At 57.2% G+C, this 115,343-nt stretch carries 98 protein-coding genes, 1 tRNA gene, 2 pseudogenes and 1 riboswitch (2 of these 102 only partly in view); of the genes and pseudogenes, 36 read left to right on the top strand and 65 right to left on the bottom strand.

Translation table 11 applies throughout. The annotated features are described in order from the left end of the window. From tesB to EAW52_RS16000, 3 genes are all read left to right on the top strand, one after another. Positions 1-500: the 3' portion of an acyl-CoA thioesterase II gene (gene tesB, locus EAW52_RS16010; protein ID WP_074827763.1), read on the top strand. Its footprint begins 361 nt before the window's first position; the window shows 500 of its 861 coding nt (coding positions 362-861); the start codon falls outside the window, past its left edge; its stop codon occupies positions 498-500. 162 nt (positions 501-662) lie between these two features. Continuing rightward, a complete protein-coding gene (locus EAW52_RS16005; RefSeq protein WP_010797482.1) occupies positions 663-857 on the top strand; it encodes a hypothetical protein in 195 nt (64 codons plus the stop codon). Continuing rightward, positions 854-1,306: an NUDIX domain-containing protein gene (locus EAW52_RS16000; RefSeq protein WP_122043204.1), complete on the top strand. Its 453-nt coding sequence runs from the start codon at positions 854-856 to the stop codon at positions 1,304-1,306. The genes EAW52_RS16005 and EAW52_RS16000 overlap by 4 nt, the downstream gene beginning before the upstream one ends. Before the next feature lie 46 nt (positions 1,307-1,352). On the opposite strand, the gene EAW52_RS26870 is transcribed toward EAW52_RS16000, so the two are convergent. After that, entirely contained in the window at positions 1,353-2,141 is a 789-nt protein-coding gene (locus tag EAW52_RS26870) for a methyl-accepting chemotaxis protein (RefSeq protein ID WP_372238924.1), read from the bottom strand. A 66-nt stretch (positions 2,142-2,207) separates the two neighbouring features. Beyond that, positions 2,208-3,158, bottom strand: a pseudogene (locus EAW52_RS26865) (cache domain-containing protein); the annotation flags it as partial. Positions 3,159-3,589: 431 nt separating this feature from the next. Between EAW52_RS26865 and EAW52_RS15990 the strand changes: the two are divergent. Beyond that, positions 3,590-3,979, top strand: a complete 390-nt coding sequence (locus tag EAW52_RS15990) for a hypothetical protein (protein WP_122043202.1) — start codon at positions 3,590-3,592, stop codon at positions 3,977-3,979. 622 nt (positions 3,980-4,601) lie between these two features. On the opposite strand, the gene EAW52_RS15985 is transcribed toward EAW52_RS15990, so the two are convergent. The 10 genes and pseudogenes from EAW52_RS15985 to EAW52_RS26855 form a co-directional block, all read right to left on the bottom strand. Beyond that, positions 4,602-5,474: a DMT family transporter gene (locus EAW52_RS15985; RefSeq protein WP_122043201.1), complete on the bottom strand. Its 873-nt coding sequence runs from the start codon at positions 5,472-5,474 to the stop codon at positions 4,602-4,604. A 308-nt stretch (positions 5,475-5,782) separates the two neighbouring features. Beyond that, complete coding sequence (locus tag EAW52_RS15980; RefSeq protein ID WP_256680608.1) at positions 5,783-7,747, bottom strand: ATP-binding protein; 1,965 nt, start codon at positions 7,745-7,747, stop codon at positions 5,783-5,785. A gap of 274 nt (positions 7,748-8,021) precedes the next feature. Then, positions 8,022-11,210, bottom strand: coding sequence for a PAS domain S-box protein (locus tag EAW52_RS15975; RefSeq protein WP_122043199.1), 3,189 nt, complete (start codon positions 11,208-11,210; stop codon positions 8,022-8,024). Between the two features lie 307 nt (positions 11,211-11,517). Further along, the gene (locus tag EAW52_RS15970; protein ID WP_019366652.1) at positions 11,518-12,177 is read right to left on the bottom strand and encodes an ion channel; all 660 of its coding nucleotides are present in this window, start codon (positions 12,175-12,177) and stop codon (positions 11,518-11,520) included. A gap of 90 nt (positions 12,178-12,267) precedes the next feature. Continuing rightward, entirely contained in the window at positions 12,268-13,191 is a 924-nt protein-coding gene (locus EAW52_RS15965) for an SdiA-regulated domain-containing protein (RefSeq protein WP_256680607.1), read from the bottom strand. Positions 13,192-13,308: 117 nt separating this feature from the next. Then, positions 13,309-14,187, bottom strand: a complete 879-nt coding sequence (locus EAW52_RS15960) for a lipid kinase (RefSeq protein ID WP_122043198.1) — start codon at positions 14,185-14,187, stop codon at positions 13,309-13,311. A gap of 201 nt (positions 14,188-14,388) precedes the next feature. Further along, positions 14,389-14,805, bottom strand: a complete 417-nt coding sequence (locus tag EAW52_RS15955; RefSeq protein WP_010797493.1) for a hypothetical protein — start codon at positions 14,803-14,805, stop codon at positions 14,389-14,391. Between the two features lie 76 nt (positions 14,806-14,881). Beyond that, entirely contained in the window at positions 14,882-15,886 is a 1,005-nt protein-coding gene (locus tag EAW52_RS15950; protein ID WP_122043197.1) for an alpha/beta fold hydrolase, read from the bottom strand. A 130-nt stretch (positions 15,887-16,016) separates the two neighbouring features. Beyond that, positions 16,017-16,733 (bottom strand): methyl-accepting chemotaxis protein, encoded by a 717-nt coding sequence (locus EAW52_RS26860; RefSeq protein WP_372238923.1) that lies wholly within the window; start codon positions 16,731-16,733, stop codon positions 16,017-16,019. Between the two features lie 171 nt (positions 16,734-16,904). Further along, positions 16,905-17,162: pseudogene (locus EAW52_RS26855) on the bottom strand (HAMP domain-containing protein); the annotation flags it as partial. A 669-nt stretch (positions 17,163-17,831) separates the two neighbouring features. On the opposite strand from EAW52_RS26855, the gene EAW52_RS15940 reads away from it, so the two are divergent. Beyond that, positions 17,832-18,014 carry a hypothetical protein gene (locus EAW52_RS15940; protein WP_122043195.1) on the top strand — a complete coding sequence of 61 codons (183 nt, stop codon included), beginning with the start codon at positions 17,832-17,834 and terminating at the stop codon, positions 18,012-18,014. A 55-nt stretch (positions 18,015-18,069) separates the two neighbouring features. Here the strand turns inward: EAW52_RS15940 and EAW52_RS15935 are convergent, their stop codons facing one another. Both EAW52_RS15935 and EAW52_RS15930 read right to left on the bottom strand, forming a co-directional pair. After that, entirely contained in the window at positions 18,070-18,777 is a 708-nt protein-coding gene (locus tag EAW52_RS15935; RefSeq protein ID WP_122043194.1) for a DUF3053 family protein, read from the bottom strand. A gap of 146 nt (positions 18,778-18,923) precedes the next feature. After that, a protein-coding gene (locus tag EAW52_RS15930) for an IS5 family transposase (RefSeq protein WP_122043193.1) occupies positions 18,924-19,764 on the bottom strand; the annotation gives its coding sequence in 2 pieces (ribosomal slippage) (positions 18,924-19,289 and positions 19,291-19,764; 840 coding nt in all). A 364-nt stretch (positions 19,765-20,128) separates the two neighbouring features. Here EAW52_RS15930 and EAW52_RS15925 point away from each other — a divergent pair. After that, a complete protein-coding gene (locus EAW52_RS15925) occupies positions 20,129-21,313 on the top strand; it encodes a hypothetical protein (protein ID WP_122043192.1) in 1,185 nt (394 codons plus the stop codon). A 372-nt stretch (positions 21,314-21,685) separates the two neighbouring features. On the opposite strand, the gene EAW52_RS15920 is transcribed toward EAW52_RS15925, so the two are convergent. From EAW52_RS15920 to EAW52_RS15880, 9 genes are all read right to left on the bottom strand, one after another. Further along, positions 21,686-22,420, bottom strand: coding sequence for a hypothetical protein (locus EAW52_RS15920; RefSeq protein WP_122043191.1), 735 nt, complete (start codon positions 22,418-22,420; stop codon positions 21,686-21,688). A 198-nt stretch (positions 22,421-22,618) separates the two neighbouring features. Next, positions 22,619-23,860, bottom strand: a complete 1,242-nt coding sequence (fucP, locus tag EAW52_RS15915; RefSeq protein WP_122043190.1) for an L-fucose:H+ symporter permease — start codon at positions 23,858-23,860, stop codon at positions 22,619-22,621. Between the two features lie 40 nt (positions 23,861-23,900). Continuing rightward, entirely contained in the window at positions 23,901-25,214 is a 1,314-nt protein-coding gene (locus EAW52_RS15910) for an MFS transporter (protein ID WP_122043189.1), read from the bottom strand. A gap of 56 nt (positions 25,215-25,270) precedes the next feature. After that, entirely contained in the window at positions 25,271-25,624 is a 354-nt protein-coding gene (locus EAW52_RS15905; protein WP_122043188.1) for an L-rhamnose mutarotase, read from the bottom strand. Continuing rightward, complete coding sequence (locus EAW52_RS15900) at positions 25,621-26,397, bottom strand: SDR family oxidoreductase (protein ID WP_010797502.1); 777 nt, start codon at positions 26,395-26,397, stop codon at positions 25,621-25,623. The genes EAW52_RS15905 and EAW52_RS15900 overlap by 4 nt, the downstream gene beginning before the upstream one ends. Continuing rightward, a complete protein-coding gene (locus EAW52_RS15895; RefSeq protein WP_122043187.1) occupies positions 26,394-27,269 on the bottom strand; it encodes an amidohydrolase in 876 nt (291 codons plus the stop codon). The genes EAW52_RS15900 and EAW52_RS15895 overlap by 4 nt, the downstream gene beginning before the upstream one ends. Before the next feature lie 100 nt (positions 27,270-27,369). Next, a complete protein-coding gene (locus tag EAW52_RS15890; protein WP_122043186.1) occupies positions 27,370-28,656 on the bottom strand; it encodes an L-fuconate dehydratase in 1,287 nt (428 codons plus the stop codon). Positions 28,657-28,806: 150 nt separating this feature from the next. Next, positions 28,807-29,655 carry an ureidoglycolate lyase gene (locus EAW52_RS15885; protein ID WP_010797505.1) on the bottom strand — a complete coding sequence of 283 codons (849 nt, stop codon included), beginning with the start codon at positions 29,653-29,655 and terminating at the stop codon, positions 28,807-28,809. 39 nt (positions 29,656-29,694) lie between these two features. After that, the gene (locus tag EAW52_RS15880; protein ID WP_019366638.1) at positions 29,695-30,435 is read right to left on the bottom strand and encodes an SDR family oxidoreductase; all 741 of its coding nucleotides are present in this window, start codon (positions 30,433-30,435) and stop codon (positions 29,695-29,697) included. Between the two features lie 180 nt (positions 30,436-30,615). Between EAW52_RS15880 and EAW52_RS15875 the strand changes: the two genes are divergently transcribed. After that, positions 30,616-31,383, top strand: a complete 768-nt coding sequence (locus EAW52_RS15875; RefSeq protein WP_122043185.1) for a FadR/GntR family transcriptional regulator — start codon at positions 30,616-30,618, stop codon at positions 31,381-31,383. 6 nt (positions 31,384-31,389) lie between these two features. Here the strand turns inward: EAW52_RS15875 and EAW52_RS15870 are convergent, their stop codons facing one another. Then, a complete protein-coding gene (locus EAW52_RS15870) occupies positions 31,390-32,127 on the bottom strand; it encodes an SDR family oxidoreductase (RefSeq protein ID WP_162997651.1) in 738 nt (245 codons plus the stop codon). A gap of 200 nt (positions 32,128-32,327) precedes the next feature. Here EAW52_RS15870 and EAW52_RS15865 point away from each other — a divergent pair, with 200 nt between their 5' ends. The 6 genes from EAW52_RS15865 (at position 32,328) to rmuC (ending at position 46,916) form a co-directional block, all read left to right on the top strand. Continuing rightward, the gene (locus tag EAW52_RS15865) at positions 32,328-33,392 is read left to right on the top strand and encodes a glycosyltransferase family 4 protein (RefSeq protein WP_019366635.1); all 1,065 of its coding nucleotides are present in this window, start codon (positions 32,328-32,330) and stop codon (positions 33,390-33,392) included. Between the two features lie 20 nt (positions 33,393-33,412). Continuing rightward, positions 33,413-35,557, top strand: coding sequence for an amylo-alpha-1,6-glucosidase (locus EAW52_RS15860; RefSeq protein WP_122044824.1), 2,145 nt, complete (start codon positions 33,413-33,415; stop codon positions 35,555-35,557). Between the two features lie 205 nt (positions 35,558-35,762). Beyond that, complete coding sequence (gene recC, locus EAW52_RS15855) at positions 35,763-39,254, top strand: exodeoxyribonuclease V subunit gamma (protein WP_122043183.1); 3,492 nt, start codon at positions 35,763-35,765, stop codon at positions 39,252-39,254. Further along, on the top strand, positions 39,251-42,952 hold the full coding sequence (recB, locus tag EAW52_RS15850) for an exodeoxyribonuclease V subunit beta (protein ID WP_122043182.1): 3,702 nt from the start codon (positions 39,251-39,253) through the stop codon (positions 42,950-42,952). Before recC ends, recB begins: the two co-directional genes overlap by 4 nt. Before the next feature lie 134 nt (positions 42,953-43,086). After that, positions 43,087-45,081, top strand: coding sequence for an exodeoxyribonuclease V subunit alpha (gene recD / locus EAW52_RS15845; protein WP_162997770.1), 1,995 nt, complete (start codon positions 43,087-43,089; stop codon positions 45,079-45,081). Positions 45,082-45,329: 248 nt separating this feature from the next. After that, positions 45,330-46,916 (top strand): DNA recombination protein RmuC, encoded by a 1,587-nt coding sequence (rmuC, locus tag EAW52_RS15840; RefSeq protein ID WP_122043180.1) that lies wholly within the window; start codon positions 45,330-45,332, stop codon positions 46,914-46,916. Between the two features lie 42 nt (positions 46,917-46,958). Here rmuC and EAW52_RS15835 read toward each other — a convergent pair whose 3' ends face one another. Together EAW52_RS15835 and EAW52_RS15830 are read right to left on the bottom strand one after the other, a co-directional pair. Next, positions 46,959-48,272, bottom strand: coding sequence for an MFS transporter (locus EAW52_RS15835; protein ID WP_256680604.1), 1,314 nt, complete (start codon positions 48,270-48,272; stop codon positions 46,959-46,961). Positions 48,273-48,892: 620 nt separating this feature from the next. After that, positions 48,893-50,815, bottom strand: coding sequence for an AAA family ATPase (locus EAW52_RS15830; RefSeq protein ID WP_122043178.1), 1,923 nt, complete (start codon positions 50,813-50,815; stop codon positions 48,893-48,895). A gap of 432 nt (positions 50,816-51,247) precedes the next feature. Here EAW52_RS15830 and EAW52_RS15825 point away from each other — a divergent pair, with 432 nt between their 5' ends. The 5 genes from EAW52_RS15825 (at position 51,248) to EAW52_RS15805 (ending at position 54,628) form a co-directional block, all read left to right on the top strand. Then, positions 51,248-52,033: an NAD-dependent deacylase gene (locus EAW52_RS15825; RefSeq protein WP_122043177.1), complete on the top strand. Its 786-nt coding sequence runs from the start codon at positions 51,248-51,250 to the stop codon at positions 52,031-52,033. Positions 52,034-52,302: 269 nt separating this feature from the next. Next, positions 52,303-52,932: a helix-turn-helix transcriptional regulator gene (locus EAW52_RS15820; RefSeq protein ID WP_122043176.1), complete on the top strand. Its 630-nt coding sequence runs from the start codon at positions 52,303-52,305 to the stop codon at positions 52,930-52,932. A gap of 4 nt (positions 52,933-52,936) precedes the next feature. Next, entirely contained in the window at positions 52,937-53,329 is a 393-nt protein-coding gene (gene csgE / locus EAW52_RS15815; RefSeq protein WP_122043175.1) for a curli production assembly/transport protein CsgE, read from the top strand. Then, positions 53,326-53,748 carry a curli assembly protein CsgF gene (locus tag EAW52_RS15810; protein ID WP_122043174.1) on the top strand — a complete coding sequence of 141 codons (423 nt, stop codon included), beginning with the start codon at positions 53,326-53,328 and terminating at the stop codon, positions 53,746-53,748. The genes csgE and EAW52_RS15810 overlap by 4 nt, the downstream gene beginning before the upstream one ends. Before the next feature lie 28 nt (positions 53,749-53,776). Further along, positions 53,777-54,628, top strand: a complete 852-nt coding sequence (locus EAW52_RS15805) for a CsgG/HfaB family protein (protein ID WP_019366622.1) — start codon at positions 53,777-53,779, stop codon at positions 54,626-54,628. A gap of 41 nt (positions 54,629-54,669) precedes the next feature. On the opposite strand, the gene EAW52_RS15800 is transcribed toward EAW52_RS15805, so the two are convergent. The 4 genes from EAW52_RS15800 to pobA form a co-directional block, all read right to left on the bottom strand. Beyond that, positions 54,670-55,743 carry a glycoside hydrolase family 5 protein gene (locus tag EAW52_RS15800; RefSeq protein WP_010797524.1) on the bottom strand — a complete coding sequence of 358 codons (1,074 nt, stop codon included), beginning with the start codon at positions 55,741-55,743 and terminating at the stop codon, positions 54,670-54,672. Positions 55,744-56,227: 484 nt separating this feature from the next. Then, positions 56,228-57,025 (bottom strand): hypothetical protein, encoded by a 798-nt coding sequence (locus EAW52_RS15795; RefSeq protein ID WP_122043173.1) that lies wholly within the window; start codon positions 57,023-57,025, stop codon positions 56,228-56,230. 66 nt (positions 57,026-57,091) lie between these two features. After that, positions 57,092-57,940: a carboxylating nicotinate-nucleotide diphosphorylase gene (gene nadC, locus EAW52_RS15790; RefSeq protein WP_122043172.1), complete on the bottom strand. Its 849-nt coding sequence runs from the start codon at positions 57,938-57,940 to the stop codon at positions 57,092-57,094. Between the two features lie 99 nt (positions 57,941-58,039). Then, positions 58,040-59,224, bottom strand: coding sequence for a 4-hydroxybenzoate 3-monooxygenase (gene pobA / locus EAW52_RS15785; RefSeq protein WP_122043171.1), 1,185 nt, complete (start codon positions 59,222-59,224; stop codon positions 58,040-58,042). Between the two features lie 169 nt (positions 59,225-59,393). On the opposite strand from pobA, the gene EAW52_RS15780 reads away from it, so the two are divergent. Together EAW52_RS15780 and EAW52_RS15775 are read left to right on the top strand one after the other, a co-directional pair. Continuing rightward, positions 59,394-60,290: a helix-turn-helix domain-containing protein gene (locus tag EAW52_RS15780; RefSeq protein ID WP_010797528.1), complete on the top strand. Its 897-nt coding sequence runs from the start codon at positions 59,394-59,396 to the stop codon at positions 60,288-60,290. Positions 60,291-60,335: 45 nt separating this feature from the next. Next, positions 60,336-61,193: a LysR family transcriptional regulator gene (locus EAW52_RS15775; RefSeq protein ID WP_010797529.1), complete on the top strand. Its 858-nt coding sequence runs from the start codon at positions 60,336-60,338 to the stop codon at positions 61,191-61,193. Positions 61,194-61,233: 40 nt separating this feature from the next. Here the strand turns inward: EAW52_RS15775 and EAW52_RS15770 are convergent, their stop codons facing one another. Next, positions 61,234-62,412, bottom strand: coding sequence for an HPP family protein (locus EAW52_RS15770; protein ID WP_122043170.1), 1,179 nt, complete (start codon positions 62,410-62,412; stop codon positions 61,234-61,236). A 143-nt stretch (positions 62,413-62,555) separates the two neighbouring features. Then, positions 62,556-63,737 carry an NO-inducible flavohemoprotein gene (hmpA, locus tag EAW52_RS15765; RefSeq protein WP_122043169.1) on the bottom strand — a complete coding sequence of 394 codons (1,182 nt, stop codon included), beginning with the start codon at positions 63,735-63,737 and terminating at the stop codon, positions 62,556-62,558. A gap of 142 nt (positions 63,738-63,879) precedes the next feature. On the opposite strand from hmpA, the gene norR reads away from it, so the two are divergent. Together norR and EAW52_RS15755 are read left to right on the top strand one after the other, a co-directional pair. Further along, entirely contained in the window at positions 63,880-65,430 is a 1,551-nt protein-coding gene (gene norR, locus EAW52_RS15760; protein WP_122043168.1) for a nitric oxide reductase transcriptional regulator NorR, read from the top strand. Positions 65,431-65,527: 97 nt separating this feature from the next. Continuing rightward, positions 65,528-65,923 carry a hypothetical protein gene (locus EAW52_RS15755; protein WP_074827693.1) on the top strand — a complete coding sequence of 132 codons (396 nt, stop codon included), beginning with the start codon at positions 65,528-65,530 and terminating at the stop codon, positions 65,921-65,923. A gap of 47 nt (positions 65,924-65,970) precedes the next feature. On the opposite strand, the gene EAW52_RS15750 is transcribed toward EAW52_RS15755, so the two are convergent. The 7 genes from EAW52_RS15750 to EAW52_RS15720 form a co-directional block, all read right to left on the bottom strand. After that, positions 65,971-67,086: a response regulator gene (locus EAW52_RS15750; protein ID WP_122043167.1), complete on the bottom strand. Its 1,116-nt coding sequence runs from the start codon at positions 67,084-67,086 to the stop codon at positions 65,971-65,973. Beyond that, the gene (locus tag EAW52_RS15745; protein WP_122043166.1) at positions 67,079-68,839 is read right to left on the bottom strand and encodes an ATP-binding protein; all 1,761 of its coding nucleotides are present in this window, start codon (positions 68,837-68,839) and stop codon (positions 67,079-67,081) included. Before EAW52_RS15745 ends, EAW52_RS15750 begins: the two co-directional genes overlap by 8 nt. Beyond that, a complete protein-coding gene (locus tag EAW52_RS15740) occupies positions 68,832-69,818 on the bottom strand; it encodes a SpoIIE family protein phosphatase (RefSeq protein WP_019366610.1) in 987 nt (328 codons plus the stop codon). The genes EAW52_RS15745 and EAW52_RS15740 overlap by 8 nt, the downstream gene beginning before the upstream one ends. After that, the gene (locus tag EAW52_RS15735; protein ID WP_010797537.1) at positions 69,809-70,207 is read right to left on the bottom strand and encodes an anti-sigma regulatory factor; all 399 of its coding nucleotides are present in this window, start codon (positions 70,205-70,207) and stop codon (positions 69,809-69,811) included. The genes EAW52_RS15740 and EAW52_RS15735 overlap by 10 nt, the downstream gene beginning before the upstream one ends. Further along, on the bottom strand, positions 70,167-70,589 hold the full coding sequence (locus EAW52_RS15730) for an STAS domain-containing protein (protein WP_010797538.1): 423 nt from the start codon (positions 70,587-70,589) through the stop codon (positions 70,167-70,169). The genes EAW52_RS15735 and EAW52_RS15730 overlap by 41 nt, the downstream gene beginning before the upstream one ends. Positions 70,590-70,598: 9 nt before the next feature. Next, positions 70,599-71,438 carry an STAS domain-containing protein gene (locus EAW52_RS15725; RefSeq protein ID WP_019366609.1) on the bottom strand — a complete coding sequence of 280 codons (840 nt, stop codon included), beginning with the start codon at positions 71,436-71,438 and terminating at the stop codon, positions 70,599-70,601. Positions 71,439-71,715: 277 nt separating this feature from the next. Next, the gene (locus EAW52_RS15720) at positions 71,716-73,005 is read right to left on the bottom strand and encodes an MFS transporter (RefSeq protein WP_010797540.1); all 1,290 of its coding nucleotides are present in this window, start codon (positions 73,003-73,005) and stop codon (positions 71,716-71,718) included. Positions 73,006-73,614: 609 nt separating this feature from the next. On the opposite strand from EAW52_RS15720, the gene EAW52_RS15715 reads away from it, so the two are divergent. Beyond that, on the top strand, positions 73,615-74,976 hold the full coding sequence (locus EAW52_RS15715; protein ID WP_010797541.1) for an OprD family porin: 1,362 nt from the start codon (positions 73,615-73,617) through the stop codon (positions 74,974-74,976). 36 nt (positions 74,977-75,012) lie between these two features. Here EAW52_RS15715 and EAW52_RS15710 read toward each other — a convergent pair whose 3' ends face one another. Then, positions 75,013-75,735: an SOS response-associated peptidase family protein gene (locus EAW52_RS15710; RefSeq protein ID WP_122044823.1), complete on the bottom strand. Its 723-nt coding sequence runs from the start codon at positions 75,733-75,735 to the stop codon at positions 75,013-75,015. Positions 75,736-75,938: 203 nt separating this feature from the next. On the opposite strand from EAW52_RS15710, the gene EAW52_RS15705 reads away from it, so the two are divergent. Further along, the gene (locus tag EAW52_RS15705; RefSeq protein WP_122043165.1) at positions 75,939-78,164 is read left to right on the top strand and encodes an ATP-binding protein; all 2,226 of its coding nucleotides are present in this window, start codon (positions 75,939-75,941) and stop codon (positions 78,162-78,164) included. A 250-nt stretch (positions 78,165-78,414) separates the two neighbouring features. Here EAW52_RS15705 and EAW52_RS15700 read toward each other — a convergent pair whose 3' ends face one another. From EAW52_RS15700 to EAW52_RS15675, 6 genes are all read right to left on the bottom strand, one after another. Further along, on the bottom strand, positions 78,415-78,711 hold the full coding sequence (locus EAW52_RS15700) for a cyd operon YbgE family protein (RefSeq protein WP_122043164.1): 297 nt from the start codon (positions 78,709-78,711) through the stop codon (positions 78,415-78,417). After that, positions 78,708-78,818 carry a cytochrome bd-I oxidase subunit CydX gene (gene cydX / locus EAW52_RS15695; protein ID WP_122043163.1) on the bottom strand — a complete coding sequence of 37 codons (111 nt, stop codon included), beginning with the start codon at positions 78,816-78,818 and terminating at the stop codon, positions 78,708-78,710. Before cydX ends, EAW52_RS15700 begins: the two co-directional genes overlap by 4 nt. Before the next feature lie 95 nt (positions 78,819-78,913). Further along, entirely contained in the window at positions 78,914-80,056 is a 1,143-nt protein-coding gene (gene cydB, locus EAW52_RS15690) for a cytochrome d ubiquinol oxidase subunit II (RefSeq protein ID WP_122043162.1), read from the bottom strand. 10 nt (positions 80,057-80,066) lie between these two features. Beyond that, complete coding sequence (locus EAW52_RS15685; protein ID WP_122043161.1) at positions 80,067-81,674, bottom strand: cytochrome ubiquinol oxidase subunit I; 1,608 nt, start codon at positions 81,672-81,674, stop codon at positions 80,067-80,069. Further along, positions 81,671-81,874: a cytochrome oxidase putative small subunit CydP gene (cydP, locus tag EAW52_RS15680; RefSeq protein WP_010797548.1), complete on the bottom strand. Its 204-nt coding sequence runs from the start codon at positions 81,872-81,874 to the stop codon at positions 81,671-81,673. Before cydP ends, EAW52_RS15685 begins: the two co-directional genes overlap by 4 nt. 117 nt (positions 81,875-81,991) lie before the next feature. Further along, entirely contained in the window at positions 81,992-82,285 is a 294-nt protein-coding gene (locus EAW52_RS15675; RefSeq protein ID WP_033352800.1) for a metal-sensing transcriptional repressor, read from the bottom strand. Positions 82,286-83,199: 914 nt separating this feature from the next. On the opposite strand from EAW52_RS15675, the gene EAW52_RS15660 reads away from it, so the two are divergent. From EAW52_RS15660 to EAW52_RS15645, 4 genes are all read left to right on the top strand, one after another. Next, positions 83,200-84,486: a diguanylate cyclase gene (locus tag EAW52_RS15660; protein ID WP_122043158.1), complete on the top strand. Its 1,287-nt coding sequence runs from the start codon at positions 83,200-83,202 to the stop codon at positions 84,484-84,486. A 374-nt stretch (positions 84,487-84,860) separates the two neighbouring features. Beyond that, positions 84,861-85,361, top strand: coding sequence for a UPF0158 family protein (locus tag EAW52_RS15655; RefSeq protein ID WP_074827676.1), 501 nt, complete (start codon positions 84,861-84,863; stop codon positions 85,359-85,361). A gap of 198 nt (positions 85,362-85,559) precedes the next feature. Beyond that, a complete protein-coding gene (locus EAW52_RS15650) occupies positions 85,560-85,889 on the top strand; it encodes a hypothetical protein (RefSeq protein WP_162997650.1) in 330 nt (109 codons plus the stop codon). A gap of 106 nt (positions 85,890-85,995) precedes the next feature. After that, complete coding sequence (locus EAW52_RS15645) at positions 85,996-86,364, top strand: DUF1475 family protein (protein ID WP_162997649.1); 369 nt, start codon at positions 85,996-85,998, stop codon at positions 86,362-86,364. 10 nt (positions 86,365-86,374) lie between these two features. On the opposite strand, the gene EAW52_RS15640 is transcribed toward EAW52_RS15645, so the two are convergent. Further along, positions 86,375-86,448, bottom strand: a tRNA-Gly gene (locus tag EAW52_RS15640). A 174-nt stretch (positions 86,449-86,622) separates the two neighbouring features. On the opposite strand from EAW52_RS15640, the gene EAW52_RS15635 reads away from it, so the two are divergent. Together EAW52_RS15635 and EAW52_RS15630 are read left to right on the top strand one after the other, a co-directional pair. Beyond that, positions 86,623-87,681 (top strand): M4 family metallopeptidase, encoded by a 1,059-nt coding sequence (locus EAW52_RS15635; RefSeq protein WP_019366594.1) that lies wholly within the window; start codon positions 86,623-86,625, stop codon positions 87,679-87,681. Between the two features lie 10 nt (positions 87,682-87,691). Beyond that, the gene (locus EAW52_RS15630; RefSeq protein WP_010797555.1) at positions 87,692-88,015 is read left to right on the top strand and encodes a protealysin inhibitor emfourin; all 324 of its coding nucleotides are present in this window, start codon (positions 87,692-87,694) and stop codon (positions 88,013-88,015) included. A 13-nt stretch (positions 88,016-88,028) separates the two neighbouring features. On the opposite strand, the gene EAW52_RS15625 is transcribed toward EAW52_RS15630, so the two are convergent. From EAW52_RS15625 to EAW52_RS15615, 3 genes are all read right to left on the bottom strand, one after another. Further along, the gene (locus tag EAW52_RS15625; RefSeq protein ID WP_122043155.1) at positions 88,029-89,015 is read right to left on the bottom strand and encodes an aldo/keto reductase; all 987 of its coding nucleotides are present in this window, start codon (positions 89,013-89,015) and stop codon (positions 88,029-88,031) included. Between the two features lie 67 nt (positions 89,016-89,082). Then, positions 89,083-89,784 (bottom strand): 16S rRNA pseudouridine(516) synthase, encoded by a 702-nt coding sequence (locus EAW52_RS15620; protein WP_019366592.1) that lies wholly within the window; start codon positions 89,782-89,784, stop codon positions 89,083-89,085. Then, positions 89,784-90,005: a cysteine-rich CWC family protein gene (locus EAW52_RS15615; protein WP_074827669.1), complete on the bottom strand. Its 222-nt coding sequence runs from the start codon at positions 90,003-90,005 to the stop codon at positions 89,784-89,786. Before EAW52_RS15615 ends, EAW52_RS15620 begins: the two co-directional genes overlap by 1 nt. 249 nt (positions 90,006-90,254) lie before the next feature. On the opposite strand from EAW52_RS15615, the gene EAW52_RS15610 reads away from it, so the two are divergent. Together EAW52_RS15610 and EAW52_RS15605 are read left to right on the top strand one after the other, a co-directional pair. Beyond that, the gene (locus EAW52_RS15610; protein WP_162997648.1) at positions 90,255-91,394 is read left to right on the top strand and encodes a glycerophosphodiester phosphodiesterase; all 1,140 of its coding nucleotides are present in this window, start codon (positions 90,255-90,257) and stop codon (positions 91,392-91,394) included. Between the two features lie 214 nt (positions 91,395-91,608). Then, a complete protein-coding gene (locus EAW52_RS15605) occupies positions 91,609-92,025 on the top strand; it encodes an NUDIX hydrolase (protein ID WP_122043153.1) in 417 nt (138 codons plus the stop codon). 472 nt (positions 92,026-92,497) lie between these two features. Here the strand turns inward: EAW52_RS15605 and atzF are convergent, their stop codons facing one another. The 7 genes from atzF to EAW52_RS15565 all read right to left on the bottom strand — a co-directional run bounded on the left by atzF (position 92,498) and on the right by EAW52_RS15565 (position 102,332). Further along, positions 92,498-94,291: an allophanate hydrolase gene (atzF, locus tag EAW52_RS15595; RefSeq protein ID WP_122044822.1), complete on the bottom strand. Its 1,794-nt coding sequence runs from the start codon at positions 94,289-94,291 to the stop codon at positions 92,498-92,500. Positions 94,292-94,397: 106 nt separating this feature from the next. After that, entirely contained in the window at positions 94,398-98,015 is a 3,618-nt protein-coding gene (gene uca, locus EAW52_RS15590) for an urea carboxylase (RefSeq protein WP_122043151.1), read from the bottom strand. A 224-nt stretch (positions 98,016-98,239) separates the two neighbouring features. Then, positions 98,240-98,875, bottom strand: coding sequence for an urea amidolyase associated protein UAAP2 (locus EAW52_RS15585; RefSeq protein WP_122043150.1), 636 nt, complete (start codon positions 98,873-98,875; stop codon positions 98,240-98,242). 11 nt (positions 98,876-98,886) lie between these two features. Next, positions 98,887-99,612, bottom strand: coding sequence for an urea amidolyase associated protein UAAP1 (locus EAW52_RS15580; protein WP_122043149.1), 726 nt, complete (start codon positions 99,610-99,612; stop codon positions 98,887-98,889). A gap of 10 nt (positions 99,613-99,622) precedes the next feature. Next, entirely contained in the window at positions 99,623-100,396 is a 774-nt protein-coding gene (locus tag EAW52_RS15575) for an ABC transporter ATP-binding protein (RefSeq protein WP_122043148.1), read from the bottom strand. Further along, the gene (locus EAW52_RS15570) at positions 100,393-101,211 is read right to left on the bottom strand and encodes an ABC transporter permease (protein ID WP_122043147.1); all 819 of its coding nucleotides are present in this window, start codon (positions 101,209-101,211) and stop codon (positions 100,393-100,395) included. Before EAW52_RS15570 ends, EAW52_RS15575 begins: the two co-directional genes overlap by 4 nt. A gap of 56 nt (positions 101,212-101,267) precedes the next feature. Continuing rightward, positions 101,268-102,332, bottom strand: coding sequence for a putative urea ABC transporter substrate-binding protein (locus EAW52_RS15565; RefSeq protein ID WP_122043146.1), 1,065 nt, complete (start codon positions 102,330-102,332; stop codon positions 101,268-101,270). A gap of 54 nt (positions 102,333-102,386) precedes the next feature. Beyond that, positions 102,387-102,486: riboswitch (guanidine-I (ykkC/yxkD leader) on the bottom strand. A gap of 271 nt (positions 102,487-102,757) precedes the next feature. Here EAW52_RS15565 and ung point away from each other — a divergent pair. Beyond that, positions 102,758-103,447 carry a uracil-DNA glycosylase gene (gene ung, locus EAW52_RS15560; RefSeq protein ID WP_122043145.1) on the top strand — a complete coding sequence of 230 codons (690 nt, stop codon included), beginning with the start codon at positions 102,758-102,760 and terminating at the stop codon, positions 103,445-103,447. A 42-nt stretch (positions 103,448-103,489) separates the two neighbouring features. Here ung and EAW52_RS15555 read toward each other — a convergent pair whose 3' ends face one another. The 4 genes from EAW52_RS15555 to EAW52_RS15540 are packed head-to-tail and all read right to left on the bottom strand — an operon-like array spanning position 103,490 to position 107,518. Next, entirely contained in the window at positions 103,490-104,167 is a 678-nt protein-coding gene (locus tag EAW52_RS15555) for a DUF4197 domain-containing protein (protein ID WP_010797571.1), read from the bottom strand. 14 nt (positions 104,168-104,181) lie between these two features. Beyond that, the gene (locus tag EAW52_RS15550) at positions 104,182-104,667 is read right to left on the bottom strand and encodes a YbaY family lipoprotein (protein WP_122043144.1); all 486 of its coding nucleotides are present in this window, start codon (positions 104,665-104,667) and stop codon (positions 104,182-104,184) included. Positions 104,668-104,691: 24 nt separating this feature from the next. After that, positions 104,692-107,193: a glycerol-3-phosphate 1-O-acyltransferase PlsB gene (gene plsB, locus EAW52_RS15545; RefSeq protein WP_122043143.1), complete on the bottom strand. Its 2,502-nt coding sequence runs from the start codon at positions 107,191-107,193 to the stop codon at positions 104,692-104,694. Positions 107,194-107,209: 16 nt separating this feature from the next. Next, entirely contained in the window at positions 107,210-107,518 is a 309-nt protein-coding gene (locus EAW52_RS15540) for a hypothetical protein (RefSeq protein WP_074827643.1), read from the bottom strand. Positions 107,519-107,591: 73 nt separating this feature from the next. On the opposite strand from EAW52_RS15540, the gene EAW52_RS15535 reads away from it, so the two are divergent. After that, positions 107,592-107,801 (top strand): cold-shock protein, encoded by a 210-nt coding sequence (locus tag EAW52_RS15535; protein ID WP_010797575.1) that lies wholly within the window; start codon positions 107,592-107,594, stop codon positions 107,799-107,801. A 57-nt stretch (positions 107,802-107,858) separates the two neighbouring features. Here the strand turns inward: EAW52_RS15535 and EAW52_RS15530 are convergent, their stop codons facing one another. Genes EAW52_RS15530 through dapE form a run of 3 tightly spaced genes read right to left on the bottom strand, consistent with a single transcriptional unit; the run spans position 107,859 to position 110,202 of the window. Continuing rightward, complete coding sequence (locus EAW52_RS15530; RefSeq protein WP_019366583.1) at positions 107,859-108,239, bottom strand: hypothetical protein; 381 nt, start codon at positions 108,237-108,239, stop codon at positions 107,859-107,861. Between the two features lie 20 nt (positions 108,240-108,259). Continuing rightward, positions 108,260-109,063 carry a putative RNA methyltransferase gene (locus tag EAW52_RS15525; RefSeq protein ID WP_122044821.1) on the bottom strand — a complete coding sequence of 268 codons (804 nt, stop codon included), beginning with the start codon at positions 109,061-109,063 and terminating at the stop codon, positions 108,260-108,262. Further along, positions 109,063-110,202, bottom strand: coding sequence for a succinyl-diaminopimelate desuccinylase (dapE, locus tag EAW52_RS15520; RefSeq protein WP_074827635.1), 1,140 nt, complete (start codon positions 110,200-110,202; stop codon positions 109,063-109,065). Before dapE ends, EAW52_RS15525 begins: the two co-directional genes overlap by 1 nt. 135 nt (positions 110,203-110,337) lie before the next feature. On the opposite strand from dapE, the gene tcdA reads away from it, so the two are divergent. Beyond that, positions 110,338-111,135 (top strand): tRNA cyclic N6-threonylcarbamoyladenosine(37) synthase TcdA, encoded by a 798-nt coding sequence (tcdA, locus tag EAW52_RS15515; protein ID WP_019366580.1) that lies wholly within the window; start codon positions 110,338-110,340, stop codon positions 111,133-111,135. A 9-nt stretch (positions 111,136-111,144) separates the two neighbouring features. Here the strand turns inward: tcdA and mltF are convergent, their stop codons facing one another. Beyond that, entirely contained in the window at positions 111,145-112,617 is a 1,473-nt protein-coding gene (gene mltF / locus EAW52_RS15510) for a membrane-bound lytic murein transglycosylase MltF (RefSeq protein ID WP_122043142.1), read from the bottom strand. Positions 112,618-112,951: 334 nt separating this feature from the next. Between mltF and purL the strand changes: the two genes are divergently transcribed. Further along, a protein-coding gene (gene purL, locus EAW52_RS15505; protein WP_122043141.1) for a phosphoribosylformylglycinamidine synthase crosses the window boundary here: on the top strand, positions 112,952-115,343 show its 5' portion. 1,508 nt of this gene lie beyond the right edge of the window; only the first 2,392 of its 3,900 coding nucleotides appear in the window; the start codon lies at positions 112,952-112,954; its stop codon lies off the right edge, out of view.

Below are 115,343 nucleotides of genomic sequence, written 5' to 3'. Positions count from 1 at the left end.
TGCCGGACGTGCCCGATCCAGACTCGCTGGCGTCCGAGCTGGACTACATCCAACAGTTTGCCCAGTTCATCCCGGAGCCTACGCGGGAAAAGCTGCTGGCACCTAAGCCCATCGAGATTCGTCCGGTCAAGGTGACCCATCCGTTTGATCCAGAGCCAACAGCGCCCGCACGCCATGTCTGGTTCAGGGCCAACGGGCAGCTGCCGGACAACCCTGCGCTGCATCGATACCTGCTGGCCTATGCCTCGGACTTCAACCTGCTCCCGACGTCCTTGTTGCCTCATGGCATCAGCTACTGGAATAAGGAGATGCAGGTTGCCAGCCTTGATCACGCGATCTGGTTCCATCAGCCGCTACGGGTGGACGAGTGGCTGCTGTATTCCATGGATAGCCCGTGGGCCGGGGGGGCGCGTGGATTGTGCCGTGGCAGCATATACAACCGAGCGGGTCAGCTTGTCGCCTCGGTTGCCCAGGAAGGGTTGATCCGCAAGCGCGTCTAAAAACAGTCGATATCTTGAAAAGGGCGGACGGGCTCCGCCCTTTTTTATGACACATCAATGAAATTTCCTGTACGACCAGTCTTTTGACGTCAGAAAAGGTTGTCATTTTGCGCTCCGCTGACTACTGTATAAATAAACAGTAAATAAGAGGAGGGCGTACCGATGTCTCCAGCAGACGATCTTTCCCAATCCCTGGCTATGGCAGACTCAGGCACACTGATGCAGCGCTACCGAGCGCTGGAGCTTGAGCACCGCTATCACCTGAGTGTCATCAAGGATTTGCGCTACCACATCACAGCGTTACAGAGGGAAAACGATCGGCTGAGGCGTCAGCTGAACCAGGTCGACGTGCGATGACAAGGCTGCCCTTGGCAAATAACGATGCTTCAGCAAGTCCGGTTAAGGCATGTCCGGTCGTACTGCGTCATAAAAGCGAACTGCAGATACTGGCGTTCGAGCACCCCTTGGCAGGGCTTCAGTTAATCAAAGGGTCTATCGAGCCGGGTGAACTACCTGCTGAGGCTGCGTTGCGGGAGCTATGGGAAGAATCAGGTATCCAAGTGCCCGAGTGGCCTGTGGATCTAGGAACATGGGTCTCTGGCTATCAGGAGCAGGTATGGTCGATGCACCTGTGCGAAAGCGCGTACGAGTTACCTGAGGGCTGGGCCCATCGCACCACCGATGGAGGCGGATTGGAGTTTCGCTTTTTCTGGTACCCACTTGGTCGAGCCGCATCGTCCCAGTGGCACTGGGTCTTTCGGGAAGCTCTGAAGGTCATTCACGACCGTGTTAGAAGGATGGGTTGAGAAGAGGGTCCACTCCCTGGGCAAGGGAGTGGACAGCAAGGCAGGGTTACAGAATGAAACGGGAGACGCGTTCGTTCAAATCACCGGCGTGGCTTTGCAGTGAGCGGGATTGATGCTCCGCCTGCACTGAGCTTTCAGCCAGGGTATCACCCAAAGATTTAATGGTTACCACGTTACGGGTAATTTCTTCCGTCACGGAGGTCTGCTCCTCAGCTGCCGCTGCAATCTGCATCGACATGTCCGAGATCAGTGAGGCCGACTGGGTGATCTGCTCCAGCGCCACGTACGCCTGATCGGCATCCGCCACGCTGCGTTCAGCCAGATGACGGCTGTTGTCCATCCGGCTGACTGCATCCTGTGTTACACGCAACAGATTGCTGATTGTCGTCTGGATTTCCTGGGTAGACGCCTGGGTGCGTTGCGACAGAGTCCGCACCTCGTCAGCCACCACCGCAAAACCGCGACCCTGCTCGCCCGCCCGCGCCGCCTCAATCGCTGCGTTCAGGGCCAGAAGGTTGGTCTGCTCGGCGATACTCTGGATGCTGGTCAAGACATTGGAAATGGACTGGGAGTGCTGGCTGAGTTCAGTGATGACCTGAGTCGCTTCCGCCACTTCCTGGGCCAGATCGGTAATGGAGGTCTGGGTCTTGCGAACCAGCTCCAGGCCTTGCTGACTGCTTTCGGTAGACTGCTGCGCCGATTGCGCCGTACGTTCGGCATTGCCCGCAATTTCCTGGGTAGCCGAAGCCATTTCGGTGACTGCTGTTGCGACCAGCGTCAGCTCCTGTTGGAGACGACCCAAGTCAGCGACCGACAGTGTGCTGTTGTTTAACACCGTCGTGGACTCCTGGCCGATTTCCACCGCCTGATGGCGAATATGCGTAACCAGTTCATGCAGACTGGCCACGAACTGGTTGAAGTGCAGGGCCAGATGGCCCACCTCGTCCTGGCTCTGTTGAGGGATGCGCTTGGTCAGGTCGCCATTGCCATGGGCGATTACCTGAAGTCCCTGGGAGACCACACCCAGCGGGCGTAGCAGCCAGGCGCACAGCATGTTGATGGCGATCAGCGACAGAACGAGGATAGCGCCGAATGCGCCCAGACTCACCCACAACTGCTGATAGAGCGGGGCGGTCAGAACAGCATCGTCCAGCGTCATGATGAGAATCTCTCCATCATGATCGATCGGGACAGCGTACAAACGCTCACCGTTATGGTCCAGCAAGTGCTGCGTACCCTTGCTGGCAGCCAGTGACGCCAGGGTGGCTGGGGTGAGCTCCGTCATCAGGTCGCTGACCTTCTTGTCGAGCAGGGCCGTGTCCGTGTGGCCCAGAATGGTGCCGTCCTTGTCTACAAAGAAGGCCGAGCCATTGCCAGGAAGCTTGATCTGTTTCAGCTGCTCAAGAATCTCGGCCATGCTGACGTCAGCGCCCACCACCCCAAGCGTGTTTCCGCTCTGCTGCAGAGCGCGGCCCAGGGACAGCACGTGGCTGCCAGTAGCCGCTGCAATAGTCGGCGTCGAGATGTAGACCTTGTTTGGTGCGACCAGCGCCTGCTGGTACCACTTCCATTTGCGAGGGTCATTATTGTCTGGCGGCAGGGTTACACCGTTGGCGTTCACCTGGCTGCCATCGGCCCGAGCAAAAAAGACGTTGTCGAAACCGCCGGAAATCTTGGCCTGATTAAGAATCGACAGCATGGCAGACGGGTCGTCAGTGGCCTTCACGGCCTGGAGCACCACCTCCTTGCTTTGTAGCCAGTAACGCACGTTGGCGCTGAACGTCCTGCTGGCATTACTGACCTGTTCCGCAATGTGGGTCTCCAGGCTTTTCTGACTGTTCCAGAAGTTCATACCGGTCAGGCTGGCGCCCACCAGCAGCACCGCAGTGCTGGAGGATAGAGCAATCTTTTTACGCAAAGACCATTTCATAAAGACATCAAGCCGACAGAGACAAATACGACACGGCAGGCAATTGCCGCAGACTGATAGGAGGCTATCGGCCCGGTTCGATAAATCTGGAGCGCTATGCTCGTCCAGGTGGTAATGGCCGATAATTGGTTGTACAGGGAGGCGCGTACATGAATAGGGCCTGCAGGCAGTGCGAGTTAGATACGGCGACTTGCTCGTCTTCTTGGCTCACGAGAACACTGGATCTACTTGAGGGATTGACGTTGCCAGATGTCTGCATCGCAGGCGAAGCCGACAGCCTATCTGTCAGGTTCAGCCTGCTTGAAGCAGCCAGCTATGCTTTAAGTAGTACATTGCCCTGATGGAGTAACAGTATGGCTTTAGAAACCAACAGTGATCCGTTTGATCAACGCCAGCAATTGACTCTGGCGGCCGAAGCCCTAGGTTGGAAGGTAATCGATTGGGCGCAGGACATACCCATCGTCAGGGATGAAAACGGCGAGAGCTTCCAGTGGCTGCCCCATATCGACGATGGTGAGTCACGTCGACTTCAGATACGCCTGGGGATTCACCTGTCCTACAACCCCCACGAGAAAACCATGTGCGTCAGTTGTCCCCTGTGGGATGTAGAGGACCTTACCTTGGATTGCGAGGAGGCGGACGCTTTGGAAATGGCGCGCTACATGGTAGTGCTCTTCGCAGCGCTGTCTACCGGCGTGGAGATAAGCAGTCTGGATGCTGCGCAGGGGCTGTTGGGCTATTGACCTGAACACGTCTGGAAATAGATGTCTCAGTGAGAGAAGGGGGGGCAAAGGAGCATGCGCCGCTTGTATACCCTCCTGTTTCGGTCCTGCCTGCCAGGGCCGGCTCTTTCAAAACCCTCGCTTCATGCAAAAACTTGCAAACATCTCTCGCTCTCTCTGCTCTGAAAAGTTTGATATATCTATGCGCCGTGCAAGGAGACAGGCGTCCTGAACCGTGGCGCTTGCTTGTAGAGCCATCCTTGTATGAACGCTATGGCTCGCCGTTTGGCTTCATCTACCCGTGAAGTCGTTGACGGGCAACTCTATTATTCAGTTTGAGAGACATGAACTCAGAATCTGCATATCCAGCTGTTTCAAAAACAAACCGCGGATATCCTCGTAAAAGACCCAGCTCTACGGCTTGGTTTGCCACACTTTCTACCCTGTTTGGTATCTTGTTGGTTGTCACGATCGCAATGCCCAACTAATGCCAGGCCGTCTTGCCGTTACTGAATCTGATGCGTCGCATCCATAGCCTATAAAGAGGGATGGAAATCACGTATCAGACTTGTTTATTACAAAATCTCAATGAATAGGTTCGTGCCAGAAGGGCGGTAGAAACCGTCCTTCTGGCACGGCTGCGTCAACTATCGGCAGGCTTATTTTGACGGAATACTAATACCAGCCCTATAAGGATGGCCACCATTCCCATCCCACCTTGTGCGTCGACCCGGTGACCAAGAATCAGGTAATCCAACAGCGTTGTCACAAGTGGCACCAGATAAAACAGACTGGTTACGTTTACCAGATTGCCGGTTTGTACGAGTCGATAAAACAGGAGTTGTGCAAGAACGGAGATGACGACGGCCATCCAGAGAACGGATGTCACAAGCTCCGAGGACAGCTCAAACCTGATGGGCTGGAAGGGGACGAAAAGCAGGCAGAGCACTAGGCTAATACCGACCTGCAACGGCAAAACGTCCGCTGGGGGCTGACTCAGGCCTTTCTGCAGAATGGCACCAATCGACATGCACAAGAGCGCTGCCAGCGCATACAGAATCCCACTCAAGGACAGATGCGCCATCGCCAGGCTGCGGTAGACGAGCAGAGACAGTCCACCCAGGGCCAACAGCAGGCCCGCCAGCCGACGGGGTGATAATCGTCTTTCAACCAGCACCAGGGTGAGAATGGGTTGTACACCCAGAAGGGTAGCCAGGACTCCCGGCGTAACGCCTTTATCCAGAGCCAACAGATAACAAATGCTGTAGCCGCCGATAAGCAGCGCTCCGGTGAGGGCTACCCGGCTGCGAGAGCCCGGCGATGGCAACCAGCGTCGCCGCCAGAGCCCCATTAGCAAGAGCACTGTAAACGCAATGATGAAGCGTAACAGCAGGAACGTGAATGCGGGGGCGTGGGTAACGCCTACGTGAGCGAATAACGCGCCGCTGCTCCAGAGCAGCACGAACAACCCTGTGGCGCTATTGGCCACAAGCAGGGTTCTTAATGAACCTAACATTGTCATTTCACCTGTCAGTACGAAAAGCAGGCTCCAGCCAACGGCCTGTGGTAGGCAGTTCCGATCAAGACTGGAGAAAGAAAACGGCTGTAATCAGCCGAGCGTCATCAGGCAGCGACTACTGCCACAACAACCGGAGGGGATACGACAGGTGGTGCGAGGGAGAAACGCGCATGCAGGCACGCCACGTCCGGTGCGGACGAGGAGGAAAACTGGCCTGTATGCAGATGATTCATGGTAGCGTCAGCCAACAGCTGGCAAATGATTAAGAAACATTAGCGCCTCCGCTGGCAGAGCGCAAGCCATAATCAATCTTCCAGAATGATTTCCTTGATCCGGCTGGCCAGCAACTCCATTGGGAATGGTTTGGTCATGACGTGCATGCCTGCCTCAAGGTTGCCATTGCCTACTACAGCATTTTCCGCATAGCCGGTAATAAACAGTATCTTGAGATCAGGGCGCGCCTGGCGGGCCGCATCGGCCATCTGCCGCCCGTTCATGCCGCCGGGCAGGCCCACGTCCGAAATCAGCAGGTCCAGGTGCATATCGGAGAGCAGTATCTTCAGCCCCGAGGCGCCATCGGCCGCTTCGATGGCGGCATAGCCCAACTCTTCGAGCACTTCGGTGATAAGCAAGCGCACCATCGGCTCATCGTCAACAACCAGAACGGTCTCGCCGGTGCTTGCACGTGGGGCGCGCATCAGTTCAGTCTGCTGAGGCTCTGGTTTGCTCTCTTCCAGATGGCGCGGCAGATAGATCCAGACCGTGGTGCCTTTGCCAGCTTCGGAATAGATGCGTGCTTGCCCGCCGGACTGCTTGGCAAATCCGTAAATCATGGACAGGCCCAAGCCGGTCCCCATGCCGATGGGCTTGGTCGTAAAGAACGGGTCGAATGCCCGCGCTACGATTTCTGGGGTCATGCCAATGCCAGTGTCCATGACTGCTATGGCAACGTATTGCCCAGACAGCATGTCCTGTTCATGGGCATCACGCTCATCGACCCAGATATTGGCGGTACGGATTGTCAGCTGGCCGCCGTCGGGCATGGCATCCCGTGCATTGATACATAGATTGAGCAGGGCACTTTCCAGTTGGTTCGGATCGCACAGCGTTGACCAGAGATCAGAGGAAAGGCTAGTGGTTACCGTAATCTCCGGGCCTACCGTCCTGTCGATCAAGTCCTGCATGCTTTCGATCAGTGTGTTGGCCTGGGTCGGTTTGGGATCGAGCGTCTGGCGACGGGAGAAGGCCAGCAGCCGGTGGGTCAGGGAGGCCGCGCGGTTGGCGGCCGTTTGGGCGGCGGTAATATACCGATCGATATCCGTAGCGCGACCCTGGGCCACACGCATCTGGATCATCTCGAGGCTACCGGAGATGCCTGTTAGCAGATTATTGAAGTCATGAGCGATACCGCCAGTAAGCTGACCTACGGCTTCCATTTTTTGGCTGTGTCGCAATAATTCTTCGGCGCGGTTGAGTGCTTCGCTTTGCTCTTTTTCGGATGAAATATCGCGCACGGTGGCATAAATCTGATCCCCTCGGGCCACGGCATTCCAAGACAACCAGTGATAGGTGCCATTCTTGTGCCGGTAGCGGTTCTCAAAGCGAAAGACCGTGTCGCCCCGTTGCAGCATGTGCAGGGCTTGGGCGGTGCGCTCTACATCGTCCGGGTGGACAAATTCACTGAAGGGCTTGGAATGCATCTCCTGGTCGGACCAGCCAAGCGTTTTGGTCCAGGCCGGGTTAAGGCTTACAAAGTAGCCTGCAGCGTTAGTTGTACATACCAGGTCAGGCGTTGTTTGCCAGATCTGGTCGCGCTCACGGGTACGTTCCTCTACGCGACGCTCTAATGTGTCCATCAGATCGTTCAGCCGAATCAGGTTCTTTCTGAGTGCAGCGCACACCGCCACGATGCCAAAGTTAACCAGAATGAACAGGGCGTTGGCTGCCCACTGAAGCAGATCGAGATCGAACGTGAAGGGGGTAGAGACAAACAGGTAGGCCGCTGCAAGGGCAGCAACAACGGTGGCGAACAGACCAGGCCCCAGGCCCAGCGTGAAGCCGATAATCATCAGAAGCGGAATGAACAGCAGGTACGGCAGGCCCAGGACAGGCAGGGCCAGACGAATGCCAGCACTGACAATGACAGCCGCCCCTGCAACAGCATAGCGTAGGGGGGTAGGCCATTCATGGCGTAACACCCACTGTTGCAGGCGATCGAAGAGGGTTTCTTTCTTTTGCTGCAAGGTTCCGGTACCTGATAACGGCTTCAAGCTCAAGTCTATGGCTCGGGCTTGCCACGCTAAGGATATAGAACGGATGTTACGGCGTGTGAGGGCACGCTCGTAAATGATCCGCAGTCACTCGTGTTGGACACACCGATTGCGATAAGGTCCCGACTCGTTCAGGTGCATACCTTAGCTTATTTCTGACAAGTGACAGAACGCCCTATCCAAACTGCAAAATGGTTAAGCATTAGGTATATAGCGGTTGGCGCTCCCTTTTCTTGAGGCCGCGTTCAACATTGTTCATGCCGGACGCAGCTGTTCAACAACTCTTGAGGATAGTTTCCAGGCGGGTTGCCAGCAACTCCATAGAAAAAGGTTTGGTCATGAGATGCATGCCATTCTCCAGATTGCCATTGCCTACCACCGCATTTTCCGCATAGCCGGTAATAAACAGAACCTTCAGATCCGGACGTTGATGGCGGGCGGCATCGGCCATCTGGCGGCCGTTCATGCCCCCTGGCAATCCTACGTCCGAAATCAGCAGATCGATATGTGCAGCGGAGGAAAGGATGGCAAGCCCTGCCGTGCCATCAGCCGCTTCGATTGCCCTGTAGCCCAGCTCCTCGAGTACCTCTTTGATGAGCATGCGTACAGTGGGCTCATCATCGACGATAAGTACGGTTTCACCTTTTTCCGTGCGCGGTGCCTCCCCTGATCTGACCTGCTCCGCACCGGCCTCGAACGAGCCTGCATAGCGGGGCAGGTAGATTTTCATGGTGGTGCCCTTGCCCGGCTCCGAGAGGACACGTACTTGACCGCCTGACTGCTTGGCAAATCCATAGATCATGGACAGACCCAGCCCGGTACCCCTGCCGATAGGCTTGGTTGTAAAGAACGGGTCGAAGATACGCTCTATGATTTCCGGCGACATGCCTGTGCCCGTGTCGGATACTTCCGTCACGATGTACTGACCCGGATTCATGTCGCGCTCATGGGCGCTGGTCTCATCCAGGTAGCGATTTTCGGTTCGAATGAGCAATCGGCCACCATCCGGCATGGCATCTCTCGCATTGATGCACAGATTCAGCAGGGCGTTTTCAAGCTGATGGGGATCACAGAGCGTGGGCCAGAGTGTTTCGCTGAGATCGGTCGTGATACACACGGCTGGTCCTACGGTACGTGTGATCAATTCACGCATGCCTTCGATCAGCTGGTTGGCCTGGGTCGGTTTGGGGTCGAGCGTTTGGCGACGGGAGAAGGCCAGCAATCGGTGAGTCAGGGCCGCGGCTCGATTGGCAGAGTCCTGAGCGGCGGTGATGTATTTGTTTACATCGCTCAGGCGTCCCTGGTTCAGGCGCGTTTTGAGCAGGTCCAGGCTACCGGAAATCCCGGTGAGCAGGTTGTTGAAGTCATGGGCCAGTCCGCCGGTGAGCTGGCCCACAGCTTCCATTTTCTGGCTATGGCGCAACCGTTCTTCCGTCTGATGCAGGACTTCGGCCTGCGCCTTTATCGTGGTGATATCGCGTGCAATGCTGTGGAACAGCCCATCACGACGCTGGGAGTTCCAGGATAACCAGCGATAGCTGCCATCTTTGTGCCTGTAGCGGTTCTCGAAGTTTGACAAGACCTGGCCGTTGGCGAGTAGCCGCTTGGTTTGCACAGTATGTTCCAGGTCGTCTGGATGGAGAAAGTCCTTATAGGGGCGTGCTTTCAGCTCTTGCTCCGACCAGCCCAGGGTTTCGCTCCAGGCAGGGTTGAGGTTGAGAAAGTAGCCTTCCGGACTGGCGGTGCAGACCAGATCTGGCGTGGTGCGCCAGATCTGGTCGCGCTCACGGGTACGCTCCTCGACACGTTGCTCAAGGGTCTCGTTCAGCTCCCTCAACTGGCTCTTGCTGGCCTTGAGCCGGTCTTCGGCTACCTTGCGAGCCGAGAAATCAATGGTTACGGCAATAATAGAGCGGGGATTGCCTTCATCATCGTTCAGACAGGTCAGATTGCTATTGGCCCAGACGATAGTGCCATCGGGGCGGAGGTAGCGCTTGTCGAGACGAGTCGGCTGTCGGGTGGCCAGGACATGTTGAAGCGCCTCGAGCGTCCTGGGCTGGTCTTCAGCCAGGGTAACGGTCTTTGCAGTTGTGCTTAACATCTCTGTGCGAGAGCGACCCAACAGGCGGCAGAGCTCATCATTGACCCGTAGAAAGCGGCCGTCGAGGCTGATCTCGGACAGGCCTACCGAGGCTTCGTCGAAAATAGAAGCCAGGCGGGTTTCGCTTTCCTTCAGCGCCAACTCAGCGCGGGTGCGTTCGGTGATGTCGCGGCCAATGGAGAGCAGTTTTTCAGGCGTGCCGTCTGCGCCTGGTATGCAGGAAATGGCAATATCCCACCACTTGGGTTTGCCTGTGTGGGTAGGGCAGTAGCCCTGGAAACGTCCTGTCCCTCCGGCACGAGCACTTGCGATGGCGTTGCGTGCCGCTTCCAGATCTGCGTCTTTCCATACCCGGAGCCACGGCTTGCCCAGTACGCAAGAGAGGTCCGTAATCTCCATGGACTCTATGCCGCCGGGGCTCACAAACTGAGTATGCCCCTCAAGATCCATGATCACGATGCAATCCTGGCTCGAGTTGAGAATCAGGCTGTTCATCTGGCGAGAGATGCGTAGCGCATTCTCGATAGAGTGATTCGCAGTAATGTCCCGCGAAATGGAGAGCAGCTTTTCAGGCCTCCCATGAGAGCCGAGGATAGGCGTGACCTGTACATCCCACCACTTAGGGGTTCCTGCCAGGGTATTGGCCTGCCCGATGAACCGGCCAACCTGACCCGCGCGGGCCAGCGTCATGGCCTCTTTCGCTTCCTGGCTCCCCTTGTCTTGCCAGAAGGCTGGCCAGGGGCAACCCGCAATGGCATTGAAGTCGCTGACTTCCATAGCGTCCTGGCCGTTTGGGCTCATGTAAAGCAGTTTGCCGTCAAGGTCGAGCACCTTGATGCAGTCGTCAGAGGAGGCCAACACGCTGCGCAGGAACTCGGCATCGGCCTGCTGAGCTTCAATTACTTTTTGCTGCCGGGTCTGATCGCGCAGGATTTTCAGAAAACCCAGGTGGGTTCCATCGGCTGATCGGAGCGGCATCATCTCGCCATTGGCCCAGAACAGGGCGCCGTCCTTTTTCTGGTGCCAACGCTCATCACTGGCACGACCTTTTTCCAGGGCGCGTTGCATCTCGCATTCGGCGCGCTGCTGGAGTTGGTCCTCTACGGTGAAAAGGCGATTGATAGAGGTCCCTAGTATACTTTCGGCTGTCCAGCCAAAGACCTGCTCTGCACCAGAGTTCCAGTGAGTAATGCGACCGCACTGGTCGGTTGTGATGATCGCAAAATCGACAGCACTGTTCAGAATATCCCGATGGCGCTGGTTCTGTTGGTGAGTCGTTTCGGCAACGGCCTTGAGCGCCGTATTTTCGGCTTCGAGTTCGGCGATACGCAGACGCAGATGTTCGTTTTCGATGGTAGTCATGCCGGTATAAAAAGAAGGGCGCGGTACGCCAGGTACCTAGCGGTAGGGGCCAATGCCTTGCCATGAATCCAGCAGCGCACAGGCACAGCTTCGCTCACGATCAGGTCACGAATGAATGAGGTTGGCAAGGTAGGGGATTAGTGAACGGCCCAGTCTATCCAGCACTTGAGAGACTGTCTATCACGCCGGCTGCCCAACCGTCGGCCTGTCTGGGTAACAGGTATGTAGGCGGGATGATATCGATGGGCTATCGGTGTGTCAGGTGCTGAAAGCCGGACTGTCATTTGTAAGGGTCGACCGGTTGGTTCTAGCGTTTGATGACCGTCAGGCTGATCAGGCGAGCCACTACTAGGGTGATGTACATGACGCCTGCAAACTCCTCGAGCATTACCAGACCGCGGGCAAGCGGTGAAATAGGCAGAACATCACCCAGCCCTACGCCGGAAAGCGTGGTAAAGCTCAGGAACAGCAGTTCCATCCAGGTCCGTGGTGCCTCAGGGTTCTGCATGGCGGTAAAGCTGCCTGGCAGAAGCAACTGGCAAACGGTAAAGGCATAGGCAAACCCCCAGGCCAGCAGAGTAAAGGTTGCGCCTACGGCAAACAGCTCATCGGTCGATGCGCGCTGATCTTCCATCATGTAGGCAATCAGGCTGGCGGCTGCGTAAAAGTAAAAGGCGCCTTCCAGCAGGGCGGAGGCAACCGTAACGGCCTGGTTGGGCCAGATCTCGCTGACGATAGCCAAGCACAGGATGAGCGCGGCCAAAATGAAAGCGATCGAGTGGAGCATTGGACTGCGACGGACCATTCGCAGGGCAGCAACCAGCACGATGACGCCAAACGCGCCAAAGACGGCTCGCCCACCCGGCATGTTCTCCATGAAGGGATAGAGCACGATGCCCAATAGCTGGATAAGTAACAGGCTTGCAGACGGGTAGCGAACCAGATACGTAACGAGGGTGACTTTCATTCAGGGCACGGGCAGGATGGAAACGCCGTACAGCGTAACCCGGCAGCGCAAGGCTCACCAGAGCCTTGCGGATAAAGGGCTCGACAAGGCCTATGACTTCTTCTTGAAGGCGTAGAATAGATTGGGCTCGCTGATTACATACAGGTTGCCCTGATCATCCATTGTCATCCCCTCAGCCTGGGGAACATCCTTGGCAAGCCCCTGATTACCACCCCTCAAGCTGAAGGAGCTGACCGGCTTACCGTTGGCGTCCATTTCCACGATCATCTTGGATTCATCAGACAAGGCCAGCAGATGGCCTGTACTCGTATCATAGTGAAGGCTGGACAGGTCGGTCACAAACAAATCCCGGTCGCGCTGTGCGTTGACATGCACGTCGATGTCGATCGGCTGGTCGGGCGAGGCGGTCAAAAAGCCGTTGATCTCGAAGATGCGGACCGGGTCCTTTTCCTTGGCAACAAAAAGGCGCTGTTCCTTGGGGTCGTAGGCCAGGCCCTCGAAGCCTTTGTTGCTGTTATCCGCTGCGCTGAGCGAAAACTGTTTGGCATTAGCTGGGTCGGCAATATCGATCACCTGGGTCTGATCATTGACATGCACTTCGATCAGACGATGGTTACGTTCCTCTGTAATCAGGAGGACGCCGGGACGAATGTATTCGATCGCTTCCGGATCACCGAAACCCCGGAGCGGAATACGACGCAGCACATCACCGGAGAGCGAAAGCTCGATAAGGTGCGAGTCTTTGTTGGTTACTGTAAAAAGCGTCTGGCGGCTGGCGTCGAAGGTCAGCGCTGACATGTCTTCGTCATTACCCAGTGGCTTGGCATCGATTGTGACATGGTAGTCAGGCAACCACAGGGCTTGCCCTTGGGCCTCCTCGGAGCTGAAGCGCTGTTCCAGACGGAACCAGACCTGCTCAAACAGGCGCTGGTGGGCACCTGCGGTTATCGCGGCTGCCACTAGCAAGCAGGCCAAGGCCGTTGCCATCGTTTTGGAGGAGAGAGCGTTCTGCATGTTAGGTCAGGTTCAAAATTCTGGGCGTATAGCCTACGGGGGTTGGGCTTAACTGAAGCTGAATAAGGCAGGTGCGAGTGTTTCCGATTCTTTCACCCATGGTTCGATAGGTGCGCTCTATGGACGATAGATCCTGAGCGCTTTGGGTTTGATAGAAAAAAGAGCGGGCGTGTAGGTGGTCAGCTCACCATCAGTATTGATGGGCATGGGTTTGTGGGTATTCAGCCGGATAGCGGTTGTCTGAAACGCCCTGACTTTATCCGCCTTGCCATGGGTGCCCTTACGCAGGCTGGGCAGCAATGCGATCAGTTCCCACCAATGCCTGACCTCAAGGCTATAGAAATCCAGGCGCCCATCATCGGCGGTTGCTGACTCTTCCACCGTCATGCCACCGCCATAGTGACGGCCATTGCCCACGGATGCCTGGACCGTTCGGACCTTTTCCACCTGTCCGTCATGTTCGATATACAGGGTGAAACGGCGAAAGCGGCGCAGTAGCCGAAAGGCGGTCAGGCCATAGCCGAGACTGCCCCATTTCTTCTTGATATCCGCGGTCAGCTGATCAGCCAGATCGGCACTGAAGCCAATGCTGGCGACGTTGAGAAAGACATGATCGTTGACGACACCTACATCGATGGCTCGCAGCTGCCCCCGCACAATGATGTCGACGGCCTCGAGCGGGTCCTGAGGAATATTCAGTGTCTTGGCCAGGTCGTTGGCAGTGCCGAGCGGCAGGAGGCCGACGGGCAGGCCGGCCTCAATCAGGGCGGGAGCTGCGGCGTTCAACGTGCCGTCGCCGCCGCCGACGATGATCAGGTCGCATCCTTTAGCCTGTCTGATCTTCTCGCTGATGGAAAGGTTTTCCCCTCCGGTAGGTTCGACTACGGTTATTCCGCCCTGGCTGAGCTTTTCAACGATAGGTGTGTAGGATTCACTCCCACGGCGGGCGCGTTTATTGATCAGCAGAAGGGCGCGGCGGGTTTCGGTAGCGGTCATTGCGTCTGAGATCCCCTATGACTTGTTTATCTCTGACACTTCACGTGTAGGTCTGTCCGAGGGATGGAACGCGAGAGTGCCCCGTTCTGACAACTGCCTGCGAGGCGGAGTTGTTTCAAAAGATCAGCAAAGCCTTACGTTGCGTGATTATCCGTTCAGACTGACGTTAAAAGCATAACTAGCAGGTAGGACCCGACGGTTTCAGGCGCGAGGACTGACACGGGCGCTTTTGAGCAACCGATAGTCCTGCCACAGGATCACGGCCGCTGCGGCGGCGTACGCAAGGCAGGGTGCCCAATAGGCAGGATTAGCCAGCGCTTCGTTCAGGCACATGACCGCACTGATAGAAGTGAATAGCCACGACGGCACTCGCAGGACACACGCCATTGCGCTGGCCCAGAAGCGATCCCTCAGAAAGCCCAGGGGAACGCAGGCGGCAATTTGCATGACTACCAATACGAAGGTCGCAACAGCAACGGTCAGCACCACCTGATTGTCGGGCGTTTGTGCGTCACGAATAGGGATGAGCAGCGTGCCCAGGCGGGTATGGCTCAAGGCGGTATAAGCCAGCAGCAGCAGGGCGCTGGAGAAGATGATGCGGGCTGGTATCGAGTTCATTGAGCGTCGCGTTACAGGAAAAGGCGCCTATATTACCTGAGCCCGGCGCCTGTTCATGAATACTGTCCAGACAGGTTCAACCCGACGGTGTCTGTTCGGCCAGGGTATGAATAGCGTCGAGTACTGCCTGCGGTGCCAAGTGATGCAGCATATGCCCGGCGCCCTCGATGACACGGAAATCCATCTCCGGCAACTCGGTATGCAGCCTGCCCGAGTGCACATGGGTATGAACCAGCCGATCCTCGCGTCCCGCCATGATGATGGAAGGTACTGTCAGCGTCTTGTAACGCTCCTTGAGTTGTAGCGTTGCGGGAATGATCAGGGCTATTTCGGCGGCGCTGGCATGAAGCTGCACAGGACGAAAGGCCATCCAGGCCGGAAATCGCTTGAAGCGGGCGGGCACTTTGGCGGGTGCAAACATCCGCTTCATCATGAGTGGCCATATGCTGCGATACAGCAGCGGTGAAACGGAGTGGCACATGAGGTCACCCACGCCGGGGATGGCCGGCAAAGCCGCCATGGGAATATCAGGGCGAACGGTCGGGTAATAATAGCCGGACAGCAGCACAAGGCCTCGGACAGACTGCGGGAAGTCGAGCCCCAGCGCCATGGCCACCAATGCGCCCCAGGAGTGACCGAGAACGATAGGGCGGTCGATACCCATCGCAGCGAATACTCGATTGAATAAGTGAGCCTGTTCGAGCGGACCCCAGACGGTAGACGACGGGCGCTCGCTATAGCCATACCCAGGGCGGTCAAAGATGATGACCCGATAGGTGCGAGCTGCGCGCTCGACAAGCCCGCTCAACTCGAAGTCAGTACCCATGGTCGTGTTGCCATGCAGAAGCACAAGGGGCTGTCCCTCGCCGTATTCGACGTAATGGAGCCGGATACCATCCACCTCGATAAAGGTGCCTGCCGGTGGGTGCTGCTTTTCCGCCTGACGGCTGTAATGGCGGACCAGCATGGCTGATGCCGCGACGGCCAGGGAGCCCCACACAAGCGGGCCGGAGCGGGAGGGTAAAGGCGTGGTTTTGCTAGGCGTAACGTGTGCGCTGTCGGTATGCCGGAGATTTTTCATGCCAGGGCTCCCGCTAAAGACAATTTAGAGTAGTCCACGGGAAAGCCGTTCGCGGTAGGGACGAATGGCACGTTTGGCTTTTACCTGAAACCAGCCATCCGCCTGCAGGGGGCGGATGGCTGTAGGTCAATCAGGCTGCGCCCAAGCGCTTGGTCAGCTCGGCCAGTCCCTGGGACAGGTTTTGCAAGTGCACCGCAGCGTCCTGGGTCTTTTCAACCTGGGCCTGGTTGGCGCTGGCAATGGCCGTAATTTCAGTCAGGTTACGGGCAATGTCTTCACTGACTGATGTCTGTTCCTCCGCTGCTGCCGCAATCTGGATGTTCTTGGCGCGCATCGAGTCGACCGAGACCGAGATGGTGTCCAGAATCGCGCCAGCTTCCTTCACCTGTGTGACGCTGCGCTCACTGATGTTCTGACCGTTCTGAATGGCCTTGGCCGCGTTGGCAGTGCCGGTCTGAACGTTGGCAATGATCTGGTTGATCTCGTTGGTCGAGTCGGCTGTGCGACGCGCCAGGTTACGGACCTCATCGGCCACAACCGCAAATCCGCGACCGGCCTCACCGGCGCGGGCGGCTTCGATGGCCGCGTTAAGCGCCAGAAGGTTGGTCTGTTCAGCAATGCCGTGGATGACTTCCATTACCTTGCCGATACGCACGCTGTCTTCTTCGAGCTGATTGATGACAGAGGCCGTACCGGCAATCTCGTCGCTCATGTCGACAATGGTCTTGATGGTGCCCTGCATGACGACGCTACCGCGCTGAACAGCCTGATCGGTTTCGGTAGTAGCAAGGGAGGCTTCGCTTGCGTGACGTGCGACTTCCTGGGCAGTAGCCGACATTTCATGCATGGCGGTCGCCACCTGATCGGTACGGGAGAACTGCTCGTTGCTGCCCTGAGCCATCTGGCTGGCAATGGCGTTCAGGTCACGGTTGGCAGAGTCCAGGTCCTGGGTGCTCTGCTTGAGGCGCGTGAATGTATCGGACAGGAAGTTACGCAGAATGCTGGCGGCTCCCGCCAGGCGGCCGAGTTCATCCTGGCGGCTGGATTGGATATTTACGCTGAAGTTGCCATGACTGAGCTGATTGATATGGCCGATGAGCTCACTGATCGGTACGACCAGGCGGCGATTGACCAGCCACAGGCTGATAACGAGGATGGCGATACCGCCCCCAATCAAGGCGATCAGGCCTGTCAGGAAGGTGGTGTCAGCCTGCGCGCTAATTTGGGCGGACAGTTCGTCACTGTGCTTGTGCAGTTTGGTGACAAGATCGGCCATCTGGGCGGTGGCGCTACGGTCGATACCTTCAACAGCCTTGTCACCTGCCTCCGGGTCAAAACCGGCAGCCTTAAAACGCTCGAAACCTGTGCGATAGGCTGTACCCAGCGTCTTGTGCTCGGTCTGCAGGCTTTGAATGGCTTGTGCGATAGAGCTGTCTGACCAAGGTTGCTTGCTCAGGTCAGACAGGAATGCCTGAACCTTTTGCTCTTCTGCCTGGAAGGCATTCCAATGTTTTTCGCGCTTGGCGTCATCCTTGCCACGCAAGAGGGCGTTTTTCCATTCCTGAACTTGGGTTTTAAAGTTCAGGTTGGCTTCGTCGATCAGCAAAACACTACGAATCTCATTGGACAGAAGGCCTTGATAGCGTTGAACGCTCCCGGAAAGAAATTTGAAGGAAACGATTGAAATAGCCATGAGCAGCAAGAGGCTGCCACAGAGCAGGGCAAGAACTTGAGCACGCAGGGAACGGTTAAGCATCACAGTGTCTCGAGAGAAAGAGGTACTCGTCACTGTGTCGGTGAAATAGCGAAAAACTTAATGTGATAACTGTTCTATCGGCTTGATAGATTAGTAATTTTTTATGACAGGCGTCTGGCTCGAACATTTGCCATGAATGGCTATCCAACATAGGGAGAGCCACTAACAGATGAGAACGCGAGGTGCACCATGAGTGATGAACTGTTGGCACCCATTCATGCAATGGATCCAAGTCCGATCAACCCAGGTGGTGGCCAGGAGTCGCCCTGGCCCGATGAGCCAGTGGGGCCGGATGGGATCATTGATCACTCGGATGACGTGACCGATAACCCTGACGTGATTGACCCGGATACTCCGCTTGTCCCCAGTTGACCCATGAAAAGGCTGGGCAGAGAGCCGCTGTCCAGCCTTTCCTTCATCGACTTTCCTACCCGCGACCGTAAACGACCGCTACCATCTTGCGTTGAGCCTGCATGGTCGCCTGGGCCTTGGTGTTCAGGGCCTGGAGACGGGTGTTCAGTTCTTTCTGGATAGCGGGGTCGGATACTTCGATCATGGCACCGTTGACCTTGATCACGTCCTGATGGGCATTGATGTAATCAAGCGCTTCGAGCGTTGCCGTCAGGGTCTCGCTGGCAACCGGCATCATGTTTTTCATGGCTTCGGCCGGCTGGGTGACAACTCGATCATAGGCCTTGTCATAGGCAGCCTTCAGATCTTCCGGCTGCTTGAAGGATTTACGCGCTTCATCCGCCTTCGCCTGTTCTTCGCTGATCAGCGCCGGCAGCTCGTTCAGTGTTTTTTGGGCAGATTGAATATCCTCGCGGCGCTGAATAGCCTGTCCCATCGAGCTGATGTTCATCTGCTTCATCGCCGTGGTCAGCGAATCTTCGGTTCGCTTGTTGAGGGACTCGTGAAAGCGCTGCATCGCCGCATACTGGGCGCTGTATTCGCCAAAGAGGTTCTTGTCTTCGTCCCGAAGAGCCGGAACGTGTACGCCGGGCTTATCGATGATGCGGGTTTGCAGGAATTCAATGAATGCCTTGCGCTGCGCCTCTTCGTTGGAGCAGGCGGACAGCAGGCAGGCGCATATCAGGGTGAAAAACAGGGCAACCGCGGGGTTACGCTTGAGCATGAGATCTCCCTATAAGCTCAAATGGAGTAGAGCCGACCTGCAACCAGAGGTCAGCCGGCGCACCGTATATAGGGGATTGGAAAGCGTGGCGAGCGGGATCAGCCGAATTGGTGAACGAGTTCTGCTTATGGGACGGACTTGACGTGTTAGGGTCTGTCTGAAAAAGATTTCCTTAAGCAAATCCGTACACAGGCCAGAGAAATCATGGCCTCGAAGCTACTGGTAAGTTTCTCGAAACGGGTGGCTATCCGGCGATTCTCCTTAAGCCAGCTAAAGAGCCTTTCAATAGCATTGCGTTTGCAATAGGCCGGTCGGTCAAAAAGTCTAGGCAGACCTGTTCTGGGACGACGATGCATCTGACGTAACGGGATGATGGGCTTGATTCTGAAGCGATCGCAGTACTTGCGTAGCGCCTGGCAGTCATATCCTTTATCTGCTAGAACCCTACGGCACCGCTTGATAGGTCGACCTGGCGGAGAGGGCAGACAAACCTTATTTAAGTACGCTTGTAAAATAACGGCTATCAGCATGATGCCCAGGCGAGACAGTAAAGCTTAAGGGAATGCCTTTTGTATCGCAGGCGAGATGGAGCTTGCTTGTCAGTCCGCCACAGCTACGTCCCAGCGTTTGGTTACCCTTTTTTTTAGGAGCACCTGAAGCGGCACGCGTTGCACGGATAGAGGTTGAATCAACTATCCAGGTGCCTAGATCAATACGACCGTCCTGCCTCAGCTCCAGATGAAGCCGTTTGAGCAGAGTCTTAAACAGCAAGCGGTCTCGCCAGATACGGAAACGGTGATAGACCGTTTGCCAGGCTCCGAAGTGATCAGGTAGGTCACGCCACTTCGCCTCTGAACACAACACCCAAAAGATGCCGTTAAGCATCAGGCGATCATCCTTGCGGTGCCGTCCCCGCTGCTGCTTGTGAGAAACCAGATCGCGAATCAGCGCCCATGATTGATCGTCTAACTCGTAACGGCCGGTCATCTCTGCTCTCCGTTCGGAAAAGACAGGACAACCTAGCAAAATCGATTTTTCAGACAGAACCTAGCATGCCCATGATTAGCCTTCTGTAATTGGGAGGCCCAGTCTGCGATTGTATTGTCAATCGAGGCGACCTGATTCTGACTTTCAAACTTTCTTAATTAGGATATATCCCAGCGATTACAAGAGCTCCTATCGCTGTAAGGAGGATATATAAAGACTGCTGACTTCAGTGTGATAATTATTTGCCAGCATCTATTAGTCAACTTAGAACTTTCTCGTTTGCTGACCTTGTAAGGATGGTCTATAGATTCCTAGCTTTGTCTTTCGACTTAGCTAATCATTGGTCTCACAAGGAAAGTACCTCATGTTCATGTTAAAGCCTCTAGCACTTGCTAGCCTTTTTGCTATCTCGGGTACCACGCTGGCTGCTGGCCACACCGCAACCCAGACACAGAATGGAAACAACAATGAGGTCACGCTCGAACAGAGCGGAGAGGGCAATACGGCAACACAAACCCAGACGGGCGATGTGCATCGGTCTGCCATTGTGCAAATCGGCAATAAAAATTCCGTAGAAACTCTACAGGAAGGCTACGGCAGCGAGGTCAGTGTTAATCAAAGCGGTAATGGAAACCTTGCCTCTATTTATCAACATCCTGACTATATTGAGCCACAAGCCAGTCATAGCGCATCAGTAACTCAAGCGGGCGACACTAATAACGTGGCGCTTGAGCAGCAAGGAAGCTATTGGGCTAATAACGCTACGTTGTATCAGGAAGGAAACAACAATACCTATGATATTCATCAGGGAAGTTTAAATGGTGGTAGCAGTCTGACTGCTACTACAAATGGGAGCGAAAATCGCCTGAAGGTTTTCCAAACTGACGACGTAACAGCCCAAATAGAGCAGGTAGGCGACGGCAATCAGATAACTCTAGGTCAAAGCTTTGGGGCTCAGGGGGGAGTAAGCAGTACGATCAGCCAGAACGGCAATAATAACCTGGCCGATGTGAGTCATGGTAGGGGCCGTTACGGATTGACCAGTATCAGTCTTCATCAAGAAGGTAATTACAACGCAGCTTCCATTGAACAAAGGGGCGGATTTAGCTCACTCGTGCTCAACCAGCAAGGCAACCATAATGACGCAGTCATTACACAAGGCGCGCTGAATAGTAACCTCCTTGGGCTCTCTATGGGCAATAGTAACGCTGTAGATATAACACAGGATGCTATCTTTTCAACTGTTGGATTTTCCCAAGTAGGTGACGACAACCTGCTTTCCATTAATCAGTCAGAAAAGAATAATTATGCGGACATTGGGCAAACAGGCACTGCAAATGAGACCGTTCTTTTACAAAGCGGTCATGAGGCGCTTGACACAGCAGGTCATTCCGCCACCGTTAGTCAAAACGGTACCGATAATAAAGTTAGCATCACTCAGACTCAGGACTACAACCCGAATAACCCAATGAGCTCATTTAGCCCTGCAAATACGGCAGCTGTTACACAAGCAGGCATGGGTAATATAGCCTCCATTATCCAACAGTAAGGCAGGAAGCTGAGGCCTCCTACATGGTCTCAGCTTTATCGCAAATACCCTGGTTCTCAACACCAACTCAGCCATAGGTATTTCTCAGACTCAAACCCCATCCTCAGTTAATCATTAGTAATAGCTATTTTAATGTAGTCACTAAGGTATACCTCAGCGACTACATAGTGACCATACCAAGGATTGGCCACAAGCGGATGCTTAACAATAACTCTTTATCAAAAGCCACTAGGGTTTGTCTGAAAAGTCTTGTTACCGGCCCTATAGCTTCTTTTCAGCGTCTTGCCGTTACGAAAAGTCAATACATTAGAGCGGTGCTCCAGACCTTTCATGATGGCAATTTAGTATTTTCCAGACAGACCCTAGGCGGTGTTAGCCCATCGGATCGAAATGGCTTTTGGCCGAGCAGTACCGTTCTTCCATCCACTTGCTTTTGTTCTGCTCATCCTTATCGTGGCGGACGCGCCAGTCCTGGCACTTTTGTCTGAAGTACTCCTTGGCGCCCTTGCGGCATTCGCTATAGCCGATCGAATCCTTGCGGTAGTTGCCGCATACGCTGGTGTCGTCGATGCGGTTGTTAACAATTTCCCAGGCCGCCAGATAGCTTTCACTGCTGCCCCATGCCTCAACCCAGTGCTGCTCGCTTTCCCGTACCGGGTCGGCCGGATAGATGAGCGCTCGTGGCAAGTGATCGTGGTGGGCACGGTAGGCTCTGGGGGCCGCTCCTCGATGAGGGTATGGTGGCTTTCCCAGATGGCAGCGAATGATCGAGTCATCGATCTCGCCGTCGCTTCGCATACAGGTCAGGTCAGCAGAAGAAGCAATTTCGGTCTGATCCAGCCAAAGATCGACAGGCCCCTGGGCCGAAGGGGAAGTATCGATACCGTCAGCGGGCTCAAGCAGCGTGACAGGGGCCTGCAGCTGTTCAATGTCCTCCAGCGCATTCCAGGCCAGCAGGCTGGCAAACAGCAGCAACGCCAGCCACAAAAGTTGAGCCAGGGTTAATGTACGGCGGCGCTTGAGTGGTCGGGTGACAGGATTTGGTTCATGCACAAGCATGGGCTTGTGCCCATCGTCTTGCTGTTGACCGCGGTCGTGTGTGCCCATGATGCTTCCTTGCAGGACTCGAAACGACGGTACTGACGTTGAAGATGCGTGATGAATTTCACGTTACATAAGGGTATCCAGACCGGGCGGATAAATCCAGCAGGCGGACCGTGCTTGAGCCGTTCAACCGATTGAGCAGAGATAAAAGGCAGTAAGGAGGCGATGAAGCGGACCAGGCGTACCTGGCCCGCTCGGTGGTCAGGCGCTGCGCTGCTGCGAGGCGCCGTACCAGATCACTAGGGCAAAGCAGAGCATGGGCAGCGAGTAGGCATACGCTGTGCTGCTGATATCAGCGATGAGTCCCATGAAATAGGGCATGATCGCGCCACCCACGATAGCCATGATCATGAAGGAGCTGGCGCGCTTGGTGTGTGGGCCGAGATTCTTCACCCCCAGCGCAAAGATGGTGGGAAACATGATCGACATGAAAAAGAACACGGCGATCAAACCCACCACGGCAATGCCGTCGAATCCGGCCACCACCAGACCGCACAGGAAAAAGTTGATCACGCCATAGATCATCATCAGACGAGCCGGCGCGATGAATCCCATCAGCCAGGTGCTGAAGAAACGGCCCAGCATGAAGCACAGCATGGCAATGGACAGCATGAACGACGCGGACTGGCTGGAAGTGTCGGACCAGTGCTCGGTTACGTAGTTGATAAAGAAGGCACCCACACCTACCTGCGCCGCCACGTAGAAAAACTGGGTGATGACGCCGCCGACGAAATGCTTGTGCTGCCAGAGTGTGCGGCTGTCCTGCCGGGCAACGGCTTCTTCCTGATTGCGAAGGTCGGGCAGGGAGGTCTTGGCAAAGAGCACGGCAATCATCAGAACCAGCGCTGCGATACCCACATAGATCATGCTGACCGAGCCCAGGCTGTCGGAGGAGGCAGTACCTGCACTATTGGTGGCCGAAAAGAACAGGGTGCCGCCCAGGATCGGGCCGGTGAACTGACCGAGGCCGTTAAAGGACTGGGCGAAATTGAGGCGGCGCTCGGCTCCGTTCGGATCGCCCAGAACCGTGGCATAGGGATTGGCTGCCGTTTCCAGGCAGCCCAGACCGCAGGCGATTACGAACAGGGCAAAAAGAAACATGGCAAAGCTGGCTGAAGACGCTGCCGGAACGAACAGCAAGGCACCCAGGGCATACAGGCACAACCCGACCAGGATGCCGGCCTTGTAGCCGCGCTTGCCCATGAAGATCCCGGCGGGCAGGGCAACGATAAAATAGGCGCCGAAGTACGCCGCCTGAAGCAGGCCGGACTGCGCCTTGGTGACGTGCAGCGTTTCCTGGAAGTGTTTGTTGAGTACGTCCAGCAGGCCATACGACAGGCCCCACATGAAGAATAGGCTGGTGACAAGGATGAATGCCCATTGATAGCCCGAGCGTTCCTGGCTGGCAACGGGTGTGGCCGTTCTGGTTTGGTTGACTAACATGACAGCTCTCCGTGGTTCTTATCGTTGTGCAGCGTTGAGGTCATTTGGTGGGTACAGCAAAACCGGCGTCCTGTCGTTGAACGGTCGTTCCCCCAAGGGCCAGCAGGCCTGCGCCAAGCAGGGCGACAGTTGCCAGGGTGTACATGCCGGCGTGGGGATTGGCGAACGTCTGTTCCATATAGGTTTTAAGGGTGGGCGCAAGAAAGCCGCCCAGATTGCCTAGCGCTCCAATCAAGGCAATGGCGCTGGCAGCAGCAATGCCGCTCAGATAGCGGGTGGGTAATGTCCAGAAGAGGGGTTGAACCGTGATAAAGCCGGCAGCCGCGAGGCAGAAGGCAAACAGAACGGGCACGATGCTTTCGATAACCGTCGATCCTGCTATGCCCACTGCGGCGAGCAGCAGCATGGCTACTGCTAGTTGGCGGTGTTTGCCGGTGCGGTCTGCATAGCGAGTCACCATGAACAGCGCGCCTAAGGTGAATAGCCAAGGGATGGCGGTCAGCATTCCGACTTCAAAGCCGATCTTGGTGCCAAGCAGCTGAGCGATGCGCGCCGGAAGATAAAACAGGACGCCGTAAACGCTTACCTGGATAGTGAAATAGATCAGTACGAAGTACATGACCTTTGGGTTGATGAGGGCAGCCTTCCAGGAGGAAGGGCTATGTTCCTTCTTGTCTGTCTCTTCCTGTTCGATAGCCTTGTGCAGTGCCGTTTTCTCGTCCCGGGTCAGCCACCGTGCATCTCGCGGGCGGTTCGGCAGGTAGAAAAACGCAATCACGCCAATGACCGAGGCAAGCAGTCCTTCCACCACGAACATCCATTGCCAGTTGCGCAGGCCGAATACGCCGTGCATTTCCAGCAGCCAGCCGGATACGGGGCCGCCCAGTAGCAGCGAGGCCGGCACTCCGAAGTAATAGAGCCCATACGCCGCACCGCGGTGACGGTGGGGAAACCAGTAGGTGAGATACAGGACGACACCTGGCGAGAGGCCTGCCTCGGCTACACCGAGCAGAAAGCGGAGGATATAGAAGGACGTCTCGCTCTGAGCGAACATCATGGCAGCCGAGACGAGGCCCCAGGTCACCATGATTCGGCTCAACCAGATCCGCGCACCGATACGGTGGAGGATAAGGTTGCTCGGGACTTCGAAAAGGGCATAGCCGATAAAGAAGATGCCTGCGCCCAGGGCGAACGCGGCATCGCCAATCCCGGTATCGGCTTGCAGCGCCAGTTTGGCATATCCAACATTGGAGCGGTCGATGATGGCCATGGCAAACATCAGGGCCACGAATGGAATAATTCGGCGACGGCTCTTGGTCAGGGCACTGTCGAGCGGGGCGGTAAGCGTAGACATGAATGACTCCAGTTATTGTTGTTTTCCAGAGTGCTCATACATCAGGCATGCACTGTCTACGCCGGGGCAAGTTGCTCGGCCAGCGCGAAGATTCTTTGCATCGGAATCCACTTGCGGCCCTCCGGCGTCCAGGGCGTCGGTGCCTGGTATTGCCACATCAACGTTTCCCACTCCTGCACCTTGGGATTGGCCGCGGCGGCGGCTTCGAAGGCATCTACACTGAAGTCGGCACCGACATCCATGATCATGAACAGGCGCGTGCCGAGGCGGTAGATCTGCATGTCCTGCACACCGGCGTTGCGCAAATGGGTGGTGATCTCGGGCCAGATACGCGCGTGCAGCTGCTCGTATTCGGCAATGAGCGCAGGGTCATCTTTGAGGTCCAGCGCCATGCAGTAGCGAGCGTTCATGTGAGTGCCCTGTCCAGATGCATATAGCCGCCATCGACCGTGAGCCATTGCCCGGTGGTATGGGCAGCGCGAGGTGACAGCAGGAAGACGACCGTGTCCGCAATCTCCTCGGGAGTGGTCATGCGCTTGCCCAGCGGAATCTTGCTGACGATCTTGTCCAATTTGTCTTTAGGGTCATCAAAGGTGTTCAGCCAGTTCTCGTACAAAGGCGTCATGACCTCGGCCGGGATGACTGCATTCACCCGGATGCCATCAGCCAGCAGCGAGGCGGCCCATTCTCGGGTAAGGGACAGTTGTGCGCCTTTGGCGGCGGTGTAACCACTGGTGTTGCCCTGGCCGGTGAGCGCGGTCTTGGAGCTGATATTAACGATGCTGCCCTGGCTGTCCCGAAGGGCGTCGAGGCAGAGATGGGTCATCACATAGTAATGAATGAGGTTCTTTTCCAACGACTGGATAAACGCCTCGCGTCCAGCCTCAAGGCTGACCCCGTCGTTGACCCCGGCGTTGTTGACCAGTCCGTCCAGGCGGCCGAATCGGGTCAAGGTTTGCTCGACGGCTGCGCGGCAAGAGATTTCATCGCACAGTTCGGTCTGGATAAAGAGTGTCTGTGGCTGAAGCGCGTCCAGCTTGGCTGCGAAGTCATCTTCCAACGGTGTGCGGCTGACAATCACTGGGATAGCGCCTTCGTCAGCCAGACCGAGGGAAATGGCGCCGCCGATCCCTGAGCCGCCGCCGGTTACGATAAAAACTTTTCCATCCAGATGCAGGTTCATGCGGCGTGCTCCTGTGCCTTGACCGTGAGGCCATACAGGCGAGTTGCATTGCCGCCCATGATGGCGGACTGCTCGGCGGATGAGAGGGGCGCGATGGCCAGCTGAGCCAGGGCATGGACATGGTCGTACTCGCCCGCCAGCCGGCACACCGGCCAGTCCGATCCGAACAGCACGCGCTCCGGGCCGAACAGCTCCAGCGCCTGGTTCATGTAGGCGACCAGATAGTCCGGTCGCCAAGTCTTCCAGCCAGCTTCGGTAATCAGGCCGGACAATTTGCAGTACACATGGGGCAGGGCGGCCAGTGGCGCGAGCTGCTCAGCCCAGGTTTGCAGGTTGCCGTGTGCAATATCGGGTTTGCCCAGATGATCAAGCACCAAAGGTTGGCGATCATGCCTTCGGGCAAAGGTGTACGCGGCCTTGAGCGAGGGGGACTTGATAAGGATTTCATAGAGGTAGCCACGGGCCTGAATAATGGCCACACCCTTGTTGAATGCGGTGTCGGCGAGAAAGGCATCCGGGTCCGCTTCGTCCTGGATCTGGTGGCGAAAGCCACGCAGGCGCGGCTGGCCTTGCCAGCGATCGAGCGACTCAAGCAGGTTGGGCGCTTGTAGATCTACCCAACCAATAACGCCGGCAATCCACGGATGTTTCACAGCCAGCGCCAGCAGTGCGTCAGTCTCCTCCTCGCATTGCCGGGCCTGAACGGCAATGCATCCCGCCATCTGGTGTTCTTTAAGAAGCGGCTCGAGATCCGAGGGCAGATAGTCGCGCTTTAACACTGACATGCTGTTGTCGATCCAGCGGTACTGTTCCGGCTCGTAATGCCAGAAGTGTTGATGTGCGTCGATTCGGGGTACTTCAGGGCGTGTCATTGTTATTGTCTCCTGAAAGCAGTGGGCGGCGGGATCGGTGAGGCTGGTCCCTCCGATATGCTCGTTGGGTAAAAGGGTAGGCCCTCTACTCAACCTGCCACTAGACGTTACGGGGAAATCGATACTGCTGGCGCGAGGCCGGTTTCATGGTGATCGAAAATCCTGGTGCCTGGGGCGGCAGGTAGGCGGGGCCCTTCATGACGCAGGGGTCTTCGAAATGCTCATGAAGATGATCGACATACTCCACAACGCGCCCTTCATGCGTGCCCGCCACGCACAGGTAATCGATCATTGAGATATGTTGCACGTATTCGCACAGCCCAACGCCGCCGGCATGGGGGCAGACAGGTAGCTCGTACTTGGCGGCCATGAGCAGCACAGCAAGCACTTCGTTCAAACCACCCAGGCGGCAGGCATCGAGCTGTACCACGTCGATGGCGCCACGCATGATGAATTGCTTGAACAGAATACGGTTCTGGCACATCTCGCCGGTAGCCACCTTTACCGGGGTAATACCCTCCTTGATCGCGCGATGACCTTCTACGTCGTCCGGGCTGGTGGGTTCCTCGATGAACCAGGGCTTGGCAAACGACAGCTTATTGACCCAGTCGATGGCCTCGTTGACTTCCCAAACCTGGTTGGCATCGATCATCAAGTGTCGGTTAGGGCCTATCACTTCACGGGCAATGGTGACGCGGCGGATATCGTCTTCAAGGTCACGGCCGACCTTGAGCTTTACATGAGAGAAGCCGGCATCGATGGCTTCCTGACAGAGGCGGCGGAGTTTGTCATCCGGATAGCCAAGCCAGCCGGCAGAGGTGGTGTAGCAGGGGTAGCCATGGGCCTTGAGCAGGCCGATGCGTTCTTCCTTGCCTTTGGCGCGCTCCGTGAGCAGTTGTATCGCTTCTTGCGGTGTGATGCAGTCGGTGATGTAACGAAAGTCGACGCACCGTACGAATTCTTCCGGCGACATGTCGGCGACCAGCTGCCAGACCGGCTTTCTAGCCTGCTTGGCCCAGAGATCCCAGACGGCATTTACAACAGCACCGGTCGCCAGATGGATAGCCCCTTTGTCTGGGCCGATCCAGCGCAGTTGGCTGTCGCTGGTCACGTGACGCCAGAAGCGGCCCATATCCGCTGTGATCCACTCAAGCTCAAGCCCTTTAACCTGGCCTTCCAATGCCTGAATGGCAGCGCAGCAGATCTCATTACCCCGGCCGATGGTAAATGTCATGCCGTGACCTTCAAGACCCGGCTGGTTTGTTTCAAGAATCACATAGGCAGCGGAATAGTCGGGATCGGGGTTCATGGCGTCCGACCCGTCCAATGCCTGGGACGTAGGAAAACGAATGTCCTCTACGCGAAGACCGGTGATTGTTATTGTCATATCGGTTCTCCGGAAGCCCTTGATACCGGGCTTGTCAACACTGTATTGGAGGCCCGCTCAAAAGCTCTTCATGTAAGGGAACACATTGAGCGGGCGCTTCTCCGGGCCTGCGACGCGGTTAAGCGTCCCAATCACCCGAGGGGCATGGTTTCAGTCAGCCTGAACCGTGCGCTGCTTCTGCTCGCCCAGGCCCGCGATGCCCAGGCGCATTTCCTGGCCGGGCTTCAAGTAGACCGGCTCGGGCTTGATGCCCAGGCCCACTCCAGGCGGGGTACCCGTGGAAATGACATCCCCCGGTTGCAAACTCATGCAGCGGCTCAGGTAGGCGATCAGCTCTGGCACCTTGAACACCATGGTGCGGGTATTGCCGTTCTGGTAACGCTTGCCATCCACTTCCAGCCAGAGGTCGAGCGCGTGCGGATCGGCTATTTCATCCTTGGTAACCAGCCAGGGGCCGAGCGGGCCGAAGGTGTCGAATCCCTTGCCCTTATCCCAGGTGCCGCCACGCTCGATCTGCCACTCACGCTCGGATACATCATTGATTACGCAATAGCCCGCTACATAATCCATGGCGTTGGCTTCGTCGATGTAGCGCCCGGCCTTGCCAATCACCACGCCCAGCTCAACTTCCCAATCGGTCTTGGTGGAGCCACGCGGGATCTCTACGTCGTCGTTCGGGCCACAGATGGCGCTGGTCCACTTGTTGAAGACCACCGGCTCCTTAGGGACGTCAAGACCGGACTCGGCCGCATGGTCGGCGTAGTTAAGACCGATACAGATAAACTTGCCGACACGGCCGACGCAGGGGCCGAGGCGAGGGGAACCGTTCACAACGGGCAGGCTACTCGGATCAATGTTCCTGAGCGTGGCGAGTCCTTCAGCAGTGATGGCCTGACCGGCGATGTCATCAATATGGCCAGAGAGGTCACGAATCTGACCCTGAGCATCCAGCAGGCCCGGCTTCTCCTGACCTTTTTCCCCGTAACGCAGCAATTTCATGAGCGGTTTCCTTATGCAATAAGAGGGTGTGCGGTGGCCTTAAGCGACCCATCCGCCATCGATAACGTTGATAGTGCCCGTTGTGAAGCCTGAGGCATCTGAGCCAAGGTAGAGCGCCAATGCGGCGATCTCCTCCGGCTTGCCGATTCGGCCCATGGGTTGGCGGGACACAAACGCAGCATAGACCTCGTCTTCGGCTCGGCCTTCCTGCTGGGCTTGCGCCGCAATACGCTGGCGGAGGGAAGGCGAGTCGACCGTCCCGGGGCAGATCGCATTGCAGCGAATACCCTTGGCCACGAAATCAGCCGCTACGGATTTAGTCAGGCCGAGAACAGCGGCCTTGCTGGCGCAATAGGCGAAGCGATTCGGTACGCCTTTCACGCTGGAGGCCACTGACGACATATTGATAATCGAGCCGCCGCCGTTTTCGATCATGGCCGGTAAAAAGGCACGAATCATCCGGTACATGGCGGTAACGTTCAGATCGAAGGAGAACTTCCAGGCCTCTTCATCACAGTCGAGAATGGTGCCGCTGTGCACGTAACCGGCGCAGTTGAATAGCACATCAATAGCGCCTAACTCACTGGCAAGTGCCTGGATAGCATCGGGCTGAGTGACATCAAGAACATGGGTACGAACATTGGGAAGCTCGGCGAGGGCGGTAGCGTTGATATCGACCGCAATGACGTCAGCGCCCGCTTCGGCAAAGGCCAGAACGCTGGCCCGGCCAATTCCTTGAGCAGCGGCGGTGACGAGGACACGTTTTCCAGCAACGGACATGAGAGCCTCCTGTTTTTATTATTCGTATGGATGACCCGCTTGCGTTAACCGCTGCTATGCTGGGGGCATATCGAGCGGCTAATGGTCAGGCCATTGGTCCTCTGGTTTAGCAGTGAGTCAGCGGCTGCGCAAGTTTTTTCTGTAGCGCAAGCGACGCGATGTATGCCAGCGGGATACGTGATGCCAATACAAACAATTGAAAATCCAAGGCTTTATCGTCAGATCGCCGATCAGCTGCGCAGCCTGATCGACAGTGGCGAATTTCCTCCTGGGAGTCGCCTGCCGGCCGAGCGGGAGCTGGCCAAGCAAATGGGCGTAAGCCGGGCCTCGGTACGTGAGGCACTTATCGCGCTGGAGGTCATTGGCCTGGTGGATGTGCGGGTCGGTAATGGCGTTCTGGTCTGCGCCAATGACCAGCGCCCGGCGGACGATGCGCCGGTGATGGAGCTGGCGGCGCGCGGCCAGTGGGTAGGGCCTGATCCCGAGCTGGATGTGCAGGTGGATTTCAATGCTGAGATCCCGCCGTTCTCGCTGCTTCAGGCGCGGCAGCTGATCGAGCCGGAAGCGGCGGCCCTGGCTGCAATCAATGCCAGCGAGGAAGAGTTGGCCGGTATTCATGCGGCTTATGAGCGCAATGTGCAGGACAACCGCGAGGGCTCGACGACCCATCCCGGCGATCGCTTGTTTCATATCCGCATCGCCCAGGCCAGCGGTAATCCGGCCTATGCCCTGATGATCCAGCATCTGCTGGGGCACCGCTATGGCTCGATGTTTCAGCGCTTGCAGGCACACTATACCCCTGAGGACATGCCTCATCGCTCTGAGGACGAGCATCTGCGTGTACTGAAAGCGTTGCAGGCCCGCAATGCGCAAGAGGCACGCTCCGCCATGCGGGCGCACCTGGATGAGGTGATTCGGATCTTTTCTCGCGGTCAGGAAGCGGAGTAATCGCCTTTATTCCATGGCTGTCGGCCTGAGCAGGATCTCGTTGATATCGACTGCTGCCGGTTGACCGATGGCAAAGGCAATGGACTGGGCGACCGACAGGGCAGGGATAGCCATGTCATGAATGTGCCGCACGCTTTTGGCAACGTCTTCGTCCGTCACGCTATTGGGCAGCTCCGTGTCGACCGGGCCGGGTGAAATGATCGTGCTGCGGATGTTGTAGGGCGTCATCTCCATGCGCAGCCCTTCGGCAATCGCGCGTACACCGAATTTGGTTGCCGAATACACGGCGCTGGTCGGGCGTACCCGATGGCCGGACAGGGACGAGACATTGATGATGTGTCCGCTCTTCTGCTGCTGCATGATCGGTAGGACCGCGGCAATCCCGTAAAGCGTGCCCTTGAGGTTGATATCGATCATGCGCTCCCAATCTTCGACCTTACGCTGATCGAGTCGCGAGTTGGGCATGATGCCCGCATTATTGATCATCACATCGACCCGCCCAAAGGCCGTAATGGCTGCCTGGATAAGCGCCTCGACGTCATCCCGCTTGGCCACATCCATTTGCGCCACCTCAACGCGACCGCCAGCGGCTCGCAGCTCCTCGGCAATGGCGTTCAGTTTATCCAGCCGACGGGCGCCCAAGACGACAGCTGCGCCCTCTGAACTCAATAGCCGTGCGGTGGCTTCGCCAATGCCACTGCTGGCGCCGGTAATGACAATGACCTTGCCTTTTATATTGCTCATGGCTGTTACCTGAATCGACTGGTTTACGAGGGAGTGCCTGAACGTAGGGAGGTTCCAGACATGGGTCAGCAGAGCGGCCTTTGCTACTCGGCAGCGCTTGAAATTTATTGTCTGATCCTTACATTTTTCCGCGGCATTTTTGCCAGCGAACATTCGCACCTTTCTGGCCTTGTTCATCCTTTTTTCAAGGAGATTAATTGATGAAGATCGCGCAGATTGCCCCCTTGTACGAGGCCGTTCCGCCAAGTCTCTACGGCGGAACGGAAAGAGTGGTGGCTCACCTGACCGATGCGCTGGTCGAGTTGGGTCATGAAGTCACTCTGTTTGCATCCGCTGACTCCCGCACATCAGCCCAACTTGTGCCCGGTTGCGAGCGGGCGCTACGACTGGACCCTGCACCGCTCAAGTCTGATATTGCCAGTCACTTGAGTATGCTGCACACGTTGCAGGAGCGGGCCGATGAGTTTGATGTCCTGCATTTTCATGTGGATCTACTGCATTTCCCCTTGTTCGAGCCCTTGGCTGAGCGGACACTGACCACTCTCCACGGGCGGCTCGACCTCAAGGGATTGCCGGAAGCCTACCGGCGTTGGCACCGGTTCCCGCTGGTATCCATTTCTCATCACCAACGCACGCCGCTGGCTTTTGCCAACTGGCACGGCACGGTGCACCACGGTCTGAATGCGTCCACGTACCGGTTCCATGAGCAGATGGGCGAAGGGTACTTGGCATTTCTGGGCCGCATTTCTCCAGAGAAGCGGCCTGATCGGGCGATTGCCATTGCACGACAGGCAGGTGTTCCCATCAAGTTGGCGGCCAAGGTGGACAACGCCGATCGCAAGTACTTCGAACAGGAGATCAAGCCGCTTCTGGATGATCCACTGGTGGAGTTCATTGGCGAAATTGGTGACAGTGAAAAATCTGAATTTCTGGGTAACGCGCGGGCGCTGCTCTTTCCCATCGACTGGCCTGAGCCGTTCGGGCTGGTGATGATCGAGGCTATGGCCTGCGGAACGCCGGTGATTGCCTGGCACTGTGGCTCAGTGCCAGAAGTCGTGGAACCGGGCGTGACCGGGTATATCGTAACGAGTGAGGAGCAGGCCGTGGAGGCGGCGCGACAGGTCCTGACTCTGGATCGGCGTCGGGTTCGGGAGGTGTTCGAGCAGCGCTTCTCCGCCACGGCCATGGCCAGACACTATCTGGAACTGTACCGGCAGCTGCCGGGCAATCGGAACACTGAAGTCAACTTCAAACAAACGGCGTAACGACCATGGGTGAAATCCTTATGTCTGATCAGTCAGCACAGCAAGGAAGCGAAGTCGAACAGGCGCGTCATCCCGAACGCCTGTTCGTGCTCATGGAGGGCGATACCTTTGTGGTGGCAGATGCCTATGGCGACATGGGTGGGCGGGACGATGGCTTGTTCCATAACGATACCCGCATCGTGTCCCGTTACCGATTGACCGTGGCGGGGAGGCGACCTTCGCTGCTGTCAGCGTCGGTCAGTCAGGATAATGTCTACTTTACCTCCCATCAGACCAACCAGCCGTTGCCGCGGCTGGGTGAAAGCACGACGCCCGAAGGCGTGATTCACATCGAACGCAAGCGCTTTGTCTGGAAGGGGTATGTGCATGAGCGCATCCTGCTGGCCAACTACAGTGATTTGTCTACTGAGGTGCCGCTGGAGCTTGAGTTTGGCGCGGACTTCCGAGACATGTTTGAAGTGCGTGGACAACAGCGTAGCCATCGGGGCGAGCAGGAGCATACCCAGATGGCCGAGCGCAGTGTCACGCTACGGTATCTTGGGCTTGATGAGCAGCCGCGCCGTGCTGCCATCAGTTTTTCCGAACAGCCTGTTGAGTTAAGCGAGCAAGGCGCGCAGTTCAGGGTGGCTCTGGAGGGACGTGGAAGCTGGGAGCTGTATATCGACATTGGACCAGAACCGGCTCAGCCTTCGCGGGCACGTTATCGGCAGGCCGCTGCACAAGCGCGGCGCAGTATGCGCAGGCGACAGCGGCGGGGTGCTCAGGTCAAGGCATCTGGCCGTCTGTTCCAGGCGTGGCTGGAGAAGTCCCGTGCGGATCTGGCGCTGCTCACAGCGGAGCTGCCTAGCGGGCCGTATCCCTACGCCGGTGTACCCTGGTACTCAACACCGTTCGGCCGTGATGCCATCATCACGGCGCATCAGGTGCTCTGGTTGAATCCTGAGCTGGCCCGTGGGGTGCTGTCTTATCTTGCGCAACATCAGGCTCATGAAACGTCGAGCTTCCGGGATGCCGAGCCTGGCAAGATCATGCATGAGACGCGCAAGGGCGAAATGTCGGCGCTAAACGAGCTGCCGTTCGGTCGCTATTACGGCGGGGTGGATACCACACCGCTGTTCGTCATGCTGGCCGGAGCCTATGCCCGGCGTACGGGCGACCGGGCTTTCATTCAGGAAATTTGGCCCTCACTGCAAGAGGCTATTCGCTGGGTTGAGGGTAATGCCGAGCGTAACGCACAGGGGTTCATCAGTTATGCCCGTGCAGAAGAAAGTGGTCTGGCCAACCAGGGATGGAAGGACAGCCATGACTCGATTTTCCATGCCGATGGCCGTACACCGGATGGTCCGATCTCACTGATTGAAGTGCAAGGGTATGCTTATAAGGCGTATCTGAGCATGGCTGAACTGTCGGAATGGCTCGGTGAGCAGGACAAGGCCGCGCACTGGCGCACACGGGCCAAGCATCTGCGGGCAGCGGTGGAAAAGCATTTTTGGCTGGAGGGTCGGCAGTTCTATGCCCTGGCCCTAGATGGCCATGGCGAGGCATGTGCGGTTCGAGCCTCCAATGCGGGCCACCTCTTGTTTACGGGGCTGCCTCAACTGGCGCGTGGTCAGGCCGTTTCGCAACAGCTCTTGTCCCGCGCTTTCAATTCCGGATGGGGCGTACGGACCCTGGTACCAGACGCTGTACGGTTCAACCCCATGTCCTATCACAATGGCTCGGTCTGGCCACATGATGTGGCCCTGTGCGCCGCCGGTATGGCGCGCTACGGTGAGCGGGAAGGGGTGGTACGTCTGCTCGGAAACATGTTTGAAGCCGCGGCCCATTTCGGTATGCGTTTGCCAGAGCTCTTCTGCGGTTTCGAACGTGCGCCGGGCGAAGCGCCGATTGCCTATCCGGTGGCCTGTCTACCCCAGGCGTGGGCCGCCGGCTCGGTATTTATGCTGCTACAGGCTTGCCTGGGCGTGGAGATTGATGGGCACACCGCAAGCGTCACGATCACTCAACCCCGCTTGCCGTTTGGCATCGACCGTATTCAGCTGAAACGGCTACGCCTGGGCGAGCAGGAAATAGACCTGACCTTCCAGCGGCTCGGCGAGCGTGTGGTCGCGTTTGTAGACGCTCAGTACGGGCCTCAGCCGGTCCGGGTTGATATACGTCTTTGAGTCGATGGCAGGGCTGGCCCGGCTGGCCCTGCCTGCTCAACAGACGAGCGGTAAGACGCCCGTCTGCCGTGGTATTGCTGAGGTCAAGAAAGCGTTATTCAGCACGAAAACCTTACCGGTGGCTTTGAACAGGTCTGGCTCTTGAGCCGTGATCTCCGTACGCTTCGCCTTTTTTGCAGTTCCAGATCTACCCAGAGGCTTATTCATGCAGGACGCGGCTCATCTGACGCCCGGTTTTATGGTCGTTCACGGCAATCGTCTGGAGGACCTGCGCAATCTGACTGTTGCCTGGATGCGCCATCATCCCCTCGCGCCTTTGGAAAACGAGCAGGTGCTCGTGCAGAGCAACGGCATCGCCCAATGGCTCAAGTTGGCCCTGGCCGAAGACCCGACGGAGGATGGCGAAGGCGGCTGCGGTATTGCGGCGGCTATCGATGTACAGCTGCCGTCGGCTTTCTTATGGCGGGTGTACCGACAGGTCTTGGGTCGCGATACCGTTCCGGCGTCTTCCCCGCTGGATCGTACGCCGCTGACGTGGCGTCTGGTGCGGCTGCTGCCCAGCCTGCTTGAACGTCCAAGCTTTGCCTCACTGCGCCGCTTCCTTGATGAAGACAGCGACATGCGCAAGCGCTACCAATTGGCAGAGCGTCTAGGCGATCTCTATGATCAGTATCAGGTGTACCGCGCCGACTGGCTGGAGGACTGGGCCAACGGCAAGGATCAACTGAATAAGCTGCGTGATGGCGCCGTACCGCTGCCGCCGATATGCCAATGGCAGGCAGAGCTGTGGCGTGCCTTGCTGGCGGATGTGGGCGATGACGGCATGGCGGAAAGCCGGGCGGGGGTGCATCAACGTTTCATCAGCACCATGAAGGCGCTGGAACAAGCCCCTTCGCACCTGCCGCGGCGGGTCGTTGTATTTGGTATTTCCTCGGTGCCCGCCCAGCTTTTGGAGGCATTGGCTGCCCTGGCGCGGTTTAGCCAGGTATTGCTCTGTGTTCACAACCCGTGCCGCCACCACTGGGGCGACATCGTGGCGGACAAAGATTTGCTGCGCCATGAGTACAAGCGGCAGCTGCGCAAGCCCGGCATGCCTACCGTGCTCGACCCGGACGAATTGCACCAGCACGGCCATCCGTTACTGGCCAGCTGGGGCAAGCAGGGGCGTGACTACATAAATCTGTTAGACAGCTTTGATGAGCCGGATGGCTATCGTCGCCTGTTCCATGACGTAAACGGTGGGCGTATTGACCTGTTTGAGGACATGGAGCCCCAGCACATGCTGGCCCAGTTGCAGGATGACATTTTAGACCTGCGCCCTTTGAATGAAACCCGTGAGCGCTGGCCTGCGGTCGATCCAGCCAAAGATCAATCTATTCGCTTCCACATTGCCCACAGCCCGCAGCGCGAAGTTGAGATCCTTCACGACCAGCTCTTGGCGCGCTTTTCGGAAGATCCCACGTTGCGCCCGCGAGATGTCATCGTCATGGTGCCGGACATCGACAGCTATGCGCCGCACATTCGCGCCGTGTTTGGGCAGGTGGATAGCCATGATCCGCGGTTTATCCCGTTTACCCTGGCAGACCAAGGGCAACGCGGACGTGACCCGCTCCTCATTGCGCTTGAGCATCTCCTGCGTTTACCGGAGAGCCGCTTTTCGGTGAGCGAGATTCTTGACTTGCTGGACGTCCCGGCCCTGTGCAAGCGCTTCGGCTTGAATGACACCGACCTGACGACCCTGCATCGCTGGATCGAGGGTGCCGGTATCCGCTGGGGTTTGGATGCCCGGCAGCGGGCACGGCTGGACCTGCCGGATGATCTCACCCAAAACACATGGCGTTTCGGTCTGCGGCGCATGTTGCTGGGGTATGCCGTGGGGCAGGGCGTGGCACGGGATGAAATCGAGCCGTTCGACGAGATTGGTGGCTTGGATGCTGCCCTGGTCGGCCCGCTGGTTACCTTGATGGATGCGCTGGACAAGGCCCATGATGAGCTGGCCGAGCCTGCCACTCCTGCAGTATGGGGCGAGCGTCTGCAAATGGTGCTGCGCACGTTCTTCGTGTCTTCCAGCGAACGTGACGAGTACTTGCTTGGCCAGCTGGAGCAGCTGCGTGAAGACTGGCTGGACACCTGCGAGGCGGTCCAGTTGGACGAAACGTTGCCGCTTACGGTGGTGCGTGAGGCATGGCTCGCCGGGTTAGATGAGGGCAAGCTGTCCCAGCGTTTTCTGGCAGGCGCAGTGAATTTCTGTACCCTTATGCCCATGCGTGCCATTCCATTCCGGGTGGTGTGCCTCCTGGGTATGAACGATGGCGATTATCCACGCGCCCAGCCGCCGTTTGACTTTGACCTGATGGGCAAGGACTATCGCCCCGGCGATCGCTCCCGCCGTGAAGACGACCGCTACCTGCTATTGGAAGCACTGCTGTCTGCCCGTGATCAGCTCTATATCAGCTGGATTGGCCGTAGCATTCGCGACAACAGTGAGCGACCGGCCTCCGTTCTGCTAGGCCAGTTGCGTGATCATTTGGCCGCAGGTTGGACGTTGATAGATGAGGGGCCTGATAAGGAAAAGGGTAAGGAGGGCGAGCGCTTGCTTGAGGCGTTGACTCAGGAGCATCCGCTACAGCCCTTTAGCATCCGCTATTTTCAGGGCGAGCCGGGCTTTTTCAGCTATGCCCGCGAGTGGCTTGCCGTGCACGACAAGCAGCCGTCGCGAGGCCAGGAACCCATACTTCCGCCCCATGAGCAGGACGAGCCGCTGAGCCTGAATCAGCTACAGGATTTTCTGCGCCATCCGGTGCGGCATTTCTTCTCCCAGCGGCTCAAGGTGCATTTCGAAGAAATTGCCATTCCGACCCAGGACAAGGAACCCTTTGTACTCGACGGCCTGACCCGGTATGCCTTGAGCGAAAGCCTGCTTGATGCCGCCTTGAAGGCACCGGAACGCGCCGAAGAGGCGCTGCGTGCCCAGGGGCAGCGGTTGCAGCGCAGCGGTCTCTTGCCACTGGCAGGCTTTGGTGAGCTGATGCAGCAGGAGCTGATCCAGCCACTGCCTGACTTGCTTGAACGCCATACCGGCCTGCTGGTGGCGTGGCCGGAAGAGGTGGCAGGTGCACAGCCGCTCAGCTTCGAACACAAGGGTCTACGCCTGGAGGGTTGGCTTGAGCGGTTACGTCGCCGCTCGGATGGCAGCCTGATTGCAATTACACCTGTTCCGAATGAAATCGGTTCGGCCAAGACACGTAAGTGGTATCGCCTGATCCGACCGTGGATCGTGCATCTGACAGCCTCCGCCTGTGGCGTGCCGCTTACGACAGCCTTGGTGGCTACCGATGAGACCCTGATGCTCGCTCCGCTGGAAACCGCTCAGGCCGCCGCTGCGCTACGTGATCTTTTGCTCGCTTGGCGGCGTGGCATGTGTTGTCCACTGCCGGTCGCGGTAAAAACGGCGTTTGCCTGGCTCAATGCCGAGCAGGACCCCGCCAAGGCCCAAATGGCGGCTCGTAAATCCTATGAAGGTGATGGTGTAAACAGCCTGGGCGAGCGAGCTGAAAGCCCAGCCTTGATGCGTCAATACCCGGACTTCGCTAGGCTGACCGCCAGCGAGGAGTTCGAGGGTTGGTGTAATGCCTTGTATCGTCCCATGTTCGAGGCAGGTTGGTCTGAGCAGCCAGCACAAGGAGCCGCCGTATGACTGCACAACAGGACCGGCCGCTTGCGTTGCGCTTCCCCTTGCGCGGTAGCCAACTGATCGAGGCGAGCGCAGGCACCGGCAAGACGTTCACCATCTCCGCGCTGTATGTGCGCCTGGTTCTCGGGCACGGCGACGAAGACACCCGCTTTAGCCGCGAGCTGCTGCCACCGCAAATTCTGGTCGTGACCTTTACCGACGCAGCCACTCGTGAACTGCGCGATCGAATCCGTGCGCGCCTGTTCGAGGCCGCCCGCTATTTTCGTGGCGAGATTAATGCGCCCGACGCGTTGATCGAAGCGCTACGGGCTGATTTTTCTGAAGAGCAGTGGCCTGGCTGCGCACGCAAGCTGGAAATGGCCGCACAATGGATGGACGAATCTGCCGTTTCCACCATTCACAGTTGGTGTCAGCGCATGCTACGCGAGCATGCGTTCGACAGCGGCAGCCTGTTCAATCAGACCCTGGAGACAGACCACAGCGAGCTATTGGCTGAGGTCGTTCGGGATTACTGGCGGCGGTTCTGCTACACCCTGGACGGTGAATCACTGGCCTGGGTGCGCGAGCATTGGGTCAGCCCTGACCAGTTGGCAGAATCCGTACGCGAGCTGATCGTGGGCGAGACGCAAGGTATTGCCGACCAGGAGCCGGGCACGCTGATCGATGAGTGCCTGACGCGCAAGCGAGGACTGCTCAAGGCGCTAAAGGCACCCTGGGCGGCCTGGGCTGAAGAGCTGCGCCTGTTGTGTGACGACGCCTGTGCCCGCAAGGTGGTGGATGGGCGCAAGCTCAAGGCGCAGTGGTATGTCCCCTGGTGCGAAAAGATCACCGCCTGGGCGCAGGATGAATCCGCTGAGCTACTTGATATTGGCAAAGGCTTCGAGCGTTTCACACCCGAGGGCTTTGCCGAGGTCTGGACCAAGGCTTCTGCGCCCGATCATCCGGCGCTGGCAGAAATGAGCCGGCTCAAGGCCGCATTGGACAGCCTACCCAAACCGGACGTTGAACTCCTGCAACACGCCGCGCACTGGATCAAGCAGCGCTTCATTCTGGAAAAGCGCCGCCGTGCGGAAATGGGCTTCGATGACCTCCTGGCCCGTCTGGACGTTGCCCTGCAAAGTGACGGGGCAGGAGAGCGTCTGGCCGAACTGATCCGCGAACAGTTCCCGGTGGCCTTGATCGACGAATTCCAGGACACCGATCCGGTGCAGTACCGCATCTTCGAGACAATTTATCGTATTGGGGAGAACCGCCAGGATATCGGTCTGTTCCTGATTGGCGATCCAAAACAGGCCATTTATGCGTTCCGTGGTGCGGACATCTACACCTACCTGAAGGCACGCTATTCCACCGAAGGACGCCTGCATACACTGGATACCAACTATCGCTCCAGCGAGGCCATGGTGGCTGCCGTCAACCAAGTATTCGAGCAGGCCGAGCAGCATGAGGAAGGGCGCGGTGCCTTCCTGTTCCGCAAGGACGATGAAAATCCATTGCCGTTCCATCCCGTCAGGGCGCAAGGTCGCAAGGAGCGCTTGGTGGCCGAGGGGCAGGGGATCCCGGCGCTAACCCTCTGGCACCCCAGCGAGACCGAGCCGGTTTCCAAAACCGCTTACCTTGCACAACTGGCGCAGGTGGCGGCCAGCGAGATCGTGCGCCTGCTCAATCTGGGGCAGCAGGACAAGGCCGGTTTCGAGCATCCGGAAAAAGGCTTGCGTGGATTACGCCCGGCGGATATCGCCGTGCTGGTGCGGGACGGCATCGAGGCCCAGGCCATTCGCAGTCAGCTGGCGGCCCGTGGGGTACGTAGCGTTTATTTGTCGGACAAAGACTCGGTCTTCAACTCTCAGGAAGCACACTGCCTACTCTCCTGGCTGCGTGCGTGCGCCGAGCCGGATGTCGATCGTGTGCTCCGTGCCGGGCTAGCCAGTATCACATTGGACCTGCCGCTGGCCGAGCTTGATAGGCTCAACCACGATGAGCGCGCCTGGGAATCACGGGTCATGCAGTTCCGCCACTACCGGACCCTCTGGCGTACCCAGGGCGTGCTACCCATGTTGCGCCGTTTTCTGCATGACTTTCAGTTGCCGCAAACACTGATGGCACGGGTTGACGGTGAGCGTGTACTGACCAACCTCCTGCATCTGGCGGAGCTTCTGCAACAAGTGGCGACCGAGCTGGATGGCGAACAGGCGTTGATTCGCTATCTGGCGGAGCACCTTACCGAAGGGCACACCGCTGAGGAGCAGATCCTGCGCCTGGAAAGCGATGAGGCACTGGTCAAGGTTGTTACCATTCACAAGTCCAAAGGCCTGGAGTATCCACTGGTCTTCCTGCCCTTTATCTGCTCGTTCCGTCCAGTGGACGGCAGCCGTATTCCGGTGCGTTATCACGACCTCGACGGCACACCCAAGATGACCCTGACGCCGGATGCCGAGGTGATCATAGCCGCAGATGAAGAGCGTCTGGCCGAGGATCTGCGCCTGCTGTACGTTGCCTTGACGCGTGCACAACACGCCTGCTGGATGGGCGTGGCTGACCTTAAGCGCGGGCAGAGCAAGGAGTCGGCTTTCCACCGCTGCGCCCTGGGATATCTCACGACCGGAGGAGAGGTACTGTCGTCCTCGGGTGTGTTGGCGGGCATGTTGGAAGAGATGACAGGTAAACTGCCGGCCATCTCGGTGGGGCCGCTGCCGGAAATCACCACTGCACGCTTCGCGCCTCGCGAAGAGGTGCGGCCTGAACTCAAGGCCTGCCAGCCACGGCGCGTAGTCGCGGAACACTGGTGGATTGCCTCTTATAGTGCGTTGCGCATCGGCGAGCTGACTGACGAGGCAGAGACCGCCGTTCTGCATACCGACCTGTCACCCGAAAGCCCGGAAGCACAAAAACTGTTCGACGATGACCGCCTGGACGATGACGCCCAGCCCGCCACAGCTAGCAGCGGAGTCGACTTGCACCGCTTTCCCCGCGGTCCGGGGCCGGGTACGTTTTTGCACGGCCTGTTGGAGTGGGCAGGTAACGAAGGCTTTGCGAGTATTGCTGAGCAGCCCGCGCTGATTGAAGACACTGTAGCCCGCCGTTGTAACCGGCGTGGGTGGGAGGGGTGGATCGCTACTTTGAGTGATTGGTTAAAAGAGCTACTGACGAGGCGTCTGCCACTCGGCTCCACAAACTCGTCCGTCGCGCTGGCCCAGCTCACGCACTACCAGATCGAAATGGAGTTCTGGTTCTCCACCCATCGGCTGGAGGCGGAGGCCCTCGATCAGCGGGTTCGTCGCTATGTCATGCCAGGCAAGCCACGGCCCTCGGTTGAGCGAAGCCTGCTTAACGGCATGTTTAAAGGGTTCGTTGACCTGACGTTCGAGCATGAGGGTCGCTATTACGTAGCCGACTACAAGTCCAACTGGCTAGGCGCCGAGGATACCGCTTATACCCAGGAGGCCATGGCGGGCGCTGTGCTAGAGCATCGCTATGACCTTCAGTACGTCATTTATTTGCTGGCGCTGCATCGCCAGCTCAAGGCGCGTCTTCCAGACTACGATTACGACCGTCACATGGGCGGTGCTCTTTATCTTTTCCTGCGGGGCAGTCGTGCTGCCAGCAAGGGCGTGTTCTTTACTCGGCCACCACGTGAGCTGATCGAAGAACTCGACCTGTGCTTTCAGGGAAGTCCTCAACTGACCGGGGAACACGCATGACTCAAGAACAGCTTTCCTTATTCGATATGGCTTTTGCCGACGAGCCTGCGTCAGCCGATGCTGCAGCCGCTGCGCCGGCCAGGACAGCCACTGCACCGACGGCCCATACACCTGACTTCCGGCCGCTTGAACACATGGCGGATCTGTTTTTGCTGCTGGACCGCTGGGTTGAGAGGGGGTGGCTTAGGCCGCTGGACCGCGCCTTTGTATCCTTTCTTTATGAGCTCGACGGGCAGAGCCACCCGAGCGTGATGCTGGCCGCGGCATTGACCAGCCATCAGCTGGGCCATGGGCATGTGTGTCTGGATCTGGCCGAAACCTTGGGCAACCCGGACATGGCATTATCGCTGCCACCGGAGGGCGATGAAGACAGGCAACCGGTGCTGCTGCCTTCCGAGGTACTGACAGCTCTCAACGTAGCGCACTGGCTGAGTGCGCTGGAGAAAAGCCCGATTGTGGCCATTGGCCAAGTGGATGACTGTCCGCTGGTGCTCGATGGCCAGCGGTTATATCTGCGCCGTTACTGGAGTTATGAGCGCCGTGTCAGCGAATGCCTGCGGCTGCGTCTCTCCGGCCTGGGGTCTGTGCCGGATGACCTTTGCACACGCTTGGCTGCGCTGTTTCCCGAGCGTCCATTGATCGATGGCAAGAACGTGACCGACTGGCAGAAGCTGGCCTGTGCCCTGGCGGCGCGAGGCGCGTTCAGCATCATCACCGGCGGTCCGGGTACCGGCAAGACCACTACAGTTGTCCGGCTTCTTGCGCTGCTTCAGGCTCCGGCTGTCGAGAAGGGAACGCCCATGCGTATCCGCCTGGCGGCGCCAACAGGCAAGGCTGCCGCCCGGCTGACCGAATCCATTGGGCGACAGGTGCAGTCATTGGGTGTAAGCGAGGCCGTGCGTCCGCATATTCCCGTAGACGTTACTACGGTGCACCGGCTGCTTGGTAGCCGCCCGGATACCCGTCATTTCCGCCATCACGTCAGCAACCCGCTGCCGCTGGATGTGCTGGTCGTGGATGAGGCGTCCATGATCGATCTGGAGATGATGGCCTGCCTGCTCGACGCGCTTCCGCAGCACGCGCGGCTGATCCTGCTGGGCGATAAGGATCAGCTGGCCTCGGTCGAGGCAGGCGCCGTTCTGGGCGATCTGTGCCGTGATGCCGAGCTGGGCTATTACACGCCGGAAACTCGCGCGTGGCTGGAGGAAATCTGCGGGGAATGCCTGAGCGACGAATCGTTGGAAGACGGTCACGAGGAGCATCATGCCCTGGCACAGCAGGTCGTCATGCTGCGTCATTCCCGCCGGTTCAATTCCAGCAGCGGTATCGGCCAGCTGGCTCGCCGGGTAAATCTTCAGGAGGCCAGCAGTGCACGTGAGCTGCTGGTCAAAAAGACCTACGATGACCTGTTCTGCCTGCGGCTGCGTGATGCCGAAGACAAGGCACTGGAAAAGCTAGTGCTGGATGGTCACTCACCCAAGGGGCCTCACGGCTACCGGCATTACCTGCATGTGATGCAGGCGCTTCGGCCCAGTTACGACCTGCCTATGGATGATCCTGTCTGGGAAGCCTGGGCCAAGGCTGTACTGGATGCCTTCGATGAGTTCCAGCTGCTCTGTGCGGTCCGTAAAGGGCCGTGGGGAGTAGAGGGCCTTAACCAGCGGATTGCCAAAGCATTGCTTAATGCAGAGCTTATTAGTCAGGACCAGGGCTGGTACGAGGGCCGCCCGGTACTCGTGACCAAGAATGACTACAGCCTGAGCCTCATGAACGGGGATATTGGCATTGCTCTGTGTATGCCTGAACCGGCCAATCGCTCCGGCAAGGCAATTCGTGTGGCCTTTCCGCGTAACGACGGCACCGGTGGCCTGCGCTTTATCCTGCCGAGCCGACTGTCCGCTGTTGAAACCGTGTTTGCCATGACGGTGCACAAATCCCAGGGCTCCGAGTTTGCTCACACGGCACTGATCCTGCCGGATACGATCAGCCCAGTGCTGACCAAGGAGCTGATCTACACCGGCATTACCCGGGCCCGGGACTGGTTCAGCTTGATCGAATCCAAAACAGGCGTTTTTGAAGAGGCCGTGTCCCGCCGTGTCAGGCGTCTAAGCGGGTTAATGTTGATGTAAGCCCGACTCGTACGTGAACCGAGTTGGGCATCGTCGCAGAACCTTCCATCCAACCTACAGGCCTCGTAGGTTGGATAAAGCGTAGAAAGATCCAACAGGATCAAATACGTATCTGGCAACCCTGGCATTCAACCCTAAACCTGTTCGTCATTTCACCTTTTCGCGCCAAAAGCGTGCCGTAGCCACTGGACGGGCTCATCCGGCCCACATAAGGTGCGAGCTTTGATGTATCCGTTGTGAGGCTGGCTATGAATTCGCTGAACCTGATCTCCCTGGTGTTGCCGCTGGCGGCTCTGCTGGGGTGGGGCGTCACGGCAGCGTTGCTGGTCAGACAGCAGCAAGGTTTGCAGGCGCGCCTTCAGGAAACCCAGGAGCTGATTGAAGCGGAACGCAGCGAGGCCCAGCGGTTGGAAGTGGCCAACAGTCGGCAGGCGGTTGAGCTGAATGCCGAGCGTGACCGCATAAAGCAGCTGAAAGAGCAGATCGAAATGCTTCGGCAAAGCGAGACGGAGCTGCGAGCTCAGACGCGTCAGGCGCAGCTGGAGATGTCGGATCACCGTGCCGCGGCTGAAGCGGCGCGCGCGCAGCTGGACGGCCTGCAGCAGCAGCTTGCCGAGCAGCGCACCCAGCAGGTCCGCGAGCAGCAGATACTCCGTGAAATACAGACACGGCACGCCCAGTTGGTGGAAGAACATGCCACCTTGCGGACCACGCTTGAGCAAAAAGAACAGCATTTCCTTGAGCAGACTCAGCTCCTGAAGGAAAGCCGCGAGCAACTCAAGGCTGAATTCGAGCAACTGGCCAGCCAGATCTTCGAGGCGAAGGGGCAGACCTTTTCCCAGCACAGCCAGCAGTCGCTGGATGCATTGCTCAAGCCGTTTCGCGAGCAGATCGAAGCGTTCCGCCACAAGGTTGAAGATATCCACCACAAGGACACCCAGCAGCAGGCCGCTCTGGCACAGCAGCTGTTCGATCTGAAAGAGCTTAATCGGCAGATCACGCAGGAGGCCCATGAGCTGGCGACCGCTCTGAAAGGCCAGAAGAAAGCTCAGGGCAACTGGGGTGAGCTGATTCTTGAAAACGTGCTGGAGCGCTCCGGTTTGCGTCAGGGCACCGATTTCATGCGTGAGGTCAGCTTTGCCACTGAGACAGGTCGTCGTCGGCCGGACGTCCTGGTGTATCTGCCCCAGAACAAGCACCTCATCATTGATGCCAAGGTCTCGCTCAACGCCTATACCCGCTACATCAATTGTGAAGATGAGGCCGAGCGCCGGATCGCTCTGGCAGAACACGTGCGCGCGGTAGGAGAGCGCATACGTGAGCTGTCGGACCGTGAATATTTCAAGCTGCCGGGCCTTAATGCACCGGAAATGGTTTTTATGTTCGTGCCCATCGAGTCAGCCTTTGTCGAAGCCCTCAAGGCAGACGAGACCTTGTTCCAGCGGGCCATCGAACAGAATGTGCTGGTCGCAACTCCGACCACCCTGCTGACCAGCCTCAATATTGTCCGGCAGCTCTGGCGCTTCGAAGACCAGAGCCGGCACACCGCCGAACTGGCCGACCGTGCCAGCAGGGTATACGACAAGCTACGGACCTTTCTGGGAAGCATGGACGGTATTGGCAAGAGCCTGGAGAAAGCCCAGGAGGCTTATCACAAGGCCTGCGGGCAGCTCGTTAGCGGGCAGGGCAACCTGGTCAAGCAGGTCAACGATTTCCGCGCGTTGGGCGTGTCCGTCAAAGCCGAGATCGATGAGCAGTGGGCAGAGCGGGCGGACCTTGAACTGAACCTGATTTCCCTTGAGGGAGAGTCGGTGTTTCAGGAGCGTGAGGTATAAAAAAGCGCGGCACAGGCCGCGCTTTTTCATTCAGGAGCAGGCTCAGCTCTTGGCAGGCTCGGCACCGGTAAGTGACTCGTTCGCATTAACCGGCTGCGTGTCGGTCAGGTGAGAGCGGTCGGTTGCCACGTTCCAGACGATCAACGCCGCCACGATGTCGAAAATGGCCAGCACGATAAACAGTGGGCTATAGCCTACCTTGGTCACCAGCACGCCGAAGACAAACGTGAACGCCGCGGCGCCCAGGTAACCGAACATGCCACCCATGCCGGTAGCTGTCGCCACTTCACTCTTGCCGAATGCGTCAGCGGTCACCGAGTACAGCGCCCCTGAAAGCGTCTGATGGGCAAAGCCACCGATGCAGAGCAGGGCAATCGCGGTGTACGGGCTAGCCACAAGGCCAGTACAGGCTGGTGCGATCATGCAGAAGGCACCCAGCATCAGTACGATCTTGCGCGAGGTGAACAGCGAGACCTTGAGGTGCTTGTGGAAGAAGGGACTCATGTAACCGCCCAGCACGCAACCGATGTCTGCTGCCAGGAAGGGAAGCCAGGCAAACAGAGCCACTTCCTTAATGTTCATGTGACGTTCGGTCATCATGTACAGCGGAATCCAGGCGTTGAAGGTCTGCCAGGCCGGCTCGGACAGAACGCGCGCCGCTCCAATGGCGAAGAAGTTACGGCTGGTCAGAATCTTTTTCCAATTGGCTTTGGCAGGCGTCTCATCCTTGTGCTGGGCTTCCTGGCCCGAAAGAATGTAGTCCCGCTCGGTGTCGGACAGCAGTTGCTGCTGACGCGGATGTTTGTAGAACACCAGCCACAGGGCGCTCCATATAATGCCGAGCACGCCCACGATCAGGAACGCCAGCTCCCAGCCGCTCTGCAGGATGGCCCAGACCACCAGCGGCGGTGCCAGCAGGGCGCCTACCGATGAGCCGATGTTGAACCAGCCAATGGCGACCGAACGCTCCTTGGCTGGGAACCACTCGGAGGTAGCCTTCACCCCTGCGGGGATACCGGCCGCTTCTGTCAGCCCCAGTAGGCCCCGGAAAAACGCAAGCCCTTGCCAACCGTTGGCCATGGCTGCTGCTGCGCACGCCACCGACCAGGCAATGGCGAAAATCGCAAAGCCCAACTTGGTACCAATGGCATCCAGCAAGTAGCCTGCAATAGGCTGCATGAAGGCATAGCAGAGCTGCCAGGCGATTACGATGTGAGAATACTCTTCGGCGCCAAAATCGAGCTCTTTCATCATGGTGGGCGCTGCCACCGACAAGGTATTACGGGCCAGGTAGTTGACGATCAGACCGCCCGTGACAAGGGCGACCATCCACCAGCGGATTCCTTTTATTTTCATGACACACCTTTAATTGTTCTTAATGGTTGAGCTGTGCTGCAGGGCAGGGCTAAAGCGTTGAAACGCCGCAATGCGTAATCAAATGCTGCGTTCGAAACAGGACACACAAGGCGAGTAACGGGCGCGAAGCGTTCGGCGTGATATCGCCATAAAGGGGCTTAAACCTGACCAACGGAAAACGAAATGATGCGGATCGGAGGAAACATGCATGAGGCACGATGGCTTCGAGAGGTCGATGTATGATGACTTTGATTTGACGCCGGACCTGCAGGTGATGCCAAGCAAGCGTGACAGATGTAGGCCTGTCAACAGGCTTACAACCGCGCTAGTAGACGGGTTTACCTCTGCACGATAAGTAGTCCGTGCCACACGGTTTCGAATAGGTGTAATCGCTGCGAGGGCCATAGCGCTACATATCCATTTGTTATGATTGTTGTGTCATACGTCGTCATACAACTGGAAATATTATGTAACGTTCCTTTGTTACTTTGTCAATTCAGACTATCGGCGAAAGGCAGACGGTTTTGCTTTCTACGGTAAGAAATTGCAGATTTTTCCCAATAAAAAAGCCCGCGGTGTTCACCACGGGCTTTGGGGATCAGCAAGAGCTGCGGCGGAAATTAATCCAGCGTCCAACCGCTCATGGCTGCGTTCTGGGCACGCTCGGGATCGGCCTTGATGGCGCGATTGAGGGCCTTGACTGCCTCGCTACCGCCATGGGCAGCCAGCGCATGCATGACGTCCTCACCTGGAATCGTCTCATGCTCGAGCAGGCCTTGGGTAATGCTGTCCAGAGCAGGACGCAGACGCTGCAACAGGGCCATGCATTGATCGTTCAGGCGATGCAGAAGCTCATCTGCGGCCTCGATGGACGTATTTGCATCGTATTCAATGCCGGCATCACGCAGTGCCTGAATGCTGATCAGCGAGCCTTTCGGTCCCATGCCCAATGAACCCACCATCGACAGGGCCAGCTTGGAGGCTTCCTGCAGGTCTTGGGCCGCGCCCGAAGATACTTCATGGAAGTAGATCTGTTCGGCACAGCGGCCGGCGAGCAGCATCTGGATACGAGCCTTAAGTTCAGACTCCAGATGCAGACGCTTGTCTTCCACCGGTGTTACCAGTGTCACGCCCAGGGCCTGACCTCGGGGCAGGATGGTCACCTTCTCAACACGCCCAGTGTTGAGCGCCGCTGCTACCAGGGCATGGCCGGCTTCGTGTACGGCAATACGGGTCCGCTCGGTATCGCTCAGCGGCGTGACAGCAGTAGGCTGCTCACCGATACGGCAGGTCTCGATCGCATCCACAAAGTGGCTCATGCTGACCTGAGTGCAGTTCTCACGTGCCGCTAGCAGCGCCGCATGGTTGGCAATGTAAGCAATGGCAGCAGGTGTCAGGCCAACGGTGTTACGGGAGAGGGCCTCGAGATCCAGGTCACCCTGCACCTGAATTTTCTTGGCGTACAGGCGGAACAGCTCGATACGGTCTTCCAGGGTTGGCAGACCGACCGCAATGGTCCGGTCGAAGCGGCCTTCACGCACCAGTGCCGGGTCTAGCGAGTTGGCAAAGTTGGTCGCACCCAGGACAAGCACGCCGCTAGAGCCATCGAAGCCGTCCATCTCGGTCAGGAACTGGTTGATGATGCGGTTAGCTTCCGCGTCGCTTGAGCGGGACTGCTCGGCACGCTTGCCAATACCGTCGATCTCGTCGATGAAGATGATGCACGGTGCCTTCTTGCGCGCTGTACGGAACAGGGACTTCACTTTCTGAATGCCCACTCCGAAGAACATCGAGGAGAAATCACTGCCCGTCACCTGGATGAAATGCGCGTTGCATTCCGTAGCCAGTGCTTTGGCCAGCTGGGTTTTTCCTGTGCCCGGCTCACCAGTCAGCAAGACACCCTTTGGCGGGCGTGCGCCCAGTGCCGAGAAGGCGGCAGGGTTACGCAGGCAGGTAGTGATGTCCTCCAGTGCACGCTTGGCTTCATGGGCCCCAACGACATCTTCGAAAGAAACATTCGTGCCCTTGCGCTGGATCTTGAACGGGCTCATAGCGCGGAACGCCAGCGGTACGGCCAGCAGAAGCAGCAGCAGATAGGTGGGCAGGTTGGCCAACAGGCTTTCCATGACCGGACTGCGCTCAGCCGATTCGGCAAAGGTCGCAACCGGGAACAAGGTCTCGCCACGGTTCGAGTAGTCACGCAAAACCAGATCGCCGACCCGGCCAGAAGGATCGGCTACCGTGTAGTGAGCATTGGCCGTGGTAGTGATATACACCGCTTTTTCGCCAATCACAGCACCTGCAATGGCGTTGCTGCGCATGTCGTTGACCAGAACGGACAAGTCCTGCGGATGGTCTGTCCACGGTTGTGGTGCCGTGCGGACCGTATCAAGCATCGCTTGAACCGAGCCGGGGGCTGCTGTGCTGACAGTTGCCTGACCAGACGTCAGGCTCCAATAACCGATACTGCCAGCAAGTACTGCAGCCAAGGCCAGCGCGGGAATAACAGTGAAACGATGCTTGCTAAAAAAGGATTTCTTCATGGCGATTCCGGTGAGGCGAAACGTCAGCAAGAGAAAAATACTCTCGCTCGAAGGGAACTTCCGGATTATCGGCATGTAGCGCAGCGAGTGAACCCGCTCTTGTCGAAATACGATGAGTGGCGGCACCGTCGGTCGAGTTTGAAAACGATAAGGTATCTGTTGGTAAAAGAAAAATGAGAACTTTGAGCAATTGTGTAGCGTATTTACACAAGTGCTCTGGCATGCACTTCCCATTAAAAAGGTAGCGCCTGCCGCAAAAACTGGTTACGTTTCAACTGGCAAATTCATATTAATTGGCTACAACTGGATAAGCATTTCATATTTAGACAAGAACGTTTTATTCACCAATAGGACCTTTGGTGAAAAAAGACCGGAAAGGCCTCTTTATAAAAGCAGGATCGGCCCACTCATGGAAAGATTGGAACAGATGTTATGAGCCAAACCCCATCCTCTACGTCGCTGGCGATAGATGAAGCGCTGAAACACTGTATTCGCGATGCACAGCACGTGGTGTTCTTTACCGGTGCAGGCGTATCGGCCGAAAGCGGCATTCCCACCTTTCGAGATGCACAGACCGGACTCTGGGCAACGTTCGATGCCACCGAACTGGCAACCCCCGAAGCCTTTGAGGCGGATCCGGCCCTCGTCTGGGGATGGTACGAATGGCGTCGTATGAAGGTGCTGAAGGCTCAGCCCAATCCGGCCCATCTTGCTATTGCCCGTCTGGCCCAGCACTTTCCACGCGCTACCGTCGTTACCCAGAACGTCGATGATCTGCACGAGCGTGCTGGGAGTGCCGATGTACTGCACCTGCATGGCAGCCTGCATCAGCCGCGCTGTTTTGCCTGCGGCACCGGCTATTCGTTCGAGCGTGAAATATCGGTTGAACCAGATCAAGGTCGTCGTGTCGAACCGCCACGCTGTTCCAGGTGTAATGGTTTTATAAGGCCAGGCGTCGTCTGGTTTGGCGAGTCGTTACCGGTACAGGCCTTGCAACAGGCATTTGATGCGGCAGCGCAATGTGATGTCCTGCTTTCCATTGGTACATCCGGTGTGGTCTACCCGGCCGCTCAGATGCCTCATATTGCGCGTAATGCCAATACCGCGGTCGTTCATATCAATCCGCAGCCGGTTTCAGGAGTACATTCCGATGACTGGACGTTGATTGGTGCAGCAGGTGATCTATTACCTAAGTTGGAAAGAGAAGTCTTTTCCTGATGTATCTCGTTACGTGAATACAGTCCTGTTTCATAAAGTGTTCACGTTGGTTCTTGAGAATTCTGTTATTTCAATACAGCCTGCTGAATATTCAACCGTCATCAGGGAGTGATGCCAAAAGAATCTCAATATATCGCTGTGTTTAATTTCTCATTTGTTTGAGGCGAAATGGTTTCAGGGGCTTTTTTGTTTGTGATCGCAAGATCGTTGGATAGCCTACCGACATTAAGAATAATCGAGGCTTAAAGTTGAGTTCAGCAGACGCCATTATGGCAACAGGCCGCCCGCCACTTACCGTCAAACTACTGACCAAGAATCAGTTGTTGGGGCAGTTATTCCAGCACTTTCTCAATCAGCAGACGGAATTCGAGTTATGCGTGGGGGACTTCAATGGATTGGAAAAGGCCAAGGCATCTCTCTGGCTGCTTGATGTCGGTAGTGTCGCATTCGAGCAGTGCTCGGCTGTGCTGGATCAGTTGATTGGTCAGGCACCGGTTGCGCTGGTCAATACCTCGGATGAGCAGGCGCAGCAGCTCATCGAAAAGCATCCCGAGATCAAGGGAATCTTCTACACCCATACCTCCCGAGAGCTTTTGCTCAATGGCATACAGGCCCTGCTGATGGGACGGGACTGGTTGCCACGTGATGTCATGGAGCGTCTGATCGAGCGCTATCGGCGGATGCAGACACTGGAAGAGGAGGCGGTGGACCTGACCGGGCGCGAGCGTGAGATCCTGAGCCTGGTTGGCAAGGGTTATTCAAACGCGGAGATTGCTCATCAGCTCTGCCTGAGTACACATACCATCAAGAGTCATATTCATAACCTGCTTCGTAAGATTGGCGCCTCCAATCGTGCAGAGGCCGCGCTGAAGTTCTACGAAAAGAGTAAAGGACATTAACGCAATGAAGCGCTGGGGAGTCGGACTGCTGGGGATGATGATGCTGATGTCGGCACAGGCTGCCAATGATGAGGAGAATATCCAGGGCTTTATCGTCGACAACACGATCTCCCGCTTCGGTCATGACTTTTATCGTTATTTCAGCGATCGGTTGGTCGATACCAGCCAACTGGATTTCAACTTGGTAGTACGCGAGAGGCCTTCTGCGCGTTGGGGAAGTTTGGTCTGGGTGGAGCATGACCAGCGAGTGGTTTACCGGCAGTTTGTCCAACCTAATGTCTCGGAGCTCAAAGGCACGGCCTATGCAGCGGCGGACATGGTCAAGGACACAGTCGCTAAACAAAAACTGGAAAATCTTTTATATGACACCTTCGACATGGACAGAGACGAGCTATGAAGAATAAGAACGTACATTCAGCAACGATGCTAGGGCTGCTATTGCTAGGTTCCGTCTCGTCGCTCCAGGCCACTGAACTGGTCTATACCCCCAAGAACCCTGCTTTTGGCGGCAGCCCGTTGAACGGCTCGTATCTGCTCGGTAACGCGCAGGCCCAGAATGACTATGATGATCCCGATGCCACGTCATCCAGCAGTATGTCCGCTATTCAGCGTTTCACCAGCCAGCTTCAATCGAGTTTGCTTTCGCAGGTATTGACTAATGCCCGTAACGGCAAGGCAGGCAGCGTTACAACGGATGATTTCATCGTCAATATTCTCAATGACGAAACAGGGCAGCTAGTCATCCATATTACAGATCGGGTGACAGGCGAGGTCTCTGAGATTGCCGTAAACGGATTGGCCGGAACGACTTACTAAGCAGCACGCTAAATCAGGAATAGCCATTATGAAACGACTCATGATGTCGTCAGCGTTGCTGTGCGCGATGCTGATGCAGGGATGTTCTGTGCGTGACCCCATGCCCGCCGAACAAAATGCCCAACCTACACTGACCCCACGGGCCTCCACCTATTACGATCTGCTGAATCTGCCGGCACCGCGAGGCAAGCTTGTTGCGGCCGTCTATGGGTTCCGTGACCAGACCGGCCAGTACAAGCCCAGCCCGGCCAGCTCGTTCTCTACCGCCGTCACCCAGGGTGGCGCCAGCATGTTGGTCGATGCACTCCAGGCCAGCGGCTGGTTCGTGGTGCTGGAACGTGAGGGGCTGCAGAACATTCTGACCGAGCGCAAGATCATCCGGGCGACCCAGAGCAAGCCCAACACGCCACAAAACATTCAGCAGCCGCTCCCTTCACTGCAGGCAGCCAACATTCTGCTGGAGGGTGGCATCGTTGCGTATGACACTAATATTCGAAGTGGCGGCGAAGGCGCTCGCTACCTGGGAATCGGTGCGTCCCAGGAGTACCGGGTCGATCAGGTGACGGTCAATCTGCGCGCCATCGATGTACGTGGCGGACAGGTATTGGCGAACGTGATGACATCCAAGACCATCTTCTCGATTGGTCGCTCGGCGGATGTCTACAAGTTCATCGAGTTCAAGAAGCTACTAGAGGCAGAGTCTGGCTATACCACCAACGAGCCGGCTCAGCTTTGTGTGCTGTCGGCTATCGAGGCGGCTGTCGCGCATCTGATTGCCCAGGGGATCGAGCGTAAATTGTGGGTCGCCTCCGACGTTCATGCGCTGGATGACAATGAAGTCCTGAGCAAGTACGTGACCTCAAAAACGATGCCCAAGTAAGCCAATGGGGCCTCAAGCAGGCCCCATTTCCATAGGCCCGATTAATTCGGGCCTATTTGTATGCACTGACTAGGTGTGCTCAGGTATTTCTTGAGCGTCGGCCATTGCGGGCGTTCCTGTCCATTCACGGGCTCAACCGCCAGGTTGTAATTACCCCAGCCAGGACCTGCCGCCCAATAGGTTGCCGGGATACAGTTCTGTCTGAGATAGGCCAACATGTTGTCCATCAGTACCAGCCAGCGAGGATCATTGTCCGGGACGCCAAACTCGCCGATATAACCCTTCTTGCCATGCTTTTTCAGCCACTCTACAAAAGGCTTCACACGCGCCACACCATACATGGGGTCCAATGTGCTGACGTCCACGGTCTCGTAGGTGCCGCCGGAGTTGTTATCGAAATAGGTGTGCGCCGAGAAAATCAGATTGTCGGACGGGTCTTTCAGATTGAGCAGCGAATCGTTCCATTGCGCCCAGCGGGTTGCCTCCGCCCAACCATTGCCTTCGACAATGATGGGCTTGACCTTGTCCACCGTACGCACGCCATTGATGCCGTGCTGTGCTGCGGTCGGCCAGTAATCGAGCGCACCGTTGGGTTCATTCATGATGTCGTAGGCGTAGAGGGCAGGGTGCTTGGCCCAACGAAAGGCGATGCGGTACATCACGTCGTGGTAGGCCGCATACGGCACGTTCTTTGTACCAATCAGCTCACCGCGATAACGCGCATAGTTATGCAGGTCCAGAATGACGCGCACATTGTATTTCTGTGCATAGTTCATGGTCTGCTGGATCAGCCCTACATAGTCTGGGTCGAGCATGTTGTAGAGCTTGGGCTGTAGGCGCTCCCAGATAATAGGGAAGCGAATCAGGCGAACACCTCTCTCGCTCCAATCCTTGAAATGGGTTTCCGTAGGAAAAATGTAGTTGCGGTTGTTGAGGCCGGGTAGAACGTGGGCCGCAAACCCTGCGCCCGACATGTTCAAGCCAACCAGACCGACGCTTAAATCATCCGCTTGGGCTGTAGCTGATAGCGTAGCCACAGAAGCAGAGAGCAGCAGCCCCTGTACTGCACCACGGAAGAGGCGTCTGAGTCGTGCGATGGATTCAAAGCGGTTCATGAAAGTTTCCCCAATATTGAATAAATCAATTACCAGCTGCTGTGTTGCGCTGGATAAGCCGTGACAGTCGTTTAAGCACCGAGGTGATTTCTGCAGCGCATGCTGTCGTTGTGCTTGGCGTATCGACGGCTTAGCGTTTGGCTTGAGGAACGAAATGGTAGTGAAAAGGCCGTCATAGAGCGGCGATTAGTCGCAATAATGGCTATTTGGAATGATTAATTTAGGTATGTCAAAAATATGGCGAAGGCGCTTATAAAAATAATTGGCGCGGCTAAGTGACGATGAGTCAACGATTAACCGGAGCTATGAATGATGTTCGGGACAGATATTTTCGTGGACGAAAAACGCACAGGAAGCGCGAGGCGGACCAGCGAAGAGGATTTGAAGCGTTAACAGCTAAAGTTCTAAAGTGTGAGCTTGATCAATATATCGGTGGCCTCTGCCGCTGCTGCAGAAGCCACCGATTCCAAGGGCATTCCAGACGTTAATGCACGGATTGGGCGCCCATCTTGCTGAGCACTGCAAGGGTCTGCTTGAGTGCGGCGAAGGCAGTGTTGGCACTCTCATCCGTACTCAACAGGCCGTCGAACAGGCTGGCAATCAGCACGTTATCCCGCTGCGTAAACGTTTCGATAATGGCCGTTGCGTTCACCTTGCCAGCCGTACCGGTTGCCTGGATATGCTCGACCAGCAGCGAGGCAAGCAGGGCAACATAGCGGGCTGCCAGAGGGTAGGCCTTGAGAAACACACTGTAGGGCGCGTCAAGCAGGCTTGGAGAGAACCCTTTGGCGAGACCACGTTGAGCCGTAGCGGCTGCCAGGTGAATGGCTGCCTCACGGTCCTGAGTAACGGCAGGATTATCCTGCAGCGCCTTGCTCATATGGGTAATAAGTGTGTTGAGAAATACCTTGCGGTTGGCCAGATATTCGTCTTCGATATCCAGCAGGTTCTTGTGGATGTATGCCAATTGCCGGGCTTCTTCTTCGCCTTCGGCGGCAATCGTCGCGTTAAAGGCTCGCGTCAACGGTGCGGCGAGGATGCTGGGTTTGCGTCCTTCCAGCTCGGCCTGAAGAATTGGCCCGCTGGAATCTGAAAAGAAGATGCGATCCTTGTACTGCTTGAACAATCCGTTGCGGGCCGTTACCCATTGCTCGGGTTGAAAGAGCTGTACGGCCGTGCTGTCGGAAATGATGACACGGTTCTTGGGACGTGCAGACAGGTAGGCTTCCAGCTGTGGGCTGGTGAAGGCGCTGCTATCGATGACAAGGTAGCGATGGCTCACAAAGGTTCCTTGATAAAGCCTGCGGGCCAGCGAACCGGCCTGCAGTGAACAACAGGAGGCATATGATCAAAGCGCCAGGCGCATGGAAAGATCCAGTGCCTTGACGTCTTTGGTCAGCGTGCCTATTGAAATATAGTCGACACCGGTTTCAGCGATTGGGCGAATGGTCGTGTCATTGATGCCGCCCGACGCCTCCAGCCTGGTGCGGCCCGCATTGATTCTTACGGCCTCGCGCATATTCTCAAGCGAGAAATTGTCGAGCATGACGATTTCAGCGCCTGTGGCCAGGACCTGCTCCAACTCAGCGAGGTTCTCAACCTCTACTTCAACCGGCTTGCCGGGGGCGATACGACGCGCCGTCTCGACTGCCTGGGCAATACCGCCGCAGGCCGCAATATGGTTTTCCTTGATAAGAAAGGCATCGTACAGACCAATGCGGTGATTATGACAGCCGCCACAGGTGACGGCATACTTTTGTGCCAGCCGCAGGCCGGGTAGGGTCTTGCGCGTATCCAGCAGGCGGACCTGAGTACCGCTGACCAAGTCTGCGTAATAACTGCAGCGAGTCGCTGTGCCTGACAGCAGTTGCAGGAAGTTGAGCGCTGTCCGCTCGCCCGTCAGCAGGGAGCGGGCGGGGCCTGACAGAGTAAAAAGAATCTTGTCGGCCATGACCCGTTCCCCGTCCCGAACCTGCCATTCAACCTTTACGGTGGAATCGATCTGGCGGAACACCTCATCGACCCAGGCGGTGCCGCAGAGGGTGGCGTCTTCACGAGTAATGACAGTAGCCCTGGCGGTGCGGTCGGCAGGGATGAGCTGGGCGGTGATGTCGCCGGTTCCTACATCTTCAGCCAGCGCAGTGCGGACGTTGGCCTGAATTTCCTGAGGTAATTGTTCTAGGTAGGTGCTGGGCATGGACAGTCCTGGCGTGCAGCGTAAAACGCAGCCGAGTGGATGCGCTTTACGGGGCGTGGGTCAAGACGGCCAGATTACCAGAGCTTGGCTGCCGTCGCCTTACTCGATCGGCTCATAAGGCAGACCGACATAGTTTTCGGCAATGGTTTTTCTACCGGCTTCAGAACCCAGGAAATAATCCAGCTCGGTCTGCTGGATGCGGCGGCCAAAGTCATCGGTATCAGGAAAGCGATGGAGCAGGGAAGTCATCCACCAGGAAAAACGCTCGGCTTTCCAGACGCGGCGCAAACAGACCTCCGAATAGCGTTGTAGGAGGTCCGTACGGCCTTCGTGATAGACCTTGTTCAAAATCCGGTACAGGGTGCAGACATCGCTGGCCGCCAGGTTCAGCCCCTTGGCCCCTGTGGGTGGAACGATATGCGCCGCATCGCCGACAAGGAAGAGATGACCATACTGCATGGGCTCGACCACAAAGCTGCGCAGAGGCGCGATGCTTTTCTCGATAGAGGGGCCGGTAACAAGTCTGGCAGCGGTTTCGGCCGGCAGGCGCTGTTTGAGTTCATCCCAAAAGCGTTCGTCGGACCAGTCCTCGACCTTCTCGTCAGCGGAAACCTGCACGTAATAGCGGGTACGCGTCTTGGAGCGCATGCTGCATAGGGCAAAGCCGCGCTCATGGTTGGCATAGATCAGCTCTTCGTTCACCGGTGGGGTGTCGGCCAGGACGCCCAGCCAGCCGAAGGGATACACCCGTTCGAACGTCTTGAGCGCGTCTGCCGGAATCGACTGGCGCGAGATGCCATGATAGCCATCGCACCCGGCGATATGGTTACAGTCCAGGCGTACGGTTTCGCCATTCTTTTCAAAGGTCACATAGGGCTTTTCGCCTTTCAGCTCGTGAAGCTGTACGTTGCTGGCTTCGTAGACACTAAGCGCACCACTGGCCTTACGTGCCTCCATCAGATCTCGGGTGACTTCGGTCTGGCCGTAGATCATGACCGTCTTGCCACCGGAAAGCGTCTTGAGGTCGATGCGCTCTTGGCGACCTTCGAACGCCAGCTCGAATCCATCGTGGACCAAGCCTTCCCGATCCATACGCTCGCTGACGCCAGCCTCACGCAGGAGGTCGACCATGCCTTGTTCGAGGACGCCAGCACGAATGCGGCCCAGCACGTAATCAGGACTCTGACGTTCGAGGATAACGGTGTCGATGCCAGCATTGTGCAGCAGCTGACCCAGGAGAAGGCCGGATGGACCGGCGCCGATGATGGCGACTTGTGTCTTCATTGTTATGGTCTCTCGCTTATTGTGTCGTCACGTCCGGCGAAGGGATGGCCAGCGTGCGTTCTTATCTGCGTCGCCTGTATTTTTGGTTGATCATTGCCGAGCGAGAAGGCACTTTACGTAGGAAGTTCTGGACTTTTATAAACACCCTTGCATAAGAATGAGGTCCACCATGAAACCGCCCGTGCCGAATATTCCGGTGTTCATGCTCTATGGCGACCCATTGGAATGGCCTACACCGGACCTGCTGCACTGCGAGTCCATCCCCAAGCGCAGCAGCCTGCACGATTGGGAGATTCAGTTGCACCGGCATGCCGATCTGGTGCAACTGCTCTATGTGCGAAAGGGATGGGCCGAGCTTAATGTGGATGGGCAGCAGACCCGTATCGATGATGCCGCCATCCAGGTGGTGCCTGCCTTTTGCATCCACGGATTTCGGTTCTCGGAGGACATCGACGGTTTTATTCTCACTCTGGCGATGCCCCTGGTTTCCCGGCTGCAGGAGCATCTGGGCGGGCAGACCCAGACCTTCAGCCAGCCTGCGCTTTATCAGGTCGGACGAGAGCGGCGTTACATCCACACGCTGTTTGCCGCGATCAATAATGAGTACAGCTCCTCGGCGCCGGCGCGGGACCTGCTCCTGCAATCGCTGGTTGGGGTGTTGGCGGTATGGTTGGGGCGGCAGGTGATGGTGCGCGACGCCCAGGAGCGGCCCGAGCGGGGTCAGTCCTACCTGACTGCGTTTTCCCAGCTGGTAGAGGCGAATTACAGCAATCACTGGCCTATCGAGGCGTATGCCAAGGCGTTGGGTATCACACCGGCCTATCTCAATGGGCTTTGCAGGCGGCTGCGCGGACAGACCTCACTGGGCGTCATCCATCAACGGCTGTTGCTTGAGGCCAAGCGAAACCTGATCTACACGGGCCTTACGGTCAACCAGATTGCGGATCTGCTGGGCTTTTCCGAACCGGCGTATTTCACGCGGTTCTTCAAGCGGCTGGCCGGGGTGTCGCCCTCGGTGTTCCGTCAGGAGTCCTCCTCGCGCGAAGCAGAACTGCATACAGCCTGAGTTCATGGCTACACTGACGGCTCGCTTATCGATAATCGGATACCCATGGATCTTGAACTGGCCCGTACCTTTCTTGAAATTGCCCGGACTGGAAGCTTTCTGGCTGCGGCGGAACGGCTGCATGTGACGCAAACCGCGGTCACGGCGCGGGTACAGAATCTGGAAGCGCAGCTTCAGTGCCGGCTGTTCGTGCGTAACCGGGCGGGTGCGAGGCTGACGGCAGATGGTCAGGTGTTTGCCGGATATGCCAGTCAGCTGGTACAGACATGGGACGCTGCGCGGCGTGACCTGCCGCTGCCGGAGGGGTTTCGCAATCTGCTCACGGTAGGCGGGGAGGTCAGCCTGAGCAATCCATTGATCCTCAATTGGGTAAAGCGTTTGCGGGAGGCATTGCCTGGCTACGCGGTACGGGCTGAAATTGCCGACAGCAGTCGTCTACAACAGCAGGTAGAGCAAGGTGTGTTGGATGCGGCACTGGTCTATCAGCCGGAATACTGGCCAGGAATGCAGGTCGAGCAGGTGCTGGAGGAAAAGTTGATTCAGGTCTGCTCGGTAGCTCAACCTGAGCCCTATATCTACATTGATTGGGGCGAGGCCTTTCGCAAGCAGCACGACGCAGCCATGCCCGAAAAGGCGAAGGCAGCACTTTCTTTCAGTCTGGGGCCTCTGGCCTTGCAGTACCTTGTACAGAATGGAGGTGCAGGATATTTCAGGACGCGCGTCGTCCAGAGCTATCTGGATAACGGCATATTGCAGCGGGTAGAACGGGCACCGGAATTTACTTATCCCACGTATCTGGTGTACTCACGGGACAAGGAAACGCCCGTGCTTCAGGATGCGATCCAGTTGCTGCGAGACGTGATCGGTGAGGACGCAGACTGGTCCCAGCGTTGGGAGGGATGAATCCAGGAGGACGCATGGCCTTAACCATGCGCCCTCTGAATCAGGCGGCGCTTTCCTTGGAGGCGCGCTGATTGGCCGCCTCACGGTGAGTAAGTACGTTCTTCAACCAGCGTTGGTAGAGCGCAGCGATCAGGTCGGTCTGGCTGATGATGCCGACCAGGTTGCCCGGCTCATCCAGGACAGGCAGGTAATGCAGGCCCTTGTCTGAAAGCAGTGACACCAGCTCCACGATATGGGTGGTATCCCGCACACATTGCACATGGCGTGTCATAAAGCGCTCAAGCGGGATATCGCCTGGATTACCCTGCGCGTTTGGCGAGCCCGGCTCGATGGCCTTGAACAGGTCGGCCAGGGTCACGATGCCCACCAGATGCTTTGCCTCATCAAGAATCGGCAGCGCTTTCAGGTGATGAGATTCCAGCAGATTCCAGGCATCCTGTAGCCGCGTGTCAGGATGGGCGATCTGTAGGTCCCGCGACATGATCTGAGCGGCGGTAATGGCGCCCATGCTACGACTCAAGGCGTGGCGCTCGGTCTGACGGACCAGGGACTCAAGGTCGTCTCGAGTGATGTCGACAACGCCACCAAACTCCTTCATGGCCAGCTCGAGGTCTGCCGTCGTAAATCCCGCGCGCTGCGAAGGGAGCGGGTCCCGAGTGTTATGCGGATTGGCGGCTGGCGCCGGAGCTTTCGGGTAAGGCAAGCGAGTCAGGTTGTTGTAGATCAGGGCAGCTGCCAGGACGATTAGCGAACAGAGCGCCACCGGCAGCATGATGTGCAGACCGAGCTGCTGAAAAGCCGGCCCGCCTAGGCTGACCGCCACGACCACTGCAATGCCCGGTGGATGGAGGCAACGCAGGCTGAACATGGTCACGATGGTCAGCCCCATCGCCACCGCGGCGGCCAGCAGGGTATGGTCGATCCACTGGCCAACCAGCGCACCAATTCCGGCAGCCACTACGTTACCGCCAATAATCGACCAGGGTTGCGCCAGAGGACTGGACGAGACAGCAAACAGCAGCAGGGCTGATGCACCGATAGGGGCTGCAATTCGCAGCGCAATCTCGAGTCCGTAAAAGTGAGTACACGCCAGAACGCTGGCTACCATACCCAGGCAGGCGCCAAGCGTGGCACGGACCAATTCACGGGGTGGGGCTTTGACGGCAGCAGGTTTGAAACGCTTGAACCAGGGCAGCAAGGAACGCAGTCTTTTTTTCACGATTATTAGAGGCTTTTATAGGCACGCAGGTAATAGCCTCTTTATCCTAGCGAGCCTATTGGGATCGATCTAATAAATAATAATGAGCCTTTTGCTCAATAAAAGTGAATTAAAAGGCGGGCCGTTGAGACCCGCCTCTTTACTCAGGCTTCCAACGATGCTGCTGGCCCAAAGAATTCATAGCGACTTTGCGCTTCAGGTACACCCAGTGCTTTCAGCTCACGCTTGATCAGGGCCATGAAGGGCTTTGGACCCAGGAAGTAGGCATCCAGGTCACGATTCTCGGGTAGCCACTGCTCCAGTAGTGCATGTGTTAAAAGTCCGTTTGCATCGCCCCGATCCTCGGGACGCGGATGGCTGTAGCAGAAGTAGCAGCGTAGCTGAGGATGCTTTGCCTTCTGCGCTTCGAGCCACGGGCGGAAGGCTTGGACGCCTGCGTCGCGGGCGCAGTGGATAAAGGTAATAGGGCGACGGGGTTCGAGTGCCGCTTCCAGCATGGTGAGTGCCGGAGTGATGCCGACACCAGCAGTAATGAAGACTAGAGGCTTGTCAGATGGCCTGAGCGTAAACTCGCCTGCCGGTGGGAAAAGCTCAAGACGATCCCCTTCGTTTACCTGATCGTGCAGGTAATTGGAAACACGTCCCTCGGCCTCGCGCTTAACGCTGATGCGGTATTCGCGACCGTTGGCGCGTGCCGATAACGAATAATTACGGCGTACCTCTTCACCCTCCAGAATCAGGCGCATGCCAATGTATTGGCCCGGTTGAAAGTCCAGCAGGGCACCGCCGTCCTCGGGTATCAGGTAAAAGGACGTGATCTCGTCACTCTCTGCCACCTTGCGGGCAACACGAAACCAGCGACCGCCACGCCAGCCGCCGGTGGCTGCCTCATGAGTGGCGTACAGATCTTCCTCGGCGCCAATCAGGATATCGGCCAGCTGACCGTAGGCTGCGGCCCAGGCATCGATCACTTCGTCGGTAGCGATTTCCTGGCCCAATACCTCGCGAATAGCCCGCAGCAGGCAGGTCCCTACGATGGGATAATGTTCCGGCAGAATCTGCAAGGCGACATGCTTGTTGACGATCTGAGCCACCAGCGGGCCGAGCGCCTCCAGCTGGTCGATATGACGAGCATACATGAGTACGCCATTGGCCAGGGCACGAGGCTGGGCGCCACTGGCCTGATGCGCCTGGTTGAACAAGGGGCGGACCTGCGGGTACTCGTTGAGCATCATCTTGTAGAAGTGAGTCGTCAGTATCTCACCTCCGGTTTCCAGCAGCGGAACGGTGGACTTGATGATTGTGCGTTGTTGAGTGGTTAACATGGTTCAGCTCCTGCGTTGGCTTTACCTGAGTAATACACGAGGCATGCCAATAGCGAGAGCTTTTAAAATCAATAGGTTATCTAGATTCGAGTCATTTTGACTGCTTAATGTGTTTGTCAAAATGACTCTATGAGAGGTCATAATGACCACGGCTCCGTTGTTGTCTGCACTGATTCCCCTGGTCGCCGACCTGTCCCGAGAGCTGCCGGAGCAAGAGCGCTATCGCAAATTATTACTGGCACTTCGGGAGTTGCTGCCCTGCGATGCCGTTGCCTTGCTCAGGCTGGATGGCGATCAACTAATACCACTAGCCGTACAGGGGCTCAGCCCTGATACGTTGGGGCGGCGCTTTCGCATCAGTGAGCACCCGCGGCTCAAGGCGCTGATCGAACATCGAGGGCCGACCCGCTTTGCAGCAGACTGCGACTTACCCGATCCCTATGACGGTCTGGTTGAGGGCCATGAAGCCCTTGAAGTCCATGACTGCCTGGGCTGCCCTCTGTATGTGCAGGATCAGGTCTGGGGATTGCTGACACTCGATGCTCTGGAAGAAGCGCGTTTCGGCACTGTGGATCTGGATATGCTGCAAGCCTTTGCCAGTCTGGCTTCGGCCACCGTAACAGCAGCCGAGCGGATCAATGCTTTGACGCGACGCGTGGCCGATGAAAGCCAGTTGGCCGAACTCTACAAGCAGGCAGCAGGGCAGGTGCGAACCCGTGAGCTGATCGGGCAGAGTGCTGCACACAAGCAGCTCCTGCAGCAGATCGCTCTTGTAGGGGATAGCGATCTGACCGTATTGGTGACGGGAGAGACCGGTGTTGGCAAGGAGCTGGTGGCCGAAGCCATTCACGCGCAGTCTGCCCGTGCACGCCGGCCCTTGATCAGCATCAATTGTGCGGCGTTGCCGGAAACCCTGGTCGAAAGCGAGTTGTTCGGGCATGTGCGTGGCGCCTTTTCCGGAGCGATCAGCGAGCGCAGCGGCAAGTTCGATCTGGCCAATGGCGGGACGCTGTTTCTGGATGAAGTGGGTGAAATGCCTTTGGCGGCTCAAGCCAAATTGCTCCGGGTTCTACAGAGTGGTCAGCTACAGCGGGTAGGCTCGGATCGTGAGCATCATGTCGATGTTCGGGTCATTGCGGCCACCAACCGCGATCTGGCCGAAGAGGTAAAAGCTGGCCGTTTCAGGGCGGATCTCTACCATCGTTTGAGTGTGTACCCGCTGAAGGTGCCCGCCTTGCGCGAGCGTGGACGTGATGTACTGCTTCTGGCCGGCTACTTTCTTGAGGAGAACAGGGCGCGATTAGGATTGCGTAGCCTGCGTCTGAGTCCTGAGGCGCAGAAGTCATTATTGACCTATGACTGGCCTGGGAATGTGCGCGAGCTGGAGCACCTGATCAGTCGCGCCGCACTCAAGGCGCTGTCGAGCTACGGCGAGCGTCCCCGTATCCTGAGTATCGACAGCCACTCGCTGGATCTGCCCACTGCAGCACTCATTGCAGACATAACGCCTGCTGTTGAAAGGCCCGACCTGCCTGTTAGTCTTCCCTTGCGCGAAGCGGTAGATACCTATCAGAAGCAATTGATTGAAGCATCGCTCGAGCGGCATCACCATCGGTGGGCGGATGTAGCCCGTGAACTGGCCGTTGACCGCGCCAACCTGAGCCGCCTGGCCAAGCGATTGGGGATCAAGTGATGTAGCTAACCTGATCCAGATCAGGTTTTGGGTTCAAGCGCCGCTGCACCATGGGTATCCGAAGAGGTCCAATAGTGCATCGAGCAGGAGAAAGGATATGACGCAGCGACTCGAATATCTCAGCCGCGAGCAGATAAAAGCTATCGCGGCATTGGCAACCTGTACCCAACTTACCCATGACGGGTTTGGTACCGGGCTAGGGGGAGGCTTGGGATTGGGAGGCGAATCCGCCACAGGCTCACTGATTGGTGAAACACTGGCTGAACAGCGTTTGCGGGAGGCGATATCCGGTCTGACCCACGAACAACTGGTTGAACTGCTGGCGCTGGTCTATGCCGGTCAGGACTGGAGTACCGCGCGGGCGCTGGAAGAATATGCAGCATCCAAGCAGTCGCTACAGGACCTGTGCTCGGAGTTTCTTATCGACAAATGCATCGAGCACAGTCCCTATCTGCATGAGCATCTTGAGCGAGCTTTGGACGTGATCGCCTGATGCTGCGGAGCCCTCCGGTGGGGCTCCTTGAGTGGGCAGGGCAGCAATCAGGTGGATGGCACCGTAGAGGGGAGGTGGACTTCTACCACGACGTGGTCGTCAATATTCTTGAATTCGGCATGGCCGCCAAAGCTTTCACACAGCGCCTTGACGATGGGAAGGCCCAATCCCCAGCCGCGATCATCGCTGCGGGTGGAAATGAAATAAGGCGTTGCCAGGTTGACCAATACCTCGTCAGGCATCCGGCCCTGGTTGCGAACGCACAAGACAATGCGCTCGGCAGACATCGTCTGGCTGACGTCGATTCGCGTATCAGCTGTTCCATGCTTGGCAGCATTGATGATCAGATTGTCGATGATGCGCAGCAGGGCGTGCTTGTCCCAATAGACGTGCTGTTCAGGTGACTCAAGGGTGAGCGTGATCTCGTTCTGTACTTGAATCCGCAGGTTACTGATCGCCTCGCCAAGCAGCGTACCAAGGCTCAGCTTTTCACCGTGCAGCTTGATCCCACCGCCCAGGCTGGTATGGGAAATATCCAGTACGTTCGTGATCATCTGATTCATACGCTGCAGGTTTTCCTCGAGCAGCTTCAGCATGTCATCGGTGCGTCGGGCAGGTGTGCGACGCATAAGGCTGGCTACCATGGTCGCGGCGGTCAGCGGGGAGCGAAGGTCATGGTTCAGCGAACGCATGAAGCGCTCCAGCATGATCTTTTCGGCCTCCAGGTTTTCACTGCGGGCAATGGCGACGTTGCGCTGGTTTTCGATGCTCGCCAGACGAGTGCTCGATTTGAGCAGGGACGAAATGGTAGCCAGGACTTCGTCCCGGTTGATCGGGTGGGTCAGATAGGCTTGGGCGCCCTGGTTGAGCCCCATAGCCTTGTCCTTGCCGCTGACGAACGTGGCCGAAATATTGATAATGGCCGGCATCTTGTTCTGATCCAGCTTCTTTTCAATGGCCTGAATCAGTTCGAAGCCGCTCATGTCCGGCAGGTTGATATCAATGATCACCAGGCTGGTCTGATCGTTGATCAGCTCGAGGCCAGCACTGCCGCTTCCGGCCTCGAGAATATCGAAGTCAGGCTGGGACAGCAGAATCTTCCGCAGCACATAACGGTTCGCATCCGTATCATCAATGATGACGATGCGCTTACGGTCACTCATTTCTCAAGCTCCTGGACAAACTCTGTACCTGACAGAGCAACTGCTCAAGATACCCAGGTTGGGATTTTTGCAGAATGGCATGGCAATAGGGTCTGAGACGGGCCAGCTCTTCATCATTAAGAGCCTTGGCCGTGTTGACCAGGACGCGACGGTGCATGGACCAGTCCATGCTCTCCAGCAGCTCTTCACCGCTGGTATCCGGCAGATCGAGGTCAAGGAAGATGATATCCGGTCGCACGGCATTGAGCTTGTCCATGCTGGCCTTGGCGCTATCAGCCTCAATCATGATCGGGGCGTAGCTTTCCAGGGCGCGGGTAACGATATAGCGATCGGCTTCGCTGTCGTCGATCAGCAGAATCGTCATGCCGGCGAGGGCGTTCTGCTCGAGTGTGGAGGCGTTTTCCTCCAGCGCTATCGGGATGCGCAGGTAGAACTTGCTGCCCACGCCCTCCTGGCTGGTCAGATCAATTTCGCCTTTGAGCAGGGTGGCCACCTTCTGCGCCAGGGACAAGCCCAGCCCCGTCCCTTCAATGTTCTTCCGGCCCGGTGATTTGATCCGGTAGAACTCGTCGAATACCTTTTTCTGGTTTTCTTCGGAAATGCCGATCCCGGTGTCGGCCACCATGAATTCGATCTGCTGGTCGTCCGGACGGAAACAGCGAATCGTCACGCTACCCTTGGGCGTGTACTTGAAAGCATTGGAAATCAGGTTGCGCAGGATCTGGAACAGACGCTCCCGGTCCGTATTCAGAATGATGTCTTCCGGCAGGCGGTCGAGCCGGTAGCTGACATTCTCGTAGCGGAACGAAAGCGCGGCGGCAAAGGCTTCGATTCGCTCCAGAAGTTCATTCAGGCTGAACGGTTCAGCCATGACTTTCATTCGACCGGACTGCACTTCAGCCAGATCCAGTAGCTCATTGACCAAGGTTGAGAGTTCGGCAGCAGCATCACTGATGAATTTGACCTGACGGTACTGTTCTCCATTCAGTGGTCCGTCCTGACCGGAGATCAGGAGCTTCGAGATGTTCTCGATAATGTTGATCGGCGTCCGGAACTCATGGGTCATGTTGGAGAAGAAGCGACTCTTAGCTTCGCTGGCATCCTGCAGCTCCTGAGCGGTCTTTTCCAGCTCGGAGTACAGGGCCACAACCCCCTTGTTGGTTTCCTCCAGTTCCTTGTTGGTGTCCTCCAGTTCCTGCTGCTTGGCGCGCAGTTCCGAGGTGGTCACCAGCAGGTCTTCGCTCTGGAGCTGCATTTCCTTGTAAGGGTCCAGCGCACTCTTGTCGGTGAGCTGATGCAGCAGCCGACTCAGCTCCGCCTCGCTGGGAAAGGGCTTGGGTACGGACAGGTATTTGGCGGCGCGGATTCGGGTACCGCTCGAAGAGGTGTCGATCTGGAAATCGTCCATCAGGCGCTGAGCGCCCCGCAGACCTACACCCATACCGGTCTGAGAGACGTAGCTGCCATTAAGGATATCGTCCAGATTCTGGATGCCTGCACCGTTGTCCTGCGCTTCAAAGCACAGGCCGCTCAGGCGTCCTTCACTAGAGCTCATCATGTAAAAGCTGAATCGACCCTGCCTGGCGTACTGGTAGATATTGCGTGCCAACTCAGAAACCGTAGTGGCAACGCGAATTTGGTCAAGCCTGGTTAGCCCAATCCAATCGGCAAGCTGCTTGGCACGTTGGCGACACCAGACGATGTCCTGTTCGCTTTCGATGCGCAGGCTAGAAATCAGGCGGTCATTAGACATGACGTACTACCAGCGCCGTGGCGTCATCCGTTGAGCGCTTGAAATCACGATGAATCAGGGCGGCGATAATGGCGGGATGCTTGCCTAGCAGGCCGGTATACCCTGCAAGGTTGACCCGGGAATTGATACCATCCGAATTCATGACCAGCACGGTAGATTCATCCCAGGGATAGGAAAAGGATTGTACGCGGCCTATCTTGTAGCCAACAGTACCGTTGGCCGAGACCATGCTTCGCGGCCGATCTGCCATCAGGGTGCCGGCAATGTTGCCAACACCACAGAAATTGACGGTGCCTTGTTCCGGTAGAATTTCAGCAAAGGCCAGGGCTGCACCACGTGTACTGGTCAGGGCACGGTGCATGCGCTCCATCAGCTCGGTCAGGGGAAGGCCGGTGGGGTGGTTGAGAAATATATCCCGAGCCTTAGCACTGGCTTCTCTGGCCTGTATGCCATGCCCAAGCCCGTCACACACCATAATCCGGTTGTTCAGCACAGCCCAGCTGTCGCCACACACTTCCTCCCGCGGATGCGGGGTGCACAACACACCGTCTTCAAACTGCTTGCCTAGAGGCGAGGGCGCCAATTGCGTTCGGGAAAATACAATAGTGCCCTTGCCCGGCTGCGAGTAGATGTCGAAGCGATCAGACATACGCCGGATCGCCCCCAGTCCGGCTCCCATCGTACCCTTGGTGGAATAGTTGTCGCTCAGGCACTGCGCCACGTTGACCATGCCTGGACCGCTATCGACTGCGATCAGGTCCAGCTCATGGTTATTATGGCTCAGGTACAACTCGCCTTCGCCGGCATGGTTGACCAGATTGCGTGCCAGCTCCTGGACAACAAGGGTCAGCTTGCCCAGTACTTCTTCGTCATCGGTCAGTTCGCGGGCATGACGGATGACCGCCCGGCGCGCAGCATCCACGTGAGCAACATCGGAAACCGAGAATGTCTGGCTGCAATACAATGGGGTCAACGCCACTTCCACAACTCCACACGTGTACCCTGGCCGGGTGCACTTTCGATTGCGAATTCATCCACCAGCCGCTTGGCACCGCTCAGGCCCAGGCCCAGACCATTGCCTGAGGTATAGCCGTCCACCATGGCCTTGCTGATGTCATCGATTCCCTTACCCTGGTCGGTGATGACCAGGTGAACGGCGCTGCGGCCGTTACGCATCGTATCCTCGATCACGCATTCGCCGCCGCCGCCGTAAATCAGAGCATTACGGGCAATCTCGCTTGCGGCCGTAACGATCTTGGTCTGTGAGACAAGCCCCAGCTTGGCTGTCTCGGCAGATTGGCGTACACGCTGCCGGATGAGGACAATGTCAGTCTCCTGCTTCAGCGGAAGTATGTCTTTCTTCGCCACGCTCTAGCTCCAGGAGTTCATCATCCGCGACCATCTGTTCCAGACGGGCCATCCCTTTTTCTACATTCAATGCCGTGGCAATGCCGTCGAGTGACAGGCCTAATTCGACGAGCGTGATTGCGACGGCAGGTTGCATGCCCACGACGATGACCTTGGCGTCAAGGATGCGAGAGACATTGGCAATGTGGGACAGCATGCGGCCAATGAACGAGTCGACGATCTCCAGGGAAGAGATATCGATCAGCACGCCCTTGGCTCGGTGCTTGACGATTTGATTGGTCAAATCTTCCTGCAGGTCCAGGGCCAGTTGGTCGTGCATGTCGACCTGGATGGACAAGAGCAGGTATTTGCCCATTTTGAGAATAGGGATCTTGTCTACCATGGCGGCTCCTTAGCGTGCCGTAGCAGAAACGAGACGAACGTTGAGCTCTTTCAGAGCCATCTGGAATGCATCGGCCAGCGAGGCTTTGGTCACGACGTCACCGAGCTCTACGCCCAGATGGACGATGGTGGCGGCGATTTGCGGACGAATACCACTGATGATGCACTTGGCGCCCATCAGCTTGGCGGCGGTCACTGTCTTGAGCAAATGCTGGGCGACCATGGTGTCCACAGTAGGCACGCCGGTAATATCGATAATGGCAAGGTCGGACTCGGTCTGGACGATCTTTTCCAGTAGGGCTTCCATCACGATCTGGGTACGGTTGCTGTCGAGCGAGCCGATCAGGGGGATGGCCAGGATGCCTTTCCAGAGTTCAACGACAGGGGTCGAGAGCTCCAGCATGCTTTCCTGCTGCTCGCGGATAATCGCCTCACGGCTTTCCATGTGGCTTTCAACACAATACAGGCCGAGCTTGTCCAGTAATTTGCTGGCAATCCATACCACCTCTACCGGATTGGCGCACTGCGCCTGAATCCGTGCAAAAAGAGGCTCTTTTAGCGAGAAGACAAAAGTTGCCGTTTCAGACGGTGAAAATCCTTGTCGGCTCTGGCTGCGAGACAGACGATCCAGCATGGCCTTAACCGGGCTCCACTGGTCATGATGAAGATCATCCAGGCCTTCGGCAGCCGCAACGGTCAATAGCTTGAGCATTTCTTTAGAATTGCTCTTGACCGTCTCCTCATCAATCAGATCGGTACGAATACCTGCTGAGCGTTGCGCAGTGACCCATTCCTCTAACAACTCGCGTTCATGCTGTTGTAAAAGCTCGGCAATAACAGATGCAGGCATTGCTTATCCTCGTAAGAAAAGCGAGGTCGCCAGACGCGTACCTCATGGACATCAGATTCAACCTGAGTGTCCATCATGCAGTATTTTGCGGGCTGGCATGATGGAATCGTGGCGTCGGGTCATTGATGCTGAATAATCAGCCTTTTAATGTGGCCTTCGACCCGCGATTCAAGGGATGGTGCACACACTGAATCAAAGAATTTCAGTGGCAGACAAGCGGAGGGTAGAGCGTGCAGGGCATGAAGCGGTATGGCGTTTCATGCCCTGCCAGGGAGGGTTACTGCGAGCTCAGTGCCTGCTGACCCGCGCCCTGCAGATCCTTGCGGCGGAACAGAACCAGCGTAGCCGTCAGGCCAAGTACGGCCGCCAACGTCAGCCAGATGCCCGGTGCGGCACGATTGTCCAGCGTATGGATCAGCCAGGTACAGATGACCGGGGTGAAGCCGCCAAAGGTCGCCGTGGCCAGACTGTAGGCCAACGAAAAGCCTGTAGTCCGTACGTCAGCCGGCATGACCTCAGCCAGGGCCACGACCATCGCGCCGTTATAGCTGCCATACAGGAAAGACAGCCATAGCTCGACTAGCAGCAGACGGGTGAACGAGGGCTCGTTCGTTAACCAGATCAGTGCAGGGTAGGCCGTAAAAATAGCCAGAACCGTTGCTGCGATCAGCAAGGGGCGACGTCCGATCCGGTCCGATAGCGAACCCATCACAGGCAACCAGATGAAGTTCGAAACTCCTACACACATGGTGACCAGCAAACTGTCGATGTCGCTCAGGTGCAGTTCGGTCTTGCCAAAGGTCGGGGTATAGGCGGTGATCAAATAGAAGGATGCTGTGGTCATCGAGACCATGGCCATCCCGGCGATGATCAGGCCGAAGTTGCTGCCAATGGAGCGGATTACCTCGCCCAGAGTTGGACGGTGGTGACGCGCCTGGAACTCGGGCGACTCCTCCAGCGAGCGGCGAATGATGAACAGCACGGGTACGATCAGGCAGCCAATCAGGAAGGGAATACGCCAGCCCCAGTCACCCATGTCTTCTGGAGACAGGAGACGATTGAGCATGACGCCCAGCAGGCCGGCAAAGACCACCGCTACCTGCTGGCTGGCTGACTGCCAGCTGACAAAGAAGCCGCGGCGGCCGGGCGTTGCGATCTCGGCCAGATAAACGGATACACCACCCAGTTCGACACCCGCCGAGAAACCCTGCAGAAGACGGCCCAGCAATACCAGGATGGGCGCAAGCACGCCCAGCGTGGCATAGCCGGGCACCAGTGCAATCAGCAAGGTTCCGGTGGCCATCAGGGCCAATGTGATGACCAATCCCTTGCGACGGCCATGACGGTCGATATAGGCCCCTAGAAAGATGGCGCCTAGAGGACGCATCAGAAAGCCCGCTCCGAAGGTTGCCAGGGACAGCATGAGCGAAGCGAGGGGGTTGTCGCCGGGGAAGAAGGTTTTGGCAATGGCGGTGGCATAGAAGCCATACACCATGAAATCGTACATTTCCAGGAAGTTGCCGCTGACAACCCGGAAGATGGCTTTGCCTTTGGAGTTGTTCGCCATGGGTACACACTCGATGTTGGAATAATCGGCCCTGACGTATCTGGTTACAAATATCAGGCTCTTTTGAGTCACGCGCTTGTAACCATATGTGTAATTGCTACCTTACGGCAAGGCTTGTCAGCATGCGCATTTCCAGTTATGGGTGTCTGGCATCACTATTTTGGAAAAGCAAGAGGGGAAGGCTCTGGCTCGAAACGCCAGACGGACGTGGGTCCGCATTCCAGCAAGGCTTGACGCTTACAAAAGCGCTTGGCCGACAGCTGTTTGTGTCTCATCAGTTTCGCTTTTGCAAAATGTGACCGTTTGGGCGAAGTGAGGATCCAACCTGCTCATTCAGCTGGTTCGGCTTTAACTGTCCCTTTCATCTTTGCTAAGACAGCTCATCTCGACCGGCACAGGTATGCCTATGAGGTTAGTTTGCTAAGCAATTTAATGGCACACTGGGCAGGCAACGCGTTGTCTGCACCGGGCCTTTGGCTGAAATGCCGAGCCGTGGAAAGCGATGCGTACCATAAAGACAAACGACAAATGAATTGAATCTCGACTGCCAATGAGATCTTGCACCTCTCGATTTTTACGGTGCACCATTTTTAAGGAGAGCCACCCCTGATGAAGACCTTTAGACTGAGCACGCTAACCCTCTCGTTAATGGCTTGCAGCAGTACAATGGCCTTCGCCGGTCAAGCGGATTCCAATGGGTTTATCGAAGACAGCCATCTTCAACTCCTGAATCGCAGCATGTACTTCAATCGCCAGGTCAAAGGCGATGGCCACCACGAAAACGCGCATAACCAGCGTGATCCTCGCGACTGGTCCTATGGTCTTCTCGCCAATTATGAATCGGGGTTCACCCAGGGAACGGTAGGTTTCGGGGTAGACGCCTTCGGGTATCTTGCGCTTAAACTCGACGGCGGTAATGGCCATGCTGGCAGTGGCAATGTCCAGGTTAACTCGAGTGGCGAAACCCAGGATGAATATTCAAAGGCTGGCGGCGCGGTAAAGCTGCGAATTTCCAACACTATTCTGAAGTATGGCGAAATGCAGCCGACGGCCCCGGTGTTCGCGGCAGGTGGCAGCCGACTATTGCCGCAGACTGCACGTGGTCTGAACATCATTAGCAAGGAAATCGATGGTCTGACCCTGGACCTGGGGCATTTCACGGCGGGTACCGAACCAACCTCTACCAGCACCGATGGCGGATTGTGGGCGACCTATGCCGGCGTCGAAACCCGCAAGGTCGACTACCTGGGTGGCGCCTATCAGGTTAATGACAACCTCAGTGTCTCGCTGTATGGCTCGGAATTCCAGGACCTCTGGCGTCAATACTACGGTAACGTCAACTATGCGCTGCCCTTGCAGGATGATCAGTCGCTAACCTTCGACTTTAACATCTACCGTACCAATGATGAAGGGCGTGCCGAGGCGGGCTCTATCAGTAACACGGCCTGGTCTCTGGCAGCGGCCTATAACCTAGGCGCGCATACTTTTACGCTGGCGCACCAGCGCATTCACGGCGATACGCCCTTTGATTACGTAGGCTTCGGCAACAATGGCGCAGGCGGCGGCGGTGATTCGATCTTCCTGGCCAACTCGATCCAGTGGTCTGACTTCAACGCACCGAATGAAAAGTCCTGGCAGGCGCGTTACGACCTGGACATGACGTCCTATGGCGTGCCAGGTCTGAGCTTCATGGCCCGCTACATCTATGGCTATGACATCGACGGTACTCATGCGGACGCTGGCGGTGCCTACGTATCCCGAGACGAGGCGGGTGCGGTAACAGGTTATGCCTACGATCATAATGACAAAGAGCGTGAAACCAACCTGGAGGCCAAGTATGTCGTTCAGGAGGGGCCGGCAAAGGATCTGTCCCTGCGCGTTCGTCAGGCGTGGCACCGTGGCGCTGCCTCGACGGGCGGGTCGGTTAACGAGTTCCGCTTGATCGCGGATTACCCACTCGACATCTTCTGAATACGAAAGCCCGGCGCTGTCGGGCTACTGATTGGCTTACACCAACGGTTTGGGTTCTCGCTCAAGCAGGGCAGGGCTGTCGTTACGAACACTGCCGACAGCCTTGTTCACCGGATACCACTCGAACTGGTCGACAGAGATCGCGCCGTCCTGGGCGATTTCCTCGGCGCGTTCGGGTGAGAGGTCTGGCTCTATCCATTCCCGGGCCGCTTCAGGCGTCAATACCAGCGGCCGTCGGTCATGAATGTCGATCATGCCTTCATCGGCAGCCGCCGTGATGATGACGAAGCCATCATCTTCATGTTCGTGTTGGTCGGTACGATGAAACTGTCCAATGGCGGCAAAGAACATCGGCTCGTCTGACTTCAGCTTGATGAAGTAAGGCTGCTTGCGTTTGGGGTCATCGGCATCCTTTTTCCATTCATACCAGCCATCAGCTGCTACCAGTGATTTTCCATGCTTCCACAGGCTGCGAAACATTTTACTGGTGGCCGCTGTTTCTACACGGGCATTGATGACAGGAGGCCGCTTGGGCTTGTGTGACTCGGGATCACGCGCCCAAAAGGGTGCATATCCCCACGGCACTGGATCGAAGCGGATGCCTTCGGTCTCTTCATGCAGCAATTGCACCCGGGTGCCAGGTGCCACGTTGTAACGGCCAATGGGCATGGGGTCGAGTCCGCCTGCAAAGTCGACCGATGTCTTGAGCGCCTCGATATAGTCTATGGCGGTCCGGTATTGCGCAAATCGTCCACACATGAAGAGATGCCTGGCTGCTAGTACTGTCCAGTCGACAACACCGCCTGGCATAAGACTTCATTTTTTAAGAAAGGCGCAGCAGGGCGGCGGGCGGTGCGTCTTGATACAGGAGGCGCTAGAAGGCCCTTGGCTAGTAATAGTCAAACTCCCTAAAGGGGCCTAGAATTTCAAGCATATTCACCTTTGAATAAGGTCGCAGCAGTATGTCGATCCGCGCCAAGCTTATTACGCTGGTAATAGCCATCTTGGCTCCGACACTGTTGGCTTCTACATTCGCCATCTACTACGTCTACCAGGATCAGCGAAGCAAGGTGGAAGAGAGCATGCGGGCCACCACCCGGGCGCTTTCGCTGGCCGTTGACCGTGACCTGCTCAGGCGTGATGCCATTATCTCGACTTTGGCCATTTCACCTTCCCTTGAGCGCAACGACCTTGAGGCCTTCTACAGGCATGCGCGACGGATTACCCAGACCTGGGAAAACTCCATCATCCTGTTCGACCTGGACGGGCAACAGCTAATCAATACCCGTAGACCTTTTGGTGCAGACCTTCCCCATAGCATTAACGCTGAAATCAATGCCACTGACTTCAACAAGCCATTACTGGTGAGCGGACTGTATGTCGCGCCTGTGGGGAAAGAGTACAGCTTTGCGGTCCGGCGGCCTGTTTTTCGTGATGGGCAGGTCGCCTACTTTATTGCAATGGGCTCGTTTGCCTCGCAGATGGATACGGTGCTTAAAGAGCAGCAGCTGCCCCAGTCTTGGCTGGGCGTCATCATGGATTCCAAGGCTCAAGTCGTAACCAGAAGTAGCCGTCCGCAGGACTTTGTAGGAAGACAGGCTTCAGGCCCTTTGATGGATCGACTGATGGTCGATAGTGAAGGGTTTCTCGATTCGGTCTCGCTGGAAGGCATGCCCATGCGCTCTTTCTTCAGCAAGGCACCCTTGTCGGGGTGGTCAGTGGTTATTGGCCTCCCACGCGCGGAAATTCAGCGTACGGCTATTCATGCCTCGATTGCTGTCATCGTAGGGTCACTAATTCTGTTGGGGTGCGCCATTCTTCTTGCTTTCTGGATGGGGCGCAGAATCGCGCAGCCGCTTCGCCTGCTGGATCAGACGGCCCAGGCGCTGGGCCGGGGCGAGGCGATCAAGCCCATTACAACAGGCATGGTTGAAACGGACCGCACTGCCAGCGTACTGGCAAAGGCCAGCGAGGAAATACAGAGCGCCAACGCCAAGATGAACCAGCGGGTGGATGAGGCGGTTGCTCAGGCCGAGCGCTCGCAGAAGGCGTTGCTGCAAGGGCAGAAACTGGAATCTCTGGGGCGCCTCACCGGCGGTATTGCTCACGACTTCAATAACCTGCTGCAAACGCTAACCATGGGGTTGGCGCTGGCTGAGAAGTCAGCCACGACGCCCCGCGCCCAAAAAGCGATCGAAGCCTGCAGCCGGTCTGTCGAGCGGGGCACCAAGTTGACTCGCCAGCTAATGGCATTCAGTCGCAGCCGGGTTGACGAGGCTCGTACAATGGACCTGCGTACGGTCCTGATGGGCATGAGCGATCTGCTGGACGGCGCCTTGCCCAGCCGTATAAGGCTCACGCTGGAAATACCTGACCAGTCTTGGTCGGTATTCCTCGATCCGCTTCAATGTGAGTTGGCCGTCTTGAACATGGTATTCAACTCCCGCGATGCCATGCCTGATGGCGGCGAAATCACCGTCTCGCTGGTGCGCAAGGTAATCCAGACCGGTGAAGTAGAGGGGTTGGCAGGGGGAGAATACGTGGCGTTGTGCGTGAAGGATAATGGCCATGGCATGAATGAAGATGTGCAGGCCAGGGCCATGGAGCCGTTCTTCACGACCAAGGAGGTGGGGCAAGGCACCGGGCTTGGGCTTGCCCAGGTCTATGGGTTTGCCAGGCAAGCGCGGGGGACTGTGCTGATCGAAAGCGCTGTAGGCGTAGGCACGACCCTTACAATCATGCTGCCTCTGGGGGAAGCCGTATTGATCGAGCACCAGGAGGCCGCTTCCGACAGCGCGTTGCCTGCTGCGTCTGCCCGGGTGTTGCTGGTGGATGATGACGAGCAGGTGAGGGAAGTGGTCGGACCGATGCTGGAGGAATTAGGGTTTGAAGTAACCACAGCCGCCAATGCCGACGAGGCCTTGCAGCGGTACGAGACGATGCTGTCCGGCTCGCCCAGCGTACGACCCAACATCATCTTTTCCGACATCATTATGCCTGGCCGTCTGGACGGCGTCGGACTGGCGTTGGCGCTACGCGAGCGCGATCCAGGTTTGCCGATTGTATTGGCCACCGGTTATACCGAGCACGCGGTAAAGGATTATGGCTTCAAGGTCCTTTCCAAACCCTACGATTTGAAGACCCTGGCGCAAACCCTGAGAGATGAACTCGACCGCTCTGCCGCCTGAATAGGCATTAAGCATTACCCGTCCAAGATAGCTGTTGGGTATCGCTGGGCTGTACCCAACCTGCTGAGCGGAGTAACGGAGAGGGCAATTAGGATGGGTTGAGCAACACGATACCCAACTGGAGCGCAAGAACCGCATCAGTAAGGTATCCAGCAGAGCGGTTGGAGATTGCATCACGGCATCCAACCGACTCGCTTATGACCACCTGACCACAGGATGCCAGCCATCAATCAGGCTGGCATCTCATACGTCAACCCATTCGGGCCTGTATCAGCAGGGCGTAGCCCAGCGCCATCAGCATCCAGGCTAACAAAGGGCCAAAGGCCCACTTCCAGACTTTCGCCCGAGGGTCGAACCCTACGCCGTGCACAAAGCCGCCCGCCACGCCCCACATCACCAGCATAAGCATGCTATGGCTGTAATGGCCTTCGGCATTCAGAAACGCAGTGGGATAGATGAGCAGCAACAGGCACAGCGGCGAGGCGAGGAGCAGGGAGAGTACCCTGAACCCTCCTCGCAGCAGTACCGGGCGGGCGTGAGTGATCACAGCTGGATCTCCTCGTCGAGATTTACAGTCGCTTCGAGCCACAATGCATTCATGATGCCGAAGCCGCACGCCAGAGCGATACCGAGAACCCAGGTGAAATACCACATGATGATGACTCCTGAAGATATTTAGGGCCTGTCCGGCTGATCCCTGGGACTGTTCTGAGCCTCCGCAGGGTCGGCCGAATGAGCAGACGAATGAATCAATAAAGGCCGTGGGGGTTGTCGTTGATATGCGCGGTAGTCACCTTGCCCCACATCTTCACGTAACCCCACAGGGTATAGGTCAGGATGATCGGGACGAAGATGCAGGCTGCAACCAGCATGATCCCTAGGGTCTTGTGACTGGAGACGGCATCCCACATGGTCAGGCTCGCCGCGGGATCAAAGCTCGACGGCATGATGAAGGGGAACAGTGCAAAGCCTGCGGTGCACAACGTACCCACAATGGCCAGGCTGGAGCCGAGAAAGGCTACCCAACTGCGGCCGGAAGTCGAGGAGAGCAGGGCCATCAGCCCACCCACGATACCGATGACCGGGGCCAGCTTGGTCATTGGATATTGAGCGTAATTGGCCATCCAGCCGACGTTGGTCTGGGCGACTTCCTTGGCTAGCGGATTCAGTGCGGCGTTGGCGTCAAAGCTGGACAGCAGGGCGAAACCGTTGATGCCACCCATCCACAGCCAGACACCCGCCCCGATAAAGGTAGCAAGGAACGCCAGCGCCAGAATCTGCGAGGCGTGGCGGGCTCGTTGGCTGATGGCACCTTCGGTGCGCATCATCAGCCAGGTACCGCCATGCAGGGCCAGCATGGTAAAGCTGACGATACCGGCCAGCAGGCCGAAGGGGTTCAGCAGTTGCCAGAAGCTACCGTGATAAGAGGCACGCAACGTGTTGTCCAGCTCCAGCGGTACGCCTTGCAGAAGGTTGCCAAAGGCCACACCAAACACGACCGAGGGCACAACTGCACCGGCGAACAGCCCCCAATCCCAGGCCTGACGCCATTGGGTGTTTTCCAGCTTGCTGCGGTAGTCGAATCCCACCGGGCGTACAAAAAGTGCAAACAGCACTACCAACATGGCCCAGTAGAAACCTGAAAACGCGGCGGCATAGACCATCGGCCAGGCGGCGAACATCGCACCGCCTGCAGTGATCAGCCACACCTGGTTGCCGTCCCAGTGGGGCGCAATGGTGTTGATCACCACGCGCCGCTCGTTGTCCGTACGGCCAACGATGGGCATCAGAATCGCCGCACCCAGGTCGAAGCCATCGGTCAGGGCAAAGCCAATGAGCAATACCCCCACCAGTACCCACCAGATCAGTTTAAGACTCTCGTAATCAAACATAAGGGTGTTCTCAGGCAATGATGGTTGGAGTCGCAGCCGCTTCCGGCGCCTGCGGCAGTTCGGTCTTTGCGCCTTTCTCAAAGTGGTAGCGACCGGTGTGCAGGCTGGACGGACCGAGGCGAGCGAAGCGGATCATCAGGTACATTTCGATCACCAGCAGGCCGCTGTAGAAGACGATCAAGGCGATCAGCGAGCCCCAGACATCACCTGTAGAGACGCTGGAAGCCGACAGGTGAGTAGGGAGCAGTTCGCCAATGGACCAGGGCTGACGACCGTTCTCGGCGACAAACCAGCCCGTCTGGCCGGCAATCCAGGGCAGCGGCAGGCTGAACAGGGCAAACTTGAGCAGCCAGGTCTTGGTGGCCTCGTTGCGGCGTGCCACGGCGTAGAAGGCGCAGGCGAACAGGATCAGCATCAGGAAACCCGAGGCGACCATGATGCGGAAGCTCCAGAAGATGCCAGATACGTGCGGGATGGTGCTCTTGGCCGCTTCCTTGATCTGGGCATCGGTAGCCGATACCACATCAGGGGTGTATTTCTTCAGCAGCAGGCCGTACCCCAGGTCTTTTTTTACATCGTTGAAGGCTGCGATGTTTTCAGAGGTCTTCTCACCGCCACGCAGTTTTTCCAGCAGGCTATAAGCCACCATCCCATTACGGATGCGGTCTTCATGCTGGTCGATGAGCTCATGAATACCGGTTACCTGCTTGTCCAGCGAGCGGGTGGCGATAATGCCCATGACATAGGGAATCTTCACCGCATAGTCGGTGCGCATGGTTTCCTGATTCGGGAAGCCGAACAGGGTGAAGGAGGCCGGAGCTTCTTCGGTATGCCATTCGGCTTCGATGGCGGCCAGCTTGGCCTTCTGCACGTCACCCACTTCGTAGCCGGACTCGTCACCCAGCACGATCACAGACAGCACCGAGGCCAGGCCGAAGGCAGAGGCGATTGCAAAGGAGCGACGCGCAAAGCCTACGTCATGCTTCTTCAGCAGGTAGTAACTGGAGATGGCCAGCACGAATACCGAGCCGGTCACATAGCCTGCCGCCACGGTATGCACGAACTTGACCTGCGCGACCGGGTTCAGTAGCAGGGCGCCAAAGTCGGTCAGCTCCATGCGCATGGTCTCGAAATTGAACTCGGCGCCCACCGGGTTCTGCATCCAGCCGTTGGCGATCAGAATCCATAAGGCCGAGAGGTTGGAGCCCAGGGCTACCAGCCAGGTTACCGCCAGGTGCTGTTTCCTGGATAACCGCTCCCAGCCAAAGAAGAACAGGCCGATAAAGGTCGATTCGAGGAAGAATGCCATAAGGCCTTCGATAGCCAGCGGTGCACCGAAGATATCGCCCACATAGTGTGAGTAGTACGCCCAGTTGGTGCCGAACTGAAATTCCATCGTCAGGCCGGTAGTGACCCCCAGGGCGAAATTGATCCCGAAGAGCTTGCCCCAGAACTTGGTCATATCCTTGTAGACCTGCTGGCCGGTCATGACGTAGACCGTTTCCATGATGGCCAGCAGGAAGGCCATGCCCAGCGTCAGGGGAATGAAGATAAAGTGATACATCGCCGTCATGGCAAACTGCAGACGCGACAGGTCGACGACTTGTTCCGAGATCATCTCGGTGTCTCCTCAATTTTAAGCGAAGCGGGAGTGGCACCCAAAAGGCGTTGGCTCATTTCCACGGTGCCGTCCTTGGGAACGGTGGGCGCGTCGAACCAGAGGGCCTTGATGCCCATGAGCAGGGTCAGCTTGATCAGGAGAATCACGGCGATCTCCTTGGCCAAGCGGTGTTTAAGAAAGCTGAAGGGCGAGTTCATAATCGATACTCCGTGGAGTATCGGCATTAGAGACGATGGCAGGGTGCTATCTATTGATCTGGCGCAATGAAATCAGAGTAGAAGCATCCCTCAAGGGATGGCAGTTTGCCGCAGGGGTCAGGTGTAGCGGATGAAAACCTCGCGAACCTTGGCCAGCGCCTCGGCACTGTCCTGATCCGGATCGCTCATGGCTTCTTCAATCAATGCTGTCAGCATCAGGCGATACGCTTTTTCCAACGCACTGCGTGAGGCAGAAAACTGCTGGGCCACCGATTCGAAGCGCTCTCCGCGCCGGATCATGGCCTGAAGGCCCCGAATCTGGCCTTCGATGCGGGCCAGCCGCTTGAGCATCACCTGCTGCGCGGTGGGGTGTTCGAGTAGATCATCATTCGCGGAAAGATTCGATTTCATGAAGCGCTCAGTAAACATAACGAGGCCACGCTCTTTGAAAGCTGTTATGCCATAGGGCGAGGCGGAAAAACGTAATCAAGATCATGGCTACTGCTTAAAGACACGTCTTATCCATTAATAAAGGAGGCGCCAAAGCGGCTGATAAGCAGCAGGGCTTCCGAATGGCATCCAGATGGAAGGGCGCAGACTACTAGCCCAGGCCCATGAGAGCTGACGCTACAGTGGCTGGAGCCTCGCAAGGGTATGTCCGATGTAGCCTAGCAGGTGATGCCGGTAGCCCTTGCCTAGGCAGCGGACTAATTCGCTCTCGATTGACTTGAATCAATCGAGGTGAGGGGCTGTGCTCTTCATGAAGCGGTGAGGCGTGTTTACTGCGGTTTACGGGGTATCCGTACCAAGGTGGCCTGAATGACATCAATCGGGTCGCGGCACATGAGCACAGCGGTTTACTCAAGGCAGAAGAGACTCGCTGCGCTGCACGCTTTGCAACACAGGGCCACTAACCTTTCCGTGTTTATCCTTCTGTCGGATCAGGCCGCTGGTAGACCTCTGAGTGCTGTCGATTTGATATTGAAGGCAACAGTTCATGAGCGGTACTGATTGATTCGGTTAGTAAATTTTATTTATAAATCAAGCAATTAACGTGTTTTCTTAATGAGGATTCAATTTAGCGTTAAGGTTCTCAGCGAGACGGCCGTTACAGTAAAGACGATTACAGATTATTGGCGTCAAGGTGTATGCTCCGCACGCATGCTTGATATCGAATGGCCATCGCTCCGCGTGGTGAAGCAGCTGTTGGCTGTGCAAGGTGCAGACAGGATCGTGCAGGTCAGGCTGCCAGGGTAGGCCAGTAACCATTCATTATCCGATTTGTTTCATCGCGTGGCGGTGAACGTAGTTATCAGGATTTTCTTGTGCGGAACCGCTTCTCTCAAAGCCCGATTCATTTTGCGCCGCCCTTGTTTCTGGCAACGGTGGCGTGGCTGCTTAGCCTGTATTGGCCGGGCACGGCTTTCATGGCATCGCTGTTCAGTGTACTCCCAACGCTTCTGGTGTTGTTGGGAGGAGCCTTATGTGTGGTCTATCAGCGGCAGAGCCAACTGTTTTCTCTGGTCACGCTTTACATTGCACATTTTTCATTGTCGCTTCAGGTCAGCCATTATCAGCAGACCCATACGCTCAACCCTGAAACGCCCTTGGTCTTTCACCTTGCCACCGTCATGACTCCACTGCTGATTGGCGTCTACTGCGTCTGGCAGGTCAAGGCGCATCTGCTGCAGGACAGCATTGCCCGGCTGACGCTACTGATTGTGGCAACAGTCGTCCCGCTGGCACTGGGCCGTGTCTATCCCGAGGCGATGCTGCACGCGGTCGATACCATCTATTGGCCCATGCTGCACGGCGACTGGATGAAGCTGGCGCAGCTGGCCTACTTCACTTTTATCGTGGGGTTGGGGCTTGTCATCACGCGATATGTTCTCTTGCCAAGGCCGCAGACGGCGGCGCCTATTGTGGCTATTGGTTGTCTGATGTGGATGTGGTCCAAGGTCTTTATCGAGCCCCAGATCCTGGATGTAATGATCAGCTTTGTTCAGCTCATCATCATCGGCTCGGTCATCCATGAAACCTTCTACATGGCCTTCCGTGACGAGTTGACCGGTATTCCGGGGCGCCGCGCGCTCAATGAGCGCTTGAGTCGCCTGGGTAACCAGTACGTCATTGCCATGGCCGACGTGGATCACTTCAAGAAATTCAACGACACCCACGGCCATGACGTCGGCGATCAGGTACTCAAGCTGGTCGCCAGCAAGATGCGCAAGGTCGGCGGTGGCGGCAGTGCGTATCGGTATGGCGGCGAGGAGTTTACGCTGCTTTTTCCAGGCAAGACGCTGGAAGAATGCCTGCCGCATCTGGAAGCTGTGCGGCGTAGCATCGAAGAGTACCCTTTGCGTATCCGGGACAAGCAGAGCCGCCCCCAGGATGACGAGCGGGGCAGGGAGCAACGTGGCTCCGGTGAGGCCAAGATTGTCTTTATCACAGTCAGCATGGGCGTCGCAGAGCGGGGCGTGGCAGCGCGCACCCCTGAAGAGGTCATCAAATGTGCGGATCAGGCACTGTATAAAGCCAAGGGCGCTGGCCGTAACAATGTCATGCCTTATGGGCAAGGCGTCCAGCCTGCTTCACGGGTCAGGCGGGCCTGACCTTGGCGCCGTGCAGGAAGAGCTGCACGGCATGGTCGACAAGCCCGTCCAGTTCCTCTGAGGTAGATGAGGGGCTGCACCTAGAGCGGCGCGGCGCTGGGCGCCTGGAATTACCATACCGAGCAGCATAATCAACGCCTCCCTGGCATCCGGTACATGCCAGCGTCCCGCCTGGATACGTAGCGGTAACTACCATGTCAGCCGCAGGCGCTAATGCCTTGGAATGCCCACTCAGGGCACAGGTGCGCCTTACCGAGAAATGCTTCCCGCCGTAACCGTGAAAAGCCGCGGTATCTGCTTGTCCTATGTTGGGCACCCTCCGGCCATCCCTGGGTCATACCTGTATCGATAAGCCACAGTAAGTCAGTGCAGCCATGCGACCGATCACGATAAACCTCGAAGCGCTCAAATCAGTCCTCACCAGTGAGGCCCGACACGACCACGTACTCGATCTGGAAACCGGCAAGCTCCTGAATCTGACCGAGGATGACTTTGAAGCCGAAGAATTGCACGCCATCGAAACCCAGAAAGACCGCTACGTGCCCATCGAACCACTGGGCATCGCCGAGCGCGTAGCCATGCGCGAAGCCTTCCTGTTCGACCTTCATGACCCCCATGCACATCCGGTGCTCTCCCGCGCCTTGACCGACCGCAAGCCGCTACGCACCTTTGACTACGAACTCAAGAACTTCCCAAAGGCCCAAAAGGCTTGGGAAGCCTATGAGGCTACTCAGGTCAGCCAATATGCCCTTATCTGGCTGCACGACCATGATCTGGAGCCCGTTTCAGAAGACTACGCTTCCCAGCCTGATGTTAAAGAAGGCGTGCCCGAAGGCATTCTGCGCCGCATGAACAAGAGCAACGTTCAAGAGTAGAGCGCTACCTGATAGCAGCAGGCGCCTGAATAACTGATTCGGGCGCCTGCCTGGATACCTCTGATCCCCTCCACTGGCCCGCCCGTTCTGCACAAATAAATTTGATGAAGCTATCTAGCCAACCGAACTGTCATATGGGATAGATAGGATGGACAAAACATAACAAGAAAGTCATCTGTACAACGGGGGATGGAAACCATGCGTGGTTTAGTAGTAGTAAGTCTGATCACGTTACTGACAACCGGCTGCGTCATGAGCGGGCGCAACATCGACGAAAAGCAGGTAGGGCAGATCGTCGAGGGCCAGACGACCCGCTCGCAGCTCATCGCCATGTTTGGCGAGCCTCAATCCAAAATCCGCAAGTCGGGTTATGAAATGCTGTACTGGTCCTATTTTAATTCGGGCTTTCTCGCTGCCTCTGAACAATCCAAGGGCCTGCGCGTCCTGGTCGATGAAGACGGTACGGTTAAGAAATACCAGGCAATTAACTCGAATACCAAGTCCGCACTAGCACAAAGCGATATCTAAGCGCATTCATACCGGTTGCCTGTGCGTTGCTCAATGGCAGCGCACGGGCAAACTCATGTCTTCTGCCTACAATCCTTACAGCAGGTATGTATTTTTGAGGGGTGATATGCGGAAGGTAACGGTGCTAACGCTGCTGCTTGGAGTGGGATGGCTGGTGCTGGTCGCCATTACGCTTCGCGGTACTGTCGAGATGGGCTTAGTGGCGGGCCTGTACACCTTTGTAGGCGACTTTGCTCATCCGTGGCGAGCGCAGTTCCACTCAGACCTGAGCCTGAACGTTTTCCTGATTGCCCTCTGGCTTCTCTATCGAGCCCGCTCCTGGCAGGTTGGTCTGCTATGGGGCTTGCTGGCACTCATGGCGGGCGCCTTGTTTACGCTGCCTTACGTAGTGATAGCAATGATTCGGGCGAAGGGGGATTGGCGAGTGCTGCTACTGGGAAGGCAAGCCAGGATGTCAGCCCCGCTTGAATCATGAGGAAGCGAATTGGAGCGGGCGAAGGGAATCGAACCCTCGTCATGAGCTTGGGAAGCTCAGGTAATGCCATTATACGACGCCCGCTTCGGGAGGCGTCCTTTGTACCAGAAGCCGAGCCTTGGGTGAAGCCTCTTGATAAGGTTTTTGTGCGAGGGAGTCTAGGGCGGGTTTTGCGGTCTAACCCTGTGCCACGTAGAGTGGCGTGAGAGGGGTAGTGTTGTGCTGCTCCAACGCTGGCTGCTTAGGGAGGGCGTTCGTATGCCTCGCTTGGGTTCTGTTCAAGGTTTTATCCCCCCGTACATCCTCAGCCGTATCGTTGATCATGGTGATGAACGCCAGCGCTCCTGCGCGTTGGGTACGCTGAGTCATGTACGTACGCTTTTGCATAATCCAGGCCCGCCTGGGGTGCGTCAGGCACCGGTAAGTGAGCTGGAGCGTACCGATGATGAGCGTGCACAGCGCAGCATCTATGATGCAAAAAATGGTAACCAGTTGCCGGGTGTGCTGGTTCGCAAAGAGGGCCAGCCTGCCGTAAGTGACATTGCTGTAGATGAGGCTTATGACCATCTCGGCGCCACCTTCGATTTCTTCTATCAGGTGCTGGGCCGCAACTCCATCGATAACCGGGGCCTGCCGCTCTCGGGCACGGTGCATTACGGTCAGGACTATCAGAACGCCTTCTGGAATGGCGAGCAGATGGTATTCGGCGATGGGGACGGCGAGATCTTCAACCGCTTTACCATTTCGCTGGATGTCGTTGCCCATGAGCTTACCCACGGTGTCACGGAAAGTGAGGCGGGGCTGGTGTATTACAACCAGTCTGGCGCGCTTAATGAGTCTGTGTCCGATGTCTTTGGGGTCTTGGTTAAGCAATACAGCCTGAAGCAGCGAGCCGAGGAGGCCAACTGGCTGATCGGGGAAGGGCTGTTAACCGAGAAGATCAATGGTCGTGGTCTGCGCTCGATGGCTGAGCCGGGTACGGCGTATGATGATCCGATGCTGGGCAAGGACCCGCAGCCTGGTCATATGCGTGACTTCATTGAAACGCGGGATGACAATGGCGGTGTGCACCTCAACTCGGGCATTCCAAATCGGGCATTCTATCTGGCGGCAACCGGGATCGGCGGATACGCATGGGAGACAGCGGGCCGCGTCTGGTATGACACCTTATGCGACAGCCGCTTGACCAACGATGCTGATTTTGCGGCCTTCGCTCGACTCACCGTTTCGAATGCCGGTCGCCGCTTCGGCGCAGAAGCGCGCGAGACCCAGGCAATTAACAAGGCCTGGGAAGACGTTGGGGTAGAGCTGACCTGAGGAGGTCATTATGAAAGAGCTACCGAAACTGGGGCCGGATGCCTTGTTAAGGCTTTCTCGACAGGGCGGCTTTGCAGCGATCCATGCACTGGCGCGCCCACGGGAGATCGATTTTTCCAGTTGCAATGAGGATGAGCGTGGACGAATCTGTTCCGTGCTCGAGCGTTCGCTGCCAGCCTCGGCGGAAAGCGTAGGGCGTGGCGATCAGCGGTATTACAAGATCGAGTTGCGCTTCAAGGACAAGCCCGACGAGATCACAATTACCGTTCCGGAAGACCGTGCACCCAACGAGCTGGTAAGGCTGTGGGATAAGGGCGACGCCAAGGTGCCCTGATCCCACTTCACGCCTAGTGTCTAGCCGTCTCGCCTGGCACCGGCGCATCAGGGGGCAGGACGCCCTGCTCCCGTAGTGTTGTCCAGAGTTCCTGCGGGATTGGTACCTGCATCAGTTCAACGTTTTCCCTGACCCGCTCAGGCTTGCTGGTGCCCGGGATCGTGGCGGCTACAGTGGGGTGTGCGATGCAGAACTGCAGGGCTGCAGCGCGTACATCGACATCGAACTGTTCGCAGACCCATTTGAGGTGCTTGGCTTTTTCCTTAATGGAGGAATCAGCCTCAGCATAGTTGTAGTTCTCGCCGCCCGCCAAAATACCCGAGTTGTACGGACCTCCTACGACAATACCTACACCGCGCTCCAGGCATTGCGGGAACAAAGTATCCAACGCCTCGCGATGGTCCAGCAGTGAGTATCGACCCGCCAGCAGAAAGGCATCCGGGTCAGCCTGTTCCAAGGCAAGACGGCAGGGCTCGACCATGTTCACACCCAGCCCCCAGCCTTTGATGAGGCCTTCTTCGCGCATCCGGGTCAGTGCAACCGCTGCGCCTTTCATGGCCTGGTCAAAATACTCTCGCCATGTGGGGCCGAACTGGTCTTCGGATACATCATGGATCCAGACGATATCAATCCGGTCGGTTTTGAGGCGTTCGAGGCTGTCTTCAATGGAACGACGGGCACCGTCTGCGCTGTAGTCCAGAATGCGGCGGTAGGGGCGCTCGTTGACGAACGGGGTCGCATTCTCAGGCTGGTCGGCCTTTTGCAGCAGACGGCCCACCTTGGTGCAGAGGGTGTATTCATCCCGGGGTTTTTGACTGAGCACCTCGGCAAAGCGAATTTCCGACAGGCCGGCACCATAATGGGGTGACGTATCGTACAGGCGAATACCGGCCTCCCAAGCCGCTTCAAGCGTGGCGGAGGCTTGTTCTTCGGTGAGCTCATGAAACATGTTGCCCAGCGGGGCACCGCCAAAACCGAGGCGGGGAACGTGAATGCGCATACGGCTCTCCTGGCTGATGAATGATTCTTATGCCGACCGGAGTGCACGACGAATGTTCCTCAGTGGTCTAGGCAGGAACGCCGCATGCGATTTCTGTAGCGGTAAGAGGGCGATATTCACCGGGTGCCAGGGCGGGGTCAAGCACAATGGGACCGATCCGCTCCCGGTGCAGGTGCAAGACCTGATTTCTAAAGTGCCCGAACATGCGCTTGACCTGATGATAGCGGCCTTCGATGAGAGTAAGCCGCGCGCTGCGCTCGCTCAGGATATCCAGATGGGCGGGCAAGGTAGTAAGGTCTTCAAACTTGAAGTACAGCCCGGCGGCGAATGTGGAGACGTATTCCGGCAGGATCGGGTTGGCCGTCTCGACGTAATACACCTTGGGCAGCTTGCTGCCGGGCAGGGTCAGACGACGAGACCAGAGACCATCGTTGGTGATGAGCATGAGGCCTGATGTGTTCAGGTCCAGACGGCCGCTCAGGTGGAGATCATCCTTGTCCTGTTCGTTCAGCAGATCGATTACCGTGGGGTGATCCGGATGCTGCGTTGCGCTCACATACCCAACGGGTTTGTGCAGCATGAAGTAACGAGCAGCCTTGCCAGGTTGAAGCAGCTCGTCCAGCAACTCGACCCGATCGAAGAAGCGCACCTCGTAGCGACCATCACGCACAGGCACGCCATTGATCCGTACGTGTCCATGCGCTAAATGCATGCGTGCGTCCAGGCGGTTGAGGGTCGGTCGGTTACTGATGAAACGATCCAGGCGCATCAGCCGTTAGTATCCGTTTCATGTTCTAAGGTAGCACTGGCGCAGCGGGCGCACAGACAAGCCACGTTGCGAGCGTCTTCCGGCAAGGTCTCGAGTGCTTCGGGAGCGATACGAGTGTGGAAGCACCAGCAGTCAGTCACCGGTTGGCTGCAACCGAGCTGAGCACAGCCATTGGGTTGCCCGCAGCGTGGGCAGAGGTGGGGTGGATAGGCTGTGTTCATGTCTGTCGCCTCGTGCGCCTGTAAGGGCGTACGGAAATTCAATGTAAATAGGGGTAGACCGTAATCGTACCCCGTGTGAGGCAGTACGGCTATGAAGACCAGCCGTATGGGCTACGCTTGCTTACGTCCTTTGACTGATGGCCCGCAAGTGTGGGGATAAGCGGTATCGTCACGTTAACGTCGTGTTCATGCCGCAGCATGGGCGTTGTGTATTCAAAATCCAAAAAGTCACAACAACGGGAGACACCGATGGATAGAGGTTTATGCAAGGGATTATTGGCAGGAGCGCTAATGGCGGCCATGGGGATGATGGGGCAGTCGGCTGGTGCCGCGAGCGAGCCGGCAGGCAAGGCGCTGAGCGAGAAGGCGGGCATTCCGTATCCGGCCGTGATTGCACACCGGGGGGCGTCCTATGATGCACCAGAGTCCACCGCGCCCGCGTATATGCTGGCCCGTGACTTGGGCGCCGACTATCTGGAACTGGACCTGCAGCGTACCCGTGATGGCGTCCTGATCGCCCTGCATGACGACAACCTCAAGCGCACCACTAACGTTGCGCAGCGCTTTCCGGACCGGGCGGATCAACCTGTCAGTAGCTTTACGCTGGAGGAGCTTAAAAGCCTGGATGCCGGAACCTGGTTCAATACGGCTCACCCGGACCGTGCGCGGCCCAGCTTTGCTGGCCAGAAAATTCTGACCCTGGACGAGGTGATCGATATCGCCGAGGGTGGCCAGAACAAGCCGGGCCTATATATCGAGACAAAGCAGCCCAAACTGTTCCCAGGTATCGAAAAAGACCTGAAGGACAAGCTCCAGGCACGTGGTTGGCTAGGCAAACCTGCGGCAAAAACATCGGATACCCCGCAGGTGCATGTGGCCTCGATGCCAGGTCGCGTAGTCCTGCAGACGTTCGAAAAGAGCAGTATGGAACTGTTGCAGCAGGAAATGCCGCAGGTGCCCAAAGTGCTTCTGCTATGGCTGGGCGATGGCAGTATCGAACCCAAATCGAACGTGACCTTTGCCGAGTCCGGCGAAAAGGACAAGGCAGCCTATTATGCCAAGCAGGAAGTCAAATCCAAGGCTGAGTACGAACGCTGGCTGAATTGGGCGAAAGCGCATGGCGCACTGGGAATAGGGCCTTCCTCGGCACTGACAAATGGCGGTGATCAGAGTTATGCGGATCTGGTGAAGCCCTGGATGAATCAGATGGCTCACGAAAAAGGGCTGATCGTGCATCCATACACGGTGGACGAGGCCGTGGACTTCAAGAAAATCAGCGATGCGGGCGTAGATGGCTTCTTTACCAACCGCACTGCCGAGCTGTTGAAGTTTTACAACCGCCCTGCAAAGGACGGCATCGACACGATACTGAAGCGCCACGGTTATTGATAAACGCCCTTTAGCTTTATGATGGGTACCGCGTTGCTCCACCCCACTCTAGAAGAGACCGGCTTGGACGTAGGAGGGGGGAGCGCAGCGATACCCGTCATGTCGCCTCCCCCCTTATCCGTACAACCGCCTATGCGCTCACCGCAATTCGATCACAACATGGATAAATTGGCAGGGTGGGTCTGAAAAAGAGTCTGCCAACAGGAGAGCGGTAGTGAATGACTTTTCCGGGGCTAAACTTGCCTTGTTGTGTGGTGATCAACTCCTGACCTACAAGCGAGACGATAAAGACTCGATTCCCTTCCCGGGCTGCTGGGATTTTGCTGGCGGTGGTCGAGAGGGGAATGAAAGCCCAGTCGAGTGCGCGTTGCGAGAGTTAGATGAAGAGTTTTCCCTGCAGCTGACCAAAGATCGGATCATTTGGGAAAGGCGCTACACGAGTTATACCCGTAAGCCTCTTGACGCCTATTTCTTCGTCGGCGAACTAACCGCTGAAGAGATCGAATCCATACGCTTTGGTGATGAGGGCCAGTATTGGCAGATGATGCCAATAGCGGAGTTCCTGTCCTTGCCGGACGCAGTACCTTATCTGCAAACACGGCTGCGCGACTACCTTGAGCAGATATCTTGAGATGAAATATCTGGTTACGTTGCTTAATGCCAGCTGAATGCCTGGGTGATTACAAAGGACAGGGTTTCGCAGAGCGGTAATATGCCATTACGCACCGTTTTTTAGGGCGTGGAGGATACTGTTTTGCGGCGTCTATTCTTGGCGTTAGCGTTTGCTCTACCGTTAAGCGGGTGTGTGGTCTACGACGATAACCCTTACCGTCATACCACCACGACCTACTACCGTTCATATACCCCCGTTTATGTGACACCGGCTGTTCCTGTTGCGCCGCCACCTTCTGTCATTATCTATGACCGGCCCGTGACACGTTGGCGCTCGAATTTCTATTATGGTCCACCACCGCCTCCGCCGCGGTTTCGCCCTGGTTGGGGCCCCGGTCCCGGCCCAGGCTATTGGCGTCATGGACCGAGACCGTACTGGGGGCCACCACCGAGACGGTGGTAAGCCCCGGCAGGCGATTAGCAAGCCCCTCCTATCGCTGGCTGGCCATATAAGCCCGCCAGCTACCGAAGTGGGTGATGTCCTTGGCGCCTTCCAACCCATAGGGCTCACAGATAAACCCGGTTTCCCAACTGCCATCAGCCAGCTGAACCTTGCCTAGGCCGAGCGGAGCGGGAATACCCATCAGAAACGAGCCCAGCTCGCGGCTGGGCAGTTCCCAGATTTCCACGGCAATGGCTCTGCCGCCTTCGGCTACACGGACCATGCCTGGGCGGAAGGGGGGGGCGCCAGCCAAGGCGTACAGTTTGTAGTCGGGGCTGCTTTCTGTACGTGAAACCAGTTTGCCGCCCCGCTTCATCAGTTGCCAGTTGAGCGGCAACCCTTCCAGATGCGCACCGCAGACGACCACACGAGCATGATCATGGCGCGCTACCGTAGTAGGTGCAGAGGCGGGCATATGTGCACCGTTTACCAGAGGTAATTGCTGCACACGCTGGAAGGCATCGGCCAAGCTCAAGAGGTACTGGTCGGTGAAGGCGCGTCCGAACAGCGTCACGCCCCATGGGAGGCCGTTTTGCATAAAGCCGGCTGGCATCGCCACGGCAGCATAATCCAGCATGTTCATGAAGTTGGTGTAGTAACCCAGATCGGAGTTGCGGGCGACAGGCTCGGCCTGCAATTCATCCAGGGTGACGGGGCGGGGGTAGGCAGGCGTCAGTACGCAATCCAGCTCGGCCAGCGCCTGGTCACAGACAGCCTTGAGTGCTTGCAGGCGGTACTGCGCCCGGAAGGCGTCTACGGCCGTCGTGCCGGGCGCCTTGGCCAGTACTGCCTTGATGACGGGCAGTACCGCGTCCGGTTGTTCTTCGATCAGCTCACCCGCCACGCTGTAGCGCTCGGCTACCCACGGACCTTCGTAGAGCAGCTTGGCCGCTTCGAGGAATGGGGCGAAATCCAATTCGACTGCCTCGCCCCCGAGCGCTTCCAGCTGTCTTACCGTGTGCTCGAACAACGCGGGACTTTCCGGACAGCCGAGAAATTCAAGCTGCCTGGGTACACCAAAGCGGAACGGGCGTGGAGTACCGAAGGCCGAGGCATCGTTCCAGAGCGGATTGGCGCGACTGTACGCGTCGCGTGGATCGTATACAGCGGTCAGGGCAAGCAGTTCGCTGGCCTCCTTGGCCGTAGCGGTGAAATAGGTGACGCAATCCAATGTACGGCATGCCGGAACGACACCCGCCGTCGAGATCAGCCCTTTGGTGGCCTTGAGACCGACCAGGTTGTTCAGCGCAGCAGGTACTCGACCCGAGCCGGCCGTATCGGTACCCAGTGCAAAGGTAGCCACGCCTAGCGCTACGGCTAGGGATGACCCCGCGCTGGAACCGCCGGAAGGGTAGTCTGGATGAACACTGTTGCGGCAGGCGCCATAGGGCGAACGTGTACCGTTGAGGCCGGTGGCAAACTGATCCAGATTGGCCTTGCCCAAGGGAATCGCACCTAAGGCGATCAGCTGCTCGACAACGGTGGCCGAGCGCTCCGGTGTATAGGCAAAGGCTGGGCAGGCGGCTGTAGTAGGAATGCCCGCCAGATCGATGTTGTCCTTGATGGCAAAGGGGACGCCATACAGCGGAAGGTCCGCGGGGGACCTGCTTTCCAGTGCCGCCAGATAGGGTTCCAGCTCCGCCAGGGAGAGCAGATGGATGAACAGGTGAAAGTCGGGATTCAACTGCTCGGCCTTGTTGCGAAGTTCGGTAATAAGCGTGCGTGGCGTGGTGCGGCCTTCACGGTAGGCGGCGCGGAGGGTATCGAGGCGCAGGTCAGTCATAAAATAGTCCCTGGTAGTCTGGATAAAGCCATTGGCAATACCCAGCAATAGCGTTCTGAGCCGGGTATCGCCTTGCTCGACCCGCCTCTGGTTAAGTTAAGTTGGATCAGGCGTGCTCGATTACCATCATTCTTTGCCCGGCGCGTACAGGAGAGCCGGGCTGCACGCGAACGTCCTTTACGAGTCCATCGCAAGGCGAGAAGAGCGGAATCTCCATTTTCATGGATTCCAGAATCACCAGCACATCGCCGGCTTTGACCTCCGTGCCCGGTTCCACCTGTACCTGCCAGAGATTGCCGGCAATATGGCTTTCCACAGCGGTCTGCCCGGCAGTCAAGGGGGCATCCTCATCGGGCTCTGGCGTGACGTCTTCGCTTTCGAAGTGCGCCTGACCGGACTCGAGCCAGCGCTGGCGCTCGGCATTGAAGGCTGCCTGCTGGTGGGTGCGGAAGGTTTGAATAGAGTCCGCCTCTTTGGCAAGAAATGCCTGATAGTCCGCCAGGGACAGCTCGGTCTCTTCGATCTGCAAGGGATAACGACCCAGCGGAAAGTCGGCGCGTATCGTGAGCAGTTCTTCTGCTGACACCTCATGAAAGCGAACCTGGTCGAAGAAGCGCAGCAGATAAGGCTGGCCGCAGAAGGCATCGACCTGCTTGTAACGGTTCCACATTTGCAGTGTGCGGCCCACGAACTGGTAGCCCCCCGGGCCTTCCATGCCATACACGCACAGGTAAGCGCCGCCGATGCCGACAGAATTTTCCGCCGTCCAGGTACGGGCCGGGTTGTACTTGGTTGTTACCAGACGATGGCGAGGGTCCAGCGGTGTGGCTACCGGGGCGCCGAGGTAGACGTCTCCCAGACCCATCACAAGGTAGCTGGCGTCAAAGACGATTCGCTTCACCGCTTCAATGGAATCGAGGTCATTGATGCGGCGGATGAATTCCAGATTGCTCGGGCACCAGGGGGCGTCCTTGCGGACAGTCGTTGCATATTTCTCGATTGCCAGCTTACACGCCGGGTCGTCCCAGGAAAGCGGAATATGGACGATACGAGAGGGTACGCGCAAATCGTTGGCGTTGCGTAGTTCCCGCCAGGTTCGCTCGACCAGGATCAGCAGGTCATTGAGTGACAACTGCTCGGGGCGATAGTGAATCTGTAGCGAACGGATGCCGGGGGTGAGGTCGATGATACCCGGCAGGTCGAGGGCTTCTAGGGACTGCATCAGCGCATGCCCCCGGAAGCGCAGGACCAGATCCAGCTCAGCCGGCCCGATCTCTAGAAGCAAATGGGTATCACCAGAGAGCCGCGCTACCAGACGCTCGTCGTCGTGGCCGATGTCCAATACGATGGGGCTGATCAGCTTAGAGTCAGTACCGGCCAACGGCAGCACGTCATAGTCGACATTTGGTGTCAGCGATTCAGTCTCGGCATAACGCGCCTTGACCAGTAAACGTGCCGTCTCGATGCTGACCGGCACAAAGCGCACCTTGTCACCGGCCTTGAGCTGACCCATCTGCCACAAGTCTGCCTCAATGATTGTGACCGGGCAAACGAAGCCGCCTAGGCTTGGGCCGTCTGGTCCGAGGATGACAGGCATGTCGCCCGTAAAGTCAACGGCACCGATGGCGTAGGGATTATCGTGAATATTGGAGGGGTGCAGACCTGCCTCGCCGCCGTCTTCTCGTGTCCACTCCGGCTTCGGTCCGATCAAGCGTACACCGGTGCGGCTGGAGTTGAAATGCACTTCCCACTCGGTATCCAGGAAGCGCTGGATATAGGCCTCGCTGAAATATTCCGGCGCGCCGTGCGGACCGTAGATCACGCGCAGGGTGCGGGTATCCGTCAGCGAGGTGCACAATTCGGGCGAAAGGTTGGCACCTGCATGGTAGTCCTGCGACGGGTACAGGTGCAGCACATCGCCTGCCCGCAGGGCACGACCGCCATGCCCGCCGAACTGACCAAGAGTAAAGGTGCTCTTGCTGCCGAGGTAATCTGGTAGATCCAGGCCGCCTCTCAGGCAGAGATAACTGCGCGCGCCGGCACCGCTGACCGTACCCAGCGTCAAGGTTGCCCCGGCGGGGATGAACAGCGTGGTATTCATAAGTTGCGACACGCCATCAAGCTGTACAGGCAGGGCTGCCCCTGTCACGGCTACCACCGCAGGCGTGTTGAAGCGCAAGGCCGGCCCGGTCATGGTGATCTCGAGCCCCGCAGTGCCCTCAGGGTTGCCCAGCAGGCGATTGCCCAGGCGCAAGGCGCGATCATCCATGGGGCCTGACGGCGGAATACCCACCGCCCAATACCCCTGGCGGCCTGGGTAATCTTGTACGGTCGTCTGAGTGCCCGCGCTGATGACCTCAAAGGTAGTAGCTTGATAAGTCAGGTTCTCCAGGCAGCGGGTCCAGGGGTTGCCTGAGGCGAAGGGGGTATCGGTGAGGATCTGACGCAGGTAGTCGCGGTTACTTTCTACCCCGTAGAGGCGGGTGCGTTGCAAGGCAAGGTTCAGTGCACTGCGCGCGGCGTCTCGGGAGTCGGCCCAGGTAATGACCTTGGCGATCATCGGATCGAAGTAGGGCGGGATTTCACAACCCGCTTCTACCCAGGTATCGATACGCAGGGCGCGGCCCTCCGAGGGCGGAAACTCGACAGCGGTCAGCAGGCCAGGGCTGGGCTGGAAGTCGCGGCCTGGATCTTCGGCATACAGCCGCGCCTGGATGGCATGGCCATGTGGCTTTAAATGTCTGGCAAGTTCGGCCAGTGGGGGCAGATCGCCTGCGGCCAGCTCGATCATCCAGCGCACCAGGTCCACACCCCAAACCTGTTCGGTTACTCCGTGCTCGACCTGCAGGCGTGTGTTTACTTCCAAAAAGTAGAAGTGCTGGGCTTCGCTGTCATACACGAACTCGACGGTGCCGGCGCTCCGGTAATTGACCGCCTTGCCCAGCGTGATTGCTGCTGCGCACAGGGCTTCCGCCATGCCGTCAGGCAGGTTAGGCGCTGGGGTCTCTTCCAGCACTTTCTGGTTGCGGCGCTGTACGGAGCAGTCGCGGACACCTAGGGCAATCACGTCGCCCTGGCCGTTGCCAAAAATCTGGACTTCCAGATGGCGGGCGCGCTGGATGTATTTTTCAATGAATACGCCCGCGTCGCTGAAATTGTTCTGACCCAGACGTTTGACGGCGTCGAATGCTTCAGCGAGTTCACTGGCCGAGCGGCACACCCGCATGCCGATACCGCCACCGCCAGCGGTGCTTTTCAACATGACCGGATAACCCACGGTCTCGCCAGCCTTTAACGCAGCCTCCAGATCCTCCAGAAGCTCTGTGCCTTCGAGCATCGGTACGCCTTGGGCCTTGGCCAGCGCGCGGGCCGTATGCTTGAGGCCAAAGACACGCAGCTGTTCAGGAGTGGGGCCAACGAAGGCGATGCCGGCGGCCTCGCAGGCTTCGGCGAATGCGGCATTTTCGGAAAGAAAACCATAGCCTGGATGGATAGCCTGTACGCCGGTTGATGTAGCGATAGCCAGGAGCTTGGGCACATCCAGATAAGTAGCCGCGGCTGCGCCTTCACCCAGGCTTACGGCCTCGTCAGCGTGGCTCACATGCAGGCTGGCGCGATCGGCCTCGCTGTAAACGGCTACGCCTTTTACCTGGAGGTCGCACAAAGTACGCAGAATACGGCAGGCAATGGCACCACGGTTAGCGATCAGGAGTTTGGTGAACATGTCGCACCCTCGAAAGGGAGGCGGGCCGTCCCGCCGTAATTTCACGCTCCAGGGTCGTCCCGGGAGCCAAGTCGTTGTCATGCATAGCTGGAGGGGGTATAGCGGGGCGATACCTGTCGTTTTCGGCGTCGCTCAGTCCCTTTTGCACTCAGAGCGTCGTGTATTCAAACACTGCCCGGAGCGGCTCTGGCAAAGAGTATGCAACCAGGTGCGTAGTCGCTGTTTCAGCTCCATATCAGCACCTCTGCCGGAGTTGGATTCCAGCCGTTGCATGGGTTATTGAGCTGCGGACAGTTCGAAATCATCACAATTACATCCGTCTCGGCGCGCAGTTCCACGTACTTGCCCGCACCGGAGATGCCATCTTCGAAGCTAAGCGCCCCTTCAGGCGTCACCGGAACATTCATGAAAAAGTTGATGTTGGCGGCGATGTCGCGCTTGCTCAGTTTGCCGTCATGGTGGCAGGCGCAGAGAAAGTTATCGCGGCAGCTATGCATGTAGCGCTTTTCCAGCGCGTAGCGCACGGTATTGCTCTCCTGGGCACAGGCGCCGCCGAGCGTGTCGTGGCGGCCACAGGTGTCGGCAACGAGGGTCAGGAGTGGATTGCCCAGGTTGGAATACAACACCGTCCCGGTGGTGAGGTAGACCTTGCCTTGTCGGCGCAGCGTACGCTGGGCGTCATATCGCTCGCGCGGGTTCGTCGCGCTATAGAACAAGGTATCAACGGCTTGATTGCCTTCGAGGTCATGAATGCGAATCGTCTGGCCGGCCTTGATCTCTTTCAGGTAAGGCGCACCCGCCGGGATGACTTCACGGTAGAGAGCATCCTCAGGACGTTTTTCGCTAGCAGTCATGGTCATGGCAGTCGTCCTCACAGAAAGAAGCGTTCGGTGTTGATAAAGCCGCGAATATTCTCTTCACGGGATGTACGGCAGACGTTGGCCACGCCTGGGTCGGCGCTCTTCAACGTCAGCGTGACGGGTTTCGGTGCGTATTCGGGCGTTGGGTCCAATGGATGCTGCAAGGCGGTAAGGACGACCAGGGTATTCATGGGCGCATACAACTCGATGTAATCGCCCGCTTTGGAATTGCCTTCGATGAAATGGAAGGCGCCTTCGGCGTCCACGTCCACCCGACTAAACAGATTCAGCGTCATGAGCAGGTCTTCCTGCCCCAGCCCCCACTTGCCCATCTCCACCAAGAGGTTGTCAGTACCGTTGCGGTGAAAGCCGTTGCGCAGCTCCTGATATCGGCCGGGGCCGTACTTTTCAGTGACTTCTTCGGCATTTGCCACGCCACCAAAACTGTCGTGCCAGCCGCAGGTATCTTCGACAATGGCGGCCAGCACGCGGCCCATGTCTGAATACAGGCAATGCCCTTTGGTGAGCTTGGCAGTGTGCTGGCATTTGAGTGTATCCGGCAGGTTCAGGCGCTCGCTCTTCTCCTGCGCGTTGAACAGCATCAGGCTGACATTGGCACCACCCAGTTCGTCGGTGATCCGCAGCAACTGGCCACGTTTGACGATGAGCGAGGTATGGCCACCACCGGGAACGTGTTCTTCGAGCAACAGGGAAGCAACAGGGCGTGTTTCGTTCATAACAGGGTCCTCAGTTGACGGCGGGTTGGCCCAGCAGAGTTTCCACCGACGTCAAGGTGCCGGAGGTTTTTCTGCGGTTTACCGGGATGTTGTAAGTAATGCGTGCGCCATAGGCGTTGGGCGCATGGGGATCGATACGCATCTTGTCGAATACCAACACGCGGCTGGCGAGGGTGAAGCCTTCGGAAAGATCATGGGTGACCATGAAGACGGTCAGCTTGTGCTCCTTCCACAGCTCGGTCAGCAACACATGCATGTCCTTGCGGATGCCAGGGTCGAGCGCACCAAAAGGCTCATCCAGCAGCAAAATACGTGGCTTCACAATCAGCGCCTGGGCGATGGCCAGACGCTGCTGCATGCCACCGGAAAGCTGGCTGGGGTATTTGTCGAGCGCATGGCCCAGACCGACCCTGTTCAGCATGGCCGCTGCCGTCTCGCGAAGGCGTCGCTTGTCGGCGCCGAACAGGCGACCCAGAAGACGTGAATGGGGGAGCTCCATGCCGATTACCACGTTATCCAGCACGGAAAGATGCGGAAATACGGAGTAGCGCTGAAAGACTACTCCACGGCTGGGATCGGGCTCGGCACAAAGCGGTTGCCCATCCAACAGGATGTGCCCGCGGGTGGGGCTTTCCTGGCCTAAGAGCATCCGTAGAAAGGTTGATTTACCGCAGCCGGAAGCCCCTACCAGGGCACAGAACTCACCCTCTTGAATGCTCAGGTTCAGGTGTTCCAATACGACCTGATCACCGTACTGCTTCCAGACATTCTTAACCTGGATCATGAACGGGCTCCTGTGTCGTACCAGGGGAAAGCCCAGCGCGTTAGCTGTCGCAGGCCAACGTCCATGGCCCAGGCCAGCGCCGTGATCCAGACGACATACGGCACGATCACATCCATCGCCATGTAGCGGCGGACCAGAAAGATGCGGTAGCCGAGTCCGTCAGTGCTGGCAATAGCCTCGGCGGCAATCAGAAATAACCAAGCCGAGCCGAGCGCCAGGCGCAGCGCGATCAGAAGACGAGGCAGGACTTGAGGCAGTACTACACGCAGAATCAGTGTCCAGCTGTTGGCGCCAAGGGTTTGTGCCTTGATCAAGAGTTCCTGTGGAATCTCGCGGACCCGCTGCTCCATGTCGCGAATAAGCACCGGTGTAATACCGATGACGATCAGCATGACCTTCGACAGCTCACCCAAGCCGAACACGATAAAGAGGATAGGGAGGATCGCCAGCGGCGGCACCATGGAGAGTACGGTTACCAGCGGAGAAAGCGGCGCGCTAAATAGCGGAATGGCACCTGTGGCGATACCGACCACCAGTGCGATCGAAGCACTGATGACCAGTCCGGTAGCCAGGCGGGAGAGGCTGGACATTGTGTCCTGCCAGAACACATAGTCACCGGTGCGCTTGTCTTCCTTGAACGCCAGACGATCTATCGCTGCGGCCATTTGAGTCGCGCTGGGCAGGAGCTTGTCGTTGGGGTTTTCCGCTAGGCGAGTAGCCGAGCCGCTGAAGTAAGCAAACAGCAGCAGGGCGAAAGGCAGCAGGACGAGAAGCAGACGACTTCCGCGATCAGGCTGGCGATTGATCAGGCGCATGGTGGATTACCTGTGTAGCGGATATGGGCCGGCCCAAGAGACGGCCCAGGCCTTAGTCAAAGCGTGCCGTCAGCAGCCATTTGCACGTACGTCGGGTCGAAGCGCAGCTTCATATTGCTGGTGTCGCCCACCGTTACACCGCCGGCGAATGCCATGCCAATGGCATTCGCATCCGGCGCACCTTCGCCCAGCAGCCCATGATCAAAGGAGAACCGGGCAATCTTTTCCATCGTCTTTGGTAGCTCTGGGCTGAGTACGAAGCTCAGGGAGTCCTGAGGGGCATAGAAGAGCCTTGTATTGGCCAGCTGCGCCTTGAAACCCGCAAGGTCGGTACCCGATGCATTCGCCATGGCCGTGAGTGCTGCCTGGCCTTCAGGCGTTCCGGCTGTCATCAGGGCAGTCATTTCATACCAGGCGCCGGTCAGGGCCTTGCCGAGATTGGGGTTTTCCTTCAACGTTTCGGTATTCACCACCATCATGTCCATGATCTCGCCGGGAATCTGGCTGGAGTTGAATACTTCTGTGGTGTCTGGCGAAGTTTTGATTTCAGCGAGCAATGGATTCCAGGTCGCTACGTTCTGTACGTCCTGCGTGTTGAACGCGGCTACCATGTCAGCATCCGAGGTATTGATTGTAGACAGGTCCTTCTCGCTTAGGCCGACTGTTTCCAGCGCCCGGGCGAGCAGGTAATGGGAAACGGAAAACTGTACGAGATTGACGGTCTGGTCCTTGAGGTCCGCAACGGTTTTACTCTTGCCCTTCATGACGATGCCATCGTTGCCGTTGGAAAAGTCACTGACGATCAGAGCGGTCGTATCCACTCCGCCGGCCGCTGGAATGGTCAAGGCGTCCATATTAGTCATGGCGCAGCCATCGAACTGGCCGGCGGTATATTGATTGATGGATTCGACATAGTCATTGAGCTGTACCACATCGATCGTAATGCCGTACTTCTTGGCCCATTTGTCGATGATTCCCTGGGTCTTGGCTTCACCCCATGGCATCCAGCCGGCATAAATAGTCCAGCAGACCTTGAAGTCGTCGCGAGGTGCTGCCAAAGAGGGTAGGCTGACCCATGCAGTCAGGCTGAGAGCGAGGGTGGCAAGCAAGCATTTACGCATGGAACCTCCGAATGAGTGGTGGGCAAGCAAGAGCAGAACAGCGCAATGCGCGTCTTCTCCCGGGCTTTTGTCCCGCCGTGTAACCTCGTCGGAGGTCGATGACTCTCGGACCAGTCACTTACTTTCGTAAGCCGGAACCCTAGTCATCTATTTCGCCAAGTTGTGGTGCTGCGGTTCCGGCATGCCGGCTGCTCCTGCACATAGGTCGTATAGCTAGCACCATGCCAACTTCTCCAAACCCTGATAGCACATGGGTTGCGTTATATATTGGGGCATTTGGAAAGAGGCATCGTGCGCAACCTTGGGGCATTGCTCTGTGCTTCGCACGTTTGTGGGGCGGGAGCCTGCTGGCAGGAAATGGGATGAATGGTTGACAGAGCAGACCACCTTTCCTACGGTGCGCTCGATTGACATGAGGACATAACGTGGACGACGACCGCATCAAACTGGAACCGCAGTGGAAAGCCGCACTGCGTGATGAATTCGATGCTCCTTATATGAAGCAATTGGGTGAGTTCCTGCGCAGCGAAAAAGCGGCCGGCAAGGTGATCTATCCGCCAGGCCCCTTGATCTTCAATGCGTTGAACAGTACGCCGCTCGATCAGGTAAAGGTCGTCATCTTGGGGCAGGATCCCTATCACGGCCCAGGGCAGGCCCATGGCTTGTGCTTCTCCGTACAGCCCGGTATCCCTGCACCGCCATCCTTGCAGAATATTTACAAGGAATTGAAGCGGGACCTGAATCTGCCCATTCCTAATCATGGCTATCTACAGCATTGGGCCGAGCAGGGCGTACTGTTGCTCAATACCTCGCTGACGGTAGAGCAGGCCAAGGCCGGCTCCCATGCCAATGCCGGCTGGCAGCGTTTCACTGATCGTGTGATTCAGGTGGTCAGCGAGCAACGTAACCATCTGGTCTTTCTGCTGTGGGGTGCTCACGCACAGAGCAAGGAAAAGCTGATCGACACACAAAAGCATTTGATCCTGCGCTCACCCCATCCGTCACCGCTCTCTGCTCATCGAGGCTTTATCGGCAACGGCCATTTCAGCCGGACGAACAAGTTTCTGGAGCAGTCAGGCCTTACGCCCATCGATTGGGCGTTGCCGCCTTTGTAAGGCTTCGGGCCGGGTTATTCGATTACTCGGCCCGTTATATCCTCAAAGCGTACTGAACACTTTTTTGGCAATGTTGGTAGCGGCGGCGGCCGGGTTTTCCCGGAGTGCGCGTTCCTGGTCAGCGATTACGGTGAATAACCCATTAAGCGCCTGGTCCGTGACGTAGCTTTCAACGTTTGCACTCTTGGCATCCACCGCGCCGAAGGCAGCAGCTTTGCCAGCCAGGGCGTTGTACTGCTGAGCCAAGCCTACCTTGTCCGTTGCCTGCTTGATGATGGGCATCAATTGAGCGCGAAGCTGGTCTCGGCTGGAGCGGTCCAGATACTGCGTGGCCGCATTATCCCCGCCGGTCAGAATACCCTTGGCATCCTGAACCGTCATACGTTTGACCGCATCGATCAGCAGGGCCTGCGCCTTTGGCACAGCGGCTTCGGCAGCCTGGTTCATGCTGGTTTCCAGCTGTTCTACCTGCGCACCCATACCGAACTGCTTGAGCAGGGCGGATGCTTTGCCCAGTTTTCCAGGCAGCTCAATACGGACTTCCGGGTTGTTGGTAAATCCTCCCGGTTTACCCAGTTGTTGAACCGCGATTTGCGCGCCCTGAGTCAGTGCGTCCTTCATGGCGCTGGCGGAATCTTGTTGGGAAAAGTCAGACAGACTCAAGGCAAAGGCGTTGACCGAGAGGGTTAAGGCCGCAAGCGTAAGCGCGAAACGTTTCATCTATATCCCTTGTATCAACGGACGGGGGTCAGCTTGATTTCAACCGGCTGGTCGTTGGTGCCATTGAGTTGCACCGGTATTGCCTTTGGCGTCAGGAACAGCGGGCGGCCACCAAGCAATACGCGAGCGCTGATGGCATAGCGCTGACCAGCCTTGACCTTTGATGGATCGTAGTCCAGACGGAAAGGGATAGGCGTTTCCTGTTTCACGAAAACGGTACGTTGTGCGAGGCGTCCTGAGGGCGTATCGCCCGTGGCCGCATTGTGCAGACTGACAGTCAGTTTGGCGGTAGGCGGCAAGGGTTCGGACTGTTCGAAATAGGCATCACCTTCCAGGCTACGTTTGGCCGGTGAAGGCGTACCGGGTTGCGGCATGATGACTGGAGGTTTGCTCGTGCTGGGAGTCGTAGGGGTAGGGCCAGGTTCGGAAACTGGGCGCAGCCCGCCGCTACAGGCCGTAAGCAACAGGCTGGTCAGACTTAACAGAACAATCTTGCGCATGACATAAGGTCTCTTCTGAATGGGTCAATCGGGCGTCGGAACTGAGGGCGGAATGCTGGGTTCATCGGGCCGTTCCAATGCCACGTGTCGAATCGACAAGCGTATTTCGGCTGGCAGCATTCGCTTGCCAGCCTCTTCGGCCAGCTCGCCCAGCAGTTCATGGTGGCCAAGCTTGCCTTCGGCGTTCTTGTGCAGCACGCCTTCTTTCAATAGTGTTTCGATAAAATGCCGGAACAGGCTCTTGTCAAAGAATTCCGGTGCGTTCAAGCCATGCAGGATGGAAAGTCGCCGTGCCATGACGGTACACAATTCCTCCAGCTCGCTGGCGGTTAGTCTACCCTGGCCCTGGTTGAGCAGTAGGGCAATGGCCATGTAATAACGCTGTAGCGTTTGCTGAATGCTGCGGGCCAGCAGTGCCAGACGTACAAACTGCCGTGAGCTGGGAGGCGGGCGTTTGAAGGTCTCGTCCTCTTGTTGAAGCAGGTCATACTCCACCAGCGCTGCCAGCCACTGATCAATCATGGCGGGCAGCTCGTCGCGGTCCCAGCGGATGAACAGTTCGGCTTGTAAATAAGGGTATAGCGCCAGGGTAAATCGGTGAATCTGCTCTCGGCTCATGCGAGGCGTGTTCTGGAAGAAGCTGGCCAGTAACGCCGGTAATGCAAAAATGTGCAGGATGTTGTTGCGGTAGTAGGTCATCAGGATGGCATTCTGCTCATCGAGATAGAGGATACGGCCCAGCGCATCCTGTTGCTCGGCCAGCAGGTTCAGACTCTTCACGTAGTCCACCTGCGCTTGTCCGTCACCCTCGGGCAGGGTTGCAGAGGGCGAGTAGGGAACCTTTCGCAAAAGCCCTAGGTAAAGGTCTAGTACGCCAACCAAAGCGCGCTCATCCATCGCCTGTCGATGGGTGGATAGCATGATCAATGCCACCAGATTAACGGGGTTGATGGCTGCCGCATCGTTGATCCTGCGAGCCACCACCTCACCCAGGCAGTGAGTCAGCGTGCTGAACCACTCAGGGCGGGCATCATGATCAAAGGAGAGATTACGCCAGCCTTCCTGGCGCTGGTCCAGAAACTGCGGCAGGCTCAGGGGCTCGCCAAAATTGACCCACACCTGACCGAAGCGCTTGCGCAAGGCCCCTACGGCCTTAAACACATCAAAGATGGATTCCTTCTTCTTGGCCGCTCCCCGCAACTCGCCCAGGTAAGTGCGGCCTTCAAAGACCCGCTCGTAGCCAATGTACACTGGCACGAACACCAGCGGACGACGGGAGTCCCGCAAAAAGCTGCGCAGGGTAATGGCCAGCATGCCGGTACGCGGCTGCAGCATCCGTCCTGTTCGCGACCGCCCGCCCTCTACAAAGTATTCGGTCGAGAAGCCCCGGGAAAACAAGGTGTGCATGTATTCATTAAAGACAGCGGTGTAGAGCGCATTGCCCTTGAAGCTGCGGCGCATGAAGAAGGCACCGCCACGGCGCAAAATATTTCCCACGACGGGCATGTTCAGGTTGATACCTGCTGCGATGTGTGGAGGCGTCAGTCCATTGTGAAATAACAGGTAGGACAGAAGCAGATAGTCCATGTGGCTGCGGTGGCAGGGCACATAAACGATCTCGTTGCCCTGCGCCACATTCTGGACGCGCTCGATATGGTTGACCCGTAGCCCTTCATAGAGCTTGTTCCAGAACCAGGTCAAGATGACTTCAAGGCAGCGCACTACCGGATACGAGAAGTCCGAGGCTATTTCCTGGGCATATTCTAAGGCTTGCTGCTCGGCCTGCGCCTGAGAGGTCTTTCCATGCTTCGCTTCGTGCTGGATCGCTTCGCGTACCTGAGGAGCCTGGATCAGGCTTTTTACCAGGTTTCGCCGGTGGGAAATATCAGGGCCGATAACTGCCGTTTTCAGGTTGCGAAAGTGCACCCTCAGAATACGCAGCACCATGCGCTGCGTACGCTCCTGTCCTTTGTTCTGGGCAACGAGGCGACTCAGATGGATAGGATCAGAAAACAACACTCGCGTCATGCGGCCCAGGAAAAGGATACGTGCCAGTTTGCGTAGTCGGCCTGCAATGACCCAGTTATCTGTCCAAAGCAACTTCCAAAGGCTTGTTTCACGGTCAGGCGACTGCCCCCAGAACACGCTGACAGGTACGATCTGGGCATCTTCAACTGTGCTTTGGCCAACAGCTTCAAGCAGTCGGGTAAGGCAAGGCGGAACGTTACGCCTGGTAGGACGACCCAGCCAGTCAGGTGAGTGTGTTGTATAGATATAGGCATTCGGTTCGACCACATCCCCAATGGTTACGGGTGTTACCGGGCGGGGCAGGCCATTTTTGATGCATTCGGCATCCAGGACGGCCAGATCGCTTAGCGAATGCTCCTGCAGAACATAGATCACCGGCTTGCTGCGGTCGAGCTTGAGGGTTACTGCTGACTGATTGATGGTCTGCGAGCGAACCCAGGTATACAGCAGGCGTTTGAAGGCAGCAAACAGCATGCGGCGAAAAGGGGAGCGATTCATGACATGTACCTGAAATTCAAGCGAGCAGTGTGCCGTAATGGCCCGATGGCGCAAAGCCCACGATCATCAGACTGAAACACTCGTCAGCAAAACTAAAGAGGCTCAGGCACTGCTTGATTGGCGCTCTTTTTTTGACATTTCGATTACGCAATTTGTTGTTATAAAGCACGAATTTTGTGCTTTCAGCTACGATTAATACGTAATTAGCACCAAAGAAGAGCATAAAGCATTTTAGTGATAAAACCTGTTGCAATTGCCTGGAAACTTTTGCTTTATACGCCGGTACGGCGGAAACGAGCATCAGTTGTTTGGCCTGGAAGGCCATGAGGATGACTCGGATCGGCTGGGGAGCTGTCCTCAAGGGCACAGATAATAATTGCGAAGCTTGGAGAGTGGTAATGGCTGAACGTGAGACCGGAACCGTCAAGTGGTTCAATGACGCCAAAGGTTATGGATTCATTCAACGTGAGAGTGGCCCGGATGTGTTTGTTCATTACCGCGCCATCCGTGGCGAGGGGCATCGCTCGCTGATTGAAGGCCAAAAGGTGGAGTTTTCTGTGATTCAGGGCCAGAAAGGTCTACAGGCCGAAGACGTCTCCAAGCTTTGAATCCTGAAAAAAAGCCCGTTAGTTCAACTGACGGGCTTTTTTATTACTGGCAAATCTTCAGGTTCGCCAGATGATTTCTTCTATGCCGGCTGAGGTGACTTTTATCCAGCGATCGGCATCATCCTCGCCCTGTTCCTCTTCCCAGCTCCCAGGGGCGCACCGTACCTGGATATCCAGTGCGGCAGCGGCTGCCTTGGCGCAGGCCAGATCGTCTTCCCAGGGGGTTGCATCGCTTTCCAGTAGAAGGCTGTTCCATTTGCCGACAGCTTTGGGTAGCCAAGTTACTGGAATCACAGTGCCCTGGTAGTCGACCGTACACTTGTAGGTTTGTCCCTGCTGGCGCCACTCGCTGCAGGTACCCAGCGCCTGGCTCAGCCACTCGGTAATAGCAGGCTGGTCGGCATCCTTGAGGTAGATTTCAATGTCTGGCTGGCGCATGGTTAATCTCGATAGGGCTTTCAGGTCCGGGTAATCCAATCGTAGCGTACGGCAACGGTAACCTCGAAGGGTTCAGCCAGTACACGTTCGCGACGCTCGGCATTAACACGCCAACCATGGGGTGTCATGGATAGCAGATCGGCTCGGGCTTCGCGAGTTTCCAGGCTGAGGCGAAAATTCAAGGTTTCACTGTTGGCCAATGTCAGCGCCGAAGGTAAGCCCTGTAGGTGCTTGGCCTCGTCGTAATCACGCACATCATCGTACAGCCGCTGGCGCAGTTCGATCAGATGATCACGCGCCGGGCCAAGGCGCAGTACGCCGCCGCCGGGCGTCAGCAAGCGTACGGCTTCAGCCCAGTCAATCGGGCTGAATACGCTGGTGAGGAGCTGGCAGCTTGTGTTGGGCAAGGGAATACGGGCCATGCTGGCAACCAGCCAGTTCACCTGCGGCGCCCGGCGACTCGCCCGGCGTACCGCCTCACGGGAGATGTCCAGCGCGTAACCATCGCTCTGTGGCAGTGCTTCTGCCAGACGCATGGTATAAAAACCTTCGCCGCAACCAATATCGACCCAGCGAGCCGGTGCTTTTTCCTGTGCCAGTTCCGCCAGACGCTGCGCCAGCGGAGCATAGTGGCCAGCATCGAGAAAGCGGCGACGCGCCTCAACCATCTCGGCATTGTCGCCAGGGTCACGGCTTTTCTTGTGCTGTACAGGCAGCAGGTTCAAATAGCCCTGGCGTGCACGGTCAAAACGGTGGCCTTGCTCACAGACAACACCTTGTTGTGCCTCGGTCAGCTGAGCCGAGCAGAGGGGGCAGATCAATATCATGCCAGCAGCCTTACCAGGGTCTGGTAGTACACCTCGGTCAACAAATCCAGGTCACTAGCCAATACTCGCTCATTGACCTGATGAATCGTGGCGTTAACAGGCCCGACTTCAACCACCTGTGTGCCAAGCGTGGCAATAAAGCGACCATCCGAGGTCCCGCCGCTGGTAGAGGCTTCTGTTGTAAGACCGGTAACCGCCTGGATGCTCGAGGCGATAGCGTCCAGCAATTCGCCAGGCTCGGTGATGAAGGGCAGGCCCGAAAGAGACCAGTCAATGTGCCAGTCAAGGTTATGCTTGTTCAGGATAGCCTCAACGCGCGCCTTGAGTCCCTCTTCGGTCGACTCGGTCGAAAAACGGAAGTTGAACAGGGCATTCAGCTCGCCCGGGATTACGTTATTTGCGCCTGTGCCCGAGTTCAGGTTGGAGATCTGGAACGTGGTGGGCGGGAAAAAGTCATTACCGGCATCCCACTGCTCAGCGGCAAGTTCTGCCAGCGCGGCTGCGGCCAGATGAATGGGATTGCGGGCCAGATGAGGGTAGGCCACGTGGCCTTGCTTGCCACGAATCGTCAACTTGCCGTTGAGCGAACCGCGGCGACCGTTCTTGACGACGTCGCCTAGAAGCGTCGTACTGGAAGGCTCGCCTACAATGCACCAGTCCAGGCGTTCATTGCGTGCACGCAGACGTTCGACAACCGCGCGTGTCCCGTGCAGGGCAGGCCCTTCTTCATCACTGGTAATCAGAAAGGCAATGGCGCCTCGATGGTTGGGGTGATCGGCTACGAAGCGTTCGACCGCGATGATCATGCTGGCCAGGCTGCCTTTCATGTCCGCTGCGCCACGCCCCAGGAGCATGCCGTCTGCATCGACCTGAGCATCGAAGGGGCCTTGTTGCCAGGCCTCGACCGGCCCGGTCGGCACGACGTCGGTATGCCCGGCGAAGCACAACACCGGACCTTCGCCTCCCCGGCGTGCCCAAAAATTATCGACGTTTTCGATACGCATGGGCTCGAGCGCAAAACCTGCTGCTTCAAGCCGCGTCATCATCAGGGCTTGGCAACCCTCGTCGACCGGTGTGACGGAGGGGCGGCGGATGAGCTCGCAGGCAAGCTCGAGCGTCGGGGTAAGGGTCGTCATGGATGAATCCTGAAGCAGCAAGGGCACGAAAAGTTGTCCATGGTAAAGCAAAACGCCATAAGGAGCGTCGCTCTTCGGTGATCAACAATGCCGTGGCATGTCTTTATACTGTTAGCTCGCTGAGTGAGAGCCGTTATGAATATTGATCAACAACGCTTTGGTGGCATTGCCCGCTTGTATGGTAACGATGCGCTCGAGCGTCTGGCTGCCAGTCATGTCGCGGTAGTCGGTATTGGTGGCGTAGGGTCCTGGGCGGCCGAGGCCCTGGCGCGGAGTGGCGTTGGCCGTATCAGTCTGTTCGATCTGGACGATGTCTGCATCAGCAATACCAACCGACAAATCCATGCGCTGGAAGGACAAGTGGGACGGGCCAAGGTCGATGTGATGGCTGAGCGCATCCGGGCAATCAACCCGGCGTGCGCCGTCCATGCCGTGGCGGATTTCGTCACGCGGGAGACCATGGCGGATTACATCACGCCGGAGATGGATCTGGTGCTGGACTGTATCGATAGCGTCGCGTCCAAGGCTGCTCTGATCTCATGGTGCAAGCGCCGCAAGATCAACATCATCACAACCGGTGGAGCGGGTGGTCAGATCGACCCGACCCAGATTCAGGTCGTCGATTTGAACCGGACCTATAACGATCCGCTGGCGTCCCGCGTACGTTCACTGCTGCGCCGCGACTATGGGTTTTCACGTAACCCCAGCCGGCACTACAGCGTGCCGTGCGTGTTCTCGACCGAGCAGCTGCGTTATCCCAAGCCGGATGGCAGCGTGTGCCAGCAGAAAAGCTTTGTAGGGGAAGGGGTACGACTGGATTGCTCTGGCGGTTTTGGTGCGGTCATGATGGTGACCGCAACCTTTGGCATGGTGGCCGCAGCCAAGGCGGTAGATAAACTGATCGCCAAGCCTTCAAAGCTAAAGACGGTCTAGGCCCGTCGGCTACATTTCCTGCTCGGGTTCCTTTTCAGCGATACCGGGCAGGTGCATGCCGCTTTTGGCCAGCTGTGAGCCTTCCATCTGCGGCTGGGTCACCCAGGTCAGAATGTCGTAGTAGCGGCGAATATTCTGCACGAAGTGCACCGTTTCGCCGCCTCGGGCATAGCCGTAACGGGTCTTGCTATACCATTGCTTCTGACTGAGTCGTGGCAACATGCGTTTGACGTCCAGCCAGCGATTAGGATCCAACCCTTCGTCCTGCGCCATCTTTCGCGCATCTGCAATATGCGCACTGCCAATGTTGTAGGTTGCCAGGGCGAACCAGGTCCGATCCGGCTCCTTGATCGACTCGGGAAGCTCGCCGCGAATCTGATTGAAGTACCGGGCGCCGCCCTCGATGCTCTGGAAAGGGTCAAGCCGGTTGGACACGCCCATGGCCTGGGCTGTGTTGTTGGTCAGCATCATGAGGCCGCGTACCCCGGTTTTTGAGGTCGCATCAGCCTGCCACATCGATTCCTGATACCCGATGGCAGCCAGAAGCCGCCAATCGACCTCCCGTTGCTGTGCAGCCTTGCGGAAGTGCTTCTCATAAACAGGCAGGCGTTGTTGCAGGTGCTGGGCAAAGGTGTAGGCGCCTACATACCCCAGAACATCCACATGACCGTAGTAACGCTCCTTGAGGTGCTGAAGCGTATTGTCCTGCTTGGCCTTGTCGATAAAAGTGTTGATGGCTTTCATCAAGGTGCCGTCTTCGCGCTCGGCTGTTACCCAGGCGAGGCTTTGTCCATCTCCGAGATCAAAGGCGACGCGCACGTTGGGAAAGTAGACCTGATTCATGGCCAGCTCGTTGGAGTCGACCAGCGTAAGATCGATCTGGCCCTCATCGACCATCTTCAGCAGGTCAGCCACCTCAACCTGATCGGACTCTTCGTAGGTAAGATCCGGCTGCTGGGGTTTGAGCGCAGCCAATTGTTCCGCCTGGCTGCTTCCCTTGAGCACCATGATGCGCTTGCCTACCAGATCGCTTACCTGTGCAGGGCGCCGTGAACCATTGCGGTAGATGACCTGCGGAACAACGTCAAGATAGGGATGTGAGAAGTGGAACTTCTCCTGCCGTGCCGGGCTGGGCGTCAGGCCTGCCGCTGCCAGGACTGGTCCTTCAGCACTGTCGAGACGGTTGAAAAGATCATCCAGGTTATCTGCAGTTTCGATCTGCAGTTTGAGCCCCATGCTGTCGGCGAAGCTTTTCACCAGCTCGTATTCGAAGCCGGTATCACCGTTACGGTCCTGGAAATAGGTCGCCGGGCTGTTGCGGGTAATAACGCGTAGAACGCCCTCCTTCTGTATCCGTTCCAGGGTAGTGGGTTGTTTGGGAGGAGCTTCGTCAGGCTCTTCGCACCCCTGGAGCAACAGAAAGATCGCAGTCGCCATGATGCAGGCGATTCGTTTCAGGCAAAGCGCATGGTGTGCAAACATCCACTCAGTATACGCAAAGCTATCCAAGTGCCATACCAGGGGAGCGCCACAGAATTTTCTATTGCCTGGATTCCACTCGTAACCAATTTTTGCTAAGCAAGGCCAAAATATCCGAGTGAAATGGGATCAGTCGCGATGATTCCAGGGTTTCCAAGAGGCATCTTCAAGCCGTCGAGAGGTCGTTATTTCTGGAGCGAAGCGTTTCTCAGGACGGCTGGATGAGTCGGTTTGACGCAGCATTAGCGAAACCTTTGTCGCCTAAAGGTGTCTCGCCGGGTCCTTTGCGGTAGAATACCGGCCCCTGAAATTCCTCTAGCCCCGAGGCTGTCCTACGATGCTGATCTTGCGCGGCGCTCCCGCTCTTTCTTCGTTTCGTCACGGCAAACTGCTCGACCAACTGACCCGTAAAGTGCCGGGTGTTTCCGGACTTTATGCCGAGTTCGCTCATTTTGCCGAGGTGGTCGGCACGCTTACCGCTGAAGAGGAGCACGTGCTTGAGCGCTTGCTCAAATACGGACCCAGTGTTCCGGTACAAGAGCCTGTAGGCCGGCTGTTCCTGGTAGTCCCGCGCTTTGGCACGATTTCGCCGTGGTCCAGCAAGGCCACTGACATCGCCCATAATTGCGGTCTGGCCAAGATCGAGCGCATCGAGCGGGGTGTCGCCTATTATATTGCTGGCGATCTGTCCGATGCCGATGTTCAGGCTGTGGCTGCCACCCTGCATGATCGTATGACCCAGCTCGTACTGGGAGGTCTGGATGAGGCTGAAGCCCTGTTCAGTCATGCGACGCCCAAGCCGCTGACGGTCATCGATATCCTGAATGGCGGCCGTGCCGCGCTGGAAAAGGCCAACAGCGTACTAGGTCTTGCCCTGGCGGATGACGAGATCGATTACCTGGTCAAAAGTTTCCAGGGACTGGGTCGCAACCCCCATGACATCGAGCTTATGATGTTTGCTCAGGCAAACTCCGAGCACTGCCGTCACAAGATCTTTAATGCCAGCTGGGATATCGATGGCGAAGGCCAGGAAAAATCCCTGTTCGGTATGATCAAGAACACCTATGAAATGCACCGTGAGGGCGTCCTGTCTGCCTACAAGGATAACGCTGCGGTGATCGAGGGATTTACTGCCGGTCGTTTCTATCCTGACCCGCAGACTCGTCAGTACAGCGCCAATCAGGAGCCCATTCATATCCTGATGAAGGTGGAAACCCATAACCACCCGACGGCAATTGCCCCATTCCCTGGCGCCTCTACCGGCTCAGGTGGCGAAATCCGAGACGAGGGGGCGACCGGTCGTGGTGCAAAACCCAAGGCAGGTCTGACCGGTTTCACGGTTTCCAACCTGAATATCCCAGGTTTCGAGCAACCTTGGGAAAAGCCATACGGCAAGCCCGAACGCATCGTGACACCACTCGATATCATGATCGAAGGGCCATTGGGCGGTGCGGCGTTCAACAACGAATTTGGTCGCCCGGCACTGGCAGGTTACTTCCGTACCTTCGAGCAGGCGGTTGAAACCCCACGTGGCGAAGAGGTCCGGGGCTATCACAAGCCGATCATGCTGGCGGGCGGTATGGGTAACATCCGTGCCGACCATGTCCAGAAAGGTGATATCTCCATAGGTGGCAAGCTGATTGTCCTGGGTGGCCCGGCCATGTTGATCGGCCTGGGTGGAGGCGCTGCCTCGTCGATGTCCACTGGCTCCAGCTCGGCAGACCTGGACTTCGCTTCCGTGCAGCGTGAAAACCCCGAGATGGAGCGCCGCTGCCAGGAAGTGATCGACCGCTGCTGGCAGATGGGGGACAAGAATCCTATCACCTTCATCCATGACGTAGGCGCAGGCGGTCTATCCAATGCCTTCCCTGAGCTTGTCAACGATGCCGGTCGTGGCGGTCGCTTTGAGCTGCGCAACGTACCCAATGACGAGCCCGGCATGAGCCCGCTCGAGATATGGTGCAACGAATCCCAAGAACGCTATGTGCTGTCCGTGGACGCCGAGAACTTTGAAACCTTCAAGGCTATCTGCGAACGCGAGCGCTGCCCGTTCGCGGTAGTTGGCGAGGCTACCGAGGAGCGCCGTCTTACGGTGGCAGACAGCCATTTTGAAAATAATGCGGTCGACATGCCACTGGAAGTTCTTCTGGGCAAGCCTCCGCGCATGCATCGCTCCGCTACTCGCGAGGAAGCGCTGGGTGATGACTTTGACGGTGCCGGCTTGGAGCTCAAGGAGGCGGTAGAGCTCGTTCTTCGCCATCCAGCCGTTGCCAGCAAGAGCTTTCTGATCACCATCGGTGACCGGACCATCACCGGCCTGGTTGCGCGTGATCAAATGGTTGGTCCCTGGCAGGTTCCAGTGGCTGACTGCGCAGTTACAGCGACCAGCTACACCGTCTATACCGGCGAGGCAATGGCCATGGGCGAGCGTACGCCCTTGGCATTGCTGGATGCGGCAGCGTCTGGCCGCATGGCGGTAGGTGAAACACTGACCAACCTGGCGTCGGCGCGTATCGAGAAAATCAGCGATATCAAGCTTTCCGCCAACTGGATGGCAGCTGCCGGACATCCGGGTGAGGACGCTCGCCTGTACGATACGGTAAAGGCAGTGGGCATGGAGCTGTGCCCGGCTTTGGGTATTACCATCCCCGTGGGCAAGGACTCCATGTCCATGAAGACCCGCTGGGAAGAAAACGGTCAAGACAAAAGCGTGACGTCGCCTCTGTCGT

Origin of the sequence: Pseudomonas sp. LTJR-52 (assembly GCF_003691465.1) — a bacterium.
Lineage (GTDB): Bacteria > Pseudomonadota > Gammaproteobacteria > Pseudomonadales > Pseudomonadaceae > Chryseomonas > Chryseomonas luteola.
This window is presented reverse-complemented; position numbering and strand designations above follow the sequence as displayed.

Bases quoted from the DNA above. Each gene is read 5' to 3' on its own strand.
- EAW52_RS16005 (WP_010797482.1), top strand. From the start codon at position 663: ATGTCTCCAGCAGACGATCTTTCCCAATCCCTGGCTATGGCAGACTCA.
- EAW52_RS16000 (WP_122043204.1), top strand. From the start codon at position 854: ATGACAAGGCTGCCCTTGGCAAATAACGATGCTTCAGCAAGTCCGGTT.
- EAW52_RS15990 (WP_122043202.1), top strand. From the start codon at position 3,590: ATGGCTTTAGAAACCAACAGTGATCCGTTTGATCAACGCCAGCAATTG.
- EAW52_RS15985 (WP_122043201.1), bottom strand. From the start codon at position 5,474: ATGTTAGGTTCATTAAGAACCCTGCTTGTGGCCAATAGCGCCACAGGG.
- EAW52_RS15975 (WP_122043199.1), bottom strand. From the start codon at position 11,210: ATGACTACCATCGAAAACGAACATCTGCGTCTGCGTATCGCCGAACTC.
- EAW52_RS15970 (WP_019366652.1), bottom strand. From the start codon at position 12,177: ATGAAAGTCACCCTCGTTACGTATCTGGTTCGCTACCCGTCTGCAAGC.
- EAW52_RS15965 (WP_256680607.1), bottom strand. From the start codon at position 13,191: ATGCAGAACGCTCTCTCCTCCAAAACGATGGCAACGGCCTTGGCCTGC.
- EAW52_RS15960 (WP_122043198.1), bottom strand. From the start codon at position 14,187: ATGACCGCTACCGAAACCCGCCGCGCCCTTCTGCTGATCAATAAACGC.
- EAW52_RS15955 (WP_010797493.1), bottom strand. From the start codon at position 14,805: ATGAACTCGATACCAGCCCGCATCATCTTCTCCAGCGCCCTGCTGCTG.
- EAW52_RS15950 (WP_122043197.1), bottom strand. From the start codon at position 15,886: ATGAAAAATCTCCGGCATACCGACAGCGCACACGTTACGCCTAGCAAA.
- EAW52_RS26860 (WP_372238923.1), bottom strand. From the start codon at position 16,733: ATGCATGAAATGTCGGCTACTGCCCAGGAAGTCGCACGTCACGCAAGC.
- EAW52_RS15940 (WP_122043195.1), top strand. From the start codon at position 17,832: ATGAGTGATGAACTGTTGGCACCCATTCATGCAATGGATCCAAGTCCG.
- EAW52_RS15935 (WP_122043194.1), bottom strand. From the start codon at position 18,777: ATGCTCAAGCGTAACCCCGCGGTTGCCCTGTTTTTCACCCTGATATGC.
- EAW52_RS15925 (WP_122043192.1), top strand. From the start codon at position 20,129: ATGTTCATGTTAAAGCCTCTAGCACTTGCTAGCCTTTTTGCTATCTCG.
- EAW52_RS15920 (WP_122043191.1), bottom strand. From the start codon at position 22,420: ATGGGCACACACGACCGCGGTCAACAGCAAGACGATGGGCACAAGCCC.
- fucP (WP_122043190.1), bottom strand. From the start codon at position 23,860: ATGTTAGTCAACCAAACCAGAACGGCCACACCCGTTGCCAGCCAGGAA.
- EAW52_RS15910 (WP_122043189.1), bottom strand. From the start codon at position 25,214: ATGTCTACGCTTACCGCCCCGCTCGACAGTGCCCTGACCAAGAGCCGT.
- EAW52_RS15905 (WP_122043188.1), bottom strand. From the start codon at position 25,624: ATGAACGCTCGCTACTGCATGGCGCTGGACCTCAAAGATGACCCTGCG.
- EAW52_RS15900 (WP_010797502.1), bottom strand. From the start codon at position 26,397: ATGAACCTGCATCTGGATGGAAAAGTTTTTATCGTAACCGGCGGCGGC.
- EAW52_RS15895 (WP_122043187.1), bottom strand. From the start codon at position 27,269: ATGACACGCCCTGAAGTACCCCGAATCGACGCACATCAACACTTCTGG.
- EAW52_RS15890 (WP_122043186.1), bottom strand. From the start codon at position 28,656: ATGACAATAACAATCACCGGTCTTCGCGTAGAGGACATTCGTTTTCCT.
- EAW52_RS15885 (WP_010797505.1), bottom strand. From the start codon at position 29,655: ATGAAATTGCTGCGTTACGGGGAAAAAGGTCAGGAGAAGCCGGGCCTG.
- EAW52_RS15880 (WP_019366638.1), bottom strand. From the start codon at position 30,435: ATGTCCGTTGCTGGAAAACGTGTCCTCGTCACCGCCGCTGCTCAAGGA.
- EAW52_RS15875 (WP_122043185.1), top strand. From the start codon at position 30,616: ATGCCAATACAAACAATTGAAAATCCAAGGCTTTATCGTCAGATCGCC.
- EAW52_RS15870 (WP_162997651.1), bottom strand. From the start codon at position 32,127: ATGAGCAATATAAAAGGCAAGGTCATTGTCATTACCGGCGCCAGCAGT.
- EAW52_RS15865 (WP_019366635.1), top strand. From the start codon at position 32,328: ATGAAGATCGCGCAGATTGCCCCCTTGTACGAGGCCGTTCCGCCAAGT.
- EAW52_RS15860 (WP_122044824.1), top strand. From the start codon at position 33,413: ATGTCTGATCAGTCAGCACAGCAAGGAAGCGAAGTCGAACAGGCGCGT.
- recC (WP_122043183.1), top strand. From the start codon at position 35,763: ATGCAGGACGCGGCTCATCTGACGCCCGGTTTTATGGTCGTTCACGGC.
- recB (WP_122043182.1), top strand. From the start codon at position 39,251: ATGACTGCACAACAGGACCGGCCGCTTGCGTTGCGCTTCCCCTTGCGC.
- recD (WP_162997770.1), top strand. From the start codon at position 43,087: ATGGCGGATCTGTTTTTGCTGCTGGACCGCTGGGTTGAGAGGGGGTGG.
- rmuC (WP_122043180.1), top strand. From the start codon at position 45,330: ATGAATTCGCTGAACCTGATCTCCCTGGTGTTGCCGCTGGCGGCTCTG.
- EAW52_RS15835 (WP_256680604.1), bottom strand. From the start codon at position 48,272: ATGAAAATAAAAGGAATCCGCTGGTGGATGGTCGCCCTTGTCACGGGC.
- EAW52_RS15830 (WP_122043178.1), bottom strand. From the start codon at position 50,815: ATGAAGAAATCCTTTTTTAGCAAGCATCGTTTCACTGTTATTCCCGCG.
- EAW52_RS15825 (WP_122043177.1), top strand. From the start codon at position 51,248: ATGAGCCAAACCCCATCCTCTACGTCGCTGGCGATAGATGAAGCGCTG.
- EAW52_RS15820 (WP_122043176.1), top strand. From the start codon at position 52,303: ATGGCAACAGGCCGCCCGCCACTTACCGTCAAACTACTGACCAAGAAT.
- csgE (WP_122043175.1), top strand. From the start codon at position 52,937: ATGAAGCGCTGGGGAGTCGGACTGCTGGGGATGATGATGCTGATGTCG.
- EAW52_RS15810 (WP_122043174.1), top strand. From the start codon at position 53,326: ATGAAGAATAAGAACGTACATTCAGCAACGATGCTAGGGCTGCTATTG.
- EAW52_RS15805 (WP_019366622.1), top strand. From the start codon at position 53,777: ATGAAACGACTCATGATGTCGTCAGCGTTGCTGTGCGCGATGCTGATG.
- EAW52_RS15800 (WP_010797524.1), bottom strand. From the start codon at position 55,743: ATGAACCGCTTTGAATCCATCGCACGACTCAGACGCCTCTTCCGTGGT.
- nadC (WP_122043172.1), bottom strand. From the start codon at position 57,940: ATGCCCAGCACCTACCTAGAACAATTACCTCAGGAAATTCAGGCCAAC.
- pobA (WP_122043171.1), bottom strand. From the start codon at position 59,224: ATGAAGACACAAGTCGCCATCATCGGCGCCGGTCCATCCGGCCTTCTC.
- EAW52_RS15780 (WP_010797528.1), top strand. From the start codon at position 59,394: ATGAAACCGCCCGTGCCGAATATTCCGGTGTTCATGCTCTATGGCGAC.
- EAW52_RS15775 (WP_010797529.1), top strand. From the start codon at position 60,336: ATGGATCTTGAACTGGCCCGTACCTTTCTTGAAATTGCCCGGACTGGA.
- hmpA (WP_122043169.1), bottom strand. From the start codon at position 63,737: ATGTTAACCACTCAACAACGCACAATCATCAAGTCCACCGTTCCGCTG.
- norR (WP_122043168.1), top strand. From the start codon at position 63,880: ATGACCACGGCTCCGTTGTTGTCTGCACTGATTCCCCTGGTCGCCGAC.
- EAW52_RS15755 (WP_074827693.1), top strand. From the start codon at position 65,528: ATGACGCAGCGACTCGAATATCTCAGCCGCGAGCAGATAAAAGCTATC.
- EAW52_RS15750 (WP_122043167.1), bottom strand. From the start codon at position 67,086: ATGAGTGACCGTAAGCGCATCGTCATCATTGATGATACGGATGCGAAC.
- EAW52_RS15745 (WP_122043166.1), bottom strand. From the start codon at position 68,839: ATGTCTAATGACCGCCTGATTTCTAGCCTGCGCATCGAAAGCGAACAG.
- EAW52_RS15730 (WP_010797538.1), bottom strand. From the start codon at position 70,589: ATGGTAGACAAGATCCCTATTCTCAAAATGGGCAAATACCTGCTCTTG.
- EAW52_RS15725 (WP_019366609.1), bottom strand. From the start codon at position 71,438: ATGCCTGCATCTGTTATTGCCGAGCTTTTACAACAGCATGAACGCGAG.
- EAW52_RS15720 (WP_010797540.1), bottom strand. From the start codon at position 73,005: ATGGCGAACAACTCCAAAGGCAAAGCCATCTTCCGGGTTGTCAGCGGC.
- EAW52_RS15715 (WP_010797541.1), top strand. From the start codon at position 73,615: ATGAAGACCTTTAGACTGAGCACGCTAACCCTCTCGTTAATGGCTTGC.
- EAW52_RS15710 (WP_122044823.1), bottom strand. From the start codon at position 75,735: ATGTGTGGACGATTTGCGCAATACCGGACCGCCATAGACTATATCGAG.
- EAW52_RS15705 (WP_122043165.1), top strand. From the start codon at position 75,939: ATGTCGATCCGCGCCAAGCTTATTACGCTGGTAATAGCCATCTTGGCT.
- cydX (WP_122043163.1), bottom strand. From the start codon at position 78,818: ATGTGGTATTTCACCTGGGTTCTCGGTATCGCTCTGGCGTGCGGCTTC.
- cydB (WP_122043162.1), bottom strand. From the start codon at position 80,056: ATGTTTGATTACGAGAGTCTTAAACTGATCTGGTGGGTACTGGTGGGG.
- EAW52_RS15685 (WP_122043161.1), bottom strand. From the start codon at position 81,674: ATGATCTCGGAACAAGTCGTCGACCTGTCGCGTCTGCAGTTTGCCATG.
- cydP (WP_010797548.1), bottom strand. From the start codon at position 81,874: ATGAACTCGCCCTTCAGCTTTCTTAAACACCGCTTGGCCAAGGAGATC.
- EAW52_RS15675 (WP_033352800.1), bottom strand. From the start codon at position 82,285: ATGAAATCGAATCTTTCCGCGAATGATGATCTACTCGAACACCCCACC.
- EAW52_RS15655 (WP_074827676.1), top strand. From the start codon at position 84,861: ATGCGACCGATCACGATAAACCTCGAAGCGCTCAAATCAGTCCTCACC.
- EAW52_RS15650 (WP_162997650.1), top strand. From the start codon at position 85,560: ATGCGTGGTTTAGTAGTAGTAAGTCTGATCACGTTACTGACAACCGGC.
- EAW52_RS15645 (WP_162997649.1), top strand. From the start codon at position 85,996: ATGCGGAAGGTAACGGTGCTAACGCTGCTGCTTGGAGTGGGATGGCTG.
- EAW52_RS15635 (WP_019366594.1), top strand. From the start codon at position 86,623: ATGCCTCGCTTGGGTTCTGTTCAAGGTTTTATCCCCCCGTACATCCTC.
- EAW52_RS15630 (WP_010797555.1), top strand. From the start codon at position 87,692: ATGAAAGAGCTACCGAAACTGGGGCCGGATGCCTTGTTAAGGCTTTCT.
- EAW52_RS15625 (WP_122043155.1), bottom strand. From the start codon at position 89,015: ATGCGCATTCACGTTCCCCGCCTCGGTTTTGGCGGTGCCCCGCTGGGC.
- EAW52_RS15620 (WP_019366592.1), bottom strand. From the start codon at position 89,784: ATGCGCCTGGATCGTTTCATCAGTAACCGACCGACCCTCAACCGCCTG.
- EAW52_RS15615 (WP_074827669.1), bottom strand. From the start codon at position 90,005: ATGAACACAGCCTATCCACCCCACCTCTGCCCACGCTGCGGGCAACCC.
- EAW52_RS15610 (WP_162997648.1), top strand. From the start codon at position 90,255: ATGGATAGAGGTTTATGCAAGGGATTATTGGCAGGAGCGCTAATGGCG.
- atzF (WP_122044822.1), bottom strand. From the start codon at position 94,291: ATGACTGACCTGCGCCTCGATACCCTCCGCGCCGCCTACCGTGAAGGC.
- uca (WP_122043151.1), bottom strand. From the start codon at position 98,015: ATGTTCACCAAACTCCTGATCGCTAACCGTGGTGCCATTGCCTGCCGT.
- EAW52_RS15585 (WP_122043150.1), bottom strand. From the start codon at position 98,875: ATGACCATGACTGCTAGCGAAAAACGTCCTGAGGATGCTCTCTACCGT.
- EAW52_RS15580 (WP_122043149.1), bottom strand. From the start codon at position 99,612: ATGAACGAAACACGCCCTGTTGCTTCCCTGTTGCTCGAAGAACACGTT.
- EAW52_RS15575 (WP_122043148.1), bottom strand. From the start codon at position 100,396: ATGATCCAGGTTAAGAATGTCTGGAAGCAGTACGGTGATCAGGTCGTA.
- EAW52_RS15570 (WP_122043147.1), bottom strand. From the start codon at position 101,211: ATGCGCCTGATCAATCGCCAGCCTGATCGCGGAAGTCGTCTGCTTCTC.
- EAW52_RS15565 (WP_122043146.1), bottom strand. From the start codon at position 102,332: ATGCGTAAATGCTTGCTTGCCACCCTCGCTCTCAGCCTGACTGCATGG.
- EAW52_RS15555 (WP_010797571.1), bottom strand. From the start codon at position 104,167: ATGAAACGTTTCGCGCTTACGCTTGCGGCCTTAACCCTCTCGGTCAAC.
- EAW52_RS15550 (WP_122043144.1), bottom strand. From the start codon at position 104,667: ATGCGCAAGATTGTTCTGTTAAGTCTGACCAGCCTGTTGCTTACGGCC.
- plsB (WP_122043143.1), bottom strand. From the start codon at position 107,193: ATGAATCGCTCCCCTTTTCGCCGCATGCTGTTTGCTGCCTTCAAACGC.
- EAW52_RS15540 (WP_074827643.1), bottom strand. From the start codon at position 107,518: ATGGCCTTCCAGGCCAAACAACTGATGCTCGTTTCCGCCGTACCGGCG.
- EAW52_RS15535 (WP_010797575.1), top strand. From the start codon at position 107,592: ATGGCTGAACGTGAGACCGGAACCGTCAAGTGGTTCAATGACGCCAAA.
- EAW52_RS15530 (WP_019366583.1), bottom strand. From the start codon at position 108,239: ATGCGCCAGCCAGACATTGAAATCTACCTCAAGGATGCCGACCAGCCT.
- dapE (WP_074827635.1), bottom strand. From the start codon at position 110,202: ATGACGACCCTTACCCCGACGCTCGAGCTTGCCTGCGAGCTCATCCGC.
- tcdA (WP_019366580.1), top strand. From the start codon at position 110,338: ATGAATATTGATCAACAACGCTTTGGTGGCATTGCCCGCTTGTATGGT.
- mltF (WP_122043142.1), bottom strand. From the start codon at position 112,617: ATGTTTGCACACCATGCGCTTTGCCTGAAACGAATCGCCTGCATCATG.